Raw genomic sequence first — 105,357 nt, forward strand, 5'->3', positions numbered from 1 at the left:
CACCGTGGACAGCTCGCGCACGATCCGATACATCTCCGGGGCCTCGCGCGTCGATCAGGTGCCGCTCAGGAGTGGCGGCCCTTCGCGATGTCGATCATCTCCTCGCGCGGCACGACCTTGACGCGCTCACGGCCGGCCGTCTCCCCGAGGGACAGCTCGTGGGCGTCCAGCAGGGAGAACTCGTCCCAGGTGATGACGTCCACGCCGCGCTCGGCCAGGAAGTCGACGATCTGCTGCGGCTCGCCGTGCGGTGCGGTGCGACCGCCCTCCGGCGATCCCTCGGTCACGTCGCCGCCGTCGCCGACGCCGGTGACGTCCTCGACCAGGTGGCGGATCGTCTCCGAGGCGTCGGACTTGGTGTGGCCGATGAGGCCGACCGGTCCGCGCTTGATCCAACCGGTGGTGTACACGCCGGGCAGGTGCTCGCCGTCGAGGTCGACGACGCGCCCCTCGCGGTTGGAGATGACGCCCTTGAGGTCGTCGAAGGGGATCTCCGGCAGCGGGGACCCGAAGTAGCCGACGGCCCGGTAGACGGCCTGCACGGGCCAGTCGTGGAACTCGCCGGTCCCCTTGACCGTGCCGTCGCCCTGCAGGGCGGTGCGCTCGGTGCGCAGCCCGGTGACCTTGCCGTCCTCGCCGAGGACCTCGGCCGGGGAGTGCAGGAAGTGCAGGTGGATGCGCCGCGAGGCGGTCTGCTGGGACGGCTCGACCAGGGTCCAGTCGGTGAGCGTCTTGACGACCTGCTTGGTCTGGTTCGTCGCCTCGATGGCCTGCATCGAGCCCTCGTCGAAGTCGAAGTCCTCCGGGTAGACGACGATGTCGACGTCCGGCACGTGGCCGAGCTCGCGCAGCTCCAGCGGCGAGAACTTCACCTGGGCCGGGCCGCGGCGGGCGAAGACGTGCACGTCCGTGACCGGCGAGGCCTCCAGACCGGCCTGCACGTTCGCCGGGATCTCCGTGGACATCAGGTCCTTCGGGTGCTTGGCCAGGATCCGCGAGACGTCCAGGGCCACGTTGCCGGCGCCGAGGACCGCCACGTGCTGGGCGTCCAACGGCCAGGTGCGCGGCACGTCGGGGTGGCCGTCGAACCAGGAGACGAAGTCGGCGGCGCCGTAGGAGCCGTCGAGGTCGATCCCGGGGATCGGCAGGGCGGCGTCCTTGATGGCGCCGGTGGAGAACACGACGGCGTCGTAGTACTGACGCAGGTCCTCCAGCTTGAGGTCGACGCCGTAGTTCACGTTGGCCAGCAGGCGCACGTCACCCTTGCTCAGCACCTTGTGCAGGGCGTTGATGATGCCCTTGATCCGCGGGTGGTCGGGGGCGACGCCGTAGCGCACGAGTCCGAACGGGGCGGGCAGCCGCTCGAAGAGGTCGATGCTGACGTCGAGGTCGGTCTTGGACAGGATGTCCGCGGCGTAGATGCCGGCGGGGCCTGCACCGACGATCGCGACGCGCAGAGGTCGGGTGCTGCTCACTGCGAGGTACGCCTTCCGGATCGGGGCTTGCGTGGAGTTCGATTCTAGGAGGTTCTGCCTCGGCAGAGATGAGGTCTACCTCACTGCCAGGGTCTCAACGAGATCCCAGGATGCCACACCCGTCTCGGGGGATGAACAGGCCGTCTTGCCTGGCGGACAAAATGTCTCGCGGCGCCGTGGCCTAGCATCCGGCCATGCCGACGATGATGCAGCGCACGCGGAGCGAGGTCGCCCCCGTGCGGCGGACCGTCGTGTCGGGCGCCCTGCCCGTGATCGCCTGGGCCGTGTGGGTCAGCGGGCCGGGCTGGGCGACCCCGGCCGTCGCGGTCGCCGCCGTCGCCGGCCTCGCCCTGTTCGCCGTCGACGTCCGCACCCACCGGCTCCCTGACGCCCTCACCTACCCCACGACGGCCCTCGTGGCCGTCCTGCTGACCGTCGCCGGTGCCGTCACGGGGGCCTGGGACGTGGCGGCGAGGGGCCTGCTCGGCGCGGCCGTCCTCGGTGGCGGGTACCTGGTGCTGCACCTGCTGCACCGGAGCGGTCTGGGACTGGGGGACGTGAAGCTCGCCGTGCTGCTCGGTCTCGTCTCGGCCTGGTTCGGCTGGCCGGTCCTTGCGGCCACCGCCGTGCTGCCGTTCCTGCTCGGCGGGACCGCCGCCCTGGTGCTGCTCGCGACCCGGCGGGCGACACGGTCGACCGCCATCGCCTTCGGGCCGTTCATGCTCGGCGGAGCCGCGGTCGCCCTGACGGCGCACCGCCTGCTCGTGGGCTGACGGCGACCGGCGTCGGCACCGGCGTCGGCACCGGCGCACGTCCGGAACGGGCAGCGGATCTCAGACGGTGCGGTCCGCCAGCGCGGTGGCGAGGTCGGTCAGGGCCGCCTTGACGGGCCCCTCCGGCAGCGGCTCGAGCTCGGCGGCCGCCTCGCGGGCCCGGCCCACGGCCCGCCGCCGCGTCTCGGCGAGCACGTCGTGCTCCCGCAGGTCCGCGACGACGGCCGCCAGCACGGTGTCGTCCGACAGGTCCCCGTCCAGGCGCGCCAGCAGCTCGGCGTCCGCCGCGGTGCCCTCCCCGCGCGCGACGCGCTGGCGCAGCAGCAGGACCGGCATCGTCGGCACGTGCTCGCGCAGGTCCGTCCCGGGCGTCTTGCCGGACTCCGCCCCGGAGGAGGCGACGTCCAGCACGTCGTCGGCGAGCTGGAAGGCCAGGCCGACCTTCTCGCCGTAGGCCGCCACGGCCTCCACGACATCGTCCGGGCAGCCGCCGAACATGGCGCCCAGCCGGGCCGAGGTGGACAGCAGGGAGGCCGTCTTGTCGCTGAGCACCTGCAGGTAGTGCTCGACCGGGTCGTCCCCCTCGCCGGGACCGGTGGTCTCGTGGAGCTGGCCCAGGCACATCCGCTCGAACGTGTTCGCCTGCAGCACCACGGCCTCGGGCCCGAGACCGGCCACGAGGGCGGACGCGCGGGCGAACAGCAGGTCCCCGACGAGGATCGCCACCGTGTTGCCCCACACGGTGTGCGCGGCCGGGGCCCCGCGGCGCACGGGCGCGGAGTCCATGACGTCGTCGTGGTAGAGCGAGGCGACCTGCGTCAGCTCGACGACGACCGCGGCCTCGACGAGCTCCGGCGCGGACCCGTCGCCGAGCTCGCCGGCGAGCAGGGTCAGCAGCGGCCGGAACCGCTTGCCGCCGGCCGCCACCAGGTGGCGACCGGCGTCGTCGGCGAGTGCGTCGGTCGAGGCCACCGCGTCGTCGAGCATCGTGTCGACCTGCGCCAGCCGCTGCGCGATCCGGTCGGCCAACGCGGAGTCCGTCAGCGGGATGCCGGTCGGCAGGGTCGAAGCAGCGCCCGCAGGCGCGTCAGAAGCACGGGTCACGATCCGAACCTATCTTCCCGACGCGCCCGGAGCCGAACGGAGCTCACGGGCCGAAGGGTCGGAACGCCGCCGCCTGCGTCGTCCAGTCCAGCACCGCTGCCGGGACGATGCCGAGCAGCACCACGCCGACGGCGCAGACCGTGATCGCCACGGCGGTCGGCCCCTGGGAGGCGACCACGACCACGGCGGCGCGCCCGGCGAGGGCCCGCGCCGCCGTGAGCGTCCCGGTGCGGGCCGGCTCCGGCCCGTCCTCGACGCCCTCGCCGTCCCGGAACCCGTCGTCCGGGGTCCCGTCGGCCGCGACGGCACCGGCGGGGGTGACGCCGTCGTCGGCGGTCTCCTCCACCGGCGGCGTGAGCACCATCAGGACGATGAGCCGGACGTAGAAGAACACCGCGACGATCGAGGCGAGCACACCGATGACGGCCAGCGGCCAGGCGCCGGCCTCGACCGCGGCCGAGAACGCACCGAACTTCGCGAGGAACCCGGCCGTCAGCGGGATCCCCGCCATCGACAGCAGGAACAGCGAGAACGCCGTCGCCAGCAGCGGCGAACGCCGCCCGAGGCCCGCCCACTGGGACAGGTGCGTCGCCTCGCCGAGCACGACGCCGTCGGCGTCCTGCTCGCGCACGAGCGTCACGACGGCGAAGGCGCCGAGCGTGGCCAGCCCGTAGGCCAGGACGTAGAACAGCACGGCCTGCGCGCCGACCTCGTCGAGTCCCACCATCGCCACCAGCAGGAACCCGGCGTGGGCGATGGAGGAGTAGGCCAGCATCCGCTTGACGTCGGTCTGCACGGCTCCGGCGGCCGTGCCGACGAGCATCGTCAGGATCGCGACGACCCACAGGCCCGTCTCCAGGTCCCGACGCAGGGGCTCGTCCAGACCTGCGGCCAGCGTGAACAGCACCCGCACCATCGCACCGATGGCGGCCGCCTTGACGCAGGCGGCCATGAACGCGGTGATCGGGGTCGGCGCACCCTGGTACACGTCCGGGGTCCAGGTGTGGAACGGCGCCGCGCCGATCTTGAACAGCAGGCCGACGGAGATCAGCAGCACGGCGGCGATCACGAGGTCCGGCATCATCGTCAGGACCGGGCTGTCCGGGTTCGCCAACCTGGACACGGCCAGCTCGAGGCTGACCGTCGCGGTGGCGCCGTACACCAGGGCGATGCCGAACAGCATCAGCGCGCTGGCGAACGACCCCAGCAGGAAGTACTTGAACGCGGCCTCCTGGCTGAGCAGCCGGCGGCGGCGGGCCGTCGCGCAGAGCACGTACAGCGGCAGGGACAGCACCTCGAGGGCGATGAACAGCACGATGAGGTTGTCCGTGGCCGGGAACAGCAGCATGCCGCCCGTGGCGAACAGCATCAGCGGGTAGATCTCCGTCTGCTGCAGCCCGGCCTGGCGAGCGGCGTCCTCGTAGGCGGTGCCCGGCACCGCCGCGGCCGTCGGGGCGAAGGCGTCCTGCCCGGTGCTGGTGCGGTCGGCGACGACCAGCACCCCGAGCAGGGCCAGCAGCGCCACCACGGCCTGGATGCCCAGCGTGAACGGGGTGAGGAGCACCGTGCCGTCCACGACGAAGGCGAGACCGTCGGTGAGCACACGGTCCCAGAGCAGCGCCACGGCCACCAGGGACCCCGCCAGGGCGCCGAGCGTCAGCACGAGCTGGACCACGCGGCGGGCACGCGCAGGGACGAAGGCCTCGACCAGCACGCCCACCACCCCGGCGGCCAGGACCACCAGGACCGGCGACAGGACCGCCCAGTCGATCTCCGGTGCGACGAACTCGTTCACTGCTCGCTCCCCTCTGCAGCACCGAGCACGGGCTGCGGATCGGTGGCGCCGACGAGCTCGACGGAGACCTCCGCCGGCTCACGGACGTAGTCGAGCGCCGGCCCGGGCACCAGGCCCAGCACGACCAGCGCGGCCACCAGCACCCCGGCGACGGTCTTCTCCCGGCCGCCCAGGTCCTTGGCCCCGGCGACCTCCGCGCCGACCGGGCCGGTGAACATGCGCTGGTAGGTCAGCAGCACGTAGGTCGCGGCCAGCACGACGGCGGGGACGGCGACCAGCACCGCCGCGGGCCACCGGCCGTAGGCACCCAGGAAGACCATGATCTCCGAGACGAACGTCGCCAGACCCGGCAGCGCGAGGGCCGACAGCCCCGCGACGAGGAACGTGCCGCCCAGGACCGGGGCGACCGTGCGCATCCCGCCGTAGTCCGACACCAGCTGGCTGTGCCGCGGGTGCCGGGCGATCGCGAAGCCCGCCAGGAGGAACAGCGCCCCGGTGGAGATGCCGTGGTTGAGCATCATGAAGCTCGACCCGGAGACCCCCACCGAGGTGAAGGTGAAGATGCCCAGGATGATGAACCCGAAGTGCGACACCGAGGTGTAGCCGATCAGACGTAGCACGTCCGACTGCCCGATCGCCAGGATCGCGCCGTACAGGATCGAGATCACGGCCAGCACCACCACGAAGGGCGCGGCCCACCGGCTCGCCTCCGGGAACAGCGGCAGGCACAGGGTCAGCATGCCGAAGGTGCCGACCTTGTCCAGCACGCAGATGAGCAGCGTCGAGGTGCCCGGCGTGGCGTTCTGGGTGACGTCCGGCAGCCAGGTGTGCACCGGGAACATCGGTGCCTTGATCGCGAAGGCCAGGAAGAACGCGGCGAACATCAGCCGCTCGGCCATCGGGTCGAGGGCGAGCCCGGTGAGGTTGTCGGTGAGGAACGCGTCCTGCGGCCGCAGCCCGGTGGCCGCGTCGACCGGCACCTGCAGGTACAGGGCGATGACGGCGGCCAGCATGATGAGCCCGCCGCCGAGGGAGAACATCAGGAACTTCACCGCGGCGTACCGGCGCTGCGCACCCTGCCCGAACCCGCCGATGAGGAAGTACGCGGGGATCAGCATGGCCTCGAAGACCACGTAGAACAGGAACACGTCCCGCGCGGTGAAGACCAGGACCATGAAGCTCAGCAGCACCAGCACCGTGGCCAGGTAGCGGCGCAGCCGGACGGCGTCACCGCCCTGCTCGTGCCACGCGGCGAGGATCACCAGCGGCACCAGACCCGCGGACAGGGCGACCAGCAGCAGCGCCACCCCGTCGACGCCGACCGCGTAGCTGGCGCCGAACGCGGGGATCCACGGGTAGGTCTCGGTGAGCTGGTGCGTACCGGCCGCACCCGTGTCGAAGGCGAGGAACGCCCCCACCACCAGGGCGACCTCCACCAGCGCACCGACGAGGGCCACCGTCCGGGCGGTGCCTGCGCTGAACGCGCCGCCGCCCGAGGCCGCGCCGGCAGCAGGCCGCCCGCGGCCCACACCGGTCAGTGCGGTGGCCAGCGCAGCCACCAGCGGCCAGGCGACGAGCACCGTCAGCCAGGGAAATGTCGACATCGTCATCCCTTCCACGCCTCAGCCCGCCGTCGTCGCCACGAGCCAGATCACGAGCACGATCACACCGAGGCCGCCCAGGGTGATCGCGGCGTACTGCCGCGCGTACCCCGACTGCCAGCCCCGCAACCAGCTCCCGAGCCGGCCGACACCTCCGGCCAGCCCCAGCCAGCCGGCGTCCACCGCGGTCCGGTCGGCGAAGACCATCGACCGCGTCAGGTACTGCCCCGGACGCATCACGAGGGTCTCGTTCACGTCGTCCTGGTGGAGGTCCACCCGGGCCGCCCGGACCAGGGCCGGCGCGGGCGGCGCCGTCGTCGGCACCGCGCGGGTGGCGTACTGCACCCAGGCCAGGGCCGCCCCCACCACGACCAGGGTGAGCGTCAGCCCGATGATGACCGGCACCGCGAGCACGGGTTCGTCGTGCTCGGCGTGCCCCGTGACCGGTTCGAGCCAGTGGACGAACCCGTCACCGGCGGCGAGCACCCAGCCGAGCCCCACCGAACCGAGCGCCAGGACGACCATGGGCACCGTCATCAGCAGCGGCGACTCGTGCGGGTGCCGCTCGACCGTGCCGTCCGCACCGTCCGCGCTCCAGCGCCGACGTCCCGCGAACGTCATGAAGAACAGCCGCGACATGTAGTACGCCGTGATGCCGGCGCCGACGAGCGCCACCGTGCCGAACACCCAGGGACGCCAGCCCTCGCCGACGAACGCGGCCTCGATGATCTTGTCCTTGGACCAGAACCCCGAGAACGGCGGGACGCCGAGGATCGCAAGCCAACCGAAGCCCATCGTGATCCACGTGACCGGCAGCAGCCGCCAGAGCCCGCCGAAGCGGCGCATGTCGACGTCGTCGTCCATGCCGTGCATCACCGAGCCCGCGCCCAGGAACAGCCCGGCCTTGAAGAAGCCGTGGGTGACCAGGTGGAAGATCGCGAACGCGTACCCGATCGGGCCGAGCCCGGCCGCCAGCATCATGTAGCCGATCTGGGACATCGTCGACGCGGCGAGCGCCTTCTTGATGTCGTCCTTGGCGCAACCGACGACCGCACCGAACAGCAGCGTCAGCGCACCGACGATCGCGATGACGAGCTGGGCGTCGGGCGCCGCCTCGAGCAGCGGGCCGGAACGCACCAGCAGGTAGACGCCGGCGGTGACCATCGTGGCCGCGTGGATGAGTGCCGAGACCGGGGTCGGACCGGCCATCGCGTCCCCGAGCCAGGCCTGCAGCGGCAGCTGTGCCGACTTGCCGCAGGCCGCCAGCAGCAGCATCAGCCCGATCGCGGTGTTCAGCCCCTGGTCGGCGGCGTCGGCCGAACCCAGCACCGTGCCGAAGTCGAGGGCACCGAACGTGGCCAGCATGAGCATCATCGCCACGATGAGGCCCATGTCGCCGACCCGGTTCATGAGGAACGCCTTCTTGCCGGCCACCGCGTTGGGCAGGTGGTGGTCCCAGAACCCGATGAGCAGGTACGAGGCCAGGCCCACGCCCTCCCAGCCGACGAACAGCAGCAGGTAGTTGTCCGCGAGCACCAGCAGCAGCATCGCCGCGACGAACAGGTTGAGGTAGGCGAAGAACCGCCGCCGGTCGTGGTCGTGCGACATGTAGGCCACCGAGTAGACGTGGATCAGCGTGCCCACGAAGGTCACCAGCATCACGAACGTCATGGACAGCGGGTCGAGCTGGAACCCGAGGTCGACCGTCAGGGGCCCGGCGTCGATCCAGGTACCGACCGAGGAGGTCGCCACCCGCTGCTCGGCGTCGACGCCGAGCATGTCGAGCAGGATGACCAGGCCGATCACGAACGTCGCCGTCGAGGCCAGCACACCGAGCCAGTGACCCCACCGGTCGCCACGGCGCCCGATCAGGAGCAGCAGCGCCGCGCCGATCAAGGGGGTCGCGACCAGCCACGGGGCGAGGGAGAGCGTCTGCGTCGTCATCGAAGTCGTGGCCTTCCTAGCTCTTGAGCAGGTTGACGTCGTCGACCGAGGCCGACCGGCGGGCACGGAAGATCGTCACGATGATCGCCAGCCCGACCACGACCTCGGCGGCGGCGACGACCATGACGAAGAAGGCCAGGACCTGGCCGGTGACGTCGCCGTGCATCCGCGCGAAGGTGACCAGCGCGAGGTTCGTGGCGTTGAGCATGAGCTCGATCCCCATGAACACCACGATCGTGTTGCGGCGCAGCAGCACCGTCGTCGCGCCGAGCGCGAAGAGCACGACCGACAGGTAGAGGTAGTTCGTCAGCTCCATCAGCGGGTCTCCCCCTCGCTGCTGTCCGGTCCGACGCTCGGCACCGGGTCGTCGGGGACGTCCAGCTCGCGGTGCACCAGCGTCTCCTCGGCGGTGAGGAGCTCGGCGGCCTCGCGCTGCTGCCCGCGGATGCGCAGCACCCGCGGCACCGAGTGCTCGAGCGGCCGGCCGGTGTGGTCGAGAGCCGGGGTGTCCATCGCGTTGTTCTGCGCGTACACGCCGGGCGCCGGCAGCGGGCTCAGGTGGCGGCCGGTGGGCAGCGCCGCGATCTTGGCCTCGGCCAGCGCGCGCTGCGTGGGCTTGGCCCCCAGGCGGCGGCGGTGGGTCAGCACCAGGCCGGCCACGGCGGCGGTGACGAGCAGGATGCCGACGACCTCCATGGCCACGACGTAGTGCTCCATCACCACGCGGGCGAGCGCGACCGGGTTGGTCACCCCGCCGGTCTCCGCCAGGCCCCGCGGCGGCGGGAACGTCGACCGGGCGATGACGCCGCCGAGCACGGACGCCAGCCCCAGTCCGAGCAGCAGGCCGACCCAGCGCTGGCCCCGGATGGTCTCGGTCAGCGAGTCGGCCGCGTCCACCCCGACGAGCATCAGCACGAAGAGGAACAGCATCATCACCGCGCCGGTGTACACCACGACCTGGACGACGCCGAGGAACGGCGCCTCCTGGGCCACGTAGAGCACGGCCAGGGAGATCATGACGAAAACGACGCACACGGCCGCGTGCACGGCCCGCCGCACGACCAGCAGCCCCGAGGCCGCGAGCACCATGAGCGGGGCCAGCACCCAGAACAGGACGGTCTCGCCGCCGGACACGGTCATGGCCGGGCCTCCTCGGTCTGCACGGGGCGGCGGTCCAGGCTGGACTGCGTCGCCGCGGCTCGGGTCGCCTCGGCACGGTCCTGGTCGGGCCGCAGGTGGTGGGTGTCCGGGACCGGGGGCGGGGCGTCGCCGGCCACGACGGCGGACGCGGCGTCCAGCGTCGGGTCGTCCGGGCGGTGCTCGCGCACCCAGTCCACCTGCTCCGCGGTCGGTGCGGTGACCTCGCCGCGGTAGTACTCGGTGTCCGTGGTGCCCTCCGCCATCGGGTGCGGGGCGGCGAGCATCCCCTCGGCCAGCGGCGCCAGCAGGTCCTGCTTCTCGTAGATCAGGCCCTCCCGCGTCGGCCCGGCGAGCTCGTAGTCGGGGCCCATCGTCAGCGCCCGCGTCGGGCACGCCTCGATGCACAACCCGCAGAAGATGCAGCGCAGGTAGTTGATCTGGTAGACGCGGCCGTACCGCTCACCCGGGCTCATGTGCGCCTCGGGGGCGCCGTCCACCGCGTCGGCGTTGTCCGCGCCCTCGACGTAGATCGCGTCGGCGGGGCACGCCCAGGCGCACAGCTCGCAGCCGATGCACTTCTCGAGCCCGTCCGCGTACCGGTTGAGCTGGTGGCGCCCGTGGTACCGCGTCTGCGGCGGCGTCTTCTTGCGGGGGTACTGCTCGGTGACGGTCGGCTTGAACATCGACGAGAACGTCACGCCGAAGCCGGCCACGGGAGCGAACAGCTCACCGAGGGGTCCCTTCTTCGGGCGCAACGGCTCGTAGGGCTGGTCGCTCATCGCGTCTCCTCGTCGTCGACAGCGGTCGCGGTGCGGGTCTCGGCGTCCTCGGCGGGCGGCACCGTGCGCCGCGCCCGCGGTGAGGGCGGCAGGGTCTGGCCGGGGACGGGCGGGACGGGGTAGCCGCCGGCGAAGGCGTCGAACCCGCCCTCGCCGTCGGTCGTCGCCTCGGCCCCGGTCGGCTTCTTCTCGGGCCACAGCCACAGCACCGCCATCACGACGGCGAGGGCCACGAGAATCCCGACGATCATCTGGGTCTGCGTCACACCGGCCAGGCCCGCCCACTGGAAGACCCCGAGGATCACGACCCAGGCCAGCGCGAACGGGATGAGGACCTTCCAGCCGAAGACCATGAACTGGTCGTAGCGCAGCCGCAGCAGCGTGCCGCGCACCCAGACGAAGAGGAACATCAGCAGCCACACCTTGGCCAGGAACCACAGCAGGGGCCACCAGCCGGTGTTGAGCACCCCGTCACCCACCAGCGACAGCGGCCACGGGGCGCGCCACCCGCCGAGGAACAGCGTCGTGGCGACCGCGGAGACGTTGAGCATCGCGATGTACTCCGCGAGGAAGAACCACGCGAACTTCATCGAGGAGTACTCGGTCATGTACCCGCCGACGAGCTCGCCCTCGGCCTCCGGCAGGTCGAACGGGAGCCTGTTGGTCTCGCCCACCATCGAGATGAGGAAGATGACGAACGCGGGGGCCAGCGGGATGAACCACCACAGGCTCGTCTGGGACTCCACGATGGACGACGTCGACATCGAGCCGGCCATGATGAACACGCTGACCAGGCTCAGCCCCATCGCCAGCTCGTAGCTGATCACCTGGGCGGTGGAGCGCACCGACCCCAGCAGCGGGTACGTCGAGCCCGACGACCAGCCGCCCAGCACGATGCCGTACACGCCGATCGAGGCACAGGCCAGGATGTACAGCACGGCCACCGGGAAGTCGGTGAGCTGGGCGGGGGTGGTGAAGTCCGTGAACGGGATGGTCACCGACGGGCCGAACGGGATCACGGCGAAGACGAGCAGCGAGCAGAACACCGAGATCATCGGGGCCAGCAGGTAGACGCGGCGGTCGGCGTTGGTGACCGTCACGTCCTCCTTGAGCAGCAGCTTCATCGCGTCCGCGAGCGACTGCAGCAGACCGAACGGACCGTGCCAGTTCGGGCCCGGCCGCAGCTGCATCCGGGCGACGAGCTTGCGCTCGAACCAGATCGCGAACAGCACGCTGGTCAGCAGGAAGACGACGATGAGCACGGCCTTGACGACCGAGACCCAGATCGTGTCGGCACTGAAGTCGGCGGCGACGCCGGGGATCATGCCTGGACTCCCTTCTCGGCCGGGGCGACCCGGACCTGGCGGCCCGGGGAGACCCCGAGGGTGTCGTGCACACGGCAGCCGCGGGACGCCAGGGGCAGCCACACCACGTGGTCGACCATGTCGGTGATCGCCACCGGCACGGTGATCGCCCCGCGTTCCGTGGAGACCGTGACCTGGTCGCCGTCGAAGACGTCGACCCCGGCGGCGGTCGCGGCGCTCATCCGGGCCACCGGCGTCTTGGCGGTGCCGGCCAGGAACTCCTCGCCGTCCTGCATCGAACCGTCGTCCAGGAGCAGCCGCCAGCTCGCGAGCACCGCGGACCCCGGCGGGACGCCGGGCGGGTCGTCGGTGGCGTGCTGCGGCGGGTGCGCCCGCGGTCCGTCCCAGGAGCGCAGCGCGGCGATCGAACGGTGGGCCCGCACCGGCTCGGCCGACTGCAGGTCGTGGTCGAGCAGCGTCGCGAGCTCGTGCAGCACCCGGTGGTCCGGCATCGCCGTGGACTCCAGGGCCTGGCCGAAGGACCGGACGCGGCCCTCCCAGTTCCAGTAGGACCCGCCGCGTTCGACCGGCGGGGCCACCGGCAGCACGACGTCGGCCAGCTCGGTGGCCTCGCTGCGGCGCACCTCGAGGGAGACCGCGAACCCGGCCGTGGCCAGGGCACGGCGGGCGTGCTCCGGGTCGGGCAGGTCGGCGATCTCGACACCGCCGACCAGGGCCCCGGCAAGCTGCCCCACGCTCAGGGCGTCGAGGATCCCGGCGGTGTCCAGACCGCGGGTGGCGGGCAGGTCGTCCACGGAGACGCCCCAGGTGGCGGCGACCTCGGCGCGGGCCGTGCGGTCCTCCAGCGGCCGGCCGCCGGGCAGCAGGCCCGGCAGCAGACCGGCCTCCACGCCACCGCGCTCCCCGGCGCGGCGCGGGATCCAGGCCAGCCGTGCACCCGTGGTCTCCGCCAGCTCCAGGGCGGCGGCGTAGGCACCGGGCGACCCCGCCAGGCGCTCGCCGACCAGGAGCACCGCGCCCGGTCGGGCCAGCGCCTCGGCGGCCTCCATGACACGCGTGTCGTCCGAGTCGGCCCGGCTGGTGCTCCCGGAGGCCTGCCGGGCGACGGCGCCGAGCCACTCGGCCTCCGTGCCCGGGGCGGCCGGCAGCAGCGTGCCGTCGAGCCGGGACAGCCCCCGGCTCGTGAAGGGCGCGACCGAGAACACGCGGGTCCCCTTCCTGACGCCCTTGCGCAGCCGCAGGAACGTGACGCCGGCCTCCTCCTCGGCCTCCAGCCCGGCGAGCAGCACCGCCGGTGCCGCCTCCAGATCACCGAAGGTCACGCCGACGCCGGTGCCGGCCACGGCGTGGGCGAGGAAGTCCGCCTCCTCCACCGAGTGCACGCGGACGCGCTGGTCGACGTCGTCGGTGCGCAGCACCGTGCGCGCGAAACGGGACCAGGCGAAGGCGTCCTCCACGGTGAGACGGCCGCCCGGCAGCACGCCGACCCCGCCGTCGTCGCGGGCCGCGGCCAGTCCCCGGGCGGCGACCTCGAGGGCCTCCACCCACGAGGCGGGGCGCAGCTCGCCGTCCTCGCGGACCAGCGGGGTGGTCAGACGGTCCGGCGCGTCCTGCCAGGTGAACGCGAACCGGTCCTTGTCCGTGATCCACTCCTCGTTGACCGCCGGGTCGTCGCCGGCCAGCCGGCGCATCACCGAGCCGCGGCGGTGGTCGACGCGGATCGCCGAGCCGCAGGCGTCGTGCTCGGCGATGCCGGGGGTGGACACGAGGTCGAAGGGACGCGACCGGAACCGGTACCGCGCCCCCGTGAGGGCACCCACCGGGCAGATCTGCACCGTGTTGCCGGAGAAGTAGGAGGCGAACGGCTGCCCCGAGGCGTCGGGCAGGGCGACACCCTGCGGGACGTCCACGGCGGTCTCCGCCCGGTGCTGGCCGCACGGCGGGGCGAAGTCGAGCACGTCCTCGTCGAAGCGCCCGATCTGCTGGTCGGCGCCGCGCTCCTGCAGGTCGATGAAGACGTCGCCGGCGATCTCCTCGCTGAACCGCGTGCACCGCTGGCAGAGCACGCAGCGCTCCCGGTCGAGCAGGATCTGCGTGGACACCTGGATCGGCTTGGGGAAGGTCCGCTTGACGTCGGTGAAGCGCGAGTCAGCCCGGCCGTGGCTCATCGCCTGGTTCTGCAGCGGGCACTCACCGCCCTTGTCGCACACGGGGCAGTCCAGCGGGTGGTTCATGAGCAGCAGCTCCATGACCCCCTGCTGGGCCTTGTCCGCGACCGCCGACGTGCGCTGGGTGCGCACCACCATGCCCGGCACGACCGTCATCGTGCACGAGGCCTGCGGCTTGGGCATCGGCCGCAGGTTGCCCTCGCGGTCGGGCATCTCCACCTCGACCAGGCACTGCCGGCAGGCCCCCGCGGGCTCCAGCAGCGGATGGTCGCAGAACCGGGGGATCTCGATGCCGACCTGCTCGGCGGCGCGGATCACCAGCGTGCCCTTGGGCACGGTGACCTCGACCTCGTCGATCGTGCAGGTCACCGTCTCCACCGGCTGGTCGGTGTGCCGGTCCGTGGTCGCGGTCATCAGTGGCCTCCTGCACCCGCGAGCGCCGGCGGCGCCTGGGGCGTGTCGTCGAACAGCGTGGAGCGGGCGGGGTCGAACGGGCACCCGCGCCCGTCGAGGTGCGCCTCGTACTCGTCGCGGAAGTACTCGATGGACGAGGTGATCGGCGAGGTCGCGCCGTCGCCCAGGGCGCAGAACGCCCGGCCGAGGATGTTGTCGCACAGGTCCAGCAGCACCTCGATGTCCCCGGCCTCCCCCGCGCCGGCCTCGATGCGGTGCAGGATCTGCTTGAGCCAGTACGTGCCCTCGCGGCACGGGGTGCACTTGCCGCAGGACTCGTGGGCGTAGAAGTCGGTCCAGCGGCTCACCGCCCGCACCACGCAGGTCGTCTCGTCGAAGATCTGCAGCGCACGGGTGCCGAGCATCGACCCGGCGGCCCCCACGGACTCGTAGTCCAGCGGGACGTCCAGGTGCTCGGCGGTGAACAGCGGCGTCGAGGACCCGCCCGGCGTCCAGAACTTCAGCTCGTGACCCTCGCGGACCCCGCCGGCCAGGTCGAGCAGCTCGCGCAGGGTGATGCCCAGCGGTGCCTCGAACTGCCCGGGGCGGGTCACGTGGCCCGACAGCGAGAACAGCCCGTGCCCGGTCGACTTCTCGGTGCCCATCGACGAGAACCAGTCGGCGCCGTGGGCGACGATGCCCGGGACCGAGGCGATGGACTCGACGTTGTTCACCACGGTGGGCCGGGCGTACAGCCCCGCGACGGCGGGGAACGGCGGCTTGAGCCGCGGCTGTCCGCGACGGCCCTCGAGCGAGTCCAGCAGCGCCGTCTCCTCGCCGCAGATGTAGGCGCCGGCCCCGGCGTGCACGGTCACCTCGAGGTCGAAGCCGGACCCGTGGATGTTCGTGCCCAGGTGACCGGCCTCGTAGGCCTCGCGCACGGCAGCCAGCAGCCGCCGGTACACGTGCAGCACCTCGCCGCGCACGTAGATGAAGGCGTGGTGGCAGCCGATCGCGTAGCTGGTGATCGCCACCCCCTCGACCAGGTGCTGCGGGCTGGCGAGCATGAGCGGGATGTCCTTGCAGGTGCCCGGCTCCGACTCGTCGGCGTTGACCACCAGGTAGCGGGGGCCGCCGTCCGGCGGGGGCAGGAACCCCCACTTCATCCCGGCGGGGAACCCGGCGCCGCCACGACCGCGCAGCCCGGAGTCCTTGACGAGCTGGACGAGGTCCGCGGGGTCCCGGGTCAGCGCCGTGCGCAGCCCCGTGTAGCCGCCCGCCGCCTCGTAGGTGGCGAGCTTCCACGAGCCCTCCGCGTCCCAGGTGTCGGTCAGGACCGGCGTCAACGTGTCAGTCATCGTCACCCTCCTTCGCGTCGGCCGGCCCGGCGGGACCCGTGTCGTCCGACGGCGTCGTCGGCTTGCGCTCGGCGCTGGACTGTCCGGTGCCGGTCTCCGGCGGCACCTCGGCACGCGGCGTGCCGGAGATCTCGGGCTGGTCGGTGCCCGGTGCGGTCCAGCCGCGCTCGCGGGCGATCCGCAGGCCCTCGAGGGTCGGGCCGCCCGCGCCGACGCCCTCGTCGGCCCGGCCGTCGTCGAAGCCGGCCAGGACCCGGCTCATCGTCTTGAAGGAGCAGACCGAGTCCGCCCCGCGCGTCGGGGTGACCTGCTCGCCGGCGCGCAGCCGGTCGGTCAGCTCGGCGGCCGAGTCCGGGGTCTGGTTGTCGAAGAACTCCCAGTTGACCATCACCACGGGGGCGTAGTCGCAGGCGGCGTTGCACTCGACGCGCTCCAGCGTGACGGAGCCGTCCGGCGTCGTCTCGTCGTGCGCGACGTCCAGGTGCTGGCTGAGCCGGTCGAAGATCGCGTCCCCGCCCATCACGGCGCACAGCGTGTTCGTGCACACCCCGACGGTGTACTCGCCGTTGGGGCGGCGCTTGTACTGGGTGTAGAAGGTCGCCACCGCCGAGACCTCGGCCGCGGTCATGCCGAGCTGCTCGGCGCAGAAGACGATGCCGTCGCGGCTGACGTAGCCGTCGACGGACTGCACCAGGTGCAGCAGCGGCAGCAGGCCGGACCGCGGGTCCGGGTAGCGGGCCTTGATCGTCCCCGCGTCGGCCTCGAGCGCGGCCAGCGTCTCGGCGTCGTACCCCGTGCGCGAGCGTGCGCCCACCGGTTCGGCCGTCATCGGTCCACCCCTCCCAGCACCGGGTCCAGGGACGCGACGGCGACGACGACGTCGGCCACCTGGCCGCCCTCGCACATCACCGACACGGCCTGGAGATTGTTGAACGACGGGTCGCGGAAGTGCGCCCGGTAGGGGCGCGTGCCGCCGTCGGACACCACGTGCACGCCGAGCTCGCCGCGCGGGTGCTCGACCGTCTGCCACGCCTGCCCGGCCGGCACCCCGAAACCCTCGGTCACCAGCTTGAAGTGGTGGATGAGGGCCTCCATGGAGGTGCCCATGATCTTGCGGATGTGGTCCAGGGAGTTGCCCTGGCCGTCGGAGCCGACGGCCAGCTGGGCGGGCCAGGCGATCTTCTTGTCCGCCACCATCACCGGTGCCCCGACGGTGTCGTCCAGCCGTGCCAGGCACTGCTCGACGATCTTCAGCGACTGGTAGCACTCCTCGATCCGCAGCACGACGCGGGCGTAGCAGTCGGCGGCCGTGTCCGTGGGGACGTCGAAGTCGTAGTCCTCGTACCCGCTGTACGGGAACGCCTTGCGCACGTCGTACGGGTGCCCGGCCGACCGCAGCACCGGGCCGGTGACGCCGAGGGCGAAGGCGCCGGACAGGTTCAGCACGCCCACGCCCTGCAGCCGGGACTTGAAGATCGGGTTCGCGAGCATCAGGTCGCCCAGCATCCCGATGTACTTGCGCAGGCTCGGGAGCAGGGAGCGGACGTTCTCGGTGAAGCCCTCGGGCACGTCCTGCGCCACACCGCCGGGCCGGATGTACGCGTGGTTCATCCGCAGGCCGGTGACCGCCTCGAACAGGCGCAGGATCTCCTCCCGGGCGGTGAACCCGAGGGTCATGATCGTCGTGGCGCCCATCTCGTTGCCGCCCGTGCCCAGGCAGACCAGGTGGGAGGCGACCCGGTTGAGCTCCATCATCAGCACGCGGATCACGCCGGCCCGCTCGGGCACGTCGTCGGTGATGCCGAGCAGCCGTTCGGTCCCCAGGCAGTAGGCCGCCTCCTGGAAGAGCGGCGCCAGGTAGTCCATCCGGGTGCAGAACGTGGTGCCCTGCGTCCAGGTGCGGTACTCCATGTTCTTCTCGATGCCGGTGTGCAGGTAGCCGATCCCGCACCGGGCCTCGGTCACCGTCTCGCCGTCGATCTCCAGCATCAGGCGCAGCACGCCGTGCGTGGAGGGGTGCTGGGGACCCATGTTGACGACGATGCGTTCCTCGCCGATCGCCTCGCGGGCGATCTCGTCCCAGTCGCCGCCCGAGGCCTCGAACCCGGCGACACCGGGTCCGTAGTCCTCGGCCGCCGGTCCGGTCGAGTGCACCGAGTGCGGCACGTCGTGCGCCGGGGCCGTCATGAGTACTCCCTCCGGACGTTCGGCGGTGGCACCGTGGCGCCCTTGTACTCCACGGGGATGCCGCCGAGCGGGTAGTCCTTGCGCTGCGGGTGACCCGGCCAGTCGTCGGGCATCTCGATCCGGGCCAGCGCGGGGTGGCCCTCGAAGACGATCCCGAAGAAGTCCCACGTCTCGCGCTCGTGCCAGTCGTTGGCCGGGTAGACCGTCGTCGTCGACGGCAGGTGCGGGTCGTCGTCGGGGCAGGTGACCTCCAGCCGCAGGCGCCGGCCGTGCGTCACGGAGGTGAGGTGGTAGACGGCGTGCAGCTCGCGGCCCACGTCGTCCGGGTAGTGGACGCCCGAGACGCCCAGGGACAGCTCGAAGCGCAGGTCCTGGTCGTCGCGCAGCGCCCGGCAGACCGCCATCAGGTGCTCGCGGGCGACGTACAGCGTCATCTCGGCGTCCCGGCTCGGGCCCTCCCCCTCGGCGGTCCGCCGCGGGTCGGTGATCACCACCCGTTCGACCGCGTCGGCGAAGGACACGCCCGCCTCGCCGAGCACCTCGGCCAGCACGTCCACGACCTCGTCGAACCACCCGCCGTACGGGCGCGACGCCGCGGCCGGCATCGTCACCGTGCGGGTCAGCCCGCCGTAGCCGGACGTGTCCCCGGTGCCCTGCACCCCGAACATGCCGGTGGTCTCGCGGACTACCTCGGCCGTCGGTCCCTGCTGCCGGCGCTCGACCTCGCCGGAGTGCTCGCTCATCGCAGCAGTCCCGGCATCTGGGAGGTCGGCGTCGCCTCGAGGGCCGCGGCCTCGGCGGCCTTCGCCGCCTCGACGCGGTTGACGCCCATCGGGGAGTCCTGGATCTGCTGGTGCAGCGCGAGGATCGCGTTGATGAGCATCTCCGGGCGGGGCGGGCAGCCGGGCAGGTAGATGTCCACGGGGAGCACGTGGTCGACGCCCTGCACGATCGCGTAGTTGTTGAACATGCCGCCGCTGGAGGCGCACACGCCCATGGAGAGCACCCACTTGGGCTCGCTCATCTGGTCGTAGACCTGCCGCACGACGGGCGCCATCTTCTGGCTGACACGGCCCGCCACGATCATCAGGTCCGCCTGGCGCGGCGAGGCCCGGAAGACCTCCATGCCGAACCGCGACAGGTCGAACCGCGAGGCGCCGGCCGCCATCATCTCGATGGCGCAGCACGCCAGGCCGAACGTCACCGGCCACACCGACGCCTTGCGCAGGTAGCCGGCGAGATCCTCGATCGTCGTCAGCAGGAACCCCGAGGGGGACTCCTCCAGACCCATGACTCCTCCTTCGCGGAGATCTCGGTACCGGCGACCGCCGGCACCCTTGCCGAACTGCCCGTCAGACCCAGTCGAACCCGCCGCGCCGCCACTCGTAGACGAACGGCACGGTGATCAGGGCCAGGAACACGAGCATCGCCGCCAGCCCGAAGCCGGCCAGCACCGTGAAGTCGACCGCCCACGGGTAGAGGAAGACGACCTCGATGTCGAAGACGATGAACGTCATCGCCACCAGGTAGTACTTGATCGGGAGCCGACCGCCCCCGGTGGCGTGCGGGGTGGGCTCGATCCCGCACTCGTAGGCGTCGAGCTTGGCCCGGTTGTACTTGCGGGGTCCGATCACCGCGCTCGCACCGACCCCGCCGAGGGCCAGCACGGCGGCGATCCCCATGAGGACCAGCACCGGGACGTACGGGTTGCTCATCGGTTCTCCTCACCCATGCCTGTGTCACTTCCTCGTGCCACGACGCGTCTCATGCCAGGTCGCTCCCGCACGAACGGTGCGGTGCCCCGCTCCGGCACGTCTCGTTCCTCGCCGTCCCTGCGCGAGGGCTCCTCGCGCTCATGACGCCGGGACCACCCTGGTCAGTCCGGCGATGACCCGGTCGATCCAGTCGCCGCCGCGGGGCTCGTAGCAGTCCGAGAGCAGCTTGAGCACGAACTGCATGACCACCGGTCGCGGCAGCCCGTACTTCACGCACGCCCGCATCACCGCGGGGTGCTCGATGAGCTGCACGAACCAGCGGCCCAGCGTGTAGTAGCCGCCCAGGTCGTCGCGCATCCGGTCGGTGTAGGTGGCCAGGGTGCGCTCGCGGGCGTCGTCGGTCAGCCGCGTGCGGGCCTGCGCGATCGCGTCGGCGGCGACGCGGCCGGCCTGCAGGGCGTAGGCGATGCCCTCGCCGTTGAACGGGCTGACCATCCCGGCGGCGTCGCCGACCAGGACGGTGCCGTCGCGGTACATCGGGCTGCGGTTGAACCCCATCGGCAGCGCGGCACCCCGGACGGGCCCGATCTGGTTCTCGGGGGTGAACCCCCACTCCGGCGGGGTGTTGGCGGTCCAGGCCTTCATCATGGCCCGGTAGTCGTGCCCCTGGGCGGACTGGCGCGCGGGGGTGGAGCTCACGGAACCCAGCCCGACGTTCGCGGTGCCGTCGCCAAGGGCGAAGATCCAGCCGTAGCCGGGCAGCAGGTTCGACGCGCCCGGGGTGCCGTCCCACAGCTCGAGGTGCGACTCCATGAAGCGGTCCGCGTGCCGGGGCGTGCCCTCGGTGCGGTAGTAGGTCCGCACCGCCGTCCCCATCGGCCGGTCGTCCCGCCGGGTCAGCCCGAGCGCGGTCGCGAACCGGGAGGAGACGCCGTCGGCCGCCACCACGACCGGCGCCCGGTAGGTGCGGGGGGCGCCGTCGGCGCGTCCACGGGCGTCCAGCGGCTGGGCCTGCACCCCGACCACGCGGCCCGTGCGCTCGTCGGTCTCCGGGCCGGTGACCTTGGTGCGCTCGAGGAGCTTGGCGCCCGAGGCCTGCGCGTGCTGGACGAGGCCGTGGTCGAGCGTCATGCGGGAGCGGGCGAGCCCGTAACCCGGGTAGGTGGTCAGCTCCGGCCAGGCCAGCTCCCAGGAGCGGCCGCCCGCGACGACGCGCAGCCCCTCGTTGCGGATCCAGCCGTCCTCGGCGCGGGTGTCGACGCCCATGCGGGCGAGCTCGGCCACGGCGCGCGGCGTCAGGCCGTCACCGCAGATCTTGTCGCGCGGGAAGGCGGACTTCTCCAGGAGCAGCACGTCCAGGCCGGCGACGGCGCACCAGTGCGCGGCCGCGGCCCCGGCGGGACCTGCACCGACGACGATCACGTCCGCGTCGTCACGATCTACCGCTCGCACTGCTCACCTCCCGCCGCAGGAGACCTCGGCACCCTCGCCGAGGCCACTTGTGAACCCGCTCACAACGTTCTGCGTGCACTCTAACCACGTTCAGCGACCGATGTGTAGGAAGGCAACCCTTCGTTGACGCCGGGGCGGTCACGGGGTGGCCCGGGAGGGCGCCACGACGAGCAGGAACGGTGGCGGCACGACGGGTCACGGCATACGGTCGTGAGCGCATCGCCCCGATCGTCCAGCCACAGGAGGCACCTGAAGATGAAGGCCGTGACCGCACTCGCCGTCGGCGTCGCCGTGGGGTACTACCTCGGCACCGAGCAGGGCAGGGAGAAGCTCGAGCAGGCCAGGAAGCTGGCCGTCGACACCTGGAACGACCCCCGGGTGCAGGAGAAGGTCGCCGGAGCCCAGACGCGGGCCTCCGGCAACTGAGCGACCCCCGGCCCGACCTCCCGGCGATCGTCAGTCGGCGGGTCGGGTCGCCCGGTGCAGGGCCACGATGCCGCCGGTGAGGTTCCGGTAGGCCACGCGGCTCCACCCGGCCCCCAGCATCAGCCGGCCGAGCCCGTCCTGGTCCGGCCAGGCGCGGATCGACTCGGCCAGGTACTCGTACGACCCCTTGTCCCGCGTGACCGCCCCGGCCACCGCCGGCAGCGCCCGCATCAGGTACTCCAGGTAGACCTGACGGAACGGCGCCCACACGGGGTGCGAGAACTCGCAGATCACCACCCGACCGCCCGGGCGCGTCACCCGCAGCATCTCGCGCAGCGCGGCCGAGGTGTCCACGACGTTGCGCAGACCGAAGCTGATCGTCACGGCGTCGAAGGTCGCGTCCGCGAACGGCAGCCGCGTCGCGTCGCCCGCCACGAAGGGCAGGTCCGCCCGACGCTGCTTGCCGACCTGGAGCATCCCCATCGAGAAGTCGGACGGGACGACGACGGCACCGGCGTCCGCGAACGGCTCGCTCGAGGTCCCGGTCCCGGCGGCGAGATCGAGCACCCGCTCCCCCGGGCCGGCCCCGACCGCGGCCACCGTCGCCCGCCGCCAGGAGCGGTCCTGGCCCAGGGAGACGATGTCGTTGGTGAGGTCGTAGCGCTCGGCGATCCCGTCGAACATCGAGGCGACCTCGACGGGCTTCTTCTCCAGGCTGGCGCGCGACATGGCCACATCGTCCCACGGCCGACGGTCGACGGTCCCCACGCGGCGTACCCTGGACCCTGATGTCCGCCACGCCCCACCCGGCGCCGGTCCCGCCGTCGGGCGCGTCCGCCGGCACCCCCGTCCCCGCACCCGAGCCGCCGCGGCTCGTGGTCCGCACCACGCGGCTGGACCCCCTGCCGGGCGAGCTCACCGCTCTGGTCGACCTGCTCCCGGACGAACGCCCGCTGACCTGGGTCCGCCGCGGTGACGGCATCGTCGGCTGGGGCGAGGCCCTGCGCCTGGACACCTACGGCCCGGGGCGCTTCGCCGACGCCGACGCCGCCTGGCGCGCCGCCCTCGCCCGCGCCGTCGTGCGCGACGAGGTCCGTCTGCCCGGCAGCGGCCCGGTGGCCTTCGGCACGTTCGCGTTCGACGACGGCGGGACCGGCGAGGCCTTCGACGGGTCCTCGCCGCAGGGGTCGCTCGTCGTGCCGCGGGTCGTCGTCGGGCGCCGGGGCGACGTGACGTGGATGACCACGATCGCCGTCGACGGGACGCTCGAGGCCCCCGGGGACGCCGGCCTGGCCGCCACGGCACGCACCCCGGTCCACGACCCCGGCCGGGTGACGCTCACCGACGGGGCGGTCGGCGCCCGCGACTGGCCCGCGGTCGTGGCCGAGGGGGTCGCCCGCATCCAGGCCGGCGAGCTGGAGAAGGTCGTGCTGGCCCGCGACGTCGTCGCCACCACCGAACGTCCCGTGGACCCGCGCTGGCTGCTGCGCCGGCTGGCTGCGCGCTACGAGTCCTGCTGGACGTTCTCCGTGGCCGGGATGATCGGCGCCACCCCCGAGCTGCTGCTGCGCAGCGAGAAGGGTCTGGTCACCTCCCGCGTCCTGGCGGGCACCATCCGCCGCGAACCCGGGATGAGCGACGACGACGCGCTGCTGCACGCCGCGCACCTGGCACGCTCGTCGAAGGACCTGGAGGAGCACGAGTTCGCCGTCGCCTCGGTCGCACGCTCGCTGGCGCCGTTCTGCTCGTCGATGAACGTCCCGGACACGCCCTTCGTGCTGCACCTGCCGAACGTCATGCACCTCGCCTCCGACGTCACCGCGGTGCTGGACCCCGCCACCCGGTCGAGCTCGCTGTCGCTCGCCGCGGCGCTGCACCCCTCCGCAGCCGTGTGCGGCACGCCGACGGTGGCCGCACGTGACCTCATCCGCGAGATCGAGGGCATGGACCGGTCCCGGTACGCCGGGCCGGTCGGCTGGGTCGGCGCCGACGGCGACGGCGAGTGGGGCATCGCGCTGCGGTCCGCGGAGCTCGCCGACGACCCGCACCACCTCCGCCTGTTCGCCGGCTGCGGGATCGTCGCGGCCTCCGACCCGGAGGCGGAGCTCGCCGAGTCGGAGGCGAAGCTCGTCCCGATGCGCTGGGCCCTCGGCGTCTGAGCGACGTCACGTCCGCACGCGCGGAGCGGGTCCGGTCGACAGCTCGACCGGACCCGCTCCGCGCGACCGCACCGGTGTGACCGGGAGGGGACCGGTCAGTCGCCGAACAGCTCGCGCAGCCAGTTCGGGATGTTGTCCGGCGCCGTCGGGTCGGACGACCCGCCCTGACCGTCCTGCTGCTGGTCCTGGTCCTGCTGCTGGTCCCGCTGCTGGTCCTGGTCCTGCTGCTGGCCCTGCTGCTGGTCCTGGCCGCCCTGGCCGGAGCCGACGGTCTCCTCGCGGACCGCGAAGGAGACGTCGACCGAGGCCGCCTGGCCGTCCCGCACGTAGGTGACGGACGCCGACTCCCCCGCGGTGCGCTCGCGCACGTAGGCGGTCAGCGACTCGGCACCGCTGACCGAGTCGTCGTCGATGGCGACGACGACGTCGCCCGCCTGCAGGCCGGCCTCCGCGGCGGGCGAACCGCCGACGACCTCGACGACCTCGGCACCCCGGCGCGTGACGCCGTCGGCGGTCGCCGTCGCGTCCCGCAGGGACACGCCCAGGAACGCGTGCTCGGCGGTGCCGTCCTCGACGAGCTGGTCGGAGACGTTCGTGGCCAGGTTCACCGGGATCGCGAACCCGAGCCCGATCGACCCGGAGGCGCCGCCCGCCCCGCCGGACATCGTCGCGATGGACGAGGTGATCCCGACGACCCGGCCCTGCGCGTCGAACAGCGGTCCGCCGGAGTTGCCGGGGTTCACGGCCGCGTCGATCTGGATCGCGTTGGTCACCACGACGTCGCCGCCGTCCCTGCCGGAGGCCGCCACGGGGCGGTCCAGCGCCGAGACGATGCCGGTGGTCGCCGTGTTGGCCAGGCCGAGCGGGTTGCCGACGGCCAGGACGGAGTCGCCGACCTGGACGGCGTCCGAGTCGCCGAACGTCGCGGGCTGCAGGTCGTCCGGCGGGTCGGCCAGCTGGACCACGGCGAGGTCGGTGGTGGGGTCGGTGCCCACGATCGTGGCCTCGTACAGGCGCCCGTCCGACAGGGTGACCTGGACGGTGCCGTCCGCGGCGCCGGCGACCACGTGGTTGTTGGTCAGGACATGCCCGGCCTCGTCGACGACGACACCCGACCCCTCGGACCCTCCGGACTGGCTGCTCACCTGGATCGCCACGACGGACGGCGCGACGGCCGAGGTGACGGCCTGCCAGTCCGGGTTCTCGCTGGTCGAGCTGGCCACGGGGGCCGCCTGCGAGGTCGTGGACGCGCCCACCTCGGCGAGCGAGGACTCGCTCGTGCCGTCGTCGAGCAGGGACACCGCGCCGACCGTCGCCACGCTCGCGAGCACGGCGGCGCCGGCGGCCGCGGCGACGACCGGCACCCACGGGGTGCGACGCCGCTCGGCGCCCGCCGCCGGCGGGTACGTCGGCGCGCCCCCGGACCACCCGGTCTGGTGGGACGCGCCGTAGGCCGGGCCGGGCTGGTACGACGGCGCTGCGCCGACGGGCTGCGGCGCGGCCGACCGGTCGGGTGCCGGAGCCTGCGTCGCGGCGCCCTCGTGGCGTGCGGCCGGCAGCGGGTGCGTCGGCTGCTCGACGGGGTGCTCCTGGCCCGACGGCTGCTGCGGTGCGGGGGTGTGCTCGGTGCTCATGTGCCCTCCTCGATGTCTGCCCCTACACCACACCATCAGCCTTGGCCGAGCCTTGGGCGGACCTGAGAGTTTCCTGTCAACCGCCGTCCCCTCGTGCCGAGGACACCCGTCGTCCCCTGGTCAGCGCGTGGCGGACCGGACGGCCGTCGCGATCCGGGCGGCGAGATCCCGGGACTCCGCGAGCCGGTCGGCCCGCGGCACGCGCACCTCCACCACGCTCACCCCGGCCGGCGGCCGCGCGAGCGCGCCGGTCAGGGAGGTCAGGTCGTCGACCCGCCGGTGCGCCACGCCGTACCCGGCGCACAGCGCGGCCAGGTCCGCACCGTGCGACGTGCCGAAGACCCGCTCGAAGGTCGCGGCAGCATCCGGACCCTCCTGGGCCAGGGCCCCGTGCTCGAGCGTGGCGAAGATCGACCCGCCGTCGTCGTTCACGACAACGACCTGCAGGTCGGCACGGTCCTCCGCGGGGCCGCGCAGCAGCCCGTTGAGGTCGTGCAGGAAGGTCAGGTCGCCCACGAGGGCCCGGGTGCGCACCCCCCGGCGGCCGGCGGCCAGGGCCACTCCCGAGGCCGTCGCGACGGTCCCGTCGATACCGGCCAGCCCGCGGTTCGCCAGGATCCGGGACGGCGGGGCGTCCGGCGCCGCGTCGAGACCGAGGACGAGGTCGACGTCCCGCACCGGGTTGGAGGCGCCCACGACCAGCACGTCACCGGCCCCGGTCGCGGCGACCACGGCCCGCGCCACCACCAGGGCCGCGTGCGGGGCCGTCACGAGGTCGGCGTCGACGGCGTCGGTCCGGGTGACGGCGTCGACCTCGGCCGCGGCCGCGCGGCTCGCCGCCTGCCAGCGTGCGGCGAACGTCCCGCCGTCGGCGGGCTCGCCGGGCGCGAACCAGCGGTCGGCGAGGCGGTCGACGACCCGCGCGGCGTGCCGGGCCGGGTCCGGCCACGGCCCGCCCCCCGGCGCGACCACGGTGACGTGCACGTCGGGGCGGGCGAGCAGGCGCTGCACGGGGCGAGACAGCGTGGGCCGGCCCAGGACGACGACGTGCTCCACGTCGTCGGCGAGCCCGTCGGCGCCGAGCACCGACCGGTACGCGGCCACGGCCCGCGGGCCGCCGCCGGCGCCGGAGGTCGGCTCGGCGAGCAGGGGCCAGGCGCGGGCCTCGGCGAGCCGGCGCGCGTCCGGACCGGCACCGTCCCCCGCCACGACGAGGGTGCGGGTCGGGTCGCCCGGCAGCGCCGGGTCGGCCCCCGGCCCCGCCGCCGGCGGCACGACCTCGACACCCCGGCCGGGCTGCGCGGGCGCGGTGGCCGCGTCGTCGTCCGCGCCACCGACGGGGTGCAGCGGGTCCCGGAAGGCGAGGTTGAGCTGGACCGGGCCGGGGTGCCGGTCGCGCAGACCCCGGGCGGCGGCCACCGCCCGCCGGGCGGCGGACAGCAGGTCGCGCACCTCGCCGTCCCGTCCGTCGGGCGCGGGCACGTCGAGGGTGTACCGGACGGCGGTGCCGAAGAGCCCGACCTGGTCGGTGGTCTGGGAGGCGCCGGTGCCACGCAGCTCGTGCGGCCGGTCGGCCGTCAGGACGACGAGCGGCACACCGCTGTGCGAGGCCTCCAGGACGGCGGGGTGCAGGTTCGCCACCGCGGTGCCCGAGGTGGTCACCACGGCGACCGGGGCCGGTACCGCTGCCTCCTCGGCACCGGCCGCCGACCCCCGGGAGAGTCCGAGCGCGAGGAAGCCCGCCGAGCGTTCGTCGATGCGCACGTGCAGCCGGACCAGGCCGACGGCGTCCGCCTCGGCCAGCGCGTAGGCCAGCGGGGCGGACCGTGACCCGGGTGCCAGCACGACGTCGTGCACACCCTGCGCGGCCAGGTCCGCGACCAGCGCGCGGGCTGCCGTGACCGCGGGGGCGGCCGTGCCGCCGTCGGGCGCGGGGCTCACGCGTCGGCCCCGTCGAGGAGCGCGGCGAGCCGGTCGTGCCGGTCGAGCCAGCGCTGCTCCAGCTCCGGCGGGGCGGCGACGGCGGCGAGCGCCCCCGCGTCCGGGGCGACCCGGCGCACCGGCAGCGCCCCGTCCACCGGGCGCAGCGGTTCGTCGGTGACGTCCCGCGTGAGCAGCTGGGAGGTGGCCAGCCCGCAGGCGTGGGGCAGCTCGGGCAGGGCGGCCGCGAGCGCCACCCCGGCCGCCAGCCCGACCGACGACTCCAGGGCCGAGGAGACCACGACCGGCAGGCCGACCTGCTCGGCCAGGTCGAGACAGGCCCGCACCCCGCCGAGCGGCTGGACCTTGAGCACGACGACGTCGGCGGCCTCGGCGCGCACCACCCGCAGGGGGTCCTCGGCGCGCCGGATCGACTCGTCGGCCGCGACCGGCACGTCGACGGCACGGCGCACGGCCGCCAGCTCCTCCACCGTCGCGCAGGGCTGCTCGACGTACTCCAGCCCCCCGGCGGCGCGGTCCAGCAACGGGATGCGGCGGCGGGCCGCGTCGACGTCCCAGGTGCCGTTGACGTCGACGCGGATCCGGCCGACGGCCGGTCCGTGCAGCGTGTCGAGCACGGCCCGGACCGCCTCGACCCGGCGGAGCTCGGCCTCGACGGGCTCGACCGAGCCGTCGGGGAGCCGCTGTCCCACCTTGACCTTCGCCGTCCGGCAGCCGCCGGAGGCCAGGACGATCTCCCGGGCGCGTTCGGGGTCGACGGCGGGCACCGTCACGTTGACCGGGACGGCGTCACGCACGGGTGGCGGGAAGTCGAGGTCCGCCGCCTCGCGCGCCGCACGCAGCCAGGTGGCCGACTCGGCGTCGTCGTACTCCCAGAAGGGGCTCAGCTCGCCCCATCCGGCCTCGCCGGCCAGGAGCAGACCGTCCCGGCTGGTCAGTCCCCGGAACGGGGTGCGCAGCGGAGCGGACCAGACGTAGCGGCGCCGGGGCGTCGCGGGCAGGGAGACGGGCACGTCCTCAGGGTAGGAGGTCGTCCGCGGCTCGGCAGCACGCGGGCCGACCGGGCACCGTCAGTCGGTGAACTCCTCCGGCGGCATGTGCCGCAGGATGCCGGGAGTGCCGACCGTGGCGACGGGCACGCTCTGGGTGGTGACGGTGGCGCGCCGGACCTCGGCCGCGTCGTAGGCGATCAGCTCGTCCACGACCTCGTCCGGGTCGGCGACCTCGGCGCTGTGGGATCGCGTCTTGTCCATGCCCCCATGGTGCAACTGCAGTTGTGCAGATTCCACGGATGACGCGCACATCTCGCGTGATCGGCGTGTCGAGCCGCGACTACCCTGAGGCCGTGAGCCACTCCGACAGCACTCCTCCGGTCCCCCCGCAGGTCTCGCAGACGTTCGACCCGACCCGATGGCGCCCCGTCACGGGCTTCGACGGGCTGACCGACCTCACCTACCACCGGGGGGTGGAGCGGTCCACGGCGGCCGACGGCACCGAGCAGGTCCGCGACCTGCCGGTGGTCCGGGTCGCGTTCGACCGCCCCGAGGTCCGCAACGCCTTCCGACCGCACACCGTCGACGAGCTGTACCGGGTGCTGGACCACGCCCGCATGACCTCCGACGTCGGCACCGTGCTGCTCACCGGCAACGGCCCGAGCCCCAAGGACGGCGGCTGGGCGTTCTGCTCGGGCGGGGACCAGCGCATCCGCGGACGGTCCGGCTACCAGTACACGACGGCGCCCGACGGCGGCGGCGAGGTCCACACGGCCGACGCCGTCGACCCCGCCCGCGCCGGGCGCCTGCACATCCTCGAGGTGCAGCGCCTGATCCGCACCATGCCGAAGGTCGTCGTCGCCGTCGTGGACGGCTGGGCCGCCGGCGGCGGGCACTCCCTGCACGTGGTCGCCGACCTGTCGATCGCGTGCCGGCAGCACGGGCGGTTCAAGCAGACCGACGCCGACGTCGGCTCGTTCGACGGCGGCTACGGCTCGGCCTACCTCGCGCGCCAGGTCGGGCAGAAGCGCGCACGGGAGATCTTCTTCCTGGCCCGCGAGTACTCCGCCGACGACGCCGAGCGCTGGGGCGGCGTCAACGAGGTCGCCGAGCACGAGGACCTGGAGGCCCTCGGCCTGGAGTACGCCCTGACGATCGCGGGCAAGTCGCCGCAGGCGATCCGCATGCTGAAGTTCGCGTTCAACCTGGCCGACGACGGCCTGATGGGCCAGCAGGTGTTCGCCGGGGAGGCGACGCGGCTCGCCTACCTCACCGACGAGGCGGTCGAGGGCCGCGACGCGTTCCTCGGCAAGCGGGAGCCCGACTGGAGCCGGTTCCCCTACGCGTACTGACCGGCCACGCCGGGCCCGCGGTCAGGACACCGACCAGGACCCGTCGCGGCGCGGCGCCAGCTCGACCCACGTCCGGCCCGGGGCCAGGAGCACCTCGTCGCCGTTCGGCCGGGTCAGCCGCAGCGGCTTGCCGCGCCCCTTCTTGGTCCACTCCACGTCGACCGCCCGGCCACCGCTGAGCACCGTCCCGGTGCCGGAGCCGACCAGCTCCGTCTTGGGCACCTTGGCGCCCGAGGCGTCGCGGTGGGAGGTGTTGGTGACCTTCATCCGCAGCAGCACCACGTTGCGCGCCGTGACGCGCCGGCCCGAGGAGATCGAGGGGACGCCGTTGTCGCTGCGCCGGTAGGCGCGGTCTCCCGCGTTCCAGGTCCAGGTGCTGCGCTGCGCCCGGGACAGGCGGACGTCGGCGACGCGGCCCCGCCGCCCGTCCGACCGCGCCGTCGACCCCTTCCAGCCGCGGGCGTAGGCGAACTGGGCGGGCGGCGGTTCCGCCCGTCGCCGGTCCGCCTGGCGGGCGAAGGTCCCGACGTCGCCGTACACGTTGTGCGGCATGTACCGGCGCGACGACCGCCAGAAACCCGGGTCGCCGTCGTCGTTGATCACGAGCTGGGTGCCGGACCGTTCCACGGCGCGCAGGAAGGCCGGGATCCCGCCGGAGGCCGCGAGGATCCCGTCCATCGGGGCGACGGTGGCCGGGTCCATGGGCCGCACCGACCGGATCGGGCCGACGGCGTCCGGGTAGCTCGAGTGGTACACGGCCACGAAGCGCGTGATGCCGCCCTCGACGACCTGCTCCCACACGATGTCGGCCCGGTGCAGCCCGGAGTGCGGCCTGGCCGCCGGGGAGTTCTCGATCTTCACGGCCACCGCGGGCCGCTCGGGCACCTTGTCCGTGCGCTTGCCCGTCAACGGCCAGCGCGGCGGCTCGGGCGGCGGGGACGGCTCGGGCTCGGCGGGGGCCGGCGGGCCGATCTTCGCGCGCGACACGTCCGGGGCCACCGTGACCGGGGCCGGGGCCTCGGGCGGCTCGGCGGAGCATCCCGCGAGCATGAGCATCGCCAGGACGAGCGCGAGCGCCGTCGGACGTCGTGCCACCACTTCCTCCTCGTGCAGGGTGGCAACAGGCTACGGCCCGCCACGCCCGAGCGGCGCACTATCGTGACCTGCGTGCTGCCCCCCGACGTGTCCGCCCTCGTCGACCGGACGCGCCGCGCGCTCGACGGCGGCCCGCCGGTCGTCCCGCTCCCCCGCCTCGGCGACGCCGCCCCGCCGCCCGGGACCGCCGCCGTCGTGCGCACCTCCGGGTCCACCGGGACACCCCGCGAGGTGGCCCTCAGCGGCGCCGCGCTGCGCGCCTCGGCCGCCGCCACGGCGGACCGGCTGGGTGCGCCCGGCCGCTGGGTGCTGGCCCTGCCCGCGACGCACGTCGCGGGGCTGCAGGTGGTGGCCCGGTCGGTCCTGGCCGGCACGCCGCTGGTCGCGGCCGCACCGGACGAACCGTTCACGCCGTCCGGTCTCGCGGACCTGCTGGCCGAGGCGCTCGCGGGCGACGACCCCGTCCACGTCTCGCTCGTGCCCACCCAGCTGCACCGTGTCGTGCAGGCGGCCGACGACGGGGCGCCCCGGGCGCTGGACGCACTGGCACGCTGCGGGGCGGTGCTGCTCGGCGGCGCCGCCGCCCCGCCGGTCCTGGTCCGTCGCGCCCGGGAGGCCGGGGTGCGGCTCGTGCGGACCTACGGCATGTCCGAGACGTCGGGCGGGTGCGTGTACGACGGCGTGCCGCTGGCGGGCGTCCGGGTGCGGATCGACGCGGACCCGGGCGCACCGGGGGTCGTGGAGCTCTCCGGCCCGGTGCTCGCCTCCGGCTACGTCGGGGACCAGACGGCCACCGCGGCCGCCTTCCACGACGGTCCTGACGGCCGCTGGTTCCGCACCAGCGACCTGGGGACCCTCCGGGACGGGGTGCTGCGCGTCCTCGGCCGGGCGGACGACGTCGTCGTCACCGGCGGGGAGAACGTGGCACCGGCCGCGGTCGAGGCGGTGCTCGGCGAGCTGTTCGACGGGGAGGTGTGCGTGGTCGGCGTGCCGGACCCCGAGTGGGGGCAGGCCGTCGTCGCCGTCGTCACCGGACCACCCGGGACGCCGGCCGGCTGGCTGCCCGACGCCGCGCTGGCGCCCGTGCGGTCGGCGGTCGCCGCTAGGCTGGGGCGGCCCGCGGCGCCGCGGCGGATCCTCCAGGTCGCCGGGCTCCCGCGGCGTGGTCCGGGCAAGGTCGACCGCGCCGCCGTCGTGGATCTCGTGCGTCACCACGACGCACACCGCTGAGAGGAGAACCCATGGCCACCGCCGCTGAGTGGCTCGCCGGCGCGCGCCCCCGCACGCTGCCGGCCGCCGCGGCCCCCGTCGCGATCGGCACCGGTGCGGCGGCGCAGCTCGACGCCTTCGCCTGGCTGCCCGCCGTGCTCGCGCTCGGCGTGGCCCTGGCGCTGCAGGTCGGCGTCAACTACGCCAACGACTACTCCGACGGCGTGCGCGGCACCGACGTGGACCGGGTCGGGCCGCTGCGGCTCACCGCGTCCGCCGCCGCCCGGCCCGGGCAGGTCAAGGGGGCGGCGTTCACGGCGTTCGGCGTCGCCGCGATCCTGGGGCTCGCCCTGTGCGCCGTCTCCGGGCACTGGTGGCTGATCGCCGTCGGCGCCCTGAGCATGCTGGCCGCCTGGTACTACACCGGTGGCGAGCGCCCCTACGGCTACGCCGGGCTCGGCGAGGTCGGCGTCTTCGTCTTCTTCGGGCTGGTGGCCACGCTCGGCACCACGTACACCCAGGCCGACCGGATCTCGTGGCCCGCGGTGCTGGGCGCCGTCGGCGTCGGGCTCATCGCCTGCGCGCTGCTGATGATCAACAACCTGCGCGACATCCCCACCGACGTGCTGGCGGGCAAGCGCACGCTGGCGGTGCGGGTGGGCGACCACCGTGCTCGCCGGCTGTACGCGCTGTGGCTCGTCGTGCCCGTGCTGCTCGGGCTCGTCTGCGCGATCTGGAACCCGTGGGCCTTCCTGGTGGCGCTGCTCCTGCTGCCCACGGTCCTGCTCGTGCTGCCGGTGCTGGCCGGGGCGCAGGGACGCGCCCTGGTGCCCGTCCTGGCCGGGACCGGCCTCTTCGAGCTCGCCTACGGGATCCTGCTGGGGCTCGGCCTGGCCCTGTGACCGGCTGCCGCGCCGGGTCTCAGGAGCGCTGCTGCGGGCCGTCGGCCGCGGTGCCGTCGGCGTGCTCCGACCGGTCGGCGTCGAGGACCGCGTCCTCGGCGGCGGCGTCCTCGTCGATCCGCGTGTCGCCGCGCGTGCGCTCCTTGCGGCGCCGGTCGCGCTCCGCGAGCCAGGCCGCGGCGTCGTCCCGCTGCCGACGCAGCGCGAGGTAGGAGACGGCGAACGCGACGACGAGCGCCACGAGCGGCAGCAGCCACCCGCCGAGACCGACGAGGTATCCGAGCACGAGCGCGGCCACGAAGACGAGGAGGCGCAGCGCGGAGTAGATGAGCAGTGGCACGTCACCAGGGTAAGGCCGTGCCGACAGCCCCGGATGCGGTGCACCCTCGCGGTCGTTCTAGGCTGGAGGCATGTTGCGCGTCGTGGTGATCCTCCTCGTGATCGGCCTGATGGTCTACACCCTCGCCGACCTGGCCGGGTCGGAGGAGGAGGATCGCGGCGGCCTGCCCACCTGGCTCTGGCTGATCATCATCGTGTTCCTGCCGGTCTTCGGGCCGATCTCGTGGCTCGTGACCAAGCGGTCCCGGCGCCGTGGGTCCGGCGGCGGGCGTACCGGCCGCCCGGGGCGCGGACCGCGACGCCCCTCCGGACCGGTCGCGCCCGACGACGACCCGGACTTCCTGTGGCGGATCGAGCAGGAGAAGCGGCGTGAGGAACGTCGCAGGAAGCGTGACGAGGAGGGGCCCGACGCGCCGTCGGCCTGATCGCCGCGGCCGGACCCTTCCCGGCCGCACGGGCGGCCCCCGAGTCAGGGTCATCCACCGCGAGTCAGGACGATCCACCGCGAGTCAGGGTCATACCCCGCGAGTCAGGAGAACGCCACGGGTGCCTGGGTCGGCACAGGTTCGTCCCTGAGCGAGCATCCCGGCACTGCCGGCACGACGCCCTGGCTCTGGGGCGAGGAGTCCTGACTCGCACAGGAGTGCCCTGACCCGCGCAGGATCGTCCTGACCCGCGGCGTCGAGTCCTGACCCGCGGCGTCGAGTCCTGACCCGCGCGGGTCAGGGTGGCCCGCGCGGGTCGGGGTCAGCTGATGCCCGAGTACGAGTGCTTGCCGTTGAAGATCAGGTTCACGCCCGTGAAGTTGAACAGCACGCAGGCGTAGCCGACGACGACGAACCAGGCGGCTCGCCGGCCGGACCAGCCCCGTGTCGTGCGGGCGTGCAGGTAGGCCGCGTAGACGACCCAGATGATGAAGCTCCAGACCTCCTTGGGGTCCCAGCCCCAGTACCGGCCCCAGGCGTCCTCGGCCCAGATGGCTCCGCCGATGATCGTGAACGTCCACATCACGAAGCCGACGGCGTTCAGGCGGAAGGACATCGACTCCAGCGCGGCCGGGGCCGGCATGCGGTCGAGCCAGCGGAAACCCGGGCGCGTGAGGAACGGGGACCCGGTCTCCCGCGCGTCGCGCAGCAGCTGCAGGACGGACAGCACGAACGCGACCGTGAAGATCCCGGTCGCCGTGATCGCGACACCCACGTGGATGACCAGCCAGTAGTTCTGCAACGCCGGCTGCACGCCGGTCGCCGCGACGTGGAACGAGTTGAGGCCCACGACGACGAACAGCGTGACCAGCCCGGTGACGAAGGCGCCGAGGAACCGCACGTCGCGGCGCAGGTTCCACACGAGGAACACCACCATCGCCACGAAGGACCCCACGAGCGTGAACTCGTACATGTTGGCCCACGGCGTGCGCCCGGCGGCGAGGCCCCGCAGCAGGATCGCCACGCCGAGCATCGCGGTGCCGAGCCAGGACGTGGACAGGCCGATCCCGGCGGCACGCCGTCGGGCGGGACCACCGGGGCCGACGTCGGCAGCCGGGCCCGCGCCGTCCGGCGCCGCGACCGCGCCGGACGCACCGGCACCGACCGTCGCCCGCGCCTCGGTCCGCGCCTCGAGACGTTCGTCGGTCCGACGTCCCAGGTCGATCGCGAAGGCGATCATCGCCACGGCGAACGTGGTCGCCGCCGCCCACACGAGCAGATCGCTCAGCTCGGCGATCTCCATCTCAGTCCTCCTCGCTCCCGGTCGCTCGACCGTCCGTCGTCCCGGCACCGGACCCGCCGGCCCGTCCGGCGCCGTCCGGTCCGTCGCGCTCGACGTCCGGCAGCGCTCCGAAGGCCTTGTCGACCTCGGTCTCCAGCCCGGCGTCGTCCCCACGGGCCAGCCCGGCGACCTCGACCCGCGTGACGCCGCCGGACGTCCATGATCGCACCCACACGCGGCGTCGCGGCAGGAAGAGCGATCCCGTCAGCCCGAGCAGCGCCAGGAGCGCGAACGTCAGCACCCACGCCAACGAGGGGTCGTGCCGCAGGTCCAGGGCGACGAACCGGGGGACGTCCTCGCCGAGCGCGACCGTGCCCAGCCCGTCGGGCAGCTCGACCGAGTCGCCCGGCTCGAGCAGCAGGGTGACCCGTCCGCCGTCGTCGTCGAGGGACGGCGTGAGGTTCGCGGTGTCCAGGCGGTAGACGTTCTGCGGGACGCCGGCGTCGAGCCCGAGATCGCCGCGGTACACCTCCAGGACGAGCAGCGGGTCCTCCGGCAGCGGGAACACCGACTCGGCGGTGCCGTCCTCGTTGATGACGGCCGTCGGCAGGAAGTACCCGATCAGCCCGATCTGGTCGAGCCCCGGCGACACGTCCGGCACCTTGACGACGCCTCGTGAGGTGTACACCTGGTCCTCCGGCAGGAACGGCACCCGCCCGCTGAACGCCGTGGCACCCTCCGCATCGGTCACCGTGATCTCGGGGGCGTACCCGTTGCCCTGCAGGTAGATCTTGGAACCGTCGACCTCGAGAGGGTGGTTGACCCGGATGGTCTCGGCCCGCGAGGAGCCGTCCGGCTCGGTGACCGTGACGTCGGCGGTGAAGTCGCGGGACTGGGCGAACGCGACGGTGTCCGTGGCGAACTCGGACTCGAAGGAGTCCAGCGTCATCGAGAACGGCACGAGCGACTCCGGGGCGAACCACGCGCCGGACTCGAAGGTGTCGTAGTCGACCACCGCGTTCGCGAAACCGCGCCCCTCGGTGATGATCGCCTGCCCGCGGTAGTGCATGAGCTGGCCCACGGCGACGGCGATCACGAGGCCCACCAGGGCCAGGTGGAACAACAGGTTGCCGCTCTCGCGCAGATACCCTCGCTCGGCGGCGACGGTCCGCGCGGCAGGCCGCCCGGGCAGCGCGCCGCGGGCGGGCCGGGCGTCCTCGGCCCCGGTCTCGACCCGGAAGGTCGGCAGGCGTCGCCACCGGCCGCGCAGGTGGGTCGACGCCGCGTCGGCCACCTCGTCCGGCGTCGCGGACGTCGTCCCCGTCACGTGCACCGGGAAGCGCTCGAACCGGGCGGGGGTCCGCGGCGGGCGAGCCCGCAGCGCCCGGGCGTGCGCGATCGTGCGCGGCACGATGCAGCCGACCAGCGACACGAGCAGCAGCAGGTAGATGGCCGAGAACCAGACGGACGTGTAGACGTCGAAGAACCCGAACCGGTCCAGCCACTCGCCGGCGGTCGGGTGGTCACCCAGGTACTCGACGACCGCCGCGGGGTCCTGGTCGCGCTGCGGCAGGATCGAGCCGGGCAGCGCCGCGACGGCGAGCAGCATGAGCAGCATGAGCGCCACGCGCATGCTGGTCAGCTGCCGCCACGTCCAGCGCAGCATGCCCCGCCACCCGAGCTGGGGGGCCTGCGGGCCCCGCGGGGACGACGGCGCCCCGGACGGCTCCGGTCGGGCGTCCGCCGCGGACGTCGGCTCACCGGTGGTGAAGTCGTCCGCGATGCCCTCGGGACGGTAGGTCCGCTCGCTCATCACACCACCGTCGTGTATCCGCTGATCCAGCTCTGCAGCAGGCTGGTGGTCGCACCCCACAGACCGGTCACCATCGCCAGGCCGATGACGATGAGCAGCCCGCCACCGACCCGCATGATCGTCAGCCGGTGCCGTCGCAGGAAGCTCAGCATCCGCTCGGAGGACTGCAGGCCCAGGGCCACCAGCAGGAAGGGCACGCCGAGGCCGACGCAGTAGGCGATCCCGAGCAGGACGCCCCGGGTGGCCGACGCCTCGTCCAGCGCGAGGGACTGGACGGCGGCCAGGGTCGGGCCCATGCAGGGGGTCCACCCGATGCCGAACACGACGCCGAGCAGCGGTGCGCTCCACAGGCCGGCCCGCGGTGTCACGTGCAGTCGGCGCTCCCGCTGCAGGAAGCCGATGCCGCCGAGGAAGGCGACGCCCATGAGGACGACGACGACGCCGAGCACGCGCGTGAGGACGTCCTCGTAGCGCACCAGATAGGCACCGGCGGCCCCGGCCGCCGCCATGAGGGCGACGAACACGGCGGTGAAGCCGAGGACGAAGAGCCCGACCCCGGCCACGACCCGGCCACGGGCCGGCGCGGCCGCCGTCGTCGTCCCGCCCCGGGACGTCCCGACCGGGCCGGCGTTCGCGGCGGCCATGCCACCCACGTACCCCACGTAGCCGGGGACCAGGGGCAGCACGCACGGCGAGGCGAACGAGACCACGCCCGCGACCAGCGCGACCGGGACGGCGAGCAGCATCGACCCGCTCACCGCCGTCGTCGCGAAGAGCTCTCCCATCTCAGGCACCCGCCATCGCGTCGTCGATCAGGCTGTTGAGGGTGCTCTCGGACACCTCGCCGACGACGCGGGCGGCCACGCGACCCTCGGCGTCGAGCACGACGGTGGACGGGACCGCCTGCAGCGGCACGACGCCCGACAGCCCGGCCACGACCTGGCCGCTGCGGTCCTCGATCGACGGGTAGGGCACCTCGAAGGTGCGCTGGAAGGCGAGCGCGGCACCGGCCTCGTCCTCGGTGTTGATCCCCAGCAGGTGCACCCCCTCGTCGGCGCGGTCCGTCGCGATCGAGACCAGGGCCGGAGCCTCGGCGCGGCAGGGCGCGCAGCCTGCGTACCAGGTGTTGAGCACGACGACGTCCCCGCGCCAGTCGGCGGTGGAGACCTCGTCCCCCTCGAAGCTGGTGCCCTCGACGACCACCGGCTCGGTCCGGTCGGCCGGCTCCCACTGCTGCACGGTGCCGTCGCCGGAGACGAATCCCTGGCCGACGACGTCGCCCGCGCCGGAGTCGGCGGCGCCGCACCCGGCCAGCGCGAGGGCCGTCCCGAGGGCGAGCGCGACACCCGCCGCGTGGCGGCGCGCCATCAGGCGCCCGCCTGCGGCTCGGCGCCGACGAGCAGGTCCCCGGCGGGTTCGGCGTAGTGCAGTCCGGCGAAGTGGTCGTCGGTGAACGTCAGCGACGTCAGCGAGGCCAGCGCGCACTGGCGACGCCGCGGGTCGTGGGCCAGGCGCCTGCCCTCGAAGGCCAGCCGGGTCAGCCAGACGGGGAGCTGGTGGCTCACCAGGACGACCTCGCGCCCCGCGTGGGCACGTCGGGCGTCGTCGACGGCGGCCCGCATGCGCACGACCTGGTCGGCGTAGGCCTCGCCCCAGGACGGCCGCAGCGGGTTCCACAGCAGCTTCCAGTACCGGGGGTGGGCGAGCTGGGCGGGGTTCGTGCCGATCGTCGAGCCCTCGAGCAGGTTGCCGGCCTCGATCAGCCGGTCGTCGGTGGCCAGCTCCAGGCCGAACGCGGCGGCGACGGGCGCGGCGGTCTCCTGGGCGCGCTGCAGCGGGCTCGCGACGACGGCGGCGACGTCCCGGCCGGTGTCGGTGAGGTGGTCCGCGACGCGTCGCGCCATCTGCTGACCGCGGTCGGACAACCGGTAGCCCGGGATGCGCCCGTACAGGACGCCGTCCGGGTTGTGGACCTCGCCGTGCCGCATCAGGTGGACGGTGGTGGTGGCCATGCGCCTTAGTGTCCCAGATCCCGGGGGTGGACCTGTCGGCGCGACGGGCGTCGTGAGCCGCGTCACGATCGGGCCACGGACCGGTCTCCGAACTCGTCCGGACGGCGCGGGAATACTGCGCCGGGGTGCCATGTTCATGCATTCCGATGGAATGATCCGGACGCGATCACATCACGTCCAGCAACCGATCCGACAAGGAGCCACCCCATGGCCACCCCCCTGCCCCCGGCCCTGACCACCGGCACCTACGCCGTCGACGCCGGCCACTCCACGGCGTCGTTCTCCGTCCGCCACGCCGGCATCTCCAAGGTCCGCGGGACCGTCGGCATCTCGGCCGGGACGATCACCGTGGGCGAGGACCTCGAGTCCTCCTCCGTCGCGGTGACGCTCGACGCGAGCGCCGTGAGCACCGGTGACGAGAACCGCGACCAGCACCTCAAGAGCGCGGACTTCTGGCACGCCGAGGAGCGCCCCACCTGGACCTTCACCTCGACCTCGGTCACCGCCGACGACGACGCCTACATCGTCACCGGCGACCTGACCATCAACGGCGTGACCCGGTCGGTGGACCTGCCGGTCGCCTTCGAGGGTGCCGCGACCGACCCGTTCGGCAACAAGCGCGCCGGGTTCGAGTCCGAGATCGTCATCAACCGCAAGGACTTCGACCTGACCTGGAACGCCGCGCTCGAGACCGGCGGCATCCTGGTCGGCGAGAAGGTCAAGATCGCTCTCGACGTCTCGGCGATCGAGCAGAACTGATCCCACCGCGCCGGTGAACCGGCGCCCGTCGGCGTCGTGCCCGCACCTCGCCGTCGCCGGTCAGCGCACGGGAACCGCGTCCGCGCGGATCCCGTGCGCTGACTCGTGCAACGGGGGCCTGAGCCGTCGCGGGTCGTCCTGACCCGTCGCGGGTCGTCCTGACTCGTCACGGGTCGTCCTGACCCGTCACGGGCCGTCCTGACCCGCGGCGAGACGGCCCGGCCCGCAGGAGGTGCGCGGGCTCAGGCGGAGGGCTGGACCCCGGCCACCGCGGGGTCACCGTCGACACCCACGGCGTCCCCGGACTGCGCGTGCCGCGCCGCGGCGTGGAACGCGAGGATCTGCAGCTCGCCCGCGACGTCCACGCTGCGCACCACGACGTCGTCGGGCAGCTGCAGCGCCACCGGCGAGAACGACAGGATCTCGCGCACCCCGCAGGCCACGATCCGCTCGGCCACCGCCTGGGCCGCCGCACCGGGTGTCGCCAGGATCACCATCGACACCCCCCGGGCGGCGAGGATCTCCTCGAGACGGTCGGAGTGCTCGACCTCGAGGCCGGCGGCGCTGCGACCGACCACGTCCGGGTCGGCGTCGATCAGGGCCACCAGCCGGAACCCGCGGGCGGCGTAGCCCGAGTAGTTCGCCAGGGCGTTGCCGAGGTTGCCCACGCCGACGATGGCGAGCCGGTGCTCCGACCCGAGCCCGAGCGCGGCGCTGATCGAGGACGCCAGCGTCTCCACGTCGTACCCGACCCCGCGGGTCCCGAAGGACCCCAGGTAGGACAGGTCCTTGCGCAGCTGGGCCGAGCCCACGCCGGACCGCTCCGCCAGCCCGGAGGACGACGTCGTGGTGACGCCGTCGCTCAACAGGTCGCGCAGGGCACGCAGGTAGAACGGAAGCCGCGCCACCGTCGCCGCGGGCACCGTCACCTCACCGATCTCGATCACGTCCGCTTCCCTCCCGGGGGGACCGCCAGACGGCGCGCCAACCTCACCGCGTCCACCCGCCAGAACCCCTGCTGCACGCCGTCCACCTCGACGACGGGCACGTAGTCGCCGTACCGCTCGGTCAGCGCGGCATCGGCCTCGATGTCGATCTCCCGCCACGCGGCGCCCGCCTGGTCGCACACCGAGGAGACCACCTGCCGGGCGTCGTCGCACAGATGGCAGCCGGGTCGGGTGTACATCACCACCCGTGCCGTCTCCTCAGGGGTCGTCGGGGTGCCGCTCACGAGGACAGCGTATCCGCGCGGCTACAGTGGACCGCATGCCGTCTCACGCCGACCCCCCGGTCAGCCCGCCGGCGGCAGCGTTCTTCGACGTGGACAACACGATCATCCGCGGCGCCAGCTCGTTCCACCTGGCCCGGGCGCTGTACCGGCGCGAGTTCTTCGGGACCGCCGACCTGCTGCGGTTCGGGCTGATCCAGGCCAAGTACCTGCTCTTCGGCGAGTCGCGCACCCAGATCGAGAGCGTGCGCAGCCGGGCGCTGTCCCTCATCGCCGGCCGCTCGGTCGCCGAGATCACCGCCGTGGGCGACGAGGTCTACGACACCGTCCTGGAGCTGCGGATCTTCCCCGGCACGAAGCGTCTCCTGGACGAGCACCTGGCGGCCGGCGACCAGGTCTGGCTGGTCACCGCGACGCCGGTCGAGATCGGCGGCCTCATCGCACGCCGGCTCGGCGCGACCGGCTGCCTCGGCACCATCGCGGAGCACGAGCGGGGGTACTACACCGGCGCGCTGGTGGGCGACCTCATGCACGGCGAGGCCAAGGCTGCGGCCGTGCGGGAGCTCGCGGAGCGCGAGGGGCTAGACCTCGACCACTCGTACGCCTACGGGGACTCGCTGAACGACCTGCCGATGATGCGGTCCGTCGGCCACCCCTGCCCGATCAACCCCGACGTGCGTCTGCGTCGGCACGCCAAGGAGGTCGGCTGGCCGATCCGCGAGTTCCGCGGTCGCGGTCAGCGGGTGGCGCACCGCGGCGTGCGGACCGCGTCGTGGGCAGGCGCGGCCTGGGTCGCGGGCCTCGTGCTCCGGGCCGTGCAGCGTGCCATGCGCCGACGCGTCCGGGGCCGCTGACCGGGGACGCCCCTCCCCACGGACGCAGCGAGCCCGGCACCCCTGGGGGTACCGGGCTCGCTCAGCACGACCCGCCGGACGGCGGGCGGTGCCTCACTTCTTGTTGCGACGCTGGTGGCGCGTCCTGCGCAGCAGCTTGCGGTGCTTCTTCTTCGCCATGCGCTTGCGGCGCTTCTTGATGACGGAGCCCATGAGGTCCTCACAATGCTGATCGGTGGTCGGACGGCGTTGGCACCGGCGCCCGTGAGCCCGGGCGCAGCCGACCAACGCGAGAAAAGTCCGTCCATCAGAATACCCGATGACGGCCGGTGCCTCGGGCCACGGCGGCGTGCGCCGGGTCACCCCGGCCGCGGGACCTGCCCGGTCAGTCCAGGAAGGGGTCGAGGCCGAACTCGGGGAAGACGTGGCGGCGCGTGGCGAGCACGGCCCGGTCCGTCGGGTCCGACGGGTCGTAGCCGGACGACCACGGTCGCCAGGTGACCGGTCCGCGGCCCAGCGTCCTGGCCGCGGGCAGCCCGGACATCTCCTCCGCCGCCTCCCGCCACGCTGCCGGCAGCGGCATCCCCGTCTCCAGCGGGACGTGCGCCGCCTCGGCCACCAGCGCCGCCCACACCAGCGGCACCACGTCGACGACGGCGTACCCTCCGCCGCCGAGGGCCACCCAGCGACCCTCGCAGAGCTCGTGCGCCAGCTCGTGCAGCCAGCGGGCCGCGGTCTTCTGCGCGTGCACGCCGACGGAGAGGTCGGCGAGCGGGTCGTTGCCGTGGGCGTCGGCACCGTGCTGGGACACGATGGCGTCGGGGGCGAACTCCCGCAGCACGGTCGGCAGCACCGCGTCGACGGCGCGCAGCCATCCGGCGGAGTCCGTCCGCGGCGGGAGCGCGACGTTGACCGCGGTGCAGTGGTTCAGCCCGGCACCGGTGTCCGCCGGGTCGCCCGTGCCGGGGAACAACGTCCGGCCGTCCTGGTGGACGGAGAAGGTCAGCACCCGCGGCTCGTCCCAGAAGATCGCCTCGACGCCGTCGCCGTGGTGGGCGTCGAGGTCGACGTACGCGACCCGCTCCGCCCCGCTGTCCAGCAACCGCTGCACGGCGGCGGCGGCGTCGTTGTAGACGCAGAACCCCGACGCCGCGTCCCGGCGGGCGTGGTGCATGCCGCCGGCGATGTTGATCCCGTGCTGCGCCCGTCCCGACCAGACGGCGTCCGCGGCGGCGACCGAGGCCCCCACGAGCCGGGCCGCGGCCTCGTGCATGGCGGGGAACACGGGGTCGTCCTCCGTCCCGAGCCCCCGGGCGACGTCGGGCTCCCCCGTGGTCGCCGCGCGGCGCACCGCGGCGACGTAGTCGGCGTCGTGCACGGTCTCGAGCAGCTCGTCCGGCGCGCAGACCGGGTCGACCACCTCCAGCCCGGGTTCGCCGAGCAGCCCGAGCTCGGTGATCAGGCGCATCGTCAGGGCGAGCCGCGCCGGCGCCATGGGATGCCCGAGCCCGAAGTCGTAGCGCAGCAGCTCGGGACTCCACAGCAGCTGGGCGACCGACATCCCGCCACGGTAGCCCAAGCCGTGGCAGGCTGGGCGGCGACCAGTGCGGACGACGAGGGAGGGCGCGGCCGGTGGCCCGATCGGTGCAGGACCGCGCCTCGATGCTGCGCGAGTGGGTGGACCGCACGGCCCGGGAGTACCCGGCCCGGCTGGCGATGACGGTGTTCGCCGCCGTCATCACGCTCTTCACGCTCCTGCTGCTGCCGCCCTGGGCGACGGCCACGGACACGGGCGCCCGGTTCGTCGACGCCCTGTTCACCGCGACGTCCGCCGTGTGCATCACCGGCCTGGTCGTCGTCGACACGGCCGAGTACTGGTCGGAGTACGGCCGCGCGGTCATCCTGCTCGGCATCAAGGTCGGCGGGCTGGGCGTCATGACGATCGCGTCCCTGCTGGGGATCGCCGTCTCCCGGCGCATCGGACTGACCCAGAAGCTGCTCACCGCCTCGGAGACGAAGACCGGGACGACGCGGTTGGGCGAGGTCGGCTCCCTGATCCGGCTGATCATCGTGGTCTCCACCTCGATCGAGCTGACGATCGCCCTCATCCTCCTCCCCCGGTTCCTCGCGCTCGACGAGAGTCTCGGGCTGGCGCTGTGGCACTCGACCTTCTACGGCATCTCGGCGTTCAACAACGCCGGGTTCGTGCCCACCGTGGACGGTCTGCTGCCGTACGCCTCGGACTGGCTGGTCATCATCCCCGTCGTCCTGGGCGTGTTCATCGGCGCCCTGGGCTTCCCCGTGATGCTGAACCTGCTGCAGGCGCGCCGGCACGGGCGCCGGTTCCTGCGGCACCTCTCGCTGCACACCAAGCTGACGATCACGACCAGCGTCGCGCTGCTCGTGGCGGGTCTGGTGATCATCGGCGCGATGGAGTGGGCGAACCCGGAGACGCTCGGCGGCCAGGACCTGAGCACGAAGTTCCTCTCGGCCCTCATGGCCTCCGTCATGCCACGGTCCGGCGGGTTCAACACGTTCGACGTCGGCGCCATGCGGGCGGAGTCCTGGCTCGTCACCGACGCCCTGATGTTCGTCGGCGGCGGGTCGGCCTCCACCGCCGGTGGCATCAAGGTCACCACGTTGGCCGTCATGCTGCTCGCGATCGTCGCGGAGGCACGCGGTGACCGGGACGTCGACGTGTTCGGCCGGCGCATCCCCCGGGACACGCTGCGGCTGTCGATCGCCGTGGTCTTCATCGGCGCCACGATGGTGCTGGTCTCCTGCATCGCCCTGGTCCGGATCACCGACTTCTCCCTGTCGCAGATCCTGTTCGAGGTCATCTCCGCGTTCGCGACGGTGGGGCTCTCGACGGGGATCACCGGCGACCTGCCCGACGGCGGGAAGTACTGGTTGAGCGCCCTGATGTACCTGGGGCGCGTCGGCACCATCTCCGTGCTCGGCGCCCTGGCCCTGCGGGACCGGCGCCGCGTCATACGCTTCCCCGAGGAGCGCCCCATCATCGGCTGACGACCCGCGCGCCAGACGGCAGCGGCGCGTCGCCGACACCACCGACCGACCGGAGGAGAACCGTGGCAGAGAAGAAGGACGAGCGGGACGCCGGCGTGCTCGTCATCGGCCTGGGCCGGTTCGGGTCGTCCCTGGCGGAGACGCTGGACCGGCTCGGCCAGGACGTGCTCGCGGTCGAGACCGACGACCGCCTCGTCAACCAGTGGTCCGGCCGCCTGCCGCTGGTGCAGGCGGACGCGTCCAACCCGGAGGCCCTGGAGCAGCTCGGCGCCCAGGAGTTCGGCGTGGCGGTGGTGGGGGTGGGGACCGAGCTCGAGGCCTCGGTGCTCATCACCGGCAACCTCGTCGACCTCGGCACCCCCCAGATCTGGGCCAAGGCGGTCTCGGCCGAGCACGGGCGCATCCTGACGCGGATCGGCGCCCACCACGTCGTGTACCCCGAGTCCGACGCCGGCTCGCGGGTCGCCCACCTCGTCAGCGGCAAGATGCTGGACTACATCGAGGTCGAGGACGGCTTCACGATCGTCAAGATGCGCCCCCCGCGCGAGATGCAGGGGTTCACGCTCGCCCAGTCGGACATCCGCAAGAAGTACGGCATCACCGTGATCGGCGTGAAGTCGCCCGGCATCGAGTTCACCTACGCCACTCCCGAGACCCGCGTCAGCGCGAACGACCTGCTGGTCTGCTCGGGACACGCGGACCTGCTGGAGCGCTTCTCGGCGAGGCCGTGAGCACGGACCGGGGGCTCACCCCGGCACCGTCGTCGCCGTCGGTGGTCCTCGTCTGCGGTCCGGCCGGTGCGGGCAAGTCGACGCATGCCCGGCGCCTGGCGGACGACGGCTACGCGGTGCTGTCGTTCGACGCCGAGGCCTGGCGGCGCGGGCTGCGCGATCACCCGGTGGACGCCGAGGACGCGGCCACCGTCCACGCCCACCTGCAGCGGGAGCTGCTGCGGCACGTCGCCGCCGGGGACCGCGTCGTCGTGGACTCGTCGTTCTGGTCCCGGTCGTCCCGGGACGCGTACCGCGACCTGCTGCGCCCGCACGGCGTCGAGCCCGTGGTGCACCTGCTGGACACCCCGCGGGAGGTCGTGCTGGAGCGGCTGGCCGCCCGCCGGCACCGCGGACCCGACGACGTCGTCGTGCCCCGGGAGCGCGCGGAGGCCTACCTCGACGGTTTCCAGGTCCCCACCCCGGACGAAGGACCCCTCGTCGTGCTCGACGGACGTGACCGCGGAGGCGTCGTGGAGTAGGCTCCGAATAATTCCTCAGCCGAGGAATTATGACCACGGACCGAGGGAGCCGCCGTGCGCGCCATGATCGTCAAGGAGTTCCGCGAGCTGCGGCGCGACCACCGCACCGTCGCGATGCTCGTCGCCCTGCCCCTGCTGATGCTGGTGATCTTCGGGTACGCCGCGAACTTCACCGTCGACGAGCTGAAGGTCGCCGTCGTCGGCGACCAGGCGGACCAGGTGCAGCAGCTCGTCGCGGAGGCGCCACAGGACGCACCGACCACCCTCGACCTCACCGACGTCGACGCGGAGGCGGGGTCCGGCCAGGCACGCGACATGCTCCGCGACGACGAGGTCGACGTCGCGATCCTCAGCGGGGACGCCTCGGACGCCGCCGGCGGCCGCCCGACCGTCCTCGTCGACGGCTCCAACCTCTTCGCCGCCCAGAGCGCCTCGGTCCTCGTGGCCCAGCTCGGCGACCGCGTCGACTCGGAGATCCTGTACAACCCGGACCTCGAGACCTCCTGGGTGATGGTCCCGGCGATCATCGGCCTGATCCTGACCTTCATCGGCACGATCATCACCAGCATCGGGCTGGTCCGTGAACGCGAGGCCGGCACGCTCGAGCAGCTCGCCGTCATGCCGCTGTCCCCCACGTCGGTCGTGCTGGGGAAGATCTCCCCGTACTTCCTCCTCGCGTGCTTCGACATGGTGCTCGTGACCCTGCTCGGTGTGTGGCTGTTCGGCGTCCCGTTCCGGGGGTCCGCGCTGCTCTTCGGCATCGGCGCGGCGATCTTCCTGTTCGCCGTCCTCGGGATCGGGGTGCTCATCTCGACCGTCTCTCAGACCACCGGCCAGGCCGTCCAGGTCGCGCTGATGACGATGCTGCCGCAGATCCTGCTGTCCGGGATGATCTTCCCGCTGGACGCCATGGCCGCCGGCGTCCGCTGGATCGGCTACCTGCTGCCGCTGACGTGGTTCGTCAAGCTCTCCCAGGGCGTCATGCTGCGCGGGGCCGGCTGGGAGTCCATGTGGCTGCCGGTCGTCGTCCTCACCGCGATGGCGGTCCTCGTCTTCGGCGTCGCCGTGGTCCGGCTGCGCCGGGACATCGCACCGGCCCGCGGGGCCCGCTGATGTACGGCGCACGCGACCTCACCGTGGAGCTCGGCGGCGCGACCGCGCTGTCCGACGTGAGCGTCGCCGTCCCGTCCGGCGAGGTGACCGCCGTCGTCGGCGGGGACGGGGCCGGCAAGACGACCCTGCTGCGGGCCCTGCTCGGACGCGTCGCCGCCGTGCGCGGCACCGTGGACGTCCCGCCCGCCCCGCGCATCGGCCACGAACCCTTCACGTCCGGGGTGTGGCCGACCCTGACCGTCCGCGAGAACGTCGAGTTCGTCGGCTCGGCGTACGGGATGTCCGCCGCCGGGATCCGGACCCGCGCCGCCGACCTGCTGGCGACCGCGGGCCTCGACGACGTCCGGGACCGGCTCGGACGCGACCTGTCCGGGGGCATGCGTCAGAAGCTCGGGTTCTGCCTGGCGATGCTGCACACCCCCGACCTGCTGCTGCTCGACGAGCCCTCGACCGGTGTCGACCCCGTCAGCCGGGTCGAGCTGTGGCGGCTCATCACCCAGGCGGCACGGAGCGGCGCCGCCGTGCTGATGACGACGACCTACCTCGACGAGGCCGAGCGGGCCGCGACGGTCGTCGCCCTGCAGGACGGGCAGGTGCTCGCCACCGGCAGACCGACGGACGTCGTCGGCACCGTGCCGGGGACGGTGTCCGTCGGCGACGACCCACCCGGCGGCCACGACCGGACGTGGCGCCGCGGTCGGTCGTTCCACACCTGGACGCCCGACGGCGCGACGGCCCCGGGCCGCCCGGTCACGCCCGACCTCGAGGACACCCTGATCGCGCTCACGCTCGCCCGCCAGGAGGAGACCCGATGACCACCCTGGTCCACGCCGACGGCGTCACCAAGCGGTTCGGCGCGTTCGCCGCCGTCGAGGACATGTCCCTCGACGTGCACCCCGGGGAGATCGTGGGCCTGCTCGGCTCCAACGGGGCCGGCAAGACGACGCTGCTGCGCGTGCTGCTCGGGCTCGAGGCGGCGGACGTCGGCCACGTCGAGGTGTTCGGCGACCCGCCCGCCGACGCCGACCGCCACGCGCTCGGGTACGTGCCCCAGGGACTGGGCCTGTCCCAGGCGCTCAGCGTCCGGCAGAACGTCGACTTCGTCGCCGCGGCCTTCTCCGTGCGGCACGCCCCGGCGCTGCCGACCACCCTGGCCGCCGTCGCCGACCAGCCCGTGGGGCGCATCGGGCTGGGCCGGCAGCGCCAGCTCGCCTTCTACTGCGCCCTGCTGCACTCCCCCCGTCTGCTCGTCCTCGACGAACCGACGTCCGGCGTCGACCCGCTCGCCCGGGCACGGCTGTGGGACACGATCCACGCGCAGGCCGAGGCCGGTGCCGGTGTGCTCGTCACGACGCACTACATGCAGGAGGCCGAGCAGTGCGACCGCCTGGTGATCATGTCGCGGGGCCGCGGCGTGGCCCGTGGGGCGGTCGGGGACATCACCGCGACCTCGCGCACCGCCGTCGTGCACACCGAGGAGTGGTCCGCGGCCTTCGCCGCCCTGGACGAGGCGGGTCTGCCGGTGACCCTCGCCGGCCGCACCAGCCGCGTCGCCGGGACGGCGCCCGAGCGCGTGCGCGCGGCCCTCGATGCCGACGGCGTGCCGGCCGACGTCGAGGAGGAGGCCGCCACGCTGGAGGAGACGATGGTGCTCATCGAGCAGTCGTCACGTCACCCAGGTCCCCGGTGAGGTAGCGCTGCAGGGTGGGGCCCACCAGCGTGGCGAGCTCGTCCGCCGACGCCGAGGCCAACGGTTCGACCCCGACCACGTAGCGGATCATCATCAGCCCGGCCACCTGGGAGCCGGCCAGGGACGCGCGCAGCTCCGCATCGGCGACACCCAGCCGCTGCACGAGAGGGCCGAGGACCTCCACCCCCAGGAAGCGTTGCAGGAGGTTCCGCAGCCCCGGGTCGGCCATGATGGCCGGGACGACGACACGGACCGTCGCGCCGCCGTCCGCGTCCCACGTCCGCACGACCGCCCGCACGAGCCGCTCCCCCATGTCCTCGACGGGGCCGTCGGCGGCGGACCGGGTGACGGCCGACGGGTCGATGTCGGTCAGGCCCAGCGTGGCGGCGAGCAGCTCGGTCTTGCCGGCGAACCAGTGCCGCACGGTGCCCGGGTCGACGCCGGCCCGCCGGGCCACGCCCCGCAGGGACACGGCCTCGTAGCCCCGCTCGTCGAACTCCGCCCGGGCGGCCTCCAGCACCGCCCCGCGCGTGCTCTGGCCCGCTGGGCGGCGTCCTCGACGCGACGGGTCGGACATCTGCGGTCAGCCGAGCTCGCGGCCGAGCTCCGCCGACCGGTCGCGCGCGGCCTCCATCGCGGCGACGAAGGACGCCCGCACACCGGCGTCGTCGAGCCGCCGCAGGGCCTGGATCGTGGTGCCACCGGGTGAGGAGACCTTCTCGCGCAGGACCACGGGGTGCTCCCCCGTCCGCGCGAGCAGCGTCCCCGCGCCGAGCACGGTCTGCACGGCCAGCCGGCGGGCGACGGCCCGCGTCAGGCCCATCAGCACCCCGGCCTCGGCCATCGCGTCGACGACGTAGAAGACGTAGGCGGGGCCGGAGCCGGCGAGCGCCCCGAACGCGTCGATCTCCTTCTCGGTGATCCGCAGGGTCTCCCCGGTGCCGGCCAGCAGCGCCTCGACGAGGGCGACGTCGTCCTCGTCCGTCGTCGGTCCGGGGACGACGGCGGTCACCCCGGCGCCGACCTGCGCTGGGGTGTTCGGCATGGTCCGCACGACGTGCTGGTCCGCGGGCAGGTGGCGGGCGTAGAACGACAGCGGCAGTCCGACGGCGACGCTGACGACGACGGCGTCGGCGGGCAGCGCGGGACCGATCTCGTCGAGCACGGCGGCGACGTCCTTCGGCTTGACGCCGACGACGACGAGTCGGGCGTCGGACACGGCAGCGGCGTTGTCCGTCGTCGTGGCGACCCCGTAGGTCTCGGCCAGCTCGGCGCCCCGGTCCTCGCGACGCACGGTGGCGACGACGTCGGCCGGGTCGAGCCCCGACGACAGGGCGCCGGCCAGGACGGCCTCGGCCATCGTGCCGGTCCCGACGAAGGCCACCCGGGTCCCGGCGATCTGCGTGCTCACGTGGTCTCTCCTCACATCGGGAACGTCTCGTAGAAGTCCTGGACGAGCTGCTCCGGCCCGGTGGCCTGGAAGACGGCCGTGTCGTTGCGCCAGGTGACCACCGACTCCCCGGCGGTCGCACCGGGGGTGACGGCGTAGTCGCCGACGGTCTCGCCGCCGACGGTGACGTCCCCCTCGGCCTCGGGGTCGCCGGCGGCCTGCAGCAGCGTCGCGTACACCTCGGCCGCGGCGTCACCGTCCGACCACTGACCGGCGACGAGGTCGACCCGCGCTCCGTCCGCCGACCCGTCGGCGTAGACGACGTCCCACGCCTCGACGGCGTCGGCCTCGTCGATCCACGCGCCCTCCGTGACGTCGAGGCGGACGAGCTGCAGGGCGGAGTCCGGCATCGCCGACTGGAAGTCGGTGGCGTCCTCGGGCAGCGGGCTCGGCTCGGCGGTCGGCGTCGGCGGCGCCGCGGTGACCGTGACCTCGGGCAGCGGCTCGGGCTCCTCCTGGGCGAACCCGGGCCAGAAGAACGCGGTGACGACCGCGATCCCCGCCACGACGACGAGCACCACCGCCAGGACGATGCGGCGGCGACGGACCTGTGCCGCCCGCGAGCTCTTCTGGTGCACCTTCTCCCCCGGGGTCCGGAATCCCGGGGTCAGGTACCCCGGCTTGCGGTCGGCCATCGACGTCCTCCTGGTCTGGTGCCGGTGCGCCGACGACGGCGTCGCCGTGCAGCCTACGACGTCCGGCGGCCCTGGTGTCGGTGCCGCCGCCTACCGTGTCGAGCGTGAGCACCACGACCACCTCGCGCGCAGGCCGCGCCAAGAGCTCCCGCCCCGGTTTCCGCTGCACCGAGTGCGGCTGGACGACGGTGAAGTGGGTGGGCCGCTGCGGCGAGTGCCAGGCGTGGGGCACGGTCGCCGAGGACGGCCCGGCGGCGGGCCCGCGCACCACGGCGGTGCAGCCGGTGCGATCGGCCGCCCGTCCCATCGCCGAGATCGACGTCGACTCCGCGCGCGCCACCCCGACGGGTGTCGACGAGCTGGACCGCGTGCTGGGCGGCGGCCTCGTCCCCGGAGCCGTCGTGCTCCTGGCGGGCGAACCGGGGGTCGGCAAGTCGACGCTGCTGCTGTCCGTGGCCTCCAACGCGGCCCGTGGCACCGGCGGCCAGGACGCGCGCACGGTGCTGTACGTGACCGGCGAGGAGTCCGCGGGACAGGTCCGGCTGCGGGCCGAGCGGATCGGCGCCCTCGCACCGACCCTGCTGCTCGCGGCGGAGACGGACCTGGCCACGGTGCTCGGCCATCTCGACGCGGCGGACCCGGCGCTGCTGGTGGTGGACTCGGTCCAGACGATCGCCTCCGCGGAGGTCGACGGCGTCCCCGGCGGGGTGAGCCAGGTCCGCGAGGTCGCGGGCGCCCTCATCGCCGCGGCGAAGGAGCGTCAGGTCCCGGTGCTGCTGGTCGGCCACGTGACCAAGGACGGCGCGGTCGCCGGGCCACGGACCCTCGAGCACCTGGTGGACGTCGTCTGCCAGTTCGAGGGCGACCGGCACTCGAGGCTCCGCATGGTGCGCGCGGTGAAGAACCGGTTCGGCCCCACGGACGAGGTGGGGTGCTTCGACCTGTCCGAGTCCGGCATCGAGGGCCTGAGCGACCCCAGCGGGCTGTTCCTGTCCCACCTCGGAGCGGGGGTGCCGGGCACCTGCGTGACCGTCACGCTCGAGGGACGCCGGCCGCTCGCCCTGGAGATCCAGTCCCTCGTGGCCCCGTCACCCCTGGCCAACCCTCGCCGGGCCACCAGCGGGGTCGAGTCGCAACGGCTGGCGATGATCCTCGCGGTGCTGCACCGGCACGCCGGCCTGCGGCTCGCCGACGCGGACGTGTACGCCTCGACGATCGGTGGTGCGCGGGTCACCGAGCCGGCCGCGGACCTCGCCACCGCGCTGGCGATCGTCTCGGCCCGGAGCGGCGAGGCCCTGCCGTCGGGCACGATCGCCGTCGGGGAGGTCGGCCTCGCCGGGGACATCCGGCCCGTGACGGGTCTGGAGCGGCGTCTGAGCGAGGCCGCCCGTCTCGGGTTCACCCGCGCCGTCGTGCCGGCGGGGGCCGCGGTCCGGGCGCCGGCCGGGTTGCAGGTGGCCGAGGCGCACCATCTCGCGGAGGCCGTGGAGCTGGCCTCGGCCCCGACCGGCGACGCGTCCCGCAGCCGCTGAACGAAACGCCTCCAGGACGTAGAATGCCCAGGTGGCCCCCAACATCGCGCAACCCGACGCCCTGCTGCGGGACACCCTTGCCGCCGTCGCCCCCGGCACCGAGCTCCGCGACGGCCTGGAGCGCATCCTGCGAGGGCGGACCGGTGCCCTGATCGTCCTCGGTCTCGACAAGACGGTCGAGGAGATCTGCTCGGGCGGCTTCGAGCTCGACGTCGAGTTCTCGGCCACGCGGCTGCGCGAGCTGTCCAAGATGGACGGCGCCGTCGTCCTCGACCGGGACGCCACCCGGATCCGCCGCGCCGCGGTCCAGCTCCTGCCGGACCCCTCGATCGAGACGAGCGAGTCGGGCACCCGGCACCGGACGGCCGAGCGCGTCGCCAAGCAGACCGGCTTCCCGATCGTCTCCGTGAGCCAGTCGATGCGGATCGTCGCGATCTACACGGGTTCGGTGCGGCACGTGCTGGAGGACTCCGACACGATCCTGGGCCGCGCCAACCAGGCGCTGGCGACCCTGGAGCGCTACCGCTCGCGACTGGACGAGGTCTCCGGCACCCTGTCGGCCCTCGAGATCGAGGACCTGGTCACCGTGCGGGACGTCTGCGCGGTGGTCCAGCGCCTGGAGATGGTGCGGCGCATCTCCGACGAGATCGACGGGTACGTGGTCGAGCTCGGCACGGACGGCCGGCTGCTCGCCCTCCAGCTCGACGAGCTCCTCGGCGGGATCGGCTCGGACCGCGACCTCGTCGTGCGCGACTACGTCGACGTCGAGCGCTCGGGCCGCAGCCTCGCGGCCGTGCACGCCGACCTCGCCCGGCTCGACTCGTCCCAGCTGCTCGACCTGTCGGAGATCGGGCGCGTCCTGCGACTGCCGGGTGCCGGGGTGGCACTCGACGCGGCCGTGGCGCCGCACGGCTACCGGCTGCTGTCGAAGGTCCCCCGCCTGCCGAGCACGATCGTCGAGCGACTGGTCCAGCAGTTCGGGGGCCTGCAGAAGCTGCTCGCCGCGAGCGTCGACGACCTCATGAGCGTCGAGGGTGTGGGCGACCACCGGGCACGAGCCGTGCGCGAGGGGCTGTCCCGCCTGGCGGAGTCCAGCATCCTCGAGCGGTACGTGTAGGGGTCTCAGCCCTCGGTCCCGGCGTCACCACCGGGCTTCTTGCCGTCCCCGGAGTCCGACCGGCCGCCCGACCTCTCGGAGGCCTTGTCGCCGGACCGACCCGCCTCGGAGGGGTCGGCATCCTCCTCGGCGGCGGTGCCGTCGTCCGTGGACGCGTCCTGCCCGGAACCCTCGGCGTCCTCGGCGTCCTCCGAGGGTTCCGGCTCGGGCGCCGCCTCGACCGTGACGTCCCAGGGCTCACCCTCGGCGCCGGGGACGTCGTCCAGCAGGACCGTCGCGGTGTACTCGCCGGGGCGCACATCACCCTGGGCGTCGCAGCCGGGCGTCGACCCGCTCCCGGACCAGCGGGCGGTGAGCTCCCAGCGCTCGTCGGTCCCGAGCAGGACGAGCTCCTCGCCCGCGCCGATGCAGTCCGCGGACGACCAGACGCGTTCGCCGCCGTCGGCCTCGGAGACGACCACCTGCATGCTCGACCGGTGCGCGTCGAGCAGGCACGGCATCCGCCCCTCGTTGGTCACGCGCACCGTCATCGACACCGCCTCGCCGAGCACGAGGGTGTCGCGGTCGCCGGAGAGCTCGGCGCGGACCGCCGAGGGGGTGCACGTCTCCGCCACCCCGGCGGGGTCGATCGCCTCCGGCGGGGCCTGCTTCTCGGCGACGAGCTCGAGCCGCGGCTCGGGCCAGGCGTCCCGCGCCCAGTCGACGGCGCGACCGATCCCGTACCCGGTCGCCGTGCCGGCGCCGACGAGCAGGCCGAGCACCAGGAGCACGATCGCGGGACCGCGGTGGGCGGGGCGGCTCCTCACCGGGGCCGGTCGGCGCGACCGGGGCCGCGGCGTGCTGCCAGGAGCCACCAGGCCGTTCGTCGCCACCGACCGGCGACCTCCGCGGGCGGACCCCCGACCCCCGGTGGACCGGGACGCGGAACCCGCCGACCGGCTCCTCGACGAGGTCGCCCGGCCGGCGGTGGCCCCCGTCCTGCGACGCGTCGAACCCGCGGCACCCGTGGTGGCGCCTCGAGACGTCGTGCGTCGGGTGCTCTGGGCCCGAGAGCTCGTCGCGGTGGACTTCTTCGGGGCGGACGTCCTGGTGGTGGACTTCTGCGGGGCCGCCTTCTTCGGGGCGGCCTTCTGCGGGGCCGCCTTCTTCGCCCCACCGCCCGACGTGGTCGACCGGCCCGCCGACGATCCCCTCGCCGCGGAGCCGGAACGGGAGGAGCCCCGGGACGACGTGGCGCGCGAGGACGGCGTGCGTCCCCCGGACGCCTGGCGCCCCCGCGCGGCACCTCCTCGCCCACGGTCCTTCGCTGCCGCCACCGTTCCCCCGCATCTCGACGAACACCTCTGCGCAGGCCACGCTACGTGGTGCGGACCGACCGACGGGGGCGCCGCGCCGCCGTGCCGGGAAGCCGCTCCGGCCAGGCACAATGGGCGACCGTGGATGCACTGGTCGAACGGGTCACGGCGTGGTTCGCCCACGCCGCACGCGATCTCCCCTGGCGCGCCGCGGACCGGACCCCGTGGGGCGTCCTGGTCAGCGAGGTCATGCTCCAGCAGACCCCGGTCGTCCGGGTCGAGCCCGTGTGGCGCGCGTGGATGGAGCGGTGGCCCACCCCGGCGGCGCTGGCCGACGCCCCGACGTCCGAGGTGCTGCGCGCCTGGGGCCGGCTCGGCTACCCGCGCCGGGCGCTGCGGCTCGCGGACTGCGCGCGGGCGATCGTGGCCCGGCACGACGGGGAGGTCCCGTCCGGAGAGGAGGCCCTGCGTGCGCTGCCCGGCATCGGGGAGTACACCGCGGGGGCCGTCCGCGCCTTCGCCTTCGGCCGCCGCGCCGTCGTCGTGGACACGAACGTGCGGCGGGTCCAGGCCCGCGCCGTCACCGGCGTCGCGCTGCCGGCGCCGTCGTACACGGCGGCGGAGCGGCGGCTGGCCGTCTCCCTGGTGCCCGACGGCGACGAGGACGCCGCGGCGTGGGCGGCCGCGTCCATGGAGCTGGGGGCGCTGGTCTGCACCGCCCGGACCCCGCGGTGCGACCGGTGCCCGGTCCAGGACCTGTGCGCCTGGCGCCTGACCGGGTTCCCGCCGGACGAGCACGCGCACCGGCGGCGGACCCAGTCCTGGGACGGCACCGACCGGCAGGTGCGGGGCCGGGTGATGGCCGCGCTGCGCACCGCCGACGGCCCCGTGCACCGTGCTCTGCTGGCCGACGCCGGTCCGGAGTCCCAGCTCGACCGGTGCCTGGCCGGGCTGGTGGAGGACGGGCTGGCCGAGACCGACGAGGCCGGACGGTTCATGCTTCCGGCGTGACCCTCCGACCGCCGTCGCTGCTCAGAGGTCCAGCAGCATGCGCGAGTTGCCGAGGGTGTTCGGCTTGACCCGCGCGAGGTCGAGGAACTCGGCCACCCCGTCGTCGTGCGACCGCAGCAGCTCGGCGTAGACCTCGCCGGTCACCGGCGTCCCGTCGATCTCGCGGAAACCGTGGGCGGCGAAGAAGTCGACCTCGAAGGTGAGGCAGAACAGACGCTTGAGCCCCATCTCCCGCGCCCGCAGGATCAGCTCCTCGACGAGAGCGTGCCCCAGCCCGCGCCCCCTCCAGGCCGGGTCGACGGCGAGCGTGCGGATCTCGGCGAGGTCGGCCCACATCACGTGCAGCGCCCCGCACCCGACCAGGCCCGCCTCCGGCCCGGCGTCGGCCACGAGGAACTCCTGCACCGACTCGTAGTAGCCGACGAGCTCCTTGGCCAGCAGGATGCGGTCCGTCGCGTACGGGGCGACGAGGTCGCGCACGCCGCGGACGTCCGCGGGCAGGGCGGGCCGGATGCGGAACGGTGCGTTCGACAGGTCGGGCACGTCAGCACCCTACGCGCGACGCCGGCACGCGGCCCGCACAGCGGCCGCGGACGGATCAGTCGGCCTCGACGAGCCCCGCGGCCGTGATCTCGTCGACGACGAGGTCCGTGACCACCCCGGCGGCCAGCGCGGCGCGCAACGGGGCGATCTTGTTGTCGCCCGCGGCCGCGCACAGCCGTCGCGGGAACCGCCGGAGCTGGTCCGGGGTGGGCCCCGTGGCCCGGGCGTTGATGGCGATGTCGCGGAACGACCCGTCAGGACGCAGGAAGACCGTGCAGACGTCGCCGACCACACCCGCGCCCTCGAGCGCCGCCACGTCCTCGGGTTCCAAATACCCGGCCGAGTAGACGTGCGACGGGACACCGCCGGTGAGCGCTCCCACGGAGAACACCGCGAGATCCGTCCGCGCCTGCACGTCGAGGACGCGGCGCACCGAGCGCTCCCGCCACATGGCGTCCCGGGTCTCGGCGAAGTCGAAGAACGCCGGCACGGGAAACGGGTGGGCGTGGGCCTCGAAGGTGGCCGCGATACGGTCCAGGAGGTCCCCGGCGTAGGCGACGCCGGAGGTCCGGTTGTTCGCCGCGCCGTTGAGCTGCACGACGGCGGAGCCCCGGGTGGGCTTGTCCATGAGGTGGCCCGCCACGGCGGCCAGCGTGGTCCCCCAGGCGATGCCGAGCACCATGTCGGAGTCGAACCAGCGCGTCACCAGACGGGCGGTGGTGCGGGCCACCTGACCGAGCCGTTGCGCGTCGTCGGCGGCGTCCGGCACCGGCACGACGTAGGTGTCGATGTCGTACTGCGCCGCGAGCCGCTGGCCGAGACCGGGTGCACGAGTGTGCGTGGGCCGCAGCGTGATCTCCACGACACCGGTCTCCCGCGCCCTCTTGAGCAGGCGCGACACGGTCGACCGCGACGTGCGCAGGTGCCGCGCGATCGTCTCCATCTTCATGTCCTGCAGGTAGTACATGGTCGCGGCCATGACCACGTCGCGTTCCCGGGGAGTCGTCACGGAACCAGGGTGCCGCAGCATGCCGCCAGATGCACGTTCGTGCATCTGGCTTGCGAGAATGTTCGACCGATGGTGCTCTGAGTTCCAGTCCGACCGAGAGGAGCACCCCCGATGGCCTCCCGACTCACCGCCGAGTCACGAACCCGCGCCCTGGCTGCGCTCGAGAGCTCGCAGGACTCCGCCTCCGAGCTCGACGTCCTCGTCATCGGCGGCGGGGTCACCGGCGCCGGCATCGCTCTCGACTCCGTCACGCGCGGGCTGTCCACCGCGATCGTCGAGTCCCAGGACTGGTCCGCAGGCACCTCCAGCTGGTCCAGCAAGCTGGTCCACGGCGGCCTGCGCTACCTGCAGATGCTCGACTTCTCCCTCGTGCACGAGGCGCTCACCGAACGCGACCTGCTCCTCAAGGAGCTCGCCCCGCACCTCGTCAAGCCCGTCCCCTTCCTGTACCCCCTCGAGCACCGGGTGTGGGAACGGGCCTACGTCGGGGCCGGCATCGCGCTGTACGACACCCTGGCCTCGGTCGCCCCGGGGAAGCGCGCGATGCCGCTGCACCGGCACCTGACCCGTCGGCAGATCAGCCGGAAGTTCCCGGACCTCGCGCACGAGGCCGCGATCGGCGCCGTGCAGTACTGGGACGCCTCCGTCGACGACTCACGCCTCGTCGCCACGCTGGTCCGCACCGCGGTCGACTACGGCGCGCACGCCGCCTCCCGCACCCAGGTCGTCGAGCTCACCAAGAGCAGCACCGGCACGGTCAACGGGGCCGTCGTCGTCGACCTGGAGACCGGTCGCGAGATCACGGTCCGCGCCCGGCACGTCATCAACGCCACCGGCGTGTGGACCGAGGACACCGAGGCCCTGGCCGGGGACGAGGGCGGCCTGCACGTGCTGGCCTCCAAGGGCATCCACATCGTCGTCCCCCGGGAGCGCATCAAGGGGCAGGTCGGCCTGATCCTGCAGACCGAGAAGTCGGTGCTGTTCATCATCCCCTGGTCCCGGTACTGGATCATCGGCACCACGGACACCCCGTGGGAGCTGGACCCGGTCCACCCGGTGGCCACCGCGGCCGACATCGACTACGTGCTCGACCACGCCAACGCGGTGCTGGCCCACCCGCTGACGCGCGAGGACGTCATCGGCACCTACGCCGGCCTGCGTCCGCTGCTGCAGCCGGGCACCAAGGAGGGCACGAGCTCGGCGAAGGTCTCGCGCGAGCACACCGTCGCCTCCCCCGCCCCGGGCCTGACCGTCATCGCCGGCGGGAAGCTGACCACCTATCGCGTGATGGCCAAGGACGCCGTCGACTTCGCGATCGGCCAGCGGGCGCACGCGCTGCCGTCGGTGACCCACCAGATCCCGCTCATCGGCGCGGTCGGCCTGTCCGCCGCCCGCCGCCAGGCCCGCACCTGGGCGCAGCGGTACGGCTGGAGCCCGGCGATGGTCGACCACCTCCTGCACCGCTACGGCTCGGCGCTGCGCGAGCTCGTGACCCTGTGCGAGGAGGACCCGGGGCTCGCCGAACCGCTGGAGCACGCCCCCGCCTACCTGCGGGCCGAGATCCACTACGCGGTCAGCCACGAGGGCGCGCTGCACCTGGAGGACCTGCTGGTGCGACGCACCCGGCTCGTCTACGAGGTGGCCGACAAGGGGCGCGCCGCCCTCGAGGAGATCGCCGGGATCGCCGCACCCCTGCTCCGCTGGGACGACGAGACCAGGAAGCGGGAGATCGAGAGCTACCGGGCCCGGGCGGACGCCGAGGACGCGGCGGCCCAGGCCCCCGACGACGAGGCGGCCGCCGAGGCCCGGGGCAACGCCGGCGACCTGACGACGCTGCGGCCTCTGCGCACCTGACAGGACCCCCGGTCGCGCCGTCGCAGCATCGGCGGCGCGGCCGGTTCGCCGCGGCGACGAGGTCGTGGCACGACGCTCCGGGCACGGGCCCGGACCGAGAAGAGAAAGCGAGACGACGATGTCAACAGGCGAACTCTTCGTCAGCGAGATGCTGGGAACCGGGATGCTGCTGCTCCTCGGTGCCGGTGTCGTGGCGAACGTCATCCTGCCGAAGAACAAGGGGTTCAACGGCGGATGGCTTCTCATCAACTTCGGATGGGGCCTGGGTGTGTTCTCCGGTGTGTACGTCGCGTTCGCCAGCGGCGCCCACATCAACCCGGCCGTGACGTTCGGCATCTGGGCCAGCGGCGCCGAGGAGTTCGGTCCGGGCATCCCCGTCACCCTGGCGAACGGTGCGATCTACATCTCCGCCCAGATCGTCGGTGCCGCGCTCGGTTCCGCGATCGCCTTCCTCGCCTACAAGAAGCACTTCGACGAGGAGGCGCCGGCGCCGATCAAGCTCGCGGTGTTCTCCACCGGACCCGAGATCCGCTCCTACGGGTGGAACTTCGTCACCGAGGTCATCGGCACCTTCGTGCTGGTGTTCGTGGTGCTGAACTTCGGCAACTGGCCGGGTGACATCGGCCCGCTCGCCGTCGCCCTCCTGGTGGTCGGGATCGGTGCGAGCCTCGGTGGCCCCACCGGCTACGCCATCAACCCGGCCCGTGACCTCGGTCCCCGCATCGCGCACGCGCTGCTGCCGATCAAGGGCAAGGGTTCCAGCGACTGGGGCTACTCCTGGGTGCCGGTCCTCGGCCCCATCGTCGGCGGCGTCCTCGCCGGCCTGCTCGCCCCCGTCGTCGCCTTCGGCTGAGCCCGGCCCGGCGACCACCCATCCGTACCGCAATGACGCAACGACACGAAGGACATACCCATGGCTGACTACGTCCTCGCCATCGACCAGGGCACCACGAGCTCGCGTGCCATCGTCTTCGACCACTCCGGCCGCATCGTCTCGACCGGCCAGCTCGAGCACGACCAGATCTTCCCGAAGGCGGGCTGGGTCGAGCACAACCCCGAGCAGATCTGGAACAACACCCGCGAGGTCGTCGGCCTCGCCCTCACCCGCGGCAACCTCTCGCACGAGGACGTCGCCGCCGTCGGCATCACGAACCAGCGCGAGACCACGGTCGTGTGGGACAAGAACACCGGCAAGCCCGTCTACAACGCCATCGTCTGGCAGGACACCCGCACCCAGGCGATCGTGGACGAGCTGGGCGGCTCCGAGGGCCCCGAGAAGTACAAGTCGATCGTCGGGCTGCCGCTCGCGACCTACTTCTCCGGCCCGAAGATCAAGTGGATCCTCGACAACGTCGAGGGCGCCCGGGAGGCCGCGGACCGCGGCGACCTGCTGTTCGGCAACACCGACAGCTGGGTCCTGTGGAACATGACCGGCGGGACGGACGGCGGCGTGCACGTCACCGACGTCACCAACGCCTCGCGCACCATGCTCATGGACCTCGACACCCTCTCCTGGCGGGAGGACATCGCCGCGGACATGGGCATCCCGCTGTCGATGCTCCCCGAGATCCGGTCCTCGTCCGAGATCTACGGTCACGGACGCCCCCGCGGCATGGTCCCCGGTGTCCCGATCGCGGGCATCCTCGGCGACCAGCAGGCCGCCACCTTCGGCCAGGCGTGCTTCGAGGTCGGGACCGCGAAGAACACCTACGGCACCGGCAACTTCATGCTGCTCAACACCGGTACCGAGAAGGTGGCCAGCGAGAACGGTCTGCTCACCACGGTCTGCTACAAGATCGGGGACGCCGACGCCGTCTACGCCCTCGAGGGTGCCATCGCCGTCACCGGCTCCCTGGTGCAGTGGCTGCGGGACAACCTGGGGCTGTTCGACGACGCCCCGGACATCGAGTACCTGGCCGGCAAGGTCGACGACAACGGCGGCGCCTACTTCGTGCCGGCGTTCTCCGGCCTGTTCGCCCCGTACTGGCGGTCGGACGCCCGCGGTGCGCTCGTGGGCCTGACGCGGTACGTCAACCGCAACCACATCGCCCGGGCCGCCCTGGAGGCCGTCGCCTACCAGACGCGCGAGGTCATGGACGCCATGCGGGCCGACTCCGGTGTGGACCTGACCGAGCTGAAGGTCGACGGCGGCATGGTCGCCAACAACCTGCTCATGCAGTTCCAGGCGGACCAGCTCGGCGTCGACGTCGTGCGTCCCGAGGTCGCCGAGACCACGGCCCTCGGTGCGGCGTACGCCGCCGGCATCGCCGTCGGCTTCTGGTCGGGCGAGCAGGACGTCCGCGACAACTGGATCGAGGGCCAGCGGTGGACGCCGTCGCTGCCCGAGGACGAGCGCGAGCGGCTGTACCGCCAGTGGAAGAAGGCGGTGACCAAGACCTTCGACTGGGTCGACGAAGACACCAAGTAGTTGTGCCGCCGAGGGGACGGCACGACCCGCACGACCGCGTTCACGCGCCCTGGGGGGCGCTCCACTTCGGGAACATCGACGGTCGCACGGGTCGTGCCGTCCCCTCGGCTCGTCCGCGCCCGTGCGGTGCGGGGCGAGGCTCGTAGGCTGGCGTCGTGAAGAGCACCGTGACGAGCGAGTCCGCGTACACGATCCCCGGCGTCCACGTCACCGACCGCACCCTGACGGTGCCGCTGGACTGGTCCGCCCCCGCCGACGACCGCACGCTCAGCGTGGTCGTGCGTGAGCTGGTGGATCCGACGAAACGGTCCGAGGACCTGCCGCTGCTGGTGTTCCTGCAGGGTGGCCCCGGGGGCAAGGGTCCCCGCCCCACGGGTCCCGACGGCTGGGTCGGCGAGGCGCTGAAGCGGTTCCGGGTCGTGCTGCTCGACCAGCGCGGCACCGGGCGTTCGACGGCGGTGCGGGCCCGTGCGCTCGCCGCCCTCGGCTCCCCCGAGGTCCAGGCCGAGTACCTGTCGCACCTGCGCGCCGACTCCATCGTCCGCGACGCCGAGCACGTGCGGAAGTCCATCTACGGCGGCCGGCGCTGGTCGACGCTCGGACAGTCCTACGGCGGGTTCGTCACCCTGACCTATCTGTCGCTCGCCCCCGAGGGCCTGGCGGCGTCCTACGTGACCGGGGGCCTGGCCGGCCTCGACGCCGGGCCCGAGGAGGTCTACCGGCGCACGCAGGCGCGGGTCGCGACGAAGAACGCGCAGTACCGCGGCCGGTACCCCGACGACGTGCCCCGGATCGCCCGGATCGCGGACCGGATCGCCGACGGCGACGTGCGGCTGCCCGGTGGAGACCTGCTGAGCATCGAGCGCTTCCAGTCGCTGGGCATGGCCTTCGGCATGGGCCCCGGGTTCGAGCGCGTGCACTGGATCGTCGACGAGGCCTTCGACGACGCGGCACCGGACGAGCTCACCGACACCTTCCTCGCGGACGTCGAGGCCGCCACGGGGTTCGCCACCAACCCGATGTACGCCGTGCTGCACGAGTCGATCTACGCCCAGGCGGGCACCGGGCCGACGGCGTGGGCCGCGCAGCAGGTGCGCGAGAGCGACCCGAAGTTCGCCGCGGGCGCGCGCCCGCTGCTGTTCACCGGCGAGATGATCTACCCCTGGATGTTCGACCAGGTCGCCGCGCTGCGCCCGTTCCGCGACGCGGCGCAGGCCCTGGCCGCCCGCCGTGACTGGGGCGACCTGTACGACACCGCGGTGCTGGCCGCCAACGAGGTGCCGATGGAGGCGGCGGTCTACTTCGACGACATGTTCGTCGACGCCGCGCTCTCCCTGGACACCGCCTCCCGGGTCGGGAACGCCCGGGCATGGGTCACCAACCAGTTCGAGCACGACGGGCTGCGCGCCGGCGACGTGTTCACGACGCTGCTCGACCGGCTCGACGCCCGGGGCGGTCCGGTGCGCGACTGAACCGTCCGGTGCGCCGGGGGCGCTGACGCGCGAACAGCGCCGACCTGCGGAAGTCTCGTGACCAGCGGTAGCGCCGCCCCGGCGGCCCGAACCCGGAGGGAGCCGTGGACGCGGAGACCTGGCGGAACATCGCCCTGGTGCTGGGGTTCGTGCTGCTCGGCGGGGTGTTCGCCGGGACCGAGTTCGCTCTCGTCTCGCTGCGCGAGGGGCAGATCGCCGAGCTGGAGCGCCACGGGTCGCGCGGGCGCCGGGTCGCCGCCGTCGCCCGCGACCCCAACAGGTTCCTCGCCGCCGTGCAGATCGGCGTCACGGTGGCCGGGTTCTTCTCCGCCGCCTACGGCGCGTCGACGCTCGCCCCCGACCTCGCGCCGGTGCTGGAGTCGCTCGGCCTCTCGCCGGGTGCGGCGTCGACCGCCGCCCTGGTCACGCTGACGCTGCTCGTCGCCTACGCCTCCCTGGTGCTGGGCGAGCTCGTCCCGAAGCGGCTGGCCCTGCAGCGCTCGGTCCAGGTGTCCCTCGTCGTCGGACCGCCCCTGGACCGGTTCTCGCGGATCATCCGACCCGTCATCTGGCTGCTGTCCCGCTCCACCGACGCGGTGGTCCGGCTGCTGGGCGGCAACCCGGACGTCCGGGCACCGCAGATGACCGGGGAGGAGCTGCGCCGGGCGGTCAGCGAGCACCCCGGTTTCTCCCCCGAGGAGCGCGAGATCGTGACCGACGTCTTCACGGCCTCCGAGCGGACGCTGGCCGAGGTCATGCGCCCGCGCCCCGACGTCACCTTCCTGCCGGCGGACCTCGCCGTCGACGAGGCGGTCGACGCCGTGGGGGACGAGCCCTCCACACGGTTCCCCGTCGTGGACGACGGCGTGGACGACGTCGTCGGGTTCGTGCACCTGCGCGACCTGGTCCGCGAGCTGCGCACCCCGGCCCGACGACGGCGGACCCTGCGGGAGATCGTCCGCCCGGCCCTGGAGATGCCCGGCACCAACCGGCTGCTGCCCGCCCTGACCACGATGCGCCAGGAGGGCATCCACCTGGCCGTCGTGCGCGACGAGTACGGCGGGACCGACGGCATCGCCACCCTCGAGGACCTCGTCGAGGAGCTCGTGCGGGACATCCGCGCCGAGCCGGACCCGCGCAGCCCGGAGCTCGGCACCGACGAGGTCGACGCCGGTCTCACGCTCGAGGACTTCGCCCGGGAGACCGGGATCGAGCTGCCCGAGGGGCCGTACGAGACCGCGGCGGGATTCGTGCTGGCCGCACTGGGGCGGATCGCCGTCCCCGGCGACGTCGTCCGCGTCGCCGGGACGACGCTGACGGTGACCGCCGTGGACCGGCAGCGGATCCGGGCGCTGCACGTGGGTCCGGGACGCGGCCCGCACGACCCGGGAGGACCGGGCCCGCACTGAGGTCCGGGCCCGGTGCCGACCCGGCTCAGGGGGACGGGTCGGCGTCCTGGTCGGGGTCGGGGGCGTGCCGTTCGAGGAACCGGTACACGTCGGTGTCGTCCACGCCCGGGAACACCCCCCGGGGCAGTGCGGCGAGGACCTGCTGATGCATGCGCGCGCTCGGCCACGACGCACGCTCCCACCGCTGCGCCAGGTCCTCGGGGGGCCGTCGGCAGCACGCCGGATCCGGGCAGGTCGACGTGCGCCGCACCCGCGTGTCCCGGCCGCGAAACCACTTGGCGTGGGCGTACGGCACCCCGACGGTGATGGAGAACTGGCTTCCGTCGGCCGCCGTCCCGGTCTGCACCGAGTCCCAGAAGGTCCCCGCCGGGGTGTCCGTGTACTGGTAGGACTCGGTCGCCCGGTCACGCCGCGTGAACGCCTCCCGCGCGGGCCAGCGCCGGCAGACGAGCTGCCCCTCGATCGCGCCGGTCACGTCCTGCGGCAACGGCAGCCCGTCGTTCTGGTAGCCACGGAACAGGGCGCCGTCGTCCCCGACGCGCAGGAAGTGCAGGGGAATGCCCAGATGCACCGTGGCGAGGTTGGTCAGCCGCATCGCGGCAGCCTCGTGGGTGACGCCGAACGAGTCCCGGAAGTCCTCCACCGCCAGGTCCTTGGCCCGCTTGTGCTGCTCCAGGAAGCTGACGGCCGTCGTCTCCGGCATGAGGCACGCCGCGGCGAAGTAGGTGATCTCGACGCGCTGGCGCAGGAAGTCCGCGTACGAGCGCGGCCGTTCGTGGCCCAGCACACGGTGAGCGATGGCCTGCAGGGCCAGGGAGCGCAGCCCGTGCCCACCGGGGATCGACGCCGGCGGCAGGTAGATGCGTCCGTTCTTCCAGTCGGTCACCGACCGGGCCGAGCGCGGCAGGTCGTCCACGTGCAGGATGGTCAGCCCCAGCTCGCCCGCCATCTGGGCGACCGTGCGGTGCGTCAGCGCGCCGCCGCCGTAGCCGGCCCGGCGGGTCATGTCCTCGGCCAGGGCCTCGATCTCGGGCAGGTGGTTGTCGCGATCCTGACGCTCCCGACGCAGCACGGTGTTGGCCCGCCGCGCCTCTTCCGGCGTCGCGATCGCCTCCTCCTCGCGGCGCGCCAGCTCGTCGTGCAGCCCCACGAGGTGCTCGAGCACCGGCACGGGCAGCCGCTGGCTCGGTTTCACGGCCGGGAGCCCGAGCGCGCCGAACAGCGGCCCGCGCTGCGCACGCTCGAGCGCGATCTCCAGCGCGGCGCGACGCGACGGCGGCTCGTCGGCGAGCAGGTCCGTCAACGGCACCTCGAGGGCCTCGGCGATCGCCCGCAGCAGGGACAGCCGGGGTTCGCGCCGCCCGTTCTCGACGAGCGAGAGCAGGCTCGGGGCGGACTCCACCTGACGCCCCAGGGCCTCGAGCGTGAGCCCGCGGGACGTCCGGGCGTGGCGGATGCGGCGCCCCAGGGTGATCAGGTCCGGGGCCTCCGACGTCGGTTCGGCGGTCATCCCTTCACGCTACGTGAAGATCGGTCGATCTTCATAGCGTCGACGGCACCAAAGACCGCCTGACCAGGAGGAGACTGTGAACAGGAGCCCGTCGTACCGGCGGGCACACCCGACGGACGGAGCAGCCATGACCTTCACCGCGAACCCCCGCCGGACCCGGCTGGCCCTCGCCGAGCTCACCCCGGACGTCCTCGACCGCACCGACGGCTTCGGCCTCACCGCGACCGACACGGGATCGGCAGGCCGGACGTCTCCGCGGGACGTGCGCGCGTGGGTCGACGAGATCGCCGCGCTCACGCAGCCCGACGAGATCGTCTGGTGCGACGGCTCCGCCGCGGAGAAGCAGCGTCTGATCGACGAGATGGTCGAGACGGGCACCCTCGTGAAGCTTGCCGAGGACAAGCGCCCGAACTCCTACCTCGCCCGGTCGAACCCGTCCGACGTCGCCCGGGTCGAGTCCCGGACCTTCATCTGCTCCGAGCGCGAGGAGGACGCGGGCCCCACCAACAACTGGTGCGACCCGGCCAGCATGCGCGACGAGCTCGACGGCGTCTTCGAGGGCTCGATGCGGGGCCGCACGATGTACGTCGTGCCGTTCTCCATGGGACCCGTGGGCGGCCCGATCTCCCAGGTCGGCGTCGAGGTCACCGACTCGCCGTACGTCGTCGTCTCGATGCACGTGATGACCCGCGTCTCGCCCCGGGTCGTCGACCTGATCGACGCCGGTCAGCAGTGGGTGCCCGCCGTGCACTCGGTGGGCGCACCCCTGGCCGAGGGCGAGGAGGACGTCGCCTGGCCGTGCAACGACACCAAGTACATCGTCCACTACCCCGAGAGCCGGGAGATCTGGTCCTACGGCTCCGGCTACGGCGGCAACGCGCTGCTCGGCAAGAAGTGCTTCGCGCTGCGCATCGCCTCCGCGATGGCGCGCGACGAGGGCTGGCTGGCCGAGCACATGCTGCTCATCCGGGTCACCTCCCCCGAGCAGCGGCAGTACCACCTCGCCGCCGCGTTCCCCAGCGCCTGCGGCAAGACCAACCTCGCGATGCTGCAGCCGACGGTCCCCGGCTGGACGGTCGAGACCCTCGGCGACGACATCGTCTGGATGCGTCCCGGCCCCGACGGCACGCTGCGCGCGATCAACCCCGAGGCCGGCTTCTTCGGGGTCGCGCCCGGCACCGGTGTGGACACGAACCCGACCGCGATCGAGACGCTGACGCACGACGTCATCTTCACGAACGTGGCTCTGACCGACGACGGCGACGTCTGGTGGGAAGGCCTGACCGCCGAACCCCCGGCGCACCTGATCGACTGGCAGGGCAACGACTGGACGCCGGACTCCGACCACCCGGCGGCCCACCCGAACTCCCGGTTCACCGTCGCGGCCGCGCAGTGCCCGACGATCGCCGACGGCTGGGAGGACCCGGCCGGGGTCCCCGTCGACGCCATCATCTTCGGCGGCCGTCGTGCGTCGAACGTGCCGCTGGTCACCCAGGCCACGAGCTGGGACCACGGCGTGTTCATGGGTGCCACCATCAGTTCGGAGCGGACCGCCGCGGCCGAGGGGGCCGTCGGCGAGCTGCGCCGCGACCCGTTCGCCATGCTGCCGTTCTGCGGCTACAACATGGCCGACCACTGGGGCCACTGGCTGGAGGTCGGCGCAGGACTGGCTGCGGAGCACCGTCCGAAGATCTTCCAGGTCAACTGGTTCCGCAAGGACGCCGACGGCCGTTTCATCTGGCCCGGGTTCGGCGAGAACTCCCGCGTCATCAAGTGGATCGCCGGCCAGATCGACCGGTCCCGCCGCGTGCGGACCGACAGCGGGGCGGTCACGTCGCCGCTGGGGCTGCTCCCGGCGCCCGGTGCGCTCGACACGAACGGCCTGGACCTGAGCGACGAGGAGATGGCGGCCCTGTTCGACGTCCCCACGGAGGCGTGGCTCGCCGAGACCGACCTCACCGAGGAGTTCTTCGCCCGCTTCGGGGACCACCTGCCGGAGGAGATGACGACGCAGCTCGAGCGCCTGCGCGGCCGCCTGCGCTGACCCCGGAGAGACCAACGAGCGTGCTCACTTCGTACACCATCCGTCACGATGGCGTACGAACTGAGCACGCTCGTCGCCGTACGTCGGACGGCGGACCGGCGGCGCTCCTGCCACGATCGATCCCATGGGAATCGAGGTACTCGCCCCCTTCGCCGTCCTGGTCCTCGCCTGGGCGCTCGTCTCGGGCGCCCTGCAGCGCCGGGAGGTGACCGGGCCGCTCGTCTTCGTCGCCGCCGGGGCCCTGCTGGCCAACGACGCCTGGGGGCCGTTCCCGGTGAACATCGAGACGGCGTCGGTCCACACCCTCGCCGAGATCACGCTGGCCCTCGTGCTGTTCGCCGACGCCGCCCGCATCAACCTGCGCAACCTGCGCCGCAACGCGACGTTGCCGCTGCGGCTGCTCCTCGTCGGGTTCCCGCTCACCCTGCTGCTCGGGTTCGGGGCCGCGGTACTGATCCTGGCCGACCTGCCGTGGGAGCTGGCGCTGCTCGTGGCGGCGGCGCTGGCTCCGACCGACGCCGCGCTCAGCGCCCAGGTGATCGGCGACCGGCGGGTGCCCGGTCGCCTGCGCGTCGCCGTCAACGTCGAGTCCGGCCTCAACGACGGCGTGGTCACCCCCGTGGTGACGCTCGCGATCGCCCTGGCAGGCATCACGCTGGGCGTGGGATCGCTGGAACGCACGGGAGTGGCCGGTGCGCTGCTGGAGCTCGGCCTGGGGGTGGCCGTCGGCGGGGGCGTCGGTGTGCTCGGCGCCTGGGGCGTGACCCTGTCCGCCCGGCGCGGGTGGGCCGAACCCGGTGCGCTGCCGATCGGGACCCTGGCCACCGGGGTCGGGGCCTTCGCCGTGTCGCTCTCCGTCTCCGGCAACGGGTTCGTGGCCGCCTTCGTCGGGGGCCTGGTCTTCGGTCTGGTCGTCGACCGCGAGCAGGGCGACGAGCACGAGCTCACCGAGCTGACCGAGCTGGGCGGGGAGCTCATGACCTTCGTGGTGTGGTTCCTGTTCGGCGCGGCGCTGGTGCCGATCGCGATCGAGCAGCTGAGCGTCGCCACGGTCGGCTACGCCCTGCTGAGCCTCACCGTCGTGCGGATGCTCCCGGTGGTGCTGGCGATGACGGGCACCGGCCTGGCCTCCCGGGACGTGCTGTTCCTCGGCTGGTTCGGCCCGCGGGGGCTCGCCTCGGTGGTGTTCGCCCTCCTGGCGGTCGAGAGTCTCGGCGAGTCCGAACCCGTGCTGTCGGCCGTCGCGACGATCACCACGACCGTGGTGCTCTCCGTCCTGCTCCACGGCGCCTCGGCCGGCCCCGTCGCCGCCCGGTACGGGATGCTGGACGAGATGCATGTGCACGGGCGGTCGAGCAAGCTCGGACCGCCGCACGGACGGGTCGGCCACGGACGCTGACGCCGCACCGACGCCGCCGTCCCGTCAGTAGGCCTCCGGCGGCACGGGTGCCTGGGCGACCAGCACGTGCTCCAGGTCGGACGCGTCCACCAGCGGGTCGTCGAGGTCGACGGTGATCTGCGAGTGCGCCAGCAGCTTGGCCCCGCCGGTGATCGTCGAGTGCAGAGCCCCGAACTCACCGACCTGGGTGTCCTCCAGCACGGTACCGACGAACCTGTTGCCGCGCGGCGAGATCGTCTCGAGCGACTCGCCCTCCGCGATCTGCCCGCGACGGGCCATCAGTGCCAGGCGCGCCGAGGTGCCGGTCCCCGTCGGGCTGCGGCAGAGCACGCCGGGGTGCACGTAGGTGGCCGACGGCGACTCGTACCGCCCCTCGCCGATCTGCTGGACAGGCCCCATGAAGTGGGCGAAGGGCAGCGGCCCGACGTGGCCGAGCTCCGGGTGCTCCTCACGCAGGCCCGGGCGTGCCGCGCGCACGAAGGCGTCCCCGAACGCCGTCAGCGCGATCTGGCTCTCGCGGTCGATGGTGAACCCGTACCGGGCGGCGTCGATGAGGGCGTAGTACGCCCCGGACCACACGAGGTCGAACTCGACGCGGCCGTAGCGCGGGACATCGACCGACAGGCCCTCGTCGGCCACGTACGCGGGTTCGCCCTGCGTGGTGATGGACCGGACCCGCCCGCCCTGGTTGTGTGCCGTCACGCGGGCCAGCCCCGCCGGCGACTCCAGCACGACGCTCTGGGTGCCCTCGACCATCGGGATCATGCCGCTGCTGAGCAGCGCCGTCGCCGTGCAGATCGTGTTGGACCCCGAGTAGAGGGGGTACCCCATCGCCTCCATGATGATGTAGCCGGCCTGCGCCTCGGGGTGGCTCGGCTCGACGATGAGGTCCACCGACATCGCCGGGTCCCCGTACGGCTCGGACAGCAGCAGCCGCCGCAGCCCGTCCCCCTCACGCTGCAGGTACCGGGCCTTCTCCAGCACGGTCGTGCCCTGCAGGGGTTCGACGCCGGCGGTCACGATCCGGCTGACGTCGCCGCCGGACTGGGTGTCGATCAGGTGCAGCGTGCGTTCACGGTGCATGGGGAGCTCCCACGTCCTCCCAGTGCCGGTCCGGGACCACGACCAGCTTGCCGATGTAGGTCTTGCTCATGAACGTGCGCTGCGCCTCGTGGAAGTCGGACAGCCGGAACGTCCGGTCCAGCAGCGGCCTGATGTCGCCGTCCTCGATGTAGCGCCGCAGGCGGCGGAACGCCGTGCGCGTGCCCTGCGAGGACCCGTGCAGCTCGAGCTGCTTGAGGTACATGGTGCGCAGGTCCAGGTTCACCACCGGCCCGCCGATCGCCCCGGCCGTCGTGTACCGGCCCTCCGGCCGCAGGATGCGCAGCAGGTCGTTGAACATGTGCCCGCCCACCAGGTCCGCGACGACGTCGACGGGCCCGTCCACGACGCGGGCGACCTCGCTGACCAGGTCGTCGCCGTCCCGCAGGACGACGTCCTCGGCACCGATCCCGCGCAGCGCCTCCTCCTTGCCGCTGCTCGTCACCGCGTAGGGGACGGCGCCGCGGACCCGGGCGAGCTGCACGATCGCGGACCCGACCCCGCCGGAGGCCCCGGTGACCAGGATGCGCTCGCCCTCGGCGAGCCGGGCCCGGTCCAGCATCTGCTCGGCGGTGAGGTAGGCGCAGCAGAAGGTGGCGAGCCCCGCGTCACTGATGTCGCGGGTGATCTCGTACGCGTTCTCGGCCGGCACCGTCTGGTACTCGGCGTACCCGCCGTCACGGCCGTGCCCGATGTAGTCGATGTCGGCCAGGGAGTCGTCTCCCTCGGGCCGGTTGTAGATCGAGAAGTCGACCATGACGCGTTCGCCCACACGGTCCGCGGGGACCCCGTCGCCGACCGCGACGATCCTGCCCACGGTGTCCGTTCCCTGGATGCGGGGGAACCGGAGCGTGGATCGTCCTCGCCGCCAGGTGGAGACCTCGGCGGGGTCGGTCTCGCTGCCGTAGGCGCCCTCGCGCACCCACACGTCGGTGTTGTTCATCCCGCAGGCGTGGACGTCGAGGAGGACCTCCCCGGGTCCCGGGCTCGGCGTGGGCACGTCGTCCCGGTAGACGAGCTGGTCGAGCCCGCCGTGCCCCACGAGCTGAACGGCCTTCATCCGGTCCGGGATCGGCTCCATCCATCGACACTAGGTCATCCGGTCCCGACCGTCCTGGTGGGCCGGGGTCAGGACGCGAACGGCTCCACGCCGGTCGCCTCGACCGACAACGCCCAGAGCCGGTCGGCGGCTGCGGGGTCGACCGCCCAGTGCTTGACGCCACCGGCCCGCACGTCCGTCGTGTCGTCGGCGACGAGGGCGGCCACGTCGCAGTCCTCGCAGTACACGCCGCCCCGTGACTCCAGCTCGGGGGCGGTCGCCGCCCACAACGCGGTCGCCGCGCCCTGCGCCGGCGTCTTGAACAGCGGGTTCGGGTTGCCGTCGGCGTCGATCCAGCCGCGTGCCGTCTTCTCCTCCGTGGACATGTGCCGCTGCAGCTCGGTCATGATGCCGCCCGGGTGGACCGAGTACGCGTGCACCCCCGCGTCGGCCCGCGCGTCGAGCCCGACGGCGAAGAGGGCGTTGGCCGACTTGGACTGCCCGTAGGCGACCCACGGGTCGTACTCCTCCTCGTCGAGACCGAGGTCCTCGAACCGCACCGGCGACCGGAAGTGACCGATCGAGGAGTACGACACGACGCGGGCGCCCGGCGTCAGCAGCGGGGCGACGCCCCCGACGAGGGCGAAGTGGCCGAGGTGGTTCGTGCCGAACTGCGTCTCCCAGCCCTGGGCGGTGCGGCCCTCGGGCGTGGCCATGACGGCGGCCGCGTTGATCAGGAGGTCGACCGGTCTGCCGTCCTCGCGCAGCGCTCGGGCGAATGCCGCCACGGAGTCGAGGTCGGACAGGTCCAGGGGGTGCACCTCGACGCCGTCGACGTCCGCGAGCGCCTCGGCCGCGGCCGCGGGACGGCGGGCGGGGACGACGGCGGTGGCACCACGGGCGGTGAGCGCACGGACGGTCTCGATGCCGAGTCCGGAGTACCCGCCGGTGACGACGGCTCGCCGCCCGGTGAGGTCGTGCTCCGCCAGCACGTCGTCGGCGGAGGATCGGTAGCCGAAGGGCGTGCCCAGCGGCTCCTGGCGTGCGGTGTGCGGGGTGGAGTCGGTCATACGAACGAACATAGACTTTAGAGTTCGCTCGAAGTCAAGGAGGTCTGGTGAAGATGTCGACGGCCCCGTCGCCCGAGGGCTACAGCATCGGCGAGCTGGCGCGCGCCGTGGGCATGTCCACGCACACGCTGCGCTGGTACGAGTCCCGCGGGCTGTTCCCCCGGGAGATCCCCCGTACAGAGTCGGGACGACGCCGCTACGAACCCGAGACGGTGGAGTGGCTGCGGCTGCTCGCCCGCCTGCGCGCGTCGGGGATGCCCGTGGCCGGGATGGCCGAGTACGCACGGCTGGTCCGGGGTGGGGAGGGCAACGAGGACGAGCGCATCGCGCTCATGGAGGCGCACTCCCGCGCCCTGACCGAGCAGATCGACACCCTCGCCGAGTGCCGCGAGGTGATCGACGGCAAGGTCGCCGCCTACCGCCGCCGTCTGGCCGAGCGTCCGCCCGGGGCGCCGTAGCGCTCCCCGCGGGGGTGGGAGGACCGGCGGCGCACGGTGGGAGAATCATCGTCGTGCCCGCACCCGACCAGCCCCCGTTCGCCCACGTCGTCTACTTCGAGCCACGCATCCCCGGGAACACCGGGTCCGCGATCCGCCTCGCCGCGGTGACCGGTGCGCGCCTGCACCTGGTCGAGCCGCTCGGCTTCGACCTGTCCGAGGCGAAGCTGAAGCGGGCCGGTCTCGACTACCACGACCTGGCCGTGATGGAGGTGCACCCGAGCCTGGACGCCGTCCTGGGCGCCCTGCCGGACGCGCGCGTCTTCGCGTTCTCCACGCGCGGGACGACGGCGTACACGGACGTGGCGTACGAGACCGGCGACGTGCTGCTCTTCGGCCCCGAGCCGACGGGTCTGCCCGAGGAGGTGCTGGCGCACCCGCGGGTCACCGACCAGCTCAAGATCCCGATGCTGCCCGGACGCCGCTCGCTCAACCTCACGAACTCGGCCTCGATCGCCGTCTACGAGGCGTGGCGCCAGCGGGGGTTCGACGGAGCCTGACCGGCACGTCGGGCGCGCACCGCGCGCCCACCCCGCGAACGGCGGCACGAGCCGCCACGATGGGGCCATGCGCTCCCACCTGTTCCAGCACACCGAACCCGAGGGCGAGCCCGGCTCGTTCCAGCTCGCCAACCCGCGGATGCTCAAGGTCGACCTCGCCGGCTCCGGCGGGTTCTTCTACGCCAAGCAGGGATCGATGGTCGCCTACCAGGGCGACGTCGACTTCGCCTACGAGGGCAGCGGATCCGTGAGCAAGCTCTTCAAGAAGGCCTTCACCGGTGAGGGCATGTCCCTCATGAAGGTCTCCGGCCGCGGCGACGTCTTCCTCGCCCAGGACGCCGACGAGGTCTTCGTCCTGTTCCTGGAGAACGAGTCCGTCACCGTCTCCGGGGACAACATCCTGGCGTTCGAGTCCTCGCTGGCCTGGGACATCAACCGTGTCCAGGGAGCCTCGATGCTCACCGGCGGGCTGTTCAACACGACGTTCACGGGCTCCGGCGCGCTGGCCGTGACCGCGTACGGCACACCGATCGTGCTGAACGTGGACGAGCCGACCTTCGTGGACATGCAGTCCGCCGTGCTCTGGTCGACCTCCCTGACCAGCTCGGTGCGCAAGACCGCGAAGATGGGTGCCGTCATCGGCCGCGGCTCCGGGGAGGCCTACCAGCTCGGGCTGTCCGGCCAGGGGTTCGTCGTCGTGCAGGCGTCCGAGGGACACCCGCTGCCGAACCAGAACGGCTGAGCGCCGGCGTCCGTCAGGACAGCAGCCAGGTGGCCGCACGCTGCAGCAGGCGCAGGTACGACGGCGAGTCGTAGGCCCGCACGTCGTGCCCCAGCCCGCTGTACACCGTGCGTCCCCCGTGCTCCTCGGTCGCCCAGACCACCGGCTGCATCTCGCCGTCGTCGTCGGGGACCCAGCCCAGCACCTGCGACGTCGGGGCGACCCGCAGCCCGAAGTAGCGCTCGTCCTGCAGCTCGACGGTCTCCGCGGCACCGGCCACGATCGGGTGCCCGCCGGTGGCCAGCCGGACCGCGGCCGGGCCGAACGGCGGGTGGTACGACTCCCCCGGGATCCACCGGCCGCCCAGCAGGTCGCGCCAGTCCTCGGAGTCGGCGAAGGTGTTCGCCGCCTGGTGCACGGCCAGGATGCGCCCGCCGTCGCGCGCCCATTCCCCGAGCCGCCGGTGGAACGGCCGCCACGCCTCGTCGTCGGGTCCGATACCGGCCTCGAGGAACCCCGGCCAGGACGTTCCCGAGTTGACGACCAGCAGGTCGACCTCGTCCAGGTCGTCGAGCGCGTCCGGGAAGGTCGACCGCACGACCACGGAGGTCGAGCGGTCGTGCACGGTGAGGTCCTCCAGCACCTCGGCCAGGCGATGGCTCGTGGCGGCGTGGTCGTGCCACGGGTCCTCGTAGCGGCCGCGGCCGGCGAGGATCAGGACCTGGTGGGTGCTGGTGTCACGCGTGCTCACGGTCCCGATCGTGTCATGAACGCGTCGGGCGCGGCACGGTGGAACCGGTGATGATCGCCGTCTCGGGCAGCACGAAGCAGCGCCGGCACAGCGCCTCGTAGGTGAAGGTGCCGTCGTCCGGCAGGGGCTCGGAGGCCCCCAGCGGCTCGAGGAACGGCACGCCGTTGCGCAGCACCTGGGTGAACGCGGCGTGCAGGTCCTGGCAGCGGTCGCACACCGCCCGCCGGTAGCGCACGTCGGTGGGTCCGAGCTCCAGCAGGGCCCGGATCGTGGCGAACAGCTCGCCCCGGTGGTCCAGGTCGATGCCGCACGCCAGCACGCGGGTGCCGCGCAGCACGAGCTCCTCGACGACGCGGACGTCCGCCGGGGTGAACATGTGGACCTCGTCGATCGCGACGACGTCCTCGGTGCTGTGCAGCAGCGGCTCGAGGGTGTCGAGCTTGATCGTCGGCACCGACGCCCCCGTGCGCGACACGATCTTGTCGTCGCGCACGTGCCGCGACGACTGCACCACCGCACAGCTGAGCCGCGAGTACGCCAGCGGTGCCATCTGCGCGATGAGGTCGAGCGACTTGCCGGACTTCATCGGGCCGAGCACCAGCGACAGCTCCACCGAGGCACCTCCCGTCCTGGACGGCGGGCCGGGTCCCCGCCGCACAGCACCCTAACGGTCGTCGAGGACGGGCTCGGCCGCACGGGCCAGCACCGCCTCGGCGTGCCGCAGCAGCGGGGCGTCGATCATCTGCCCGTCGAACCGCGCCGCACCGCTGCCGGTCGACCCCGGTCCGGCGGCGGCCGCGAGGACGGCCCGCGCGTGCTCGACCTGCTCCGGGGTGGGCGCGTACGCCGTCCGGACCACCGCGGCGTGGGACGGGTGGATGCACAGCGTCGCGGAGAAGCCGACGGCGACGGCGTCGACGGCCTCGTCCCGCACACCGTCCAGGTCCTCCAGGTCGAGGTGGACGGCGTCGATCGCGGCCTTGCCGGCGGCCCCGGCAGCCAGCAGCACCGCGGACCGGGCGTACCGGGCCACGTCCCGGTAGGTGCCGTCGTCACGACGGCTGGCGGTGCCGCCGAGGGAGGCGACGAGGTCCTCGGCACCCCACGCCAGCGCGACGACGTCGGGACGGGCGGCGAGGGCCGGTGCGGCGAGCACCCCGGCCGCCGTCTCGCACAGCGCCACGATCGCGTACGGAGACCCGTCGTGCCGCAGCAGCGGACCGACGTACCGGCCGTCGGCCTTGGGGAGCATCAGCACGGTGTAGTCGGTGTCGGCCAGCGCGTCCAGGTCACGCTGGTGGTCCTCGGTCCCGACCGGGTTGACCCGCACGATCGTGCGGGCCGGGTCGAGCGGCGTGCCGCGCACCGCCCGGCGCGCCTCGGCGCGGGCCGCCGGGTCGACGCCGTCCTCCAGGTCGAGGATGACGGCGTCGGCCCGGTCGGCGGCCTTGGCGAACCGGTCGGGGCGGTCGGCGGGGCAGAAGAGCAGCGCCGGCCCGAGGGTGAACGGCCGGGGAGTCACGATCCCTCCCGGCCGAGGTCGGCGTGACCGTCCTTGGTCCACATGAGCACCGACCGGGTGGCGACCGCGACGACGGCGTCGTCCTGGTTCCGCCCGGTGTGCTCCAGCGTGACGATGCCCTGACCGGGGCGCGACGACGAGAGGCGCCGTCCCGTCATCACGGTCTCGCCGTACAGCGTGTCCCCGTGGAACATCGGCGCCGGGAACCGGATGTCGCTGAACCCGAGGTTCGCGACGATCGTGCCCCGGGTCAGGTGCGCCACGGACAGCCCGACGAGCGTGGCCAGGGTGAGCATCGAGTTGACCAACGGCTTCCCGAACGGCTGCGTGGCGGCCCACGCGGCGTCGAGGTGGAGAGCCTGCGGGTTCATCGTCGCCGAGGTGAACAGCACGTCGTCGGCCTCGGTCATGGTGCGTCCGGGCCGGTGGACGTAGCGGACGTCCTCCTCGAGCTCGTCGTAATAGAACCCGCGCTGGGTCTCCTCACGCATCGTTCCTCCTCGACTCCCGTGCCGCGGTCAGGCCGTGAAGCCCAGGTCGCGGGCGATGATCATCAGCTGCACCTCGGTGGTGCCCTCGCCGACCTCCAGCACCTTGGCGTCGCGGTAGTGCCGCGCGACCGGGTTCTCGTTGAGGAACCCGTACCCGCCGAAGATCTGGGAGGCGTCGCGGGCGTTCGCCATCGCCGCCTCGCCGGAGGTCAGCTTGGCCACGGAGGCCTCGGCCTTGAACGGCTTGCCGTGGATCATCTTCTGCGCGGCGTCGAGCCAGCACAGCCGGGCGGCCTGCACGCGGGCCTGCATCCGGGCGATGGTGAAGGCGACGTGCTGGTGCCGGCCGATGGAGTGGCCGAACACCTCGCGCTCCTTCGCGTAGCGCACGGCCTCCTCGAGGCAGCCCTGGGCGGCACCGGTGGCGAGCGCGGCGAACGCGATGCGGCCCTCGTCGAGCGCCCGCAGGAAGTTCGCGTACCCGCGCCCGCGCTCGCCGAGCAGGTTGGTCCTCGGCACCCGCACGCCCTCGAGCGTCAGGGGGTGGGTGTCGGAGGTGTGCCAGCCGACCTTGTCGTAGCTCTCCCCGACCGTCAGCCCGGGCGTGCCGGAGGGGACGAGGATCGTGGACAGCTCGGGGCTGCCGTCCTCGTGCCGGTCGGTGACCGCCGTGATGGTGATCAGGCTCGTGATCGGCGTGCCGGAGTTCGTGATGAACTGCTTGGACCCGTCGATGACCCACTCGTCGCCGTCGAGCCGGGCCGTGGTGCGGGTCGCCCCCGCGTCGGAGCCGGCACCGGCCTCGGTGAGCCCGAAGGCGCCCAGCGTCTTGCCGGTGACGAGGTCGGGCAGCCACTCCTCGCGCTGGGCGTCGGTGCCGTGCCGGAAGATCGGCATGATGCCGAGCCCGACGCCGGCCTCGAGGGTCACCGCGATGGACTGGTCGACCCGGGCGAGCGCCTCGACGGCGAGGCACAGGGAGACGTAGTCCTCGCCCTGCCCGCCGACCTCGGTGGGGAACGGCAGCCCGAACAGACCCATCTCACCCATCTGGTGGATGATCTCGATCGGCAGACGGCGCTCGGTGTCGTACTGGTACGCCGCCGGAGCGACGACCTCGTCGGCGAACTCGCGGACGGTCTGGCTGAGCTTGCGCTGACGGTCGGTCAGTGCGGTGGACGAGGTCTCGTGGATCATGACGCTCCTTCGCGTTCGACGACGGCGACCACCTGGTCGAGGCGGACCTGGTCGCCCGTGTTCACCAGGACGCGCAGGGTCCCTGCGGCCGGTGCGGTGAGGGGGTGTTCCATCTTCATGGCCTCGACGACGACGACGGGTGCGCCGGCGTCGACGGGGCCTGCGGGGTGGGTGGCCGTGACGGTGCCGGGCATCTGCGCCCGGAGCTCGACCGGCCCCACCGCGGCGGGGGCGCCGGCCGCGGCTGCCGCCGCGGCCCGCTCCTGGCGGCGCGACGACGCCCGCGAGGAGCGGTCGACCACCGTGTAGAGGGCGGTGTCGCCGTCGACGGACACCCAGACGACGGTGTCGTCGCCGGCGGGGGTCACCACGGCCGACACCGGCCGGGTCCGTCCGTCCGTGGTCAGCAGCCAGCGGTGCGACGAGCCACCGGCGGGTCGCAGCGCGGCCGCGACGGGCTCGCCGCCGACGGGCACGACCGTCGCGGCGTGCCGGCCGCCGGTGACGTCGAGGTCCGCCTCCGTGCCGCCGGGTCCGCGCAGGCCGACCCGGCGGGGCGCCGGCGCGGCGTTGAGGCGCCAGCCGTCGGCCGCCCACGGGTCGGTGGGACCGCCGGCGGGCTGCGGCGACGTGCCGGTGAGCAGCGCCGCGACCACGGCCCCGGCGTCCGGCGGGCCGTCCGCCGCGGCGGCGGACCGCTCGGCGAGACCGGCGGTGAACCGGTCCACGAGCCCCGTGTCCATGCGACCGGACCGCACGTCGGGGTCGGCCAGCAGGTCGCGCAGGAACCCGGTGTTGGTCTCGACGCCGAGCACGGTCAGCCGGGACAGCAGCCCGTCCAGGCGGGACAGCGCCTCGTCCCGGTCGGTCCCGTGGGCGACGGCCTTGGCGATCATCGGGTCGAAGTACCCGGTGACGGCGTCCCCGGTCTCGACGCCGGCGTCCAGGCGCAGCGGGAACGCGGTCGGCCCGGGTGCCGCCCCGGCGTCGTCGAGCAGGAGCACGTCCCCGACCGAGGGCAGGAAGTCGCGTGCCGGGGCTTCGGCGTAGATCCGCGCCTCGATCGCGTGCCCGGTCAGGTGCACGTCGTCCTGGGCGAACCACAGCTTCTCCCCCGCGGCGACGCGGAGCTGGGCCTCGACGAGGTCGTGGCCGGTGACCATCTCCGTCACCGGGTGCTCCACCTGCAGACGGGTGTTCATCTCGATGAACGAGAAGTCGTCCGGCGCCTCGGCCGGCACCAGGAACTCCACGGTGCCGACGCCCACGTACCCGACCGAGCGGGCCACCTCGCAGGCGGCCTGCCCCATCCGGTCGCGGGCGGCGTCGTCCAGCGCCGGTGACGGCGCCTCCTCGACGATCTTCTGGTGGCGGCGCTGCAGGGTGCACTCGCGCTCGCCGAGGTGCACGACGGTGCCCGCGGTGTCCGCGAGCACCTGCACCTCGACGTGTCGCGGGGTGTCCACGAGCCGTTCGAGCAGCAGGCCGTCGTCGCCGAACGCGGACCTCGCCACGCGCCGGGCCGAGGCGAGCGCGTCGGGCAGCGCCGCGGCGTCGCGCACCACGACCATGCCCTTGCCCCCACCACCGGCGACGGGCTTCACGAGCAGCGGGAACCCGACGTCCTCGGCCGCGGCGACGAGGGCGTCGTCGGGCAGCGAGGAGTCGAGGGTGCCGGGGAGCACCGGTACCTCGTGCTGGGCGACGAGACGCTTGGCGGCGACCTTGTCCGCCATGGTCTCGATCGCGCGCACGGGCGGTCCGACGAAGACGATCCCGGCGGCGTCGCAGGCGCGCGCCAGCGCCGGGTTCTCCGACAGGAAGCCGTACCCGGGATGGATCGCCTCGGCACCGGCCGCGAGGGCGGCCGCCACCACGGCGTCGGCGTCGAGGTAGCCGCCCGGCCCGTCCCCGGCCAGCAGCACCGCCTCGTCGGCCTCGCGCACGTGCCGTGCGTCGGCGTCGACGGGGGTGTGCACGGCCACGGAGCGGATGCCGAGCCGGCGCAGGGTGGCGATGACGCGGCAGGCGATCTCGCCGCGGTTGGCCACGAGCACTCTGGTGAACACGGGCCTCACATCCGGAAGAGCCCGAAGGAGGGCTCGGGCAGCGGGGTGCGCGCGCAGGTCGCGAGCGCCATGCCGAGCACCCGGCGGGTGTCGGTCGGGTCGATGATGCCGTCGTCCCACAGGCGGGACGTGGCGTGGTACGGGTCGCCGGCGGCCTCGTAGGTGTCGCGGATGCCGCGCCGGAACGCGGCCTCCTCGTCGGCGTCCCAGTCCTGGCCGCGGCCGGCGAGCTGGTCGCGCTTGACGGTGGCCAGCACCGCCGAGGCCTGCTCACCGCCCATGACGGACACCCGGGCGTTAGGCCACGTCCACAGGAACCGCGGGGAGTAGGCGCGCCCGCACATGGCGTAGTTGCCGGCCCCGAAGGAGCCGCCGACGACGACGGTGAGCTTCGGCACGCGCGTGGTCGCCACGGCGGTGACCATCTTGGCGCCGTCCTTGGCGATGCCGCCGGCCTCGGCGTCGGGGCCGACCATGAACCCGGAGATGTTCTGCAGGAACACCAGGGGGATGCCGCGCTGGTCGCACAGCTCGACGAAGTGCGCGCCCTTGAGCGCGGACTCGCTGAGCAGCACGCCGTGGTTGGCGACGACGCCGACGGGGTGCCCGTGGATGCGGGCGAACCCGCACACCAGCGTCGTGCCGTACTCCGGCTTGAACTCGGTGAGCTCGCTGCCGTCCACGATCCGGGAGATCACCTCGCGCGGGTCGTACGGCTGCTGGACGTCCACCGGCACGGCGGCGTACAGGTCGGCCGGGTCCCCGACGGGTTCCACGGTCGGCCCGACCTCCCAGACGGGCTCCGGGTCGGGCGGCAGCGTGGCCACGATGTCCCGCAGCATGTCCAGGGCGTGCTCGTCGTCGTCGGCCAGGTGGTCGACCACGCCGGAGCGGCGGGCGTGCAGCTCGCCGCCGCCGAGCTCCTCGGCGGTCACCTCGGCGCCGATGGCCGCCTTCACCAGCGGCGGACCGCCGAGGAAGATCGTGCCCTGGTCGCGCACGATGACCGTCTCGTCGCTCATCGCCGGCACGTAGGCGCCACCGGCGGTGCAGGAGCCGAGCACGGCGGACAGCTGCGGGATCCCCGCCGCCGACAGTCGGGCCTGGTGGTAGAAGATCCGCCCGAAGTGGTCCCGGTCGGGGAACACCTCGTCCTGGCGGGGCAGGAACGCCCCGCCGGAGTCCACGAGGTAGACGCAGGGGAGGCGGTTCTCCAGCGCGATCTCCTGGGCGCGCAGGTGCTTCTTCACCGTCAGCGGGTGGTACGTGCCGCCCTTGACGGTGGGGTCGTTGGCCACGACCATCACCTGCCGCCCGGCGACCCGGCCGATGCCGCCGATCACCCCGGCGCCCGGCCAGGCACCGTCGTCCTGGTCGTACGCCGCCAGCGGGGAGATCTCCAGGAACGCGCTGCCCGGGTCGAGCAGCCGCTCGACCCGTTCGCGCGGCAGCAGCTTGCCCCGTCCGACGTGCTTCTCCCGGGCGTGCTCGGGACCGCCGCGCGCGGCCGCGGCCGTGCGCTCCCGCAGGGTGTCGGCCAGGGCGCGCTGCGCGTCGGCGTTGGCCCGGGCGGCCTCGGCCGCCGGGTCCACGGCGGACGTCAGCACGGTCATACGGTCACCGCCTGGCGGGACGAGGCCGCGCCGTTGCGTCCCGCGGCGCCGTCGTCCTGCTCCGCCTCGTCCTGCTCCGGCTCGTCACGTCCACCGAGCAGCACCGCCAGCGCCGGGTCGGTGAGCAGCCCGCCCAGGTCCGCGAGGAACCGGGCGCCCTGCTCGCCGTCGACGACGCGGTGGTCGAAGGTGAGGCTGAAGGTCACGACGTCGCGCAGCGCGACCTCGCCCTCGTGCTCCCACGGCCGACGGGCGACCTGCCCGATGCCGAGGATCGCCGACTCGCCCGGGTTGAGCAGCGGGCTTCCCGCGTCGACGCCGAAGACCCCGACGTTGGTCAGCGTCATCGTGCCGCCGGTCAGGCGGTCCGGACGGGTGCGGCCCGAGCGGGCGGTGGTGGCGAGCTCGCGCAGGGCGCGGGCCATCCCCAGCATCGACAGCTCGTCGGCGTGCGGGATGTGCGGGACCACGAGTCCGCGGTCGGTCGCGACCGCGATGCCGAGGTTCACGTGCGGCGACCGCACGAGCTCGGCCTGGCCGCCGTCCTTCTCCTCCCAGCGGGTGACGATCGCCGGGTGCTGCGGGACGAGCCCGCAGACCGCACGGGCGATGACCGTGAGCAGCCCGACCTTGGTGTGCCGGGTGCGAGGGTGCTCGCGCAGCCGGGAGACCAGGGCGAGCGTCTCCGTCACGTCGCAGGTGAGGTGGACCGTCGCCTGCGGCACCCGGGCGCTGGCGACCATCGCGGCCGCGGTGTGCTTGCGCACGCTGCGCACCTTCACGCGGTGCTCGGCCGTCCGGGCGGCCGCCGGGGCGGCGGCCGGCCCGGCGTTGCGCACCGGCGCGGGCGGGGCGTCGACGGGCTTGCGGGGCCGGCGCGTCGGCTTGCCCTTGCGGGCGGCACGGGTGCCGTAGCCGACGAGGTTGGCCCCGGAGGACTCCTCGACGGAGCCGTTCGAGGCCGACGACGCCGACGACTCCGCCGCGGTGCTCGTCGTGGCGCTCGCCGCGGGAGCGGGCTCCGCCGTCGTCGCGGGGACCGTGGGCTCGGGTGCCGTCGACTCGGGCGGCGGCTCCGGTGCGGACGCGACGCCCTCGGCCGAGGCCTCGGCAGGGGCGTCGTCGCCCGCGCCGTCCCCGCCGGTGCCGTCACCGAAGGTGACCAGCGGCTCGCCGACCTCGACGATGTCGCCCTCCTCGGCGTGCAGCGCGGCCACGGTCCCGGCGAACGGCGACGGGATCTCCACCATCGCCTTGGCCGTCTCGACCTCGGCGAGCGCCTGGTTGAGCGTCACCGTGTCGCCCACGGACACCTTCCACTCGACGATCTCGGACTCGGTGAGTCCCTCGCCGAGGTCCGGCAGTCGGAAGATCTCCTGGGTGCTCATGCGGCCACCTCCGTGGACGTCGCGGGGGTGAAGGTCTCGAACGGGACGCGTCCGAGTGCCTGGTCGATGCCGTAGCACACGCGGTCCATGTCGGGCACGTAGTGGCCCTCGACCTTCGCCGGCGGGTACGGCACGTCGTGGCCGGTCACGCGCACGGGCGGCATCGCCAGGTCGGCGAAGCACCGCTCGGTGACGACGGAGCAGATGTCCGCCCCGACCCCGCCCTGGCGGGGGCCCTCGTGCACGACGACGACCCGCCCGGTGCGGCGCACCGACTCGACCACGGTCTCGGAGTCCCAGGGAGACAGGGAGCGCAGGTCGACGACCTCGACGGAGACGCCGTCGTCCTTCATCGCCTCGGCGGCGTCCAGCGCGCCCGCCACGTGCGAGCCCCACGTGACGACGGTGACGTCGTGGCCGGGACGGACGACCCGGGCGCGGGACATGGGCAGAGCGCTCTCCAGCGGCTCCACCTCGACCGGTCCCTTGACGTGGTAGAGCCGCTTGGGCTCGAAGAAGATGACCGGGTCGTCGCTCGCGATCGACTGGCGCAGCACGGTGCAGGCGTCCTGCGGGTTCGACACCGACACGACGCGCAGCCCGGCGGTGTGCACGAAGTACGCCTCCGGCGACTCCGAGTGGTGCTCGGCGGCGCCGATGCCGCCCGCCACCGGGATGCGCACGGTGATCGGCATCGTGACGCGCCCGACCGTGCGGGCGTGCATCTTGGCGACCTGGTTGACGATCTGGTCCCAGGCCGGCTGGACGAAGCCGTCGAACTGGATCTCCACGACGGGTCGGAACCCGCGCCACGCCATCCCGATGGCCGTGCCGAGGATCCCGGACTCGGCCAGCGGGGTGTCGATCACGCGGTGGGGGCCGAACTCGCTCTGGAGTTTGTCGGTCACGCGGAACACGCCGCCGAGGGAGCCGATGTCCTCACCGAGGAGCACGACCTTGTCGTCGTCGGCCAGGGACTGCCGCAACCCGGTGTTGAGGCCCTGGCCCAGGGTCATGTCGCTCATCGGGCGGCCTCCTGGGTGTCGTTGTCGGCGAAGCCGGCGAGGTAGCGCCCGTAGGCGTCCCGCTCGGCGTCGAGCACAGCGTGCGGCTCGGCGTAGACGTGGTCGAACACGGTCGACCAGTCGGGGTCGGCGACCGCGTAGACGCCGGCGCGCATCGTGGCGGCGACCTCGTCGGCGGTCTGCTGGGCGGCCGCCTCGGCGTCGTCGTCGAGGACGCCGCGGTCGCGCAGGTGCGCGGCCAGCCGGGCGATCGGGTCCCGGCCGGACCATTCCTCGAGGTCGCTCCGGTCGCGGTAGCGCGTCGGGTCGTCGGCCGTCGTGTGCGGGCCCATCCGGTAGGTGACCGCCTCGATGAAGGTCGGTCCGAGGCCGGCGCGGGCGCGGTGCAGCGCCTCGCGGGTCACGGCCAGGACGGCCAGGACGTCGTTGCCGTCGACCCGGACGCCGGGCATGCCGTAGCCGCGGGCCCGTTCGACCAGCGGCACCTTGGACTGCAGGTCCACGGGCTCGGAGATCGCCCACTGGTTGTTCTGGCAGAAGAAGACCGTCGGGGCGGACCACGTGGAGGCGAAGGTCATCGCCTCGTGCACGTCGCCCTGGCTGGTCGCGCCGTCACCGAAGTACGAGATGGTGGCGGAGGTCCGTTCGGGGGCGTCCGGTCCGTCGCTATCCGGGCGGGAGACGCCGATCCCGCCGTGGGCACCGCTGCCGGCCGTGGCGGTCTCGAGGAGCAGGCCGACGGCGTAACCGACGGCGTGCAGCGTCTGGGCGCCGATGATGACCTGCATCGGGGCCATCCGGTACTCGTAGGGGTCCCAGCCGGACGGGGCCGCACCGCGCCACACGCGCAGCAGGTCGGTCGGGGCGATGCCCCGCACGTACGCCACGCCCTGCTCGCGGTAGCTGGAGAACACGAAGTCGTCCTCGCGCAGCGCGCGGCTGGACCCGATCTGCGCGGCCTCCTGGCCGAGCATCGGGGGCCACAGGCCGAGCTGGCCCTGGCGCTGCAGGGCGGTGGCCTCGGTGTCGATCCGGCGGGCGGCGACCATGTCGGTGTACAGCCCCAGCATCGCGGCGTCGTCGACGTCGTCGAGCCAACGGTCCAGCTCGGGGACCTCGTGCCGGGTGCCGTCCGGGTCGATCAGACGGACGGGGGTGTGGTCGACGCCGCCGTCGTCCGGGGTTGCGTCCAGGTGCCGCGCGCCGTTCTCCGTGTCGCGCTGCACCCAACCGGCCGGCACGTGGTCACGTGCGCCGCCGTGGGCAGTGTCCGCCGAGGATGCCGACTCACCCGCTTGTGACAGGTCGTCCTTCGTCCTCGGATCCGTGGTGCTGGGCATGGGTGAGCCTCACCTCGCATCGGGTCGTCGCTCGTCGTCGAGCGCCGTTGTGGCGAAGGTAACGCTGCTCCGTCACACCGCACCACCAGCCCTCGGCCGACTGAGCAGAGTGCTTCATCGACCACGACGTCGCCGGACGTTCTGCGCAACCAGGAGATGACCGTGCGCCATCTCGCGTCGCGGAGGGCCATTCCGCGCAGATCCGACGAGCACGACCTGCCGGGCCGTCACCTCCGGCCCGACCGACGTTAGGCTGGCGCGCGTGCACAGCATCGATGCCGTGGACCTGGATCTGCTGCGGGCGCTCGCCGACGACCCCCGCGCGACGACGGTCGCACTCGCCCAGCGCCTGAGGATCTCCCGCAACACCGTGGCCGCCCGGCTCGCGCGCCTGGAGGGCGCCGGCGCGTTCCTCCACTTCGACCGGCGCATCGACCCCGCCGTGCTGGGCCACCCGCTGCTGGCCTTCATCGAGATCACGGTGCACCAGCGCGACCTGGTGCGGATCGTCGAGCACCTGGCCCGCATCCCGGAGATCGTGCAGGCGTACGGTCACAGCGGCACCGCCGACCTGCGGGTGCACGTGGTCTGCCGGGACACCGACCACCTGTTCCGCATCGACGCCGCGATCCTGCAGATCGAGGGGGTCGAGCGCACCGAGACGTCCCTGGCCATGGGCGAGCTGATCCCCTACCGGGTGCAGCCGCTGGTGGAGAAGCTCCGCCGCGAGCTCTGAGTCCCGCTCGTCACGGCGGAGGAGTACAGTCGCCAATACTCAGCATGCTGTGTATTGGAGGACCCGTGGCAGACCGCCGCCGTTGGCTCGCGCTGGTGACCGTCTCGGTCGCCGTCTCGCTCATCATCGTCGACTCGACGATCGTCAACGTGGCGATCCCGTCGATCGTGGCCGACCTGGGGATCGACTCGACCCAGGTGCAGTGGGTCCAGGAGTCCTACACGCTCGTGTTCGCCTCCCTCCTGCTGGTGCTCGGCGTCCTCGCCGACCGGTGGGGCCGCCGCCGCATGATGATGGCGGGTGTCGCGGTCTTCGCCGCGTCGTCGTTGCTGGCGGCCACCGCACCCACCGGCGGCGTGCTCATCGGCGCCCGGCTGGTCCAGGGTCTCGGCGGCGCGATGATCCTGCCCACGACCCTGTCGATCATCAACGCGACCTTCCGCGGCCGCGAGCGCGGCATCGCCTTCGCCGTCTGGGGCTCGACCATCGGCGGCATGGCCGCCGTCGGGCCCCTGCTGGGCGGTTGGCTCACCACCGACTACTCGTGGCGCTGGGCGTTCGGCATCAACATCCCCCTGGGCGTCCTCATCCTGGTCGCCGCGGCCCTCGTGGTCACGGAGTCCCGGGCCGACGAGCAGCGCGGCACCGACCTCGTGGCGGCCCTGCTGTCCGTGCTGACCTTCGGCGGGATCGTCTTCGGGCTCATCGAGGGACGATCGCTGGGCTGGTGGACGACGCTCGACGCCGCCGCCGACTGGTGGCCGCTCGGACTGTCCCCGGTGCCGGTCGCGCTCACCGTGGGCGTCGCCGCCGGCGTCCTGTTCGTCCGGCGCGGTCTGCGTCGGGCGCGCCACGGCCTGCCGACCCTGATCCCGCTGGACCTGTTCGGCATCGCCTCGTTCCGCAACGGCAACGTCGCCGCCCTCGTCGTCTCGCTCGGGGAGTTCGGCATCCTGCTGTCGCTGCCGATCTGGCTGCAGAACGTCCTCGGCTACGACGCCCTGGCGACCGGCTGGATCCTCGTGGGCCTCGCGGGCGGATCGTTCCTGGCCAGCGGGGCGGCGCAGGCCCTGACCGTCCGGTTCGGTGCCGTGCCGGTGGTGCGCCTCGGCATCGCCGCCGAGATCGTCGGTGTCGTGGGTCTGGGGGCCGTCGCCCGTCCCGACTCCACCTGGGTCACCGTCGTGCCGTTCCTCGTCGTCTACGGCTTCGGGGTCGGGCTGGCGACCGCGCAGCTCACGGGCGTCGTCCTCGCCGACGTCCCCGTGCGCGTCTCCGGTGCCGCCTCCGGGACCCAGAGCACCGCACGTCAGGTGGGGTCAGCGCTCGGCATCGCCATCCTCGGCACGATCCTGTTCACGACCACCGCGGCCGACCTGGACGCCCGGCTCGCGGACCGTGGCGTCCCGGACGCCGCCCGGGAAGCCACCGTGACGGCCGTGGTGGACAGCGCGGGTGGCGCCATCGCCGGCCTGGAGCAGGACCCGGCCACGGCGTCCGCCGCCGACGACGCGCGGGCTGCCCTCACGCAGGGGACCCGCTGGTCCGCGTGGGTGGCGGGCGGCTTCCTCCTGCTGGGACTGGGCGCCACGCTCACGCTGGAGCGCCGGCCCCGCGAGACGGTCACGGTCGCCGAGGACCGCACCTGACGGGGGATCAGCCGAGCTCGGCCACCAGGTCCGCCGCACCCCGTGTCCGGGCGATCAGCTCCGCGTTGACCTGGTCCGACCCGCGGGCCCAGACGGCGGCGTCGGCCGGGCTCTTGCCGAACGCTCGGTGCCGCTCCTCGAGCCGGGCCAGCCGCAGATCCTCGGCCACCTCGACGTACCAGACCTCGCTCATGCGGGCCCGGGCGGCCGGCCAGGCCCCGGTGCCGGCCAGCAGGTAGTTTCCCTCGGTGACCACGAGCGGGATCTCGGCGGGCACCTCGACGCCCGCGGCGACCGGCTCCTCGATCTCGCGCCGGAACACCGGCGCGTAGATCGGCCGGTCGCCGGGACGGGCGTCCGCGAGCCGCGCGACCAGGGCGGCGTACCCGGCGTCGTCGAAGGTGTCGATCGCACCCTTCCGCTCCCGGCTGCCGTGCGCGGCCAGGACCGCGTCCGACAGGTGGAACCCGTCCATCCCGACCCCGACGGCGGTGCCCGGTCCGAGCGTCTCGACGAGCCGCTGAGCGAGCGTCGACTTGCCGGACCCGGGTGCCCCGACGATCCCCAGGATCGCCCGCTCCCCCGGCACGACGAGTGCCCGGGCCCGTTCCACGAGCTCCGCCGTCGTGCACCTCATCGCCGGACCTCGGCCAGCCAGGACCGCGGGCCGACGTGCCGCACCCGCGTCCCGGCGACCTCGACCGCCGTCGCGCAGGCCTCGGGCAGCGCGGCACCGCCGGCGAGGGCCATGGCGAGGGCTCCGTGGAACGCGTCGCCGGCCCCCAGGGTGTCCCGGGCCTCGACCGCCGGGACAGGGACGGTGCCGGTGTCGTCGCCCGAGGACCACTCGACCGGGCCGTCGCCGTGGGTGACCACCACCCCGCGCGCCCCGAGGGCGTGCGCCCCGGCGGTGACGTCCTCGTGCCCGGGGACCGCGAACCGCGCGGACACCGCCGCCACGTCGGCCACGGGCAGCAGCTCGGCGAACAGGGGCCGCCAGCGGCCGGCGTCGAGGACCACGCGGGGCCGCGGGTCACGGTTCTCCAGGTGCCCGACGGCGGCACCCGCGATCACGGGGTGGTGACCGTCGAACAGGACGACGTCCGGGTGCGGGAGGTCGCCGAGGAACCTCGGCGGCGGGGCCTCCGCGAGCGCCGCGTCCGCCGAGACGACCGACCGCTCCCCCGTGGCCTCGTCGACCAGCACCGCGGACACGGCGAGCGGGAAGTCCTGGCCCGGCGCGACGACGTCGTGCACCTCGACCCCGTGGGTCTCCAGGTCGGTGCGGGCGGCACGGGCCACCGGGCTGTCGCCGAGCGCGGTGACCAGCACGGCGCGCGCCCCGAGCGCGGCCGCCGTCACGGCGGCGTTGGCGGCCGGACCGCCCGCCGCGACGTCCTGCCGCGAGGCCGTGACCTTCTCGTCCCGGTCCGGGCGGCCGGCGGCCCGGTGCACGACGTCGAGCGTCGTCAGCCCGACGAACCAGCAGGTGCCCGTGTGGTCGGCGAGAGGCATGGCCTCATCCTGGCACGCACCGGCCCTGTGGGCGGGAGCACCCGGCGAGTAGGATCGACGCACGAGCAGGATCGAGATCACCGCGCCGGACCGGCCGGGTTCCTGCGGGCAGCAGGCAGTCGGGGAGGCGCGATGCACGACGACGGACCCGCTCGCGCGCACGCACCCCGCGCCGTGGAGTGGTCGCTCGCGCTGGGGATCGCCGGCCTGCCCTGCGCCCTGGTCCCGGTCGTCGGGGACTGGCTGGCGGCACCCCTGGGACTGGCGGCCCTCGCGCTCGGATCGATCGGCAGCCACGTCGCCGACCGCGACGGGCACCCGGGCGTGGGACGCGGGCTGGCGGGCGCGCTGCTCGGTCTCGGCGTCCTCGCAGCCGTGCTGTTCTCCGCCGTCGTGGGTGCCGTCGGACCGGCCTGACCCGCCGTCGCGGACGGTCCCGCCGGTCCGGAGCCGTCAGGCGGTGCCGGTCGTCCGTTCCCGGGCCACCAGCTCGCGGAGCGCGGGCGCGATCTCTTCGCCGAGCACCTCGAGCATGCGCGGGTCGTCGGTCGCCACGACGAACGTCCCGACGCCGTGGGTCAGGGCAAGACCGGCCAGCTCCTCGACCCACTGGTCGACCGGCCCCTGCAGGAACCCGCGCCGGTCGGCGGTGACCTCGCCGCCGACGTTGAGCAGCCGCCGGATCTCGGCCGGGTGCCGTCCGACCTCCTCGGCGGTCTCGTCGATGATCGTGTTGCCCCGGGCCAGGCCGTCGTCCTGCAGGTAGCCGTACGAGGGCAGCCAGCCGTCGGCCTGCCGGGCGACCAGACGCAGCATGCGTGGCTTGGTGGCACCGACCCAGATCGGCACGTCGTGCGCGGGTGCCGGGCCCCGCTTGGCCCCGGCGACGCGGTGGTGCTCCCCCTCGACGCGCAGGGGCGTCCGCTCACCGGCGTCCCAGATGCCCCGGACGATCTCGATCGCCTCGCTCAACGCGGTCACGGACTCGCCGGGGGTGAGCCGCGCCCCGCCCATCGCCGCGATCGCGTCCCAGAACCCGCCGGCGCCGAGGGCCAGGTCGACACGTCCGCTGCTGAGCAGGTCCAGGCTCGCCACGGACCGGGCGAGCACGGCGGGCTGGCGCAGCGGCAGGTTGAGGACGTTGCCCGCCAGGTGGATCCGTTCCGTGACGGCCGCGGCGTAGGAGATCAGCGTCCAGGTGTCGAGGAACCGCGGCTGGTAGGGGTGGTCCTGGAAGGTGACGAGGTCCAGCCCGGCGGACTCGGCGGTCCGGGCGAGGCGGACCGGGCCCTGCGGATCGGCGTTCGACGGCGTGATGAACGCCCCGACGACGATCTCGTGTCCGTAGTCCGTCATGCCGAGCCTCCGGGGTGCTGCGTCTCTCCTGGCGTGCTCACCGCTGCGGGGTGGTCACCACCTGGCCGGCCCAGGTGAACCCGCCGCCGAACCCGAACAGCAGCGCGGGCACGCCCGCCGGGATCCGGCCGTCGTGCCACCACTTGGACAGCCCCAGCGGGATCGACGCCGCCGAGGTGTTGCCGGACTCGGTGATGTCGCTGACCACGACCCGGTCCTCGAGTCCGAGGGACTTGGCCAGCGGCTCGATGATGCGCAGGTTGGCCTGGTGGGCGACCAGGACCTCGACGTCGTCCAGCGTCAGCCCCGACGCCTCCACGACGCGGCGGGCCCGCTCGGCGGCCCGGGTGATGGCCCACTTGAACACCGCACGGCCGTCCTGGGCGAACCGCTCCGCCGGTGCCTCGATGCGCACCGCCGGCGTGATCTCCGGCTCGGACCCCCACACGACCTGCCCGACACCCGGGGAGTCCGCGGCCTGGAGCACGGCGGCCCCGGCCCCGTCGGCGGTGAGGATGCAGGTCGACCGGTCAAACCAGTCGGTGACCGCGGTCAGCTTCTCCGACCCGACCACGACGGCGGTCCGGGCGCTGCCCGTGCGGATGGCCTGGTCGGCCAGACCCACGGCGTAGGCGAAACCCGAGCAGGCGGTGTTGACGTCGATGACGCCCGGCCCGACGACGCCCCGCAGGTCCGGCTCCTCCTCGCCCTCGGGCGTGCTCGCCCCGGGCTGGACACCGGTGCGCAAGGCGTAGGCCACGCGGCCGGCAGTGTTCGGCGACCGGTCCATCGCGGTCGTCGTGGCCACGATCACCAGGTCGACGTCGTCGTTCGCGACCCCCGCGTCGGTGAGTGCGTGCTCCGCCGCGGCGGTGGCCATGTCCGCGACCGTGACGTCGTCGGCGGCGACGTGGCGGGTGATGATGCCGGTGCGCGAGCGGATCCACTCGTCGTTCGTCTCGACGAGCTCGGCGACGTCGTCGTTGGTCATCACCCGGGCGGGCTGGTGGTGACCGAGGCCGACGATCCGGGAGCCGGCTGCGCCGGCAGGCAGCGAGAGCATGACACCGATCATGGCATGCCGGACCCGGCCCTCCGCCCGGGGGCCGGAGTGCGAGACGTCGGGCTCAGCCGCCGAGAACGTGGACGAGGCCACGTCCGACGAGGAACAGCCCGAGCCCCGCCACCAGGACGACCGTCAGCTGTGCGCCCCGCTTCGCGACGAAGTCCGCCAAGGCCTTCAGCCCCCGGCCGGCAGGCCCGGGCGCCACCAGCGTCAGGACGAGGGGCAACCAGGCCGGCAGGGACGCCACCACGACCACGACGAGGATCGCCACGACACGACCGACGACCTCGAGATCACCGGCGGCGATCTCCTTGGCGGCCGGGACGAGGACAGCCATGGTCGTGAAGTTCGTCGCCATGGAGAACACGCCGAAACCGAAGGCGGCGCCGGGACCCAGTGCGCGGCTCCGGGCCTCCGTCGGCCGGTGCCGGCGACGGCGGACCTCGAGGGCGGCGGCGAGGAGCACCAGCAGCGAGCCGAGGACGATGTCGAGCGAGGCGCTCAGGGTCGGCTCCTTCGGCAGTGCGAGCGAACGCCCGAAGAGCACCAGTGCGGACAGGATGACCAGCAGCGTCAGGACGACGCCCAGGGCGTAGCGCGCAGCGACCCGCCGTCCGTCCCGGCCGGAGAGGAGGAAGGTCTGCTCGCTCAGCATCATCGGGCTGACGGCGCCGACCAGCGCGAGCGGGACGACGACCGCGAGCACCTTGAGCAGCACGGCCCCATCCTGCCAGCAGCCGGTCACCTGCCGCTCGGCGCACGGCGGTTCCGTGGGGCGGGTCGGCAACGCGCCGCAGGCTCTGGGCGTGGGCGGCCCGGTGGCCGGTGTCCTAGGTTGGGGACAGCGAGCCGTCGCCGCGGCGGCACGGACCGACCGAGAGGACCGACCCGTGACCGACGACGCCGCACCCGCCGATCACGTCGACGACCCGGACGGACGCCCGTGGCGGGCCGCCGAGGTGCGGCGCCTGCTCGCCTTCGGCGCCCCCTCCCTCCCCGACGGTTCGGGTGCCCGCTGGCTCGACGCCCGCGGACGTCCCGACCCCTCACGACCGGCACAGACGTGGATCACCGCGCGGATGGCCCACACCTACGCGCTGGGCGAGCTGCTCGACGTCCCCGGCTGCGGGACCCTCGCCGACCGCGCGCTCAGCGGGCTGTCCGGCCCGCTCCACGACGCCGAGCACGGGGGCTGGTTCGCCTCCGTCGGGCCCGGGGACGCCCTGGACGGCACCAAGGCCGCCTACGCCCACGCGTTCGTCGTCCTCGCCGCCTCCTCCGGGGTCCAGGCCGGCCGCCCGGGAGCCGCCGCGCTGCTCGACGACGCGCTCGACGTGCTGGACCGCCGTTTCTGGGACGACGGCGCCGGGCTGCTCGTGGACGAGTGGGACCGGAGCTGGACGGTGCTGTCGACGTACCGGGGCATCAACGCGAACATGCACGGCGTCGAGGCGATGCTCGCCGCCGCCGACGCGACCGAGGACCCCGGGTGGCTGGAGCGGGCGGTGCGCGTCACCGACCGGGTCGCCGCGTGGGCCGAGGCGACCCGGTGGCGCGTCCCGGAGCACTTCACCGCCGACTGGACCCCCGACCTCGAGCTCAACGCCGACCGCCCGCGCGACCCCTTCAAGCCCTACGGCTCCACCCCCGGCCACAGTTTCGAGTGGGCCCGCCTGATGCTGCAGCTGGACGTCGCCACGGGACACCCCGGACGACGCACGGAGGTCGCCCTCCGGCTCTTCGACCGGGCCCTGGCGGACGGCTTCGACGGCCGCGGGTTCGTCTACACGGTCGACTGGTCCGGGACGCCCGTCGAGCGCCGCCGGTTCCACTGGGTGGCGGCGGAGGCCGTCGCCGCCGCGGAGGTGCTGGCCATGGTGACCGGTGAGTCCCGCTACGGCGAGCTCGCCGCGAGCTGGTGGGGGCTGCTGCGCCGGCGGTTCGTCGACACCGACCGCGGGTCGTGGCACCACGAGCTCGACGCCCACGACCAGCCGTCGGCGACGGTCTGGGACGGCAAGCCGGACATCTACCACGCCGTCCAGGCGCTGCTGGTGCCGGACCTCCCGCTGAGCGGGTCGTTCGCGGAGTCCGCCCGCCTCGAGTCCTAGGAGGCGGAGGCGTCGCCCGCGAGCCCGGTCTCCCGGTAGAAGCCCCAGATGTGCTCACGCGTCTCGCGCTCGGCACGGTCGGCGTCACCGGCGATCACGGCGTCGAGGATCTCCCGGTGCTCGCCGCAGAGGCGGTCGGCCGTGGCGGGCCAGGCCGGCAGCTGCTGCACACCGCGGGCCACGTACGACGCGACGGCGCTGCGCAGCCCCGCCAGGATCGCCTCGACGAGCTGGTTGCCGGCGAGCCGCACGAGGACGAGGTGGAAGTCCTGGTCGAGCCGGACGAACTCCTCCACGCCCAGGCCCGGCACCTCCATGGCCTCGAGGAGCCGTGTCGCCTCCGCCGCCCAGCCGTCGTCCTCGCCGCCACGGGCGGCCGCCTCGCGCACCGCCCAGGTCTCCAACGTCGCGCGGGTGGCAACGACGTCGTGCACCGGCAGGGTCCCGGAGGCCACGTGCAGGCGGACCGCCGCACCGAGCCCGGCGGCGGGCCGGTCGATGACGGTCGCCCCGGCGTCCGGCCCGGAGCCGACGGCGGTGCGGATCATGCCCATGGCCTCGAGGATCCGGATCGCTTCACGCACCGAGGGGCGGGAGACCTGGAGCTCCTCGGCGAGCGCCCGCTCGGCCGGGAGCCGCTCGCCGAGCGCCCAGCGCCCGGCGGCCAGGTCGGACTCGATGCGGGCCAGGACCTTCTCGTGGGTGCGCACGGTCCGATCCTAGTCGCTGGTCTGACCACACGTGGCATCATGGTCACGACCCGTCAGCACCCCGCAGAAGGAGCCGGACCGTGCGCATCGCCCTGGCCGCGACCTGCCTCGCGGACACCCTGTTCCCCGGCGCCCCTCGCGCCACCGTGCGCCTGCTCGAACGGCTCGGCCACGACGTCGTCTTCCCCCGCGGCCAGGCGTGCTGCGGCCAGATGCACATCAACACCGGCTACGTCGAGGAGGCCGTCCCGGTCGTGCGCAACCACGTCGAGACGTTCGCCCCGGTGGCCGACGGCGCGTGGGACGCCGTCGTCATCCCCTCCGGCTCGTGCACCGGGTCGGTGCGCCACCAGCAGGCGATGGTCTGCCGCCGGGCCGGGCTCGACGACCTCGCCGCCACCGCGGAGGCGGTGGCCGCGCGGACCTACGAGCTGTCCGAGCTGCTGGTCGACCTGCTCGGGGTCACCGACGTCGGCGCCTGGTTCCCGCACCGCGTCACCTACCACCCGACCTGCCACTCGCTGCGCATGCTCCGCGTCGGCGACCGGCCGCTGCGCCTGCTGCGCGCCGTGGAGGGCATCGACCTGGTCGAGCTGCCCGCGGCCGAGTCGTGCTGCGGGTTCGGGGGCACGTTCGCCCTGAAGAACGCCGACACCTCGGCCGCGATGCTGGCGGACAAGACCGCGAACGTCCGCGGCACGGGGGCCGCCGTCGTCACCGCCGGGGACACGTCCTGCCTGATGCACATCGGCGGCGGGCTCTCCCGGCAGCGTGCCGGCATCGGGACGCTGCACCTCGCGGAGATCCTCGCCTCCACCCGGGAGGAACCGACCCCGCTGCCCCGCGTCCGCGCGGGCGCCACGGAGGTCACCCGATGAGCACGTTCCTCGGCATCCCGGGCATCCGGCGCCGGTCCGACGACGCGGCGCCCGAGGGCTCCGACCCGTTCGGCCCGGTCCCGCACCCCGACGAGCCGCTGCGCTGGGGCGAACCCTTCCCGGCGGCGGCGAAGCAGACGCTGCAGGACGACCAGCTCCGCCGCAAACTCGGCCACGCCACCCGGACCATCCGCGCCAAGCGCGCGTCCGTCGTCGGCGAGGTGCCGGACTGGGAGGCGCTGCGTGACACCGGCTCGGCGATCAAGGAGCAGGTGATGGCGAACCTGCCCGACCTGCTGGCCCGGCTCGAGGAGAACGTCACCGCACGCGGCGGCGTCGTGCACTGGGCGCGGGACGCCGCCGAGGCCAACCGCATCGTCACCGAGATCGCGCGGGCCCAGGGGGCCGACGAGGTCGTCAAGGTCAAGTCGATGGCCACCCAGGAGATCGGCCTCAACGAGCACCTGGCGGCCGAGGGCATCGCCGCGATCGAGACGGACCTCGCCGAGCTCATCGTCCAGCTCGCCGACGACATGCCGTCGCACATCCTCGTGCCGGCGATCCACCGCAACCGGGCCGAGATCCGCGACATCTTCCGCCGGCGCATGGGCGACGCCCCCGAGGACCTGTCCGACGTGCCGCGCGAGCTCGCGATGGCGGCGCGGGCGCACCTGCGGCGCAAGTTCCTCTCGGCGAAGGTGGCGGTGAGTGGCGCGAACTTCGGCGTCGCGGACACCGGCACCCTCGCCGTCGTCGAGTCCGAGGGCAACGGCCGCATGTGCCTCACGCTGCCCGAGACGCTCGTGACGGTGATGGGCATCGAGAAGCTGATCCCGACGTACGAGGACCTCGAGGTGTTCCTCCAGCTGCTGCCGCGGTCGTCCACCGGCGAGCGCATGAACCCGTACACCTCCCTGTGGACGGGCGTCACCCCGGGCGACGGGCCCCAGGAGTTCCACCTGGTGCTCCTCGACAACGGCCGCACCGACGTGCTGGCCGACGAGGTGGGCCGCTCGGCCCTGCACTGCATCCGCTGCTCGGCGTGCCTCAACGTGTGCCCGGTGTACGAGCGGGTCGGCGGGCACGCCTACGGCTCGGTGTACCCCGGGCCCATCGGGGCGATCCTCACCCCGCAGCTCACGGCGTCGTCCGGCGGGATGTCCGGCGCGGACGACGTCAACGCGTCGCTGCCCTACGCCTCGACGCTGTGCGGCGCCTGCTACGACGTGTGCCCGGTGAAGATCGACATCCCCTCGATCCTCGTGGACCTGCGGGCCCGCGAGGTCGACGCCGACCGCGGCCGTGCCGTCGACCCGTGGCGCGCGGCGATGAAGGCGGCCTCCTGGGTGATGTCCGACGGCGACCGGTTCGGCCTCGCGGGTCGCGCCGCCACGCTCGGGCACGTCGTGGGCGGACGCGACGGCGTCGTCTCGAAGGCGCCGCCGCCGGCGTCCGCGTGGACCCGGTCGCGGGACCTGCCCGTGCCGCCGCAGCAGACGTTCCGCCGGTGGATGGCCGAGCACGAGAAGGACGGGGGCGAGCGATGAGCGCGCGCGAGGACGTGCTGCAACGGATCCGGGCCGCGCTCGGGCAGCCCGGAGCGGGCACGACGCCGGCCGGTCGCGTCGGCACGGCGCCGGCGGCCGTCGAGGTGCCGCGGGAGTACCGGACCGCCGGGGACGACGCACCTGGGTCGGAGGCCGTCGTCGAGCAGCTAGTGGACCGCCTGGAGGACTACCGGGCCCACGTCCACCGGGTCACGGCGGACGAGCTTCCTGCGGTGGTGGCGCGGCTGGTCGGCGAGCTGGCACCGGTCTCCGGTGCTCGGCCGAGCGTCGTCGTGCCGCCCGGTCTCGAGCCTCGGTGGCTCGACGCCCTGCCGAGCGACGTCGTCGTGCACCGGGACTCCCCCGACGCACCGATGACGGCTGTGCAGCTCGACGAGATGTCCGCCGTGCTCACCGCCGCGCGGGTCGCCTGCTCCGAGACCGGCACCATCGTCCTCGACGGCGAGCCCGACCAAGGCCGCCGGGCGATCTCCCTGGTGCCCGACGTCCACCTGTGCGTGGTGCGGACCGACCAGGTCGTCCAGACCGTGCCCGAGATGGTCCGCCGCCTGGCCGACCACCCCGAACGGCCGCAGACCTGGATCTCCGGACCCAGCGCCACCAGCGACATCGAGCTCGACCGCGTCGAAGGCGTCCACGGCCCGCGCACCCTGCACGTTTTCCTACCTACAATTGACGATGCCACAGGGATTGATGACAATTGACTATTATCCAGCCCAGCGCTATTGGTGCAATGCGCGACCGATTGGAGGGCCTCGAACATAACGCTTTCCTGCTACCCCCGTGAAGCCAGGAGGACGCCGCGGACGTCATTACCAGAAAGCCACTCTTCAGACTCATGGAACTCCACTAGAGCGCGCACATCGTGCCGCAAAACTGCGCCAACCGAGTGCATAGCCTCGTTGAAACTATCCACGGCATCTGATCCCGCCCGCGCCAGAATTAGCAGGACATTGCCACTGTTATCCGCTGGAATGGAGAGGAGGTCCCTAGACGCTAAAGCAACTCCCCTGCCGAGATCTGGATGAGGGAATCGGTCCAATGCGGCATACGCCGCCTGGTATGCCCCGTAGTCCTCTTGGGCCCTGAGGGAGGAGACGATCGCGGCAACGCCGTCCGGCCCCTCACGCCCCGTCACCGAGTCAGCGAGCTCAACGTAACGATTCCAGCGACGCTCAGCCCCGCCTGCAAGGCTTACTTGATCATGATCCTGCACAAGAGCGCCGCAATCGAATAGTTCGACTTTCCAGTCCGAAAACATAAGGCATCCACCTCTTTGGTCACGTCGCTACGATTTCTGATTGGCTTCCCATGCCTGCAGAGCCTTATTGGAACTGAGGCTGGACCACATTTCTGCGATCGCGTCGTCATACTTACTCCCGAAGCGAGCGCGAATGTCGTCCACATCCATTTGCATGGCTCCGCGGAAATCGCCAGAATCTATTAGTTCCTTCTGTCTCGTTCGCCACGCCTGAGACGCGAGGGACGGTCCGGTACTGTAAACTGCGCGATGGTCGGCATAGTCCATTCGAATTGCTGGACCACTGTAAGGCGTTAGAGGACTGGCCGCCTTGGCCGGTATGTGGTTAACCTCCTTCCCTGCCCCCGAAGGCTTAAGGTCACCATACTTCCCACCGTTCGCTGAACCACAATTGTGGACGAGTAGCGGAACGCTCCCGGCCTGCACATAGTACGTGTGGTCAACGTCGACGGTCAGGTTGTGAACGACCGCGCGCTCACGTTGGACATCGATCGCCGTAACCTGGATCCAGGTACCGGCGGCGGTCTGGAGCCAAGAGCCAGCATCCAGGTCGACCGCATCGACCCACTCCCGCAGGTCCGGAACCCAGAACGGATGTCCGTCCGTCGCGACGATCTCTTGGGACTGCCCGTCCCTGTCCTGAACGGTGATCGTGACCAGGGTCCTGTCTCCCTCGCCAATGATCAGGCGAGTCACTTCCCGCCCCTCGGTCTTCTCCCCGGTCTCCTCGTCGGCGGCGAGCACTTCATCGCCAAGATCGATGTCCTCGATCGCTTTCAACGTGCCGTCAGCTAGGAGGATCAGTGTGCCTGGCGCAAAACTGTTACCAGGCTTGCAACCGGTGAGCTTGAGCGCCTTAACAGTGACAAGCGCGGCCTTGGCAGCACCCTTGAGGGCGAGCGCCTCGAGCACGATCGCGGACAAGCGCCCCAAGGCGTATGCGGTTCGGCCAGAGTTGAATAGTTCCTGGAGGCTCTTAAACTCATCGATAAGGCCGTTCACGAGCATCAGAGGATCGCCCTGGATCAGCATCTTATTGAAGTCGGCGAAGGCAGCGCACCCTCTCAACCAATTGCTACTCATGCATTCATTCAGGTAATGCCACTCGGCCTTGGCCAACTCGACCATGCCGTCGACAACCTCGGCGCCATAGTCGGCCGCACCCTCGGCGAACTCCTTGACGAAGTTGTCATCGCTGTCGTTGTCCGAGGGCCTGGCGACGGGCGGCAGTTTGAACGGGGGGGTCCCCGTGAAGCCGGTCCTGTCCCGCGCGACCCCTCGACCTGCGAGGGGGCTGCTGGAGTTGTGCGGAACATAGGCGCCGTCCAGCAAGGGCGGGAGCACCAGCATCCCGGAGGCGTCCGCGGAGGTCACGGGGTTGTTGTTGGCGTAGGCGTAGCCGTGCCACTGCTCTGGATCGGCCAGGTTCATCACCGGATCCACCGAGATGAACCGGCCCAGCATCGGGTCGTAGTACCGGGCACCGAGCAGCACCAGCCCGGTGGCCGCATCGGATCAAGACACTCGATCCACGGAGGGTGAACGATGAGCGCGCGCGAGGACGTGCTGCAGCGGATCCGGGCCGCGCTCGGCGAGGCCGGCGCGGGTACGACGCCGGCCGGTCGCGTCGGCACGGCGCCCGACGCCGTGGACGTGCCGCGGGAGTACCGGACCGCCGGGGACGACGCGCCCGGGTCGGAGGCCGTGGTCGAGCAGCTCGTTGACCGCCTGGAGGACTACCGGGCCCACGTCCACCGGGTCACCGCGGACGAGCTGCCCGCGGAGGTGACGCGACTGGTCGCCGACCTGACACCGGCCTCGGGCGACGCGCCGTCCGTCGTCGTGCCGCCCGGTCTCAAGCCCGGGTGGCTCGAGGCCCTGCCGAGCGACGTCGTCGTGCAGCGGGACTCCCCCGACGCACCGATGACCGCGCTCGACCTGGACGAGGTCGCCGCCGTGCTCACCGCCGCCCGGGTCGCCTGCTCCGAGACCGGCACCATCGTCCTCGACGGCGAGCCCGACCAAGGCCGCCGGGCGATCTCCCTGGTGCCCGACGTCCACCTGTGCGTGGTGCGGACCGACCAGGTCGTCCAGACCGTGCCCGAGATGGTCCGCCGCCTGGCCGACCACCCCGAACGGCCGCAGACCTGGATCTCCGGACCCAGCGCCACCAGCGACATCGAGCTCGACCGCGTCGAGGGCGTCCACGGCCCCCGCACCCTGCACGTCCTGCTCACAAGGCTGTGCTCATGAATAGCCACTACCTCAGCGTCTCGTTTGTCTCAGGTCGCATCTACATGCACCTCAGCGGCAATGAGGATTTGTGGCACCCCAAAGCCTGCAAGAAGGGAACCATCGACCTGCGCGACATAGGTCGGAAAGTATGGACACCAGGTCAACGGAACACATGAGCAGCACCCCGCCCCAACTAGAAGCCAGACGAGGCACTCGCTGCACGACTACGCGGTCCTCTTCAACGCCCACGCCGGAACCTTGTGGGACGCTTCACCATCTACCTGCGCCGCGAGATCGTCGCCCGGCTCGGCATGACCCCAGAAAGCCGCCCACGCGGTCCTGCGGGTCTCCTTCGCCGAGGCGCCGAGTACCAGCAGCGCGGCCGGGTCCACTTCCACGCCATCATCAGACTCGACGGCCCCGACGGCACCAGTCAGCCCCCGCCGCCGTACGCCACCGTCGCCAAGCTCACCGATGCCGCACGCGCCGCCGCCAACCGAGTCCAAGTCACCGTCACCTCGGACGCGACCGGGGAACGCGAACTCGCCTGGGGCCAGCGGCTCGACCTATCCGAGACCACGGCCTTCGGCACCGACGCCGAATTCACCAAGCAGACCGTGGTCGCATACGTGGCGAAGTACGCCACCAAGTCCGCCGACGCCTCCGGAGCCCTCGACCGTGCCCTGTTCTGCCGCCCCTGCCAGGGACGCGGCGCCACCCTCCTGCCCCACGGAACCCCGCTCCCGTGCACCGCCTGCGACGGCACAGGCCAGGCACGGCTGCTGCACCCTCTCGCCGTCGCACGCCACGTCCGACAGATGATCCGCACCTGCTGGGAGCTCGGCAGGCTGCCGGAGTTCGCCGATCTCAAGCTCTGGAAGTGGGCGCACATGCTCGATTTCCGGGGCCCCCGCGCATGGCGCACAGAACAGGCCCGTGCCCACGCCGGCCTGCCCGAGTCCGACCCGACGACCACTCTCGTCGTCGATCGCTGGGACTACCTCGGTGCGGGCTACGGCCCCGGCGCGAGTCTCCCCACGACCGACGTGCGGCACCGCAAGGAAATGGAACGGCAGTTCAGGGGTCTGCTGATGATCTCGCCCCCGCCCACCGTCCTCAGTACGGAGGCGGCCCCGGTGATGGATCTGCTGACGATGCCCCAGGTCATGGTCCGCCTCCAGCTCGGTCGCTCCGCCGTCTACGACCTGATCCACTCCGGCCAGCTTGCCTCGATCACCCTCGGCCGCGCCCGCCGCATCCCCACCCAAGCCCTCACCGACTTCATCCACGCCAGACTCGAACAGGACGCCGCCTGATGACCGCACCCCGCGAAACCCCCGCCTCCCGCCGCGTCCGCGCCAATGGCGACGGGACTGTCTACCAGCGCAAGGACAGCCGCTGGGAAGCCGCCGGATACGTCCTCGCACCTGGCAACACCCGCAAACGCGTCCGCGTCTACGGCACCACCCGCAAGGAAGCCCCGGCGAAGCTCACGGAGAAGATCGCCGCCAGCAACCGTGGCGTCCCCGTCCCGTCTGCGCAGGGCAGCGTGGCCGCGTACCTGACGTACTGGCTCGACGCTGTCGCCGTCTACCAGCTCCGCGAGAACACCCACACCCGCTACACCGCCGTCACCCGGCTCTATCTCATCCCCGGCCTCGGACGGAAGAAGCTCGCCAAGCTCACCGCCAAGGACGTACGCACCTGGCTCAACCAGCTCCGCACCACCTGCCAGTGCTGCACCCGCGGCCTCGACACCGCCCGCGACGAGCCCCTCTGCTGCGCTGTCGGAAAGTGCTGCTCCAAGCGGCTCTCGCCGCTGACCTTGTCCTACGTGCACTCCGTCCTCAAGTCCGCCCTGGAGCACGCGGTACGGAAGAGGAGATCCCGCGCAACGTCGCCCGCAACGTCCGCACCGCCCCCGCCGCTTCGAACCCCTCACCGCCGACGAAGCCCGCCATTTCCTTGCCGCCGTGCGCGGACACCGGCTCCACGCCCTGTTCGAACTCGCCCTCCACACAGGGCTCCGCAAGGGCGAACTCCTCGGCCTTCGCTGGGAAGACCTCGACCTCACCGGCGGAACCGCCAGCGTCCGCCGCACCCTCCAACGCACCACCTCCAACGGCCTGACCGCCCTCCCCACCAAGACCAAGAGCTCCGAACGCCGCATCGCCCTGCCCACGCCGTGCCAGCGTTCCCTCGAACAGCACCGCGACCGGCAGCGCACGGAACGCGAGGCAGCGGGGACAGCCTGGAAGGACAGCGGCTACGTATTCACTCGTCCCGACGGTGCCCCGATCGAAGGGGCCACCCTCACCCGGCACTTCAACACCCAGCTCGGCCAGGCCGGACTCCGCCGAATCCGGTTCCACGATCTCCGACACTCGGCGGCCACCCTCCTCCTGGAGCAAGGAGTGGAGCTCGTGGTGATCAAGGAGCTGTTGGGTCACGCCCACATCGGCGTCACCGCCACCGTGTACGCCCACGTCCGGCTCCGCCTCCAGCGCGACGCCATCGACCTCCTCGGCCACGCCCTCCGCAACCCCGCCGAGATCACCGGCAAGCCCGAAGACGACGGCGACGAACCGCCCCTCTGTGCCGCACCTGTCCGCTGACGTTGCCGTCAACTACTGCCGTCAGACGCTCCAGAGGCCCCACCGGAAATAGATCCGGTGGGGCCTCTACTGAGCTATTGGTGAGAATATTCGTCAGTCACCATCAAGCATCTTTTCGACTGCCGCCTTGATTGCTTCCAACGCCCTATCATCCACTGTGAGTGGCGCTGCGAGCGTTTCGACCCAGTGCCGCATTTCGGCCTCGGTTAGGTCTCGCCAACGCGGATGCATAGCAGCTCTGTGTGCAATGATCCGCCAGCGATGCTGGTGCTGCGAGAGTCGATACCAGTCAGCCTGTTTCTGCGCTCGTCCTGGCGTTGAGCTCGAACGCAATCCCGAGATCAGACCTTCGCGAAGGCGATTCAGTGCCGACGCATAGACCGGACTCCCGTTGAGCACGTCCGTGTCATCGGAGAGCTCAAATTTGAGCTCCATACCGGCACGGAGCAGCATCTCCACCTGGGCAAAGTTGTCGAACTCGACCAGTTCTGACATCAGAAGGGGTTCTTTCCGTGGAAGAGAACATTCCCCGCCGGGATCTTCAACGAGCCTCTCGTAATCAGCTCATTTGGCTGAGATCCCGGCCCAAGCTCGACACCTTCAGGCATTCGGAAGGCGAACATGTAGTCAGCCTTTCCTGCATACATCGGGTTACGAATGAAGATGTTCTGCTCGATCTCTGCCGGGCTTCCAATTTCCTGGGTCACATGGACCTTTCCGGCGGAGTTGGCGCCAATCCTGAGACTGCCGTCATCGGCCAAAATCCCACTGTGCCCTCCCTCACTCGTGTAATGGAAGTAGACATTGTCATCGAGATTATCGACAACGTTCCCGACGTCATGAGTCGCCGCATTATTGCAGTTGTGCACGAGGACCGGCGTGGCCCCCGCCAGCACATAGTACGTGTGGTCTATGTCTACCGTAAGGTTGTAGACGGCTGCACGCTCGTGGCGCACGTCAACGGATGCGACCTGGACCCAGGTGCCGGCTGCGGTCTGGAGCCAGGACCCGGCCTTGAGGTCGATGGCGTCGACCCACTCCTGCAGGTCGGGAGCCCAGAATGGATGCTCGTCGGTTGCGACGATCTCTTGGGACTCACCGTCCGTGTCGTTGACGGTGATCGTGACCAGGGTCTTGGCGCCCTCACCGCGGATCAAGCGCGTGACTTCCCGGCCCTCGGTCGTCTCACCTGTCTTCTCGTCAGCCGCCAGGACTACGTCGCCGAGTTCGACGTCCTCGATCGCTTTCCAGGTACCGTCCGCGAGGAGGACGAGGGTTCCCGGGGCGAAACTGTTGCAACTAGGGGCGTCTGGGACCTTCTTCAGCGCCTTGATGGCCAGCAAGGCCGCCTTGCCACCGCCCTTGCTGACGAGCGTCTCCAGCACGATCGCCGACAGGCGCCCCAACGCGTAGGCGGTACGTCCGGAGTTGAACAGTTCCTCGAGATTCTTGAACTCGCTGACGAGACCATCGAGGGCCGTCAGCGGGTTGAGCCCGGAGAACAGTTGCTTGTTGAAATCGAAGAAGTTCCCGCAGTCTCCTCGCCAGGCACTACCGTTCAGGCACTCGGTCAGATAGTTCCACTGGGTCTTGGCCAGCTCGACCATGCCGTCGACAACCTCGGCGCCGTAGTCGGCCGCACCCTCGGCGAACTCCTTGACGAAATTGTCGTCGGCGTCATCGTCGGTGGAGTCATCGACGGGCGGGACCTTCACGGTCCACCCGTAGCCGGTCCTGTCCCGCGCGACCTGACGACCCGCGAGAGGGCTGCTCGAGTTGTGCGGAACATACGCACCGTCCAGCAACGGCGGGAGCACCAGCATCCCGGACGCGTCCGCGAAGGTCACGGGGTTGTTGTTGGCGTAGGCGTAGCCGTGCCACTGCTCCGGATCGGCCAGGTTCATCACCGGATCCACCGAGATGAACCGGCCCA

The 105,357-nt window shown here is 72.9% G+C and carries 99 protein-coding genes and 3 pseudogenes; 39 read left to right on the forward strand and 63 right to left on the reverse strand.

Annotation, left to right across the window (positions count from 1 at the left end; all coding sequences use genetic code 11):
* Positions 1-65: 65 nt before the first annotated feature.
* Complete coding sequence (locus HLI28_RS02780; RefSeq protein ID WP_171245987.1) at positions 66-1,475, reverse strand: FAD-dependent oxidoreductase; 1,410 nt, start codon at positions 1,473-1,475, stop codon at positions 66-68.
* 194 nt (positions 1,476-1,669) lie between these two features.
* Between HLI28_RS02780 and HLI28_RS02785 the strand changes: the two genes are divergently transcribed.
* A complete protein-coding gene (locus HLI28_RS02785; protein ID WP_171245988.1) occupies positions 1,670-2,248 on the forward strand; it encodes a prepilin peptidase in 579 nt (192 codons plus the stop codon).
* Between the two features lie 60 nt (positions 2,249-2,308).
* On the opposite strand, the gene HLI28_RS02790 is transcribed toward HLI28_RS02785, so the two are convergent.
* The 16 genes from HLI28_RS02790 to HLI28_RS02865 form a co-directional block, all read right to left on the reverse strand.
* Complete coding sequence (locus HLI28_RS02790) at positions 2,309-3,352, reverse strand: polyprenyl synthetase family protein (RefSeq protein ID WP_343035590.1); 1,044 nt, start codon at positions 3,350-3,352, stop codon at positions 2,309-2,311.
* Positions 3,353-3,395: 43 nt separating this feature from the next.
* The gene (nuoN, locus tag HLI28_RS02795; RefSeq protein ID WP_171245989.1) at positions 3,396-5,147 is read right to left on the reverse strand and encodes an NADH-quinone oxidoreductase subunit NuoN; all 1,752 of its coding nucleotides are present in this window, start codon (positions 5,145-5,147) and stop codon (positions 3,396-3,398) included.
* Entirely contained in the window at positions 5,144-6,751 is a 1,608-nt protein-coding gene (locus tag HLI28_RS02800) for an NADH-quinone oxidoreductase subunit M (protein ID WP_171245990.1), read from the reverse strand. Before HLI28_RS02800 ends, nuoN begins: the two co-directional genes overlap by 4 nt.
* Positions 6,752-6,769: 18 nt before the next feature.
* Complete coding sequence (nuoL, locus tag HLI28_RS02805) at positions 6,770-8,692, reverse strand: NADH-quinone oxidoreductase subunit L (RefSeq protein ID WP_171245991.1); 1,923 nt, start codon at positions 8,690-8,692, stop codon at positions 6,770-6,772.
* Between the two features lie 16 nt (positions 8,693-8,708).
* On the reverse strand, positions 8,709-9,008 hold the full coding sequence (gene nuoK, locus HLI28_RS02810; protein WP_171245992.1) for an NADH-quinone oxidoreductase subunit NuoK: 300 nt from the start codon (positions 9,006-9,008) through the stop codon (positions 8,709-8,711).
* Positions 9,008-9,832, reverse strand: a complete 825-nt coding sequence (locus tag HLI28_RS02815; protein ID WP_171245993.1) for an NADH-quinone oxidoreductase subunit J — start codon at positions 9,830-9,832, stop codon at positions 9,008-9,010. The genes nuoK and HLI28_RS02815 overlap by 1 nt, the downstream gene beginning before the upstream one ends.
* Complete coding sequence (gene nuoI / locus HLI28_RS02820; RefSeq protein ID WP_171245994.1) at positions 9,829-10,611, reverse strand: NADH-quinone oxidoreductase subunit NuoI; 783 nt, start codon at positions 10,609-10,611, stop codon at positions 9,829-9,831. The genes HLI28_RS02815 and nuoI overlap by 4 nt, the downstream gene beginning before the upstream one ends.
* Positions 10,608-11,936 carry an NADH-quinone oxidoreductase subunit NuoH gene (nuoH, locus tag HLI28_RS02825; RefSeq protein WP_171245995.1) on the reverse strand — a complete coding sequence of 443 codons (1,329 nt, stop codon included), beginning with the start codon at positions 11,934-11,936 and terminating at the stop codon, positions 10,608-10,610. The genes nuoI and nuoH overlap by 4 nt, the downstream gene beginning before the upstream one ends.
* Positions 11,933-14,518, reverse strand: coding sequence for an NADH-quinone oxidoreductase subunit G (locus HLI28_RS02830; RefSeq protein ID WP_171245996.1), 2,586 nt, complete (start codon positions 14,516-14,518; stop codon positions 11,933-11,935). Before HLI28_RS02830 ends, nuoH begins: the two co-directional genes overlap by 4 nt.
* Positions 14,518-15,855 carry an NADH-quinone oxidoreductase subunit NuoF gene (nuoF, locus tag HLI28_RS02835; protein WP_171245997.1) on the reverse strand — a complete coding sequence of 446 codons (1,338 nt, stop codon included), beginning with the start codon at positions 15,853-15,855 and terminating at the stop codon, positions 14,518-14,520. The genes HLI28_RS02830 and nuoF overlap by 1 nt, the downstream gene beginning before the upstream one ends.
* Positions 15,848-16,684, reverse strand: a complete 837-nt coding sequence (gene nuoE / locus HLI28_RS02840; RefSeq protein ID WP_171245998.1) for an NADH-quinone oxidoreductase subunit NuoE — start codon at positions 16,682-16,684, stop codon at positions 15,848-15,850. The genes nuoF and nuoE overlap by 8 nt, the downstream gene beginning before the upstream one ends.
* Entirely contained in the window at positions 16,681-18,042 is a 1,362-nt protein-coding gene (locus HLI28_RS02845) for an NADH-quinone oxidoreductase subunit D (RefSeq protein WP_171245999.1), read from the reverse strand. The genes nuoE and HLI28_RS02845 overlap by 4 nt, the downstream gene beginning before the upstream one ends.
* Entirely contained in the window at positions 18,039-18,785 is a 747-nt protein-coding gene (locus tag HLI28_RS02850; protein WP_171246000.1) for an NADH-quinone oxidoreductase subunit C, read from the reverse strand. The genes HLI28_RS02845 and HLI28_RS02850 overlap by 4 nt, the downstream gene beginning before the upstream one ends.
* The gene (locus tag HLI28_RS02855; protein WP_171246001.1) at positions 18,782-19,333 is read right to left on the reverse strand and encodes a NuoB/complex I 20 kDa subunit family protein; all 552 of its coding nucleotides are present in this window, start codon (positions 19,331-19,333) and stop codon (positions 18,782-18,784) included. Before HLI28_RS02855 ends, HLI28_RS02850 begins: the two co-directional genes overlap by 4 nt.
* 61 nt (positions 19,334-19,394) lie before the next feature.
* A complete protein-coding gene (locus HLI28_RS02860) occupies positions 19,395-19,757 on the reverse strand; it encodes an NADH-quinone oxidoreductase subunit A (RefSeq protein ID WP_171246002.1) in 363 nt (120 codons plus the stop codon).
* Positions 19,758-19,895: 138 nt separating this feature from the next.
* The gene (locus HLI28_RS02865; protein WP_171246003.1) at positions 19,896-21,209 is read right to left on the reverse strand and encodes a geranylgeranyl reductase family protein; all 1,314 of its coding nucleotides are present in this window, start codon (positions 21,207-21,209) and stop codon (positions 19,896-19,898) included.
* Between the two features lie 264 nt (positions 21,210-21,473).
* Here HLI28_RS02865 and HLI28_RS02870 point away from each other — a divergent pair, with 264 nt between their 5' ends.
* Complete coding sequence (locus tag HLI28_RS02870) at positions 21,474-21,635, forward strand: hypothetical protein (RefSeq protein ID WP_171246004.1); 162 nt, start codon at positions 21,474-21,476, stop codon at positions 21,633-21,635.
* Between the two features lie 30 nt (positions 21,636-21,665).
* Here the strand turns inward: HLI28_RS02870 and HLI28_RS02875 are convergent, their stop codons facing one another.
* Positions 21,666-22,364 carry a demethylmenaquinone methyltransferase gene (locus HLI28_RS02875; RefSeq protein WP_171246005.1) on the reverse strand — a complete coding sequence of 233 codons (699 nt, stop codon included), beginning with the start codon at positions 22,362-22,364 and terminating at the stop codon, positions 21,666-21,668.
* Positions 22,365-22,423: 59 nt separating this feature from the next.
* On the opposite strand from HLI28_RS02875, the gene HLI28_RS02880 reads away from it, so the two are divergent.
* Positions 22,424-23,794 (forward strand): isochorismate synthase, encoded by a 1,371-nt coding sequence (locus HLI28_RS02880; RefSeq protein WP_171246006.1) that lies wholly within the window; start codon positions 22,424-22,426, stop codon positions 23,792-23,794.
* 95 nt (positions 23,795-23,889) lie between these two features.
* Here the strand turns inward: HLI28_RS02880 and HLI28_RS02885 are convergent, their stop codons facing one another.
* The 4 genes from HLI28_RS02885 to HLI28_RS02900 all read right to left on the reverse strand — a co-directional run bounded on the left by HLI28_RS02885 (position 23,890) and on the right by HLI28_RS02900 (position 28,622).
* Complete coding sequence (locus HLI28_RS02885) at positions 23,890-25,428, reverse strand: S1C family serine protease (protein ID WP_171246007.1); 1,539 nt, start codon at positions 25,426-25,428, stop codon at positions 23,890-23,892.
* A 120-nt stretch (positions 25,429-25,548) separates the two neighbouring features.
* Positions 25,549-27,369 (reverse strand): 2-succinyl-5-enolpyruvyl-6-hydroxy-3-cyclohexene-1-carboxylic-acid synthase, encoded by a 1,821-nt coding sequence (gene menD, locus HLI28_RS02890; protein ID WP_171246008.1) that lies wholly within the window; start codon positions 27,367-27,369, stop codon positions 25,549-25,551.
* Positions 27,366-28,382, reverse strand: coding sequence for an o-succinylbenzoate synthase (locus tag HLI28_RS02895; protein WP_343035592.1), 1,017 nt, complete (start codon positions 28,380-28,382; stop codon positions 27,366-27,368). Before HLI28_RS02895 ends, menD begins: the two co-directional genes overlap by 4 nt.
* 57 nt (positions 28,383-28,439) lie before the next feature.
* Positions 28,440-28,622, reverse strand: a complete 183-nt coding sequence (locus HLI28_RS02900; protein WP_171246009.1) for a hypothetical protein — start codon at positions 28,620-28,622, stop codon at positions 28,440-28,442.
* 92 nt (positions 28,623-28,714) lie between these two features.
* On the opposite strand from HLI28_RS02900, the gene HLI28_RS02905 reads away from it, so the two are divergent.
* Positions 28,715-29,713, forward strand: coding sequence for a 1,4-dihydroxy-2-naphthoyl-CoA synthase (locus HLI28_RS02905; RefSeq protein WP_343035593.1), 999 nt, complete (start codon positions 28,715-28,717; stop codon positions 29,711-29,713).
* 21 nt (positions 29,714-29,734) lie between these two features.
* Here HLI28_RS02905 and HLI28_RS02910 read toward each other — a convergent pair whose 3' ends face one another.
* On the reverse strand, positions 29,735-30,808 hold the full coding sequence (locus tag HLI28_RS02910; RefSeq protein WP_343035594.1) for a DUF3048 domain-containing protein: 1,074 nt from the start codon (positions 30,806-30,808) through the stop codon (positions 29,735-29,737).
* A gap of 72 nt (positions 30,809-30,880) precedes the next feature.
* Here HLI28_RS02910 and HLI28_RS02915 point away from each other — a divergent pair, with 72 nt between their 5' ends.
* On the forward strand, positions 30,881-32,038 hold the full coding sequence (locus tag HLI28_RS02915; RefSeq protein WP_343035595.1) for an AMP-binding protein: 1,158 nt from the start codon (positions 30,881-30,883) through the stop codon (positions 32,036-32,038).
* 11 nt (positions 32,039-32,049) lie between these two features.
* Positions 32,050-32,919, forward strand: coding sequence for a 1,4-dihydroxy-2-naphthoate polyprenyltransferase (locus HLI28_RS02920; RefSeq protein ID WP_171246011.1), 870 nt, complete (start codon positions 32,050-32,052; stop codon positions 32,917-32,919).
* A gap of 19 nt (positions 32,920-32,938) precedes the next feature.
* On the opposite strand, the gene HLI28_RS02925 is transcribed toward HLI28_RS02920, so the two are convergent.
* The gene (locus HLI28_RS02925) at positions 32,939-33,259 is read right to left on the reverse strand and encodes a DUF4229 domain-containing protein (RefSeq protein ID WP_171246012.1); all 321 of its coding nucleotides are present in this window, start codon (positions 33,257-33,259) and stop codon (positions 32,939-32,941) included.
* Between the two features lie 70 nt (positions 33,260-33,329).
* Here HLI28_RS02925 and HLI28_RS02930 point away from each other — a divergent pair, with 70 nt between their 5' ends.
* A complete protein-coding gene (locus tag HLI28_RS02930; protein WP_246246333.1) occupies positions 33,330-33,683 on the forward strand; it encodes a PLDc N-terminal domain-containing protein in 354 nt (117 codons plus the stop codon).
* Between the two features lie 322 nt (positions 33,684-34,005).
* Here HLI28_RS02930 and ccsB read toward each other — a convergent pair whose 3' ends face one another.
* Genes ccsB through HLI28_RS02955 form a run of 5 tightly spaced genes read right to left on the reverse strand, consistent with a single transcriptional unit; the run spans position 34,006 to position 38,790 of the window.
* Complete coding sequence (gene ccsB, locus HLI28_RS02935; protein ID WP_171246013.1) at positions 34,006-34,986, reverse strand: c-type cytochrome biogenesis protein CcsB; 981 nt, start codon at positions 34,984-34,986, stop codon at positions 34,006-34,008.
* A gap of 1 nt (position 34,987) precedes the next feature.
* Positions 34,988-36,778: a cytochrome c biogenesis protein ResB gene (gene resB, locus HLI28_RS02940; RefSeq protein WP_171246014.1), complete on the reverse strand. Its 1,791-nt coding sequence runs from the start codon at positions 36,776-36,778 to the stop codon at positions 34,988-34,990.
* On the reverse strand, positions 36,778-37,563 hold the full coding sequence (locus HLI28_RS02945; RefSeq protein WP_171246069.1) for a cytochrome c biogenesis CcdA family protein: 786 nt from the start codon (positions 37,561-37,563) through the stop codon (positions 36,778-36,780). The genes resB and HLI28_RS02945 overlap by 1 nt, the downstream gene beginning before the upstream one ends.
* A gap of 1 nt (position 37,564) precedes the next feature.
* Entirely contained in the window at positions 37,565-38,146 is a 582-nt protein-coding gene (locus HLI28_RS02950) for a TlpA family protein disulfide reductase (RefSeq protein WP_171246015.1), read from the reverse strand.
* A complete protein-coding gene (locus HLI28_RS02955; RefSeq protein WP_171246016.1) occupies positions 38,146-38,790 on the reverse strand; it encodes a histidine phosphatase family protein in 645 nt (214 codons plus the stop codon). Before HLI28_RS02955 ends, HLI28_RS02950 begins: the two co-directional genes overlap by 1 nt.
* 207 nt (positions 38,791-38,997) lie before the next feature.
* Between HLI28_RS02955 and HLI28_RS02960 the strand changes: the two genes are divergently transcribed.
* Entirely contained in the window at positions 38,998-39,549 is a 552-nt protein-coding gene (locus tag HLI28_RS02960) for a YceI family protein (RefSeq protein WP_171246017.1), read from the forward strand.
* Between the two features lie 242 nt (positions 39,550-39,791).
* Here HLI28_RS02960 and HLI28_RS02965 read toward each other — a convergent pair whose 3' ends face one another.
* Positions 39,792-40,496, reverse strand: a complete 705-nt coding sequence (locus HLI28_RS02965) for a redox-sensing transcriptional repressor Rex (protein ID WP_171246018.1) — start codon at positions 40,494-40,496, stop codon at positions 39,792-39,794.
* Positions 40,493-40,735, reverse strand: coding sequence for a glutaredoxin family protein (locus HLI28_RS02970; RefSeq protein WP_171246070.1), 243 nt, complete (start codon positions 40,733-40,735; stop codon positions 40,493-40,495). Before HLI28_RS02970 ends, HLI28_RS02965 begins: the two co-directional genes overlap by 4 nt.
* An 80-nt stretch (positions 40,736-40,815) precedes the next feature.
* Between HLI28_RS02970 and HLI28_RS02975 the strand changes: the two genes are divergently transcribed.
* The gene (locus HLI28_RS02975) at positions 40,816-41,631 is read left to right on the forward strand and encodes an HAD family hydrolase (RefSeq protein WP_171246019.1); all 816 of its coding nucleotides are present in this window, start codon (positions 40,816-40,818) and stop codon (positions 41,629-41,631) included.
* Positions 41,632-41,724: 93 nt separating this feature from the next.
* On the opposite strand, the gene HLI28_RS02980 is transcribed toward HLI28_RS02975, so the two are convergent.
* Together HLI28_RS02980 and HLI28_RS02985 are read right to left on the reverse strand one after the other, a co-directional pair.
* The gene (locus tag HLI28_RS02980) at positions 41,725-41,823 is read right to left on the reverse strand and encodes a 30S ribosomal protein bS22 (RefSeq protein WP_012085056.1); all 99 of its coding nucleotides are present in this window, start codon (positions 41,821-41,823) and stop codon (positions 41,725-41,727) included.
* 172 nt (positions 41,824-41,995) lie between these two features.
* Positions 41,996-43,171, reverse strand: a complete 1,176-nt coding sequence (locus HLI28_RS02985) for an acetoin utilization protein AcuC (protein WP_171246020.1) — start codon at positions 43,169-43,171, stop codon at positions 41,996-41,998.
* 101 nt (positions 43,172-43,272) lie between these two features.
* Here HLI28_RS02985 and HLI28_RS02990 point away from each other — a divergent pair, with 101 nt between their 5' ends.
* From HLI28_RS02990 to HLI28_RS03015, 6 genes are all read left to right on the forward strand, one after another.
* The gene (locus tag HLI28_RS02990) at positions 43,273-44,637 is read left to right on the forward strand and encodes a TrkH family potassium uptake protein (RefSeq protein WP_171246071.1); all 1,365 of its coding nucleotides are present in this window, start codon (positions 43,273-43,275) and stop codon (positions 44,635-44,637) included.
* A 62-nt stretch (positions 44,638-44,699) separates the two neighbouring features.
* Positions 44,700-45,368 carry an NAD-binding protein gene (locus tag HLI28_RS02995; RefSeq protein WP_171246021.1) on the forward strand — a complete coding sequence of 223 codons (669 nt, stop codon included), beginning with the start codon at positions 44,700-44,702 and terminating at the stop codon, positions 45,366-45,368.
* Positions 45,365-45,889 (forward strand): P-loop nucleotide/nucleoside kinase family protein, encoded by a 525-nt coding sequence (locus tag HLI28_RS03000; RefSeq protein ID WP_343035596.1) that lies wholly within the window; start codon positions 45,365-45,367, stop codon positions 45,887-45,889. Before HLI28_RS02995 ends, HLI28_RS03000 begins: the two co-directional genes overlap by 4 nt.
* A 63-nt stretch (positions 45,890-45,952) precedes the next feature.
* The gene (locus HLI28_RS03005; protein ID WP_171246073.1) at positions 45,953-47,002 is read left to right on the forward strand and encodes an ABC transporter permease; all 1,050 of its coding nucleotides are present in this window, start codon (positions 45,953-45,955) and stop codon (positions 47,000-47,002) included.
* Positions 47,002-47,817: an ABC transporter ATP-binding protein gene (locus HLI28_RS03010; protein WP_171246022.1), complete on the forward strand. Its 816-nt coding sequence runs from the start codon at positions 47,002-47,004 to the stop codon at positions 47,815-47,817. Before HLI28_RS03005 ends, HLI28_RS03010 begins: the two co-directional genes overlap by 1 nt.
* Positions 47,814-48,692 carry an ABC transporter ATP-binding protein gene (locus tag HLI28_RS03015; RefSeq protein WP_171246023.1) on the forward strand — a complete coding sequence of 293 codons (879 nt, stop codon included), beginning with the start codon at positions 47,814-47,816 and terminating at the stop codon, positions 48,690-48,692. The genes HLI28_RS03010 and HLI28_RS03015 overlap by 4 nt, the downstream gene beginning before the upstream one ends.
* On the opposite strand, the gene HLI28_RS03020 is transcribed toward HLI28_RS03015, so the two are convergent.
* From HLI28_RS03020 to HLI28_RS03030, 3 genes are read right to left on the reverse strand one after another with little or no spacing between them, the layout of a single operon-like run.
* Positions 48,655-49,269 (reverse strand): TetR/AcrR family transcriptional regulator, encoded by a 615-nt coding sequence (locus tag HLI28_RS03020; protein WP_171246024.1) that lies wholly within the window; start codon positions 49,267-49,269, stop codon positions 48,655-48,657. The two genes, HLI28_RS03015 and HLI28_RS03020, sit on opposite strands and share 38 nt — an antisense overlap.
* A 6-nt stretch (positions 49,270-49,275) precedes the next feature.
* The gene (gene proC / locus HLI28_RS03025; RefSeq protein ID WP_343035597.1) at positions 49,276-50,103 is read right to left on the reverse strand and encodes a pyrroline-5-carboxylate reductase; all 828 of its coding nucleotides are present in this window, start codon (positions 50,101-50,103) and stop codon (positions 49,276-49,278) included.
* A gap of 11 nt (positions 50,104-50,114) precedes the next feature.
* A complete protein-coding gene (locus HLI28_RS03030; protein ID WP_171246025.1) occupies positions 50,115-50,777 on the reverse strand; it encodes a hypothetical protein in 663 nt (220 codons plus the stop codon).
* Between the two features lie 104 nt (positions 50,778-50,881).
* On the opposite strand from HLI28_RS03030, the gene radA reads away from it, so the two are divergent.
* Both radA and disA read left to right on the forward strand, forming a co-directional pair.
* Positions 50,882-52,309, forward strand: a complete 1,428-nt coding sequence (radA, locus tag HLI28_RS03035; protein ID WP_171246026.1) for a DNA repair protein RadA — start codon at positions 50,882-50,884, stop codon at positions 52,307-52,309.
* 31 nt (positions 52,310-52,340) lie between these two features.
* Positions 52,341-53,426, forward strand: a complete 1,086-nt coding sequence (disA, locus tag HLI28_RS03040; RefSeq protein WP_171246027.1) for a DNA integrity scanning diadenylate cyclase DisA — start codon at positions 52,341-52,343, stop codon at positions 53,424-53,426.
* A gap of 5 nt (positions 53,427-53,431) precedes the next feature.
* Here the strand turns inward: disA and HLI28_RS03045 are convergent, their stop codons facing one another.
* Entirely contained in the window at positions 53,432-54,232 is an 801-nt protein-coding gene (locus tag HLI28_RS03045; RefSeq protein WP_171246028.1) for a hypothetical protein, read from the reverse strand.
* Positions 54,233-54,862: 630 nt separating this feature from the next.
* Here HLI28_RS03045 and HLI28_RS03050 point away from each other — a divergent pair.
* Positions 54,863-55,732 (forward strand): HhH-GPD family protein, encoded by an 870-nt coding sequence (locus HLI28_RS03050; protein ID WP_343035599.1) that lies wholly within the window; start codon positions 54,863-54,865, stop codon positions 55,730-55,732.
* Between the two features lie 21 nt (positions 55,733-55,753).
* Here HLI28_RS03050 and HLI28_RS03055 read toward each other — a convergent pair whose 3' ends face one another.
* Positions 55,754-56,266 carry an amino-acid N-acetyltransferase gene (locus HLI28_RS03055; protein WP_171246076.1) on the reverse strand — a complete coding sequence of 171 codons (513 nt, stop codon included), beginning with the start codon at positions 56,264-56,266 and terminating at the stop codon, positions 55,754-55,756.
* Between the two features lie 64 nt (positions 56,267-56,330).
* Positions 56,331-57,284: a sugar-binding transcriptional regulator gene (locus tag HLI28_RS03060; RefSeq protein WP_171246029.1), complete on the reverse strand. Its 954-nt coding sequence runs from the start codon at positions 57,282-57,284 to the stop codon at positions 56,331-56,333.
* 111 nt (positions 57,285-57,395) lie between these two features.
* Here HLI28_RS03060 and HLI28_RS03065 point away from each other — a divergent pair, with 111 nt between their 5' ends.
* The 5 genes from HLI28_RS03065 (at position 57,396) to HLI28_RS03085 (ending at position 64,447) form a co-directional block, all read left to right on the forward strand.
* On the forward strand, positions 57,396-59,138 hold the full coding sequence (locus HLI28_RS03065; protein WP_171246030.1) for a glycerol-3-phosphate dehydrogenase/oxidase: 1,743 nt from the start codon (positions 57,396-57,398) through the stop codon (positions 59,136-59,138).
* A 118-nt stretch (positions 59,139-59,256) separates the two neighbouring features.
* Complete coding sequence (locus HLI28_RS03070; protein WP_171246031.1) at positions 59,257-59,991, forward strand: MIP/aquaporin family protein; 735 nt, start codon at positions 59,257-59,259, stop codon at positions 59,989-59,991.
* Between the two features lie 60 nt (positions 59,992-60,051).
* Positions 60,052-61,566 (forward strand): glycerol kinase GlpK, encoded by a 1,515-nt coding sequence (gene glpK, locus HLI28_RS03075; RefSeq protein WP_171246032.1) that lies wholly within the window; start codon positions 60,052-60,054, stop codon positions 61,564-61,566.
* Positions 61,567-61,721: 155 nt separating this feature from the next.
* The gene (locus HLI28_RS03080) at positions 61,722-63,038 is read left to right on the forward strand and encodes an alpha/beta fold hydrolase (RefSeq protein WP_343035600.1); all 1,317 of its coding nucleotides are present in this window, start codon (positions 61,722-61,724) and stop codon (positions 63,036-63,038) included.
* Between the two features lie 104 nt (positions 63,039-63,142).
* Positions 63,143-64,447 (forward strand): hemolysin family protein, encoded by a 1,305-nt coding sequence (locus tag HLI28_RS03085; protein ID WP_171246033.1) that lies wholly within the window; start codon positions 63,143-63,145, stop codon positions 64,445-64,447.
* A 25-nt stretch (positions 64,448-64,472) separates the two neighbouring features.
* On the opposite strand, the gene HLI28_RS03090 is transcribed toward HLI28_RS03085, so the two are convergent.
* On the reverse strand, positions 64,473-65,957 hold the full coding sequence (locus HLI28_RS03090) for an XRE family transcriptional regulator (protein ID WP_171246034.1): 1,485 nt from the start codon (positions 65,955-65,957) through the stop codon (positions 64,473-64,475).
* A 127-nt stretch (positions 65,958-66,084) separates the two neighbouring features.
* Between HLI28_RS03090 and HLI28_RS03095 the strand changes: the two genes are divergently transcribed.
* Both HLI28_RS03095 and HLI28_RS03100 read left to right on the forward strand, forming a co-directional pair.
* Complete coding sequence (locus HLI28_RS03095; RefSeq protein WP_171246035.1) at positions 66,085-68,001, forward strand: phosphoenolpyruvate carboxykinase (GTP); 1,917 nt, start codon at positions 66,085-66,087, stop codon at positions 67,999-68,001.
* A 124-nt stretch (positions 68,002-68,125) separates the two neighbouring features.
* On the forward strand, positions 68,126-69,400 hold the full coding sequence (locus HLI28_RS03100) for a cation:proton antiporter domain-containing protein (protein ID WP_171246036.1): 1,275 nt from the start codon (positions 68,126-68,128) through the stop codon (positions 69,398-69,400).
* Between the two features lie 24 nt (positions 69,401-69,424).
* Here HLI28_RS03100 and HLI28_RS03105 read toward each other — a convergent pair whose 3' ends face one another.
* Genes HLI28_RS03105 through HLI28_RS03115 form a run of 3 tightly spaced genes read right to left on the reverse strand, consistent with a single transcriptional unit; the run spans position 69,425 to position 72,610 of the window.
* On the reverse strand, positions 69,425-70,483 hold the full coding sequence (locus tag HLI28_RS03105; RefSeq protein ID WP_171246037.1) for a proline racemase family protein: 1,059 nt from the start codon (positions 70,481-70,483) through the stop codon (positions 69,425-69,427).
* Positions 70,473-71,582 carry an alcohol dehydrogenase family protein gene (locus tag HLI28_RS03110; RefSeq protein ID WP_246246335.1) on the reverse strand — a complete coding sequence of 370 codons (1,110 nt, stop codon included), beginning with the start codon at positions 71,580-71,582 and terminating at the stop codon, positions 70,473-70,475. The genes HLI28_RS03105 and HLI28_RS03110 overlap by 11 nt, the downstream gene beginning before the upstream one ends.
* Before the next feature lie 47 nt (positions 71,583-71,629).
* Positions 71,630-72,610, reverse strand: coding sequence for an oxidoreductase (locus HLI28_RS03115; RefSeq protein WP_171246038.1), 981 nt, complete (start codon positions 72,608-72,610; stop codon positions 71,630-71,632).
* Positions 72,611-72,663: 53 nt separating this feature from the next.
* On the opposite strand from HLI28_RS03115, the gene HLI28_RS03120 reads away from it, so the two are divergent.
* The 3 genes from HLI28_RS03120 to HLI28_RS03130 all read left to right on the forward strand — a co-directional run bounded on the left by HLI28_RS03120 (position 72,664) and on the right by HLI28_RS03130 (position 74,349).
* The gene (locus HLI28_RS03120; RefSeq protein WP_246246351.1) at positions 72,664-73,068 is read left to right on the forward strand and encodes a MerR family transcriptional regulator; all 405 of its coding nucleotides are present in this window, start codon (positions 72,664-72,666) and stop codon (positions 73,066-73,068) included.
* 53 nt (positions 73,069-73,121) lie between these two features.
* Entirely contained in the window at positions 73,122-73,607 is a 486-nt protein-coding gene (locus HLI28_RS03125; RefSeq protein ID WP_343035602.1) for a tRNA (cytidine(34)-2'-O)-methyltransferase, read from the forward strand.
* Between the two features lie 67 nt (positions 73,608-73,674).
* A complete protein-coding gene (locus HLI28_RS03130) occupies positions 73,675-74,349 on the forward strand; it encodes an AIM24 family protein (RefSeq protein ID WP_171246040.1) in 675 nt (224 codons plus the stop codon).
* Between the two features lie 13 nt (positions 74,350-74,362).
* On the opposite strand, the gene HLI28_RS03135 is transcribed toward HLI28_RS03130, so the two are convergent.
* From HLI28_RS03135 to pdhA, 10 genes are read right to left on the reverse strand one after another with little or no spacing between them, the layout of a single operon-like run.
* Positions 74,363-75,079, reverse strand: coding sequence for a ThuA domain-containing protein (locus HLI28_RS03135; RefSeq protein WP_171246041.1), 717 nt, complete (start codon positions 75,077-75,079; stop codon positions 74,363-74,365).
* A 13-nt stretch (positions 75,080-75,092) separates the two neighbouring features.
* Entirely contained in the window at positions 75,093-75,692 is a 600-nt protein-coding gene (locus HLI28_RS03140) for a thymidine kinase (protein ID WP_304602592.1), read from the reverse strand.
* Between the two features lie 51 nt (positions 75,693-75,743).
* Positions 75,744-76,601 carry an aldolase/citrate lyase family protein gene (locus HLI28_RS03145; RefSeq protein ID WP_171246042.1) on the reverse strand — a complete coding sequence of 286 codons (858 nt, stop codon included), beginning with the start codon at positions 76,599-76,601 and terminating at the stop codon, positions 75,744-75,746.
* Positions 76,598-77,092: a MaoC family dehydratase gene (locus tag HLI28_RS03150; protein WP_171246043.1), complete on the reverse strand. Its 495-nt coding sequence runs from the start codon at positions 77,090-77,092 to the stop codon at positions 76,598-76,600. The genes HLI28_RS03145 and HLI28_RS03150 overlap by 4 nt, the downstream gene beginning before the upstream one ends.
* Positions 77,093-77,119: 27 nt before the next feature.
* Positions 77,120-78,289 (reverse strand): acyl-CoA dehydrogenase family protein, encoded by a 1,170-nt coding sequence (locus HLI28_RS03155; RefSeq protein WP_171246044.1) that lies wholly within the window; start codon positions 78,287-78,289, stop codon positions 77,120-77,122.
* Positions 78,286-80,358 carry an ATP-binding protein gene (locus HLI28_RS03160; protein ID WP_171246045.1) on the reverse strand — a complete coding sequence of 691 codons (2,073 nt, stop codon included), beginning with the start codon at positions 80,356-80,358 and terminating at the stop codon, positions 78,286-78,288. The genes HLI28_RS03155 and HLI28_RS03160 overlap by 4 nt, the downstream gene beginning before the upstream one ends.
* A 5-nt stretch (positions 80,359-80,363) precedes the next feature.
* Positions 80,364-81,971 (reverse strand): carboxyl transferase domain-containing protein, encoded by a 1,608-nt coding sequence (locus tag HLI28_RS03165; protein WP_171246046.1) that lies wholly within the window; start codon positions 81,969-81,971, stop codon positions 80,364-80,366.
* The gene (locus HLI28_RS03170; protein ID WP_171246047.1) at positions 81,968-83,359 is read right to left on the reverse strand and encodes a dihydrolipoamide acetyltransferase family protein; all 1,392 of its coding nucleotides are present in this window, start codon (positions 83,357-83,359) and stop codon (positions 81,968-81,970) included. Before HLI28_RS03170 ends, HLI28_RS03165 begins: the two co-directional genes overlap by 4 nt.
* Complete coding sequence (locus HLI28_RS03175; protein WP_171246048.1) at positions 83,356-84,384, reverse strand: alpha-ketoacid dehydrogenase subunit beta; 1,029 nt, start codon at positions 84,382-84,384, stop codon at positions 83,356-83,358. Before HLI28_RS03175 ends, HLI28_RS03170 begins: the two co-directional genes overlap by 4 nt.
* Complete coding sequence (pdhA, locus tag HLI28_RS03180) at positions 84,381-85,724, reverse strand: pyruvate dehydrogenase (acetyl-transferring) E1 component subunit alpha (RefSeq protein ID WP_171246049.1); 1,344 nt, start codon at positions 85,722-85,724, stop codon at positions 84,381-84,383. The genes HLI28_RS03175 and pdhA overlap by 4 nt, the downstream gene beginning before the upstream one ends.
* A gap of 262 nt (positions 85,725-85,986) precedes the next feature.
* On the opposite strand from pdhA, the gene HLI28_RS03185 reads away from it, so the two are divergent.
* A complete protein-coding gene (locus tag HLI28_RS03185; protein ID WP_171246050.1) occupies positions 85,987-86,460 on the forward strand; it encodes an Lrp/AsnC family transcriptional regulator in 474 nt (157 codons plus the stop codon).
* A 44-nt stretch (positions 86,461-86,504) separates the two neighbouring features.
* The gene (locus HLI28_RS03190) at positions 86,505-88,109 is read left to right on the forward strand and encodes an MFS transporter (protein WP_171246051.1); all 1,605 of its coding nucleotides are present in this window, start codon (positions 86,505-86,507) and stop codon (positions 88,107-88,109) included.
* Between the two features lie 7 nt (positions 88,110-88,116).
* On the opposite strand, the gene HLI28_RS03195 is transcribed toward HLI28_RS03190, so the two are convergent.
* Together HLI28_RS03195 and HLI28_RS03200 are read right to left on the reverse strand one after the other, a co-directional pair.
* Positions 88,117-88,746: a nucleoside/nucleotide kinase family protein gene (locus tag HLI28_RS03195; RefSeq protein WP_171246052.1), complete on the reverse strand. Its 630-nt coding sequence runs from the start codon at positions 88,744-88,746 to the stop codon at positions 88,117-88,119.
* Positions 88,743-89,624 carry a PfkB family carbohydrate kinase gene (locus HLI28_RS03200; protein ID WP_171246053.1) on the reverse strand — a complete coding sequence of 294 codons (882 nt, stop codon included), beginning with the start codon at positions 89,622-89,624 and terminating at the stop codon, positions 88,743-88,745. The genes HLI28_RS03195 and HLI28_RS03200 overlap by 4 nt, the downstream gene beginning before the upstream one ends.
* A 132-nt stretch (positions 89,625-89,756) precedes the next feature.
* Here HLI28_RS03200 and HLI28_RS03205 point away from each other — a divergent pair, with 132 nt between their 5' ends.
* Positions 89,757-90,041, forward strand: coding sequence for a hypothetical protein (locus HLI28_RS03205; protein ID WP_171246054.1), 285 nt, complete (start codon positions 89,757-89,759; stop codon positions 90,039-90,041).
* A 36-nt stretch (positions 90,042-90,077) separates the two neighbouring features.
* On the opposite strand, the gene HLI28_RS03210 is transcribed toward HLI28_RS03205, so the two are convergent.
* The 3 genes from HLI28_RS03210 to HLI28_RS03220 form a co-directional block, all read right to left on the reverse strand.
* Positions 90,078-90,980, reverse strand: a complete 903-nt coding sequence (locus HLI28_RS03210) for an LLM class flavin-dependent oxidoreductase (protein ID WP_171246055.1) — start codon at positions 90,978-90,980, stop codon at positions 90,078-90,080.
* A gap of 37 nt (positions 90,981-91,017) precedes the next feature.
* Entirely contained in the window at positions 91,018-92,043 is a 1,026-nt protein-coding gene (locus HLI28_RS03215; RefSeq protein ID WP_246246337.1) for a beta-ketoacyl-ACP synthase III, read from the reverse strand.
* A gap of 64 nt (positions 92,044-92,107) precedes the next feature.
* Positions 92,108-92,764 (reverse strand): GAP family protein, encoded by a 657-nt coding sequence (locus tag HLI28_RS03220; RefSeq protein ID WP_171246056.1) that lies wholly within the window; start codon positions 92,762-92,764, stop codon positions 92,108-92,110.
* Between the two features lie 172 nt (positions 92,765-92,936).
* Here HLI28_RS03220 and HLI28_RS03225 point away from each other — a divergent pair, with 172 nt between their 5' ends.
* Positions 92,937-94,157 (forward strand): AGE family epimerase/isomerase, encoded by a 1,221-nt coding sequence (locus tag HLI28_RS03225; protein ID WP_171246057.1) that lies wholly within the window; start codon positions 92,937-92,939, stop codon positions 94,155-94,157.
* On the opposite strand, the gene HLI28_RS03230 is transcribed toward HLI28_RS03225, so the two are convergent.
* On the reverse strand, positions 94,154-94,867 hold the full coding sequence (locus HLI28_RS03230; RefSeq protein WP_171246058.1) for an FCD domain-containing protein: 714 nt from the start codon (positions 94,865-94,867) through the stop codon (positions 94,154-94,156). The genes HLI28_RS03225 and HLI28_RS03230 overlap by 4 nt on opposite strands.
* An 80-nt stretch (positions 94,868-94,947) precedes the next feature.
* Between HLI28_RS03230 and HLI28_RS03235 the strand changes: the two genes are divergently transcribed.
* The 3 genes from HLI28_RS03235 to HLI28_RS03245 are packed head-to-tail and all read left to right on the forward strand — an operon-like array spanning position 94,948 to position 98,017.
* On the forward strand, positions 94,948-95,745 hold the full coding sequence (locus HLI28_RS03235) for a heterodisulfide reductase-related iron-sulfur binding cluster (RefSeq protein ID WP_171246059.1): 798 nt from the start codon (positions 94,948-94,950) through the stop codon (positions 95,743-95,745).
* A complete protein-coding gene (locus HLI28_RS03240) occupies positions 95,742-97,292 on the forward strand; it encodes a LutB/LldF family L-lactate oxidation iron-sulfur protein (protein ID WP_171246060.1) in 1,551 nt (516 codons plus the stop codon). The genes HLI28_RS03235 and HLI28_RS03240 overlap by 4 nt, the downstream gene beginning before the upstream one ends.
* Positions 97,289-98,017 carry a LutC/YkgG family protein gene (locus tag HLI28_RS03245; protein ID WP_171246061.1) on the forward strand — a complete coding sequence of 243 codons (729 nt, stop codon included), beginning with the start codon at positions 97,289-97,291 and terminating at the stop codon, positions 98,015-98,017. Before HLI28_RS03240 ends, HLI28_RS03245 begins: the two co-directional genes overlap by 4 nt.
* A 584-nt stretch (positions 98,018-98,601) precedes the next feature.
* Here HLI28_RS03245 and HLI28_RS03250 read toward each other — a convergent pair.
* Together HLI28_RS03250 and HLI28_RS15730 are read right to left on the reverse strand one after the other, a co-directional pair.
* The gene (locus HLI28_RS03250; protein ID WP_343035613.1) at positions 98,602-99,924 is read right to left on the reverse strand and encodes a polymorphic toxin-type HINT domain-containing protein; all 1,323 of its coding nucleotides are present in this window, start codon (positions 99,922-99,924) and stop codon (positions 98,602-98,604) included.
* 9 nt (positions 99,925-99,933) lie between these two features.
* A pseudogene (locus HLI28_RS15730) lies at positions 99,934-100,074 on the reverse strand (RHS repeat-associated core domain-containing protein); the annotation flags it as partial.
* A gap of 45 nt (positions 100,075-100,119) precedes the next feature.
* On the opposite strand from HLI28_RS15730, the gene HLI28_RS03255 reads away from it, so the two are divergent.
* The 4 genes and pseudogenes from HLI28_RS03255 to HLI28_RS03275 form a co-directional block, all read left to right on the forward strand.
* Positions 100,120-100,827 carry a LutC/YkgG family protein gene (locus HLI28_RS03255; protein WP_171246062.1) on the forward strand — a complete coding sequence of 236 codons (708 nt, stop codon included), beginning with the start codon at positions 100,120-100,122 and terminating at the stop codon, positions 100,825-100,827.
* A gap of 242 nt (positions 100,828-101,069) precedes the next feature.
* Positions 101,070-102,125 (forward strand): replication initiator, encoded by a 1,056-nt coding sequence (locus HLI28_RS15870; protein ID WP_343035611.1) that lies wholly within the window; start codon positions 101,070-101,072, stop codon positions 102,123-102,125.
* Positions 102,125-102,517 (forward strand): annotated as a pseudogene (locus tag HLI28_RS16020) (tyrosine-type recombinase/integrase); the annotation flags it as partial. The gene HLI28_RS15870 and the pseudogene HLI28_RS16020, both read left to right, overlap by 1 nt.
* 241 nt (positions 102,518-102,758) lie before the next feature.
* Positions 102,759-103,424, forward strand: a pseudogene (locus HLI28_RS03275) (site-specific integrase); the annotation flags it as partial.
* Between the two features lie 93 nt (positions 103,425-103,517).
* On the opposite strand, the gene HLI28_RS03280 reads toward HLI28_RS03275, so the two are convergent.
* Both HLI28_RS03280 and HLI28_RS03285 read right to left on the reverse strand, forming a co-directional pair.
* Positions 103,518-103,919 carry a hypothetical protein gene (locus tag HLI28_RS03280; RefSeq protein ID WP_171246063.1) on the reverse strand — a complete coding sequence of 134 codons (402 nt, stop codon included), beginning with the start codon at positions 103,917-103,919 and terminating at the stop codon, positions 103,518-103,520.
* Positions 103,919-105,357 (reverse strand): polymorphic toxin-type HINT domain-containing protein (locus HLI28_RS03285; protein WP_281357595.1); only part of this gene is annotated, 1,439 nt, incomplete at its 5' end. The genes HLI28_RS03285 and HLI28_RS03280, both read right to left, overlap by 1 nt.

It is taken from the genome of Isoptericola sediminis (genome assembly GCF_013085345.1).
In the GTDB taxonomy this organism is placed as follows: domain Bacteria; phylum Actinomycetota; class Actinomycetes; order Actinomycetales; family Cellulomonadaceae; genus Isoptericola; species Isoptericola sediminis.

Bases quoted from the DNA above. Each gene is read 5' to 3' on its own strand.
- HLI28_RS02785 (WP_171245988.1), top strand. From the start codon at position 1,670: ATGCCGACGATGATGCAGCGCACGCGGAGCGAGGTCGCCCCCGTGCGG.
- HLI28_RS02800 (WP_171245990.1), bottom strand. From the start codon at position 6,751: ATGTCGACATTTCCCTGGCTGACGGTGCTCGTCGCCTGGCCGCTGGTG.
- nuoL (WP_171245991.1), bottom strand. From the start codon at position 8,692: ATGACGACGCAGACGCTCTCCCTCGCCCCGTGGCTGGTCGCGACCCCC.
- nuoK (WP_171245992.1), bottom strand. From the start codon at position 9,008: ATGGAGCTGACGAACTACCTCTACCTGTCGGTCGTGCTCTTCGCGCTC.
- HLI28_RS02815 (WP_171245993.1), bottom strand. From the start codon at position 9,832: ATGACCGTGTCCGGCGGCGAGACCGTCCTGTTCTGGGTGCTGGCCCCG.
- nuoI (WP_171245994.1), bottom strand. From the start codon at position 10,611: ATGAGCGACCAGCCCTACGAGCCGTTGCGCCCGAAGAAGGGACCCCTC.
- nuoH (WP_171245995.1), bottom strand. From the start codon at position 11,936: ATGATCCCCGGCGTCGCCGCCGACTTCAGTGCCGACACGATCTGGGTC.
- HLI28_RS02830 (WP_171245996.1), bottom strand. From the start codon at position 14,518: ATGACCGCGACCACGGACCGGCACACCGACCAGCCGGTGGAGACGGTG.
- nuoF (WP_171245997.1), bottom strand. From the start codon at position 15,855: ATGACTGACACGTTGACGCCGGTCCTGACCGACACCTGGGACGCGGAG.
- nuoE (WP_171245998.1), bottom strand. From the start codon at position 16,684: ATGACGGCCGAACCGGTGGGCGCACGCTCGCGCACGGGGTACGACGCC.
- HLI28_RS02845 (WP_171245999.1), bottom strand. From the start codon at position 18,042: ATGACGGCCCCGGCGCACGACGTGCCGCACTCGGTGCACTCGACCGGA.
- HLI28_RS02850 (WP_171246000.1), bottom strand. From the start codon at position 18,785: ATGAGCGAGCACTCCGGCGAGGTCGAGCGCCGGCAGCAGGGACCGACG.
- HLI28_RS02855 (WP_171246001.1), bottom strand. From the start codon at position 19,333: ATGGGTCTGGAGGAGTCCCCCTCGGGGTTCCTGCTGACGACGATCGAG.
- HLI28_RS02860 (WP_171246002.1), bottom strand. From the start codon at position 19,757: ATGAGCAACCCGTACGTCCCGGTGCTGGTCCTCATGGGGATCGCCGCC.
- HLI28_RS02875 (WP_171246005.1), bottom strand. From the start codon at position 22,364: ATGTCGCGCGCCAGCCTGGAGAAGAAGCCCGTCGAGGTCGCCTCGATG.
- HLI28_RS02880 (WP_171246006.1), top strand. From the start codon at position 22,424: ATGTCCGCCACGCCCCACCCGGCGCCGGTCCCGCCGTCGGGCGCGTCC.
- HLI28_RS02885 (WP_171246007.1), bottom strand. From the start codon at position 25,428: ATGAGCACCGAGCACACCCCCGCACCGCAGCAGCCGTCGGGCCAGGAG.
- HLI28_RS02900 (WP_171246009.1), bottom strand. From the start codon at position 28,622: ATGGACAAGACGCGATCCCACAGCGCCGAGGTCGCCGACCCGGACGAG.
- HLI28_RS02920 (WP_171246011.1), top strand. From the start codon at position 32,050: ATGGCCACCGCCGCTGAGTGGCTCGCCGGCGCGCGCCCCCGCACGCTG.
- HLI28_RS02930 (WP_246246333.1), top strand. From the start codon at position 33,330: ATGTTGCGCGTCGTGGTGATCCTCCTCGTGATCGGCCTGATGGTCTAC.
- ccsB (WP_171246013.1), bottom strand. From the start codon at position 34,986: ATGGAGATCGCCGAGCTGAGCGATCTGCTCGTGTGGGCGGCGGCGACC.
- resB (WP_171246014.1), bottom strand. From the start codon at position 36,778: ATGAGCGAGCGGACCTACCGTCCCGAGGGCATCGCGGACGACTTCACC.
- HLI28_RS02945 (WP_171246069.1), bottom strand. From the start codon at position 37,563: ATGGGAGAGCTCTTCGCGACGACGGCGGTGAGCGGGTCGATGCTGCTC.
- HLI28_RS02950 (WP_171246015.1), bottom strand. From the start codon at position 38,146: ATGGCGCGCCGCCACGCGGCGGGTGTCGCGCTCGCCCTCGGGACGGCC.
- HLI28_RS02955 (WP_171246016.1), bottom strand. From the start codon at position 38,790: ATGGCCACCACCACCGTCCACCTGATGCGGCACGGCGAGGTCCACAAC.
- HLI28_RS02960 (WP_171246017.1), top strand. From the start codon at position 38,998: ATGGCCACCCCCCTGCCCCCGGCCCTGACCACCGGCACCTACGCCGTC.
- HLI28_RS02970 (WP_171246070.1), bottom strand. From the start codon at position 40,735: ATGTACACCCGACCCGGCTGCCATCTGTGCGACGACGCCCGGCAGGTG.
- HLI28_RS02975 (WP_171246019.1), top strand. From the start codon at position 40,816: ATGCCGTCTCACGCCGACCCCCCGGTCAGCCCGCCGGCGGCAGCGTTC.
- HLI28_RS02980 (WP_012085056.1), bottom strand. From the start codon at position 41,823: ATGGGCTCCGTCATCAAGAAGCGCCGCAAGCGCATGGCGAAGAAGAAG.
- HLI28_RS02985 (WP_171246020.1), bottom strand. From the start codon at position 43,171: ATGTCGGTCGCCCAGCTGCTGTGGAGTCCCGAGCTGCTGCGCTACGAC.
- HLI28_RS02990 (WP_171246071.1), top strand. From the start codon at position 43,273: ATGCTGCGCGAGTGGGTGGACCGCACGGCCCGGGAGTACCCGGCCCGG.
- HLI28_RS03005 (WP_171246073.1), top strand. From the start codon at position 45,953: ATGATCGTCAAGGAGTTCCGCGAGCTGCGGCGCGACCACCGCACCGTC.
- HLI28_RS03010 (WP_171246022.1), top strand. From the start codon at position 47,002: ATGTACGGCGCACGCGACCTCACCGTGGAGCTCGGCGGCGCGACCGCG.
- HLI28_RS03015 (WP_171246023.1), top strand. From the start codon at position 47,814: ATGACCACCCTGGTCCACGCCGACGGCGTCACCAAGCGGTTCGGCGCG.
- HLI28_RS03020 (WP_171246024.1), bottom strand. From the start codon at position 49,269: ATGTCCGACCCGTCGCGTCGAGGACGCCGCCCAGCGGGCCAGAGCACG.
- HLI28_RS03030 (WP_171246025.1), bottom strand. From the start codon at position 50,777: ATGGCCGACCGCAAGCCGGGGTACCTGACCCCGGGATTCCGGACCCCG.
- HLI28_RS03065 (WP_171246030.1), top strand. From the start codon at position 57,396: ATGGCCTCCCGACTCACCGCCGAGTCACGAACCCGCGCCCTGGCTGCG.
- HLI28_RS03070 (WP_171246031.1), top strand. From the start codon at position 59,257: ATGTCAACAGGCGAACTCTTCGTCAGCGAGATGCTGGGAACCGGGATG.
- glpK (WP_171246032.1), top strand. From the start codon at position 60,052: ATGGCTGACTACGTCCTCGCCATCGACCAGGGCACCACGAGCTCGCGT.
- HLI28_RS03090 (WP_171246034.1), bottom strand. From the start codon at position 65,957: ATGACCGCCGAACCGACGTCGGAGGCCCCGGACCTGATCACCCTGGGG.
- HLI28_RS03095 (WP_171246035.1), top strand. From the start codon at position 66,085: ATGACCTTCACCGCGAACCCCCGCCGGACCCGGCTGGCCCTCGCCGAG.
- HLI28_RS03100 (WP_171246036.1), top strand. From the start codon at position 68,126: ATGGGAATCGAGGTACTCGCCCCCTTCGCCGTCCTGGTCCTCGCCTGG.
- HLI28_RS03105 (WP_171246037.1), bottom strand. From the start codon at position 70,483: ATGCACCGTGAACGCACGCTGCACCTGATCGACACCCAGTCCGGCGGC.
- HLI28_RS03110 (WP_246246335.1), bottom strand. From the start codon at position 71,582: ATGGAGCCGATCCCGGACCGGATGAAGGCCGTTCAGCTCGTGGGGCAC.
- HLI28_RS03115 (WP_171246038.1), bottom strand. From the start codon at position 72,610: ATGACCGACTCCACCCCGCACACCGCACGCCAGGAGCCGCTGGGCACG.
- HLI28_RS03120 (WP_246246351.1), top strand. From the start codon at position 72,664: ATGTCGACGGCCCCGTCGCCCGAGGGCTACAGCATCGGCGAGCTGGCG.
- HLI28_RS03130 (WP_171246040.1), top strand. From the start codon at position 73,675: ATGCGCTCCCACCTGTTCCAGCACACCGAACCCGAGGGCGAGCCCGGC.
- HLI28_RS03150 (WP_171246043.1), bottom strand. From the start codon at position 77,092: ATGCGTGAGGAGACCCAGCGCGGGTTCTATTACGACGAGCTCGAGGAG.
- HLI28_RS03155 (WP_171246044.1), bottom strand. From the start codon at position 78,289: ATGATCCACGAGACCTCGTCCACCGCACTGACCGACCGTCAGCGCAAG.
- HLI28_RS03165 (WP_171246046.1), bottom strand. From the start codon at position 81,971: ATGACCGTGCTGACGTCCGCCGTGGACCCGGCGGCCGAGGCCGCCCGG.
- HLI28_RS03170 (WP_171246047.1), bottom strand. From the start codon at position 83,359: ATGAGCACCCAGGAGATCTTCCGACTGCCGGACCTCGGCGAGGGACTC.
- HLI28_RS03175 (WP_171246048.1), bottom strand. From the start codon at position 84,384: ATGAGCGACATGACCCTGGGCCAGGGCCTCAACACCGGGTTGCGGCAG.
- pdhA (WP_171246049.1), bottom strand. From the start codon at position 85,724: ATGCCCAGCACCACGGATCCGAGGACGAAGGACGACCTGTCACAAGCG.
- HLI28_RS03190 (WP_171246051.1), top strand. From the start codon at position 86,505: ATGCTGTGTATTGGAGGACCCGTGGCAGACCGCCGCCGTTGGCTCGCG.
- HLI28_RS03195 (WP_171246052.1), bottom strand. From the start codon at position 88,746: ATGAGGTGCACGACGGCGGAGCTCGTGGAACGGGCCCGGGCACTCGTC.
- HLI28_RS03200 (WP_171246053.1), bottom strand. From the start codon at position 89,624: ATGCCTCTCGCCGACCACACGGGCACCTGCTGGTTCGTCGGGCTGACG.
- HLI28_RS03205 (WP_171246054.1), top strand. From the start codon at position 89,757: ATGCACGACGACGGACCCGCTCGCGCGCACGCACCCCGCGCCGTGGAG.
- HLI28_RS03210 (WP_171246055.1), bottom strand. From the start codon at position 90,980: ATGACGGACTACGGACACGAGATCGTCGTCGGGGCGTTCATCACGCCG.
- HLI28_RS03215 (WP_246246337.1), bottom strand. From the start codon at position 92,043: ATGCTCTCGCTGCCTGCCGGCGCAGCCGGCTCCCGGATCGTCGGCCTC.
- HLI28_RS03240 (WP_171246060.1), top strand. From the start codon at position 95,742: ATGAGCACGTTCCTCGGCATCCCGGGCATCCGGCGCCGGTCCGACGAC.
- HLI28_RS03245 (WP_171246061.1), top strand. From the start codon at position 97,289: ATGAGCGCGCGCGAGGACGTGCTGCAACGGATCCGGGCCGCGCTCGGG.
- HLI28_RS03250 (WP_343035613.1), bottom strand. From the start codon at position 99,924: ATGCTGGTGCTCCCGCCCTTGCTGGACGGCGCCTATGTTCCGCACAAC.
- HLI28_RS03255 (WP_171246062.1), top strand. From the start codon at position 100,120: ATGAGCGCGCGCGAGGACGTGCTGCAGCGGATCCGGGCCGCGCTCGGC.
- HLI28_RS03280 (WP_171246063.1), bottom strand. From the start codon at position 103,919: ATGTCAGAACTGGTCGAGTTCGACAACTTTGCCCAGGTGGAGATGCTG.